The sequence below is a fragment of the Bdellovibrio sp. BCCA genome, from assembly GCF_037996825.1.
Taxonomy (GTDB): Bacteria; Bdellovibrionota; Bdellovibrionia; order Bdellovibrionales; family Bdellovibrionaceae; genus Bdellovibrio.
This window is the reverse complement of record NZ_JBBNAC010000001.1, coordinates 57,275-172,617: the sequence shown is the minus strand read 5'-3', so window position 1 is coordinate 172,617 and position 115,343 is coordinate 57,275. Positions and strand designations below refer to the sequence as shown.

The window sequence follows — 115,343 nt, the reverse complement described above, 5'->3', positions numbered from 1 at the left end:
GACTTCGCGTCGAAGGGACCTGCGTCCTCTGAGCCTGCTTATTATGGAAAACCTACGACGGTAACGAATGGTCTGCGCGTGCAGATGTCGGCGAAGTTTTTGTATCGTCAGTTGGATTTCAATCCTGCCCCTGGTAGCTTAAATGGTCTCAGCAGTGTGGTCAGTGCCACGGATGCCATTCCTATTCCTTTCGCTGAATTCCATATATATGATTCCGAGGGCAATCGCATTCAACAGGGCGAAACAACAACTCAAGGAATCGCTGACTTTCAAATTCCAAAGACAGCTGGCACTTATACTTTGCGAGTTTTTTCGCGTGCATATAATGATTATTTAAAAATCAGCGTTCTAGAAGATATCTACCAAAACAATCCCTACTATATCTCACAAAACTTTACGATTACCTCAGCGGACGTTGCCGCTGGAACTACAAAAGACTTAACTAGTACCCCAGTTTATGCACAAGCGAACGAAAATTTGTCTTCTAAAATTGAGGGTGGCGCCTTCAATATTTATTTCGATATCTTGATTGCGAATGAATATATTCGTCGTAACATCGGCAAGAATAACAGCGGAACAGGAGTCCCCAGTACCGACGCAAACGTTTGGTGGGTCGCAGACAAAGTCACAGTTTATTGGAAGGCTGGATTCAACCCATACACTTATTTTAACTCCTCCACGCCACTTTCTTTTTATTCCCCCGGCGAAAGAAAACTTTATATCTTAGGTGGCAGCAACGGCGACGTTAAGAGTGCGGATACAGATCACTTCGATGACTCCGTCATTCTACATGAATACGGTCATTTCCTAGAAGATGCCTACGGACATTCTGAATCTCCAGGTGGATCCCACAACGGTAACTTTATTATTGATGCTCGACTTGCGTGGAGCGAAGGGTGGGCAAATTATCTTCAATCGGCTGTCTTAACAGGCGCAAATGCGTATGACGATAACAAAATTTCACCTGACGAGTCTCGCATTCCAACTATTAAACGTTATCACTACTATGTTGATACATACGGATACAAAGGTGGTGGCAGCGCGGGAGTAGGAATTTCCTTCAATCTTGCAGCCGTTGGAAATACCGGTGCAGAACCTGATGATGTTGCCAGCGATCTTCCAGGAACGGGAACATTCCGTGAGGTCTCAATTGCACGAACTTTATATAAATCTACTCGCAGAACAACTGCATCCTACGACACAGGAAAGTTTGGCGGCGGCGTCGCCTTTGCAAATGTTTGGAAAACTTTTTCCGGAGAAAATACAACTGGAAATAGTAGATCTAATCCGGTTCCTTACAGTTTAAGAAATTCGGGAAAATTCCCAGTACCGAATATTGGTTTGTTTAACTGGCTTCTCTCGCAAAATGTTACTCCCGACACAAAATGGGATGATATTTTAACTGAGGAAAAACAAAACAAAAATACTCAAGACTATGCATATTACTTAACTCCAGCAACATGTGTTGGGATTGGCATATCTGCAGCCGCACCCGAAACGAAAATGGGAGTTAAAGATCCAGTAAATCATTCGAATCAACAGAAGAATAACGATTTTTACTTATACTACCACAATGGAAGCTCAACAACGCTCAGCATGACTTACACGGCGACTGGAAATGCCCCTGATCTGGATTTGGTTTTATATTACGGATCATATGTATACTTCGAGGACGACTATTGGTATGGCGGATATTCCAGTCCTTACGTCGCAAAATCTAGTCGCACAAGCGGAACTACGGAATCAATTTCTTTGGCAGGTCTGCCTGCAGGTTATTACGTCCTTAATGTTAAAGTAAATGCTTATGGAAAAACATCCGCTCAGATGAACGGCACCTCGACTTACAAACTCTACAAAGACGGAGCGCAAGTATGCGGAACAGAACAGCCTTAACCCTGATTTTGGGTCTTATATTCGGAATTTCCGGCGCGGCTTATTTCTCTAATAAAGAGAAGAAGCGCGTTCCATCTTCGGTAAAAGAAGGAAAAATTCCTTGGGTTCCAGCTCCCGTGGGCAAACACTTGGCTTTGCTCAAGGTTGAAATCGCAGCTCCTCATAATATTCCACAAGAAGGTAATGACGACGTTGAAATCACAGGTCGCGTGCTTGTAAATCAAAACCTGCAAGGCGATCTTTCGTATGAATGGAACTTACCTGAAGACGTGCAAATCGTTGAAGGCCAACAAAGTGAAACTTTGGCTGGCGTTAAGATGGGTCAGATCGTGGAACTCAAAATCACTGTGAGTGGTTTTAATAAAGAAAAACAAAGATTGATTTCACTACAAGCGTCAGGCTCTGCAGGCAACCAAGTTCTAGGGAACTCGGCCGTCGTTGCAAGTCGTCCTGAAGATACTTGGGAAGCTGTTGCTCCGGAGATGAAAAAATCTGCTGACGAGCAACTCGGCACTGAAAAATCCCGCCGCTAAGAATCCGAAAGTCGTCTTCCCTCTTCATCTTGTCACGGTTTAAAGCTCCACCGTTATAGGCACACTATTTCCATCGCTGCCGTTCATGGAAATAAATCGCTCAAAAATAATTCAATCCTATATCGCGGCCAGAAACCTATTGGGACTAACCAATTCTGAAAAGAATCAAATTGTGAATCTTGCATTCGAGGAAACAGCGACAGAACTGTTTATAAAGAATGGACTTACAAATAAAAGACTGCTTCTTTTAAGGCGCAGAATAGCCATAGGTGGAGACTGGAAAGTTTCAACGACATACATCAAGACAGAACCTTTAGCCTTTTATTTAATGAAAGAGCTTAGAGTAAAAACCGCTCGTCGTCCCACGGAAATATGCATGGCGGCCATTGAAAAATTATTTGATTACAAGACTTAGCCCGCCAGCTTTTTGCTCACAGAAGATAACGAACCTCTTAATTGACGCAGAATGAAGTTGTCGAACTCTGCGTTTGTTTCCGCGACGTCAAATTCGGTTACCCACGAAGTGACTTCAGTAATAACGACGGTAACGTGAAATATATTTCCACCGAACGACATCTCTTCAAAGTCGCCGCGCGCATCAAGTACCCAAAAGCAATCCCCTTCAGGAAACTTTTTTTGAAATTCAAAGTTCTTTAAAATATCGGTGTGAACAAATATCTCGGTTAGTCGATAGCTACTTTCAGAATTTTTACAAATGTGTCCGACCACGATATGACCATCGATAAAATCATCGACGGAAACTTTTCCTCTTAACGCCTCATAAAGCTCAAATTCATTTTTAGCTGTAAAAATTTGATCTTTGACCATAACGGTCTTATCGGAAAAAGGACTCTTAGGCTCAAGTCACCTAGACTAAAATATGAAAGCCCCACCATTTCTGGTAAGGGCTTATGTCGGCACATTCTGAATTAAAGAATATTAGACGGGAATAACTTCAATCGTTGGATTGAATTGATCCCTTAAGATTCCTTCAATCGCCATCAAGGTTCCAGAAGTCGCACTTGGACAAGTTCCACACGCTCCTTGATAGAAAACGTAAAGCTTATTGTCTTCATACTTCACAACATCCAAGTCGCCACCGTCGCCTTGAAGGCCCGGGCGCACTGTTTGGTCCAAGATCTCTTCGATCTGCTGAACTTCCGGAGGAAGATTTGCTCTGCGCATTTTCTTTTCATCGAATTGCGTTTGATTTGGATTGTGCGCTGGCATGCGAGTTTGAATCACAGAGCAGACATTTTTTTGAATCTCTTCTGGATCGGCATCGAAGTTGTGAGTGATCGTGATCACGTTTTGGAAAAAGTGAACCTGACGGACTCCTTCAACTTGAAACAATGCTGAAGCCAAAAGACTTTGATCGGCTTCTTTGGCATCAGCATAAGTCGCTTTGCCTTCGTTCAACACAGGACGATCCAACACGAACTTCCACGCGTTGGGATTTGGAGTTGCTTGAATTCTGATTAGGACATCTTGGGTGCTCATAACAACATCTCCCGGGCTTTCACCACGGCCTTTACTAAAGCATCAATATCTTCATGATTATTATACACTGAAAACGAAGCGCGCACAGTTCCTGGAATTCCAAATCTCGCCATCAAAGGCTGAGTACAATGGTGCCCAGCACGCACAGCAACGCCGTCTTGATCAAGAATCTGGCCCACATCTGAATGATGAGCGCCTTTCAAATTAAATGAAATGATCGGACCTTTATTCGCGGCAGTTCCGAATATTCTCAAATCTGGAATCGCTTGAAGTTTTGCTGTCGCTTCTTTCAAGAGTTCCATTTCGTAAGTGTGAATATTCTCAAAACCAATGCGCTCGACAAAATCAATTGCCGCATGAAGGCCCACAGCCCCTTCAACGTGTGGAGTTCCCGCCTCAAAACGGAAAGGCACGTCGTTGTAAGTGGTTTTCTCAACAGTCACTTTCGCGATCATGCTGCCGCCCCCTTGATAAGGAGACATGCCATCTAAGATTTCTCTTTTTCCGTACACAACACCTTGGCCGAAAGGACCAAAAAGTTTGTGAGCTGAGAAAACAAAGAAATCACAATCAATCGCTTTCACATCAACTTTGGTTTGAGAAACGATCTGCGCCCCATCAATCAAAACTTTTGCGCCCACTTCGTGAGCGAGTTTCGTAAGAAGGGTCATATCTGTGTTCGTGCCTAAAACATTCGAGCACGCCGTGAACGCCACCATTTTTGTTTTCTTAGAAAGCTTGGATTTAAAATCTTCAAGATCAAGCTCGCCGTTTTCCAAAATTTTCGCTGCGAGAACTTTCGCACCCATGCGCTCGGCAACCATTTGCCAAGGAACGATATTCCCGTGATGTTCCATTTCGGTGATGAGGATCTCGTCGCCTTCTTTAAGGTGAGTTCCACCCCAAGAGTTTGCCACGAGATTCACACCCTCCGTCGTTCCACGCACGAAGATAATTTCTTCGGTTTGGCGTGCACCTAAGAAGTCTGCCACTTTGTGACGAGCAGACTCAAAAGCTTGGGTCGCAACGTCACCCAAATAATGGGCCCCGCGATGCACATTGGAAGTTTCAAACGAATAGAACTGCGTAATACGATCAATCACCGATTGAGGTTTCAAAGTCGTTGCAGCGCTATCCAAATAGGCGAGCTTCTTGCCATGAACTTTTTGAGTCAAAGCAGGAAACTCGTTTCGAACAGATGCAAATATTTTGTCTATGTTGCTCATATCTTTCTTACCGATTTAGATGAAGGTGGCTGAACGCTTCATCCAATTGGCGAGACAACCATTTCTGAATGTTCTCGTCGGAAATTTTATAAATAACTTCCGAAAGGAATCCGTAGCTCAGCATCGGGATCGCTTTCGATTTAGGAATAGCACGAGACTGAAGATAGAAAAGCTCTTCACGATTCAACTGTCCCACAGTCGATCCGTGCGCCGCTTTCACATCATCAGCAAAAATCTCAAGACTTGGTTTGCTGTCAGCTTCAGCTTTAGAGCTTAACAACAAGTTGTTATTAAGCTGAGCCGAGTTGGCTTTCTGCGCGTCTTTTTGAATCAAAACTTTTCCACAGAATACAGCGCGAGATTCCCCGTCGAGAATTCCCTTATAGAGTTGATTCGTATTGCACTCGCCCACTTGATGATCAATCAATGTCGTATTGTCGACATGTTGTGATCCTTGAACAGCATAAACACCCAAAATCTGAGAATCAGAACCAGCGCCTTTTAAAGACACTTCTAACGTGTGACGAGAAAGGCCTGCACCTGTTGCAAAAGCGAGGCTTTCAAGACTTGCGTTCTTTTCAACAGAAATACGTGTGCGACCGATATTGATCGCGTTTTGTGATTCACCTTGCACACGCACGTAAGAAACTTTGGCACTGTCAGCAATAGACAAATCAAAAACAGAGTTTACGAAATAAGAAACGCCTGTTTTTCCGTAATAACTTTCAAGAAGTTTTACAGAAGAGCGCGCTCCCACTTCCACACGAATGCGCGGATGAACCATCAAAGCAGGTCCACCTTCCACAGAAGTGAAGAAGACGAAATTCACAGGTTTATCCACAGACGTTTCTTTTGCCAAAGAAAGGACGAAAGGTTTTGCTAGATAAGCGCCATTCAAAGCATCGAACGCATCATCAAAATGATTAGGATACTCTGAAAGTTCACGTAATGTGAAACCCGCAGGCAATTCTTGAGACAATGTTTTATTTAAAACACCGTTAAAGAACACCACGTTTGTAAATTCAGGATTCAAATATTTTTTAATCTCAACAATCGTTTCATGACTTGGTTCAACCGGATTGAACGCCGAAGGCATGAAATTCACGTCGTTAAGAACCTTCACGCTCGTGTAGTGCCACTCTTCATCTTTACGAGTTGGAAGGCCTTTGTTCAGAGCATAGTCATAACCCGCCTGGCGGAAGGAAGCTAAAGCTCCTTCTGCCGGGTTTGTTTGACTGAATCTGTCGTAGGTAGAAAGTAAATTCATTGCTTGCTCCGACGATTAGTTAATCAACCAATCGTAACCCTTCTCTTCAAGTTTCAAAGCCAACGAACTGTCGCCCGTTTCGATGATTTTTCCATTCACCAAAACGTGAACGAAGTCAGGCTTGATGTAATCAAGAAGTCTTTGATAGTGAGTGACAAGAACGATGGCATTGTCTTTACGACGAAGTTTATTCACGCCATCAGACACGACGCGAAGAGCGTCGATATCAAGACCTGAATCCGTTTCATCCAGCAAAGCCAAACGCGGAGAAAGAACCGCCATTTGCAAGATTTCGTTTTTCTTTTTCTCACCGCCAGAGAAGCCTGTATTCACAGGACGATCCAAGTATTCTGGCTTCATGCTAACAAGTTTTAATTTTTGCACGAGGAATTCACGGAACTCCCCTTCAGGCATAGGTTCAGAACCCTGGTGCTCAAGGATGGAGTTAAATGCCGTATGCAAGAATGTGAAGTTAGACACACCCGGAACTTCGATAGGATATTGGAACGCTAAGAAGATTCCTTCTTTCGCTCTTTCATCTGGTTCAAGCTCCAACAAGTTCTTCATTTGGAAGTTGATATCGTACTTCACTTCGCCCGCAGTTACTTCGTAAGCAGGATGACCCGCAAGAACTTTAGACAAAGTGGATTTACCAGAACCGTTAGGTCCCATGATGGCATGAACTTCACCGGCGTTGATTTTAAGGTTCAAGCCTTTAAGGATTTCTTTTTCTTCAACACGTGCATGGAGGTTTTTGATCTCTAACATATTATCCTACCGAGTTTTCCAATTTCATTTCGATTAATTTCACAGCTTCCACGGCAAATTCGAGAGGCAATTCTTTAAAGACCTCTTTACAGAATCCATTGACCAGCATTGAAATTGTTTTTTCCATATCAAGACCGCGAGACTGCAAATAGAAGATCTGATCTTCACTGATTCGTGAAGTCGTCGCTTCATGTTCCAATGTCGCCGTTTTATTTTTCACTTCAATATAAGGGAACGTGCTTGCACTGCACTTATCACCGACAAGCATCGAATCGCACTGAGAATAGTTGCGTGCGTTTTCTGCTGAAGGCATGATTTTCACCTGGCCGCGATAAGTATTTGAAGACTTATCTGTCGAGATGCCTTTAGAGATGATCGTGCTCTTTGTGTTTTTACCGATATGGATCATCTTTGTTCCGGTATCGGCTTGCATAAGATCATGAGTCAAAGCCACAGAGTAGAACGCCCCTTCAGAGCCATCCCCTTGCAAGATGCAAGACGGATACTTCCAAGTGATCGCAGATCCTGACTCCACTTGAGTCCAAGAAATCTTCGAACGTTTTCCAGCGGCTTTTCCACGTTTTGTTACGAAGTTATAAATACCACCGCGGCCTTCTTTATCGCCTGTGTACCAGTTCTGCACTGTAGAGTATTTAATTTCCGCATCATCAAGAGCAATCAATTCAACAACCGCTGCGTGAAGTTGGTTTTCATCACGTTGAGGAGCTGTACAGCCCTCAAGGTAATTCACATAACCGCCTTCATCGCAAACCAAAAGCGTTCTTTCAAATTGGCCGGTGTCCTTCGCGTTGATACGGAAATATGTTGAAAGATCAATCGGACAACGAACTCCTTTAGGGATGTAACAGAAAGATCCGTCAGTGAAGACTGCCGCATTCAAAGCGGCATAGTAGTTGTCAGTGTAAGGAACTACTGAACCTAAATATTTTTTAACAAGCTCTGGATGTTTTTGAACGGCTTCAGAAATAGAGCAGAAGATCACTCCCGCTTTTTCTAAAACTTCTGTGTGAGTTGTGCCGACAGAAACAGAGTCAAACACGACGTCAACCGCAATACCAGAAATGCGCTTTTGTTCTGAAAGAGGAATTCCCAATTTCTCAAAAGTTTTGATCAGCTCTGGATCTAAATCGTCCAAAGATTTTGGTTTATCCGCGTCTGATTTTTTCTTTGGTGCGGAATAATAACGTATCGCCTGGAAATCGATTGGCGGATAAGAAACATGCGCCCACGTAGGTTCTGTCATTGTTTCCCAATGATGGAATGCTTTGAGACGATATTCCAACATCCATTCAGGTTCGTTCTTTTTTGAAGAGATCAAACGAATGATGTCTTCGTTCAGACCGACTTGCACGACATCCGTTTCGATGTCCGTCGAAAAACCGTATTTGTATTCGTAGCTATCAAGAGGGTTGTTTGAGGATTTATTATCCATGAGCCTCAGCCTCCGCTGGTTTTTTACCAGTCAATGATTTATCCACTAGAAGATCTTTCAAGCTCAGGCTTTTATAGAATTCCGTGAGACGATTATTAAGTTGAGTAATAGGCGAAACGATGTTGCAAGTTCCTTGGATTTCACAAGGAGCTTCTTTGTGAAGGCACTTCACTAGAGCTGTCGGGCCTTCGATGATTTCCACAAGATCGTGAATGGAAACTTTCGCAAGGTCTTTCGTGATTTGATATCCGCCATTAGCTCCGTATTCGGCGCGCAAAATGCCGCCTTTTTGAGCCATCTGTTGCATCACACGAGCTGTCGCATCAAAAGGCGTATGGAAAGAATCTGAAACTTCTTTGGCAGTTGTCAGTTCTCCAGGAATCTTTTTGCTCATGTATTTTAAAGCCATGAGTGCGTATTCGAGTTTACGGTTGATCTTGTTCATAAAATTCTCTTTTTAGCTACTTCAGTTCCGCGGCCAAGGCCGCTCCACTCTGTGCGCATAGCGCATATCTAAACGAAAGCGAAATGAAAAACAATGAGAAATACGCCTAATTTTAACGTATTTAAGGTTGTGACAGAATACTTCAGGTATGTTTTGAAAAAATTTGCTGATTTCAAGATCTTAGGGTGCTATACGAAGGTCCTATGAGAATCTTTTTCATTACTTTCGCCACTGTCGTTGTTCTAGGAATTCTTATCTTGATGGCCCGTATTTGGGGATTGGGTCAGAACTACCCTTTATATGAACATGCCTTCTTTTCTGGCCCCACTCCTATGATTATTGTCAAAACGGACACTTTGCCAGGCGCTCAAGAGATTTTAAAACTGCGCCCAGATGCCGTGATCTGGCTCGATGTTCGTTTTTCTCGCGAGAAGGTGCCGTTTGTTTTGCCTGCAAGTCGCGATAAAGAATTCCTGGAAATGAAACATCAGGAGCAGGAAAAAAATCCGACGACTCCGATTATGATCGGTTCGAAGCTTTCTGAGTATCCTTGGGAGCAGATCAACGAGTTTTATAAAACAACTCCAGCGCTCAAAGAATTTTATGAACAACTTCCGCAAACACGTTTTGTTTTAAATATCGTGGACAACGTCGCTGACGCGCACACCGCTCTGGTTGATGCGATTAGCAACCTAAAGCCCAATGAGCGAACACTTATTCAAAGTGAAGCGTTGATCATCATGACATCAATCAAAGACCTTAAGCCTGAGTGGGTGTACGGAACAAGCACTCCGGATTTGATGCGTCTTTTGACGTTTGATTCACTTTATGTTTTGCCATCAACACAGTTTAAAGGCGATGTGTTCATCGCTCCATTCACACTTTTGAAACGTCCTGCATTTAACTCTGACATCATCGAAGAAATGCGTCGTCGCAACAAAAGAATTTTCCTCGGTCCTATTCAGAACGAAGCTCAACTTGCTGAGGCGAGTCGCTACAAAGCTGACGGATATATCACAGAGAATTTGCCAGAATTGCTTCGTCTTCTCGGCCAAGGTCCTGCTCAATAGGTTGAACTCGACTGCATTTGGGCATATCTTTTTACTCTAAGGATGGGAATGCGTCCCACGTCGGAGGTCAAGATATGTCCGCTGTTCTTTCTTTGTTTGTAAATGTGGCTCAAGCCGCTCCCTCTGTATCAGTGAATACCAGCTCCATTGATGCGATTTTTCAGGCCAGCCCCATTGTTCAGCTTACGTTGATGATCCTTATTGTCTTGTCTGTTTTCTGCTGGGCAATTGGTTATACGAAATATCAAACATTTAAAAAGATGAATCAGTCCGACGATCTTTTCATGAACAAGTTCTGGAAAGTAAATTCTTTGGACACTCTTTATGAAGACATCGATCAATATCACGATTCTTCCATCGCGCGTGTTTTTAAAGCGGCTTATCTTGAAATGAAAAAGATTTCTGAGTCTCCTCTTCTTGCAAAAACAGATGGAGACAAACCCATCTTGTCAGGTATCGACAACCTTGAGCGTATCTTGAACAAAGCTTCTGAAAATGAAATCGCACGACTGGAATCTCGTTTGACGGTTCTTGCGACAACGGGAAGTACGGGTCCTTTCATTGGTCTCTTCGGAACTGTTTGGGGGATCATGGGCTCTTTCCATAAAATCGGACAAACAGGATCCGCGAGCCTTGCCGTCGTGGCTCCAGGTATTTCAGAGGCTTTGATTGCAACGGCGATCGGTCTTGCGGCAGCGATTCCTGCGGTTGTTCTTTATAACAACTTTATTTCTCGCATCCGCAAACAGGAGATCGCATTGAATAACTTTAATGCCGACTTCCTTAACATCGTGAAGAGAAACTTCTTTCAAGGAAACTAATCGTGGGAATGGGTAATGGAGGCGGTAAATCAAAAAGCCGCGCAACATTAAGTGAAATCAACGTGACTCCCCTGGTGGACGTCATGTTGGTGCTTCTCATTATGTTCATGGTGACAACTCCTTTGATGCAACAAGGGATTGAGGTCGATCTTCCTAAGACATCTTCTTCGGGAGTGGAACTGAACGAAGAGCCTTTTGTTTTGGTGATTGGACCAGATCAAAAAATGACGGTAGCTAAAACTAAAATTGCGATGAATGAACTTCGTCCCAAATTGAAAGCCATCTTTGAGAACAAAAAGAACAAACAAGTTTACATCCAAGCGGATCGCAAAGTGGATTATGGTTTCGTCGCGGAAGCCATGGCAGAAGTGCGTGCCGCCGGGATCTTTAACATCGGGCTTATCACTCTTCCTAAAGACCAGTGAACTATTTAGAGCAAGAAATACCACAGAATGATCAGTTATCACGCGGCATCGGGATCTCTTTTGCGATCCACGCGCTGATTATTTCGTTTTTCACTCTGAAAACGGTGTTCTTTACGCCTGAACAAATTGATTTTTCACAAGCTGTGCGCGTGGATATGGTGGGCTTACCTGATAAGGTCGAGCCAAAAACTTTGCCAGCTCCTACGAAAGAAGAAGCGAAGGCAGCATTGCCGGATAAAGAAGTCGCTAAAGAAAAGCCTGTGGAAAAACCACCTGAAAAAGTTGTTGAGAAAAAAACGCCGCCAAAAACAGAGCCTATCAAAGTGCCTGAAAAAAAAGAGGATGGCGTTAATTTAGAAAAAGTTAAAAATCAGCAGAAGAGTGCTTTGGAAAAATTAAAAGCCATGGCCGCCCTTGAAAAGATCAAAGAAGATGTGGCTCAAGAAAAAGCGAAAGCTCCGCCAGCTCATGGTAAAGCTGATAATGGGACACAAAAGATCAAAGGCAATGTGTTGTCACCTGGGACATCACTAACGGGACTCACGAAGCTTCAGCACGATACATACGCGTCGGATCTTGATAGTCATATTAAACAGAATTGGTCTTTGCCAGAGTGGCTTGCAAAAAGAGACTTTAAGGCCCAGGCTCGCGTATTTATTGATTCGCGTGGAAATATTTTGGGTAGAAAAATTGTTAAATCTAGCGGAAATGCCAGTTACGATGAAGAAGTATTAGCAACTATTGATCGATCTGCTCCTTTCCCTGCTCCACCAGAGAAATTTTTAGCGATCGTGTCCGTAGACGGAATCCTGATCGGATTCCCAGAATAATTTTAGGAGGCCCTCATGATGAAGCAGCTCTTAGCTTTGCTCCTGGCTGTAAGTATTTTTCCTGTATTCTCTCAGGCGCAAGAAAACGGTATCTATATTAAACTCGGCGAAGCTCGCACGAAAAAAAGTTTGATGGCCATGCCTGCGTTTCAATATTTTGGGGCTCCATCAAGTGCGTCGAAATATCAATCTGTCGGTGTTGAACTCTTTAACACTATTTCAAACGACCTTTCTGTTTCTTCATATTTTCAGTTCATCAATCAAAGTGCTTATCTTGAAGACACAAGCAAAACAGGTTTGATGCCAGCTCCTGGTCAACCGAATGGATTTAAATTCCAAAGTTGGTCGGCAATTGGTGCTGATTTCTTGATCCGTGCGGGATTTTCTATTGTGGGTAATGAAGTGACTCTTGAAACTTACACTTACCACGTTCCGCGCGCGAATTTGGTTCTTGGCAAAAAGTATAAAGGTCCCGTGAGCAGCGCCCGTCGTATTGCACACACTTTTGCAAATGACGTTTTAAAAGCTCTGACTGGCAAAGAAGGTCCTTTCCTTTCTCGCGTGGTCGCTTCGAGTGACCGTGCGGGGTCGCAGATTAAAGAAATCTATGTGATGGATTGGGATAGCGCGAATATGGAGCAAGTTTCCAATCACCGCAGTATTTCCATTTCTCCAGCGTGGTCTCCGGATGGAAAGAAAATCGCTTACACTTCTTACGTAAAACGTGTGGGTGCAAAGTTTAGAAATGCGGATATGCTTCTTTTGGATTTGGCTTCTGGAAAGCGCTCCTTGGTTTCTTACCGTCAAGGTATCAACTCAGGCGCGAGTTTTTCTCCGGATGGAAGAAATATTTATCTGACGATTTCTCAAGGAAGCAGTCCTGATATTTATAAAATGACTTTGGACGGAAACCTTGTTGGGAAAATCACGAATGGACCTGCAGGTGCCTTGAACGTAGAGCCCGCAATGTCTGAAGATGGAAAGCTTGCGTTTTCTTCCGATCGCGCAGGTCGTCCGATGATTTACACAGCCAATGCGGATGGATCAAACGTGAAACGCATCACTTTTGCGGGTGTGTTTAACTCTTCTCCGGCGTGGTCTCCGGATGGAAAGAAAATTGCGTTCTCGGGTCAAAGTGACAACAACTTTGATATCTTTGTGATGAATGCCGATGGCACAGGAATGATTCGTCTGACTTCTGCGAAAAAACCAAACGGTAAAATGGCAAGCAACGAAGACCCTTCGTTTTCGCCGGATGGTCGCTTTGTGATGTACACAAGCAATCGCACTGGAAAAAATCAAATCTATATTTCTACGGTGGATGGTACAGAAGAGCGTCGTGTAACAAACGACAACTACAACTACTACAAACCTAAATGGTCTACGAACATTGACTAATCTTCCCTTTGAGGAACAACTCAGAAAAGAACGTGGCGAGATTTGGTCTCGCCTTGCTCTTTCTGCAAAAACCGATTCCGAGGCTCCGGATAAAATCTGTTCAGAGTGGAGCCTCGTCGCCGACGATCTTCTTAAAAAAGCTTTTGATTATTGTTTTTCCCAAGAAAAAGTAGCCTTGTTTACGCTTGGAAAATTGGGATCGCACGAACTGAATTTAAGTTCGGATGTGGATCTTTTATTAGTTGCTGAAAATGAAGAGGCTATTTCCCTTTCACATCTTCGCAAGTTCCAAAAAATCTTGAGTGAAAGAAACTTTCAAGGGTTCGTTTTCCGTGTGGACTTTGATTTGCGTCCCGGCGGAAAACAAGGACCTTTGATTCCAACTATTGATCAGTTTAAAGATTATTACGGAAACTATGGCGAAACGTGGGAGCGTTTGGCGTTCGTTCGCCTTCGCCCTGTTTGCGGTGATCTTCATGTGCAGACTGAGGTCATGGCCTTTGCAAAAAAGTTTTCCTTCCGTAAGCATCTCGATTTTACTTTGCTTGAAGATTTAAAAACTTTGCGCTCAAAGATTCAAGGTCACTACTGGGCTAGAACACAAGATGACGTTATCGATTTAAAATTGGGAGTCGGTGGCATTCGTGACGTGGAGCTTTTCGCGCATGCCTTGCAAGTGATTCACGGTGGGCGCGATACAAGTTTACAAGTCCGTGGTACGACGGAAGCTTTAAGCCTTATTGAACAGAAACAACTTCTCCCCACGGAGGAAGCGCGCTTTCTTTGTTCTCATTATTGGAATTTGCGGAAGTTAGAAAATTACGTCCAAGCCTTGCACGACGAACAAACTCATCTGCTTAAAATGAAAGAATCTCATCCTGATTTTGTTACGACAGCATTAAAGACTCTTGCGAACGAAATGAAACGCTGTGATCAAATCGTTAAAACTTTGCTGGGAGAAGCTCCTCAAGAAATTTCCTTGAAGGAGGAACTCGCCAAAGTAGGATTGCCTGAATCAGATCTTGAAGAGTTGTGGCAAGAAATCTTGGGCCAAGAAGTTTTATCTCGCAATAAAGGTCGCGATGAATTGGCAAGAAAAGCCTTCCTTGCCTCCTTCTTAGAGACTTTGCAGGAACAAAAAGGGGATATTCGTCGCGGGCTTTTACTTTTAAAAGATTTCATTCACGGTACGCGTGCAAAGGCGAGTTTCTTTTCAATGCTCTTGCGGGAAAAAGAATTACTGCAGGAACTTGCGTGGCTCTTCGGTCATTCTCCTTATTTATCGCGCATTCTCTGCAATCGTCCGGAGCTTCTGGATAGTTTTGTGTACCGTGCGCAAGACAAGCCGTCAGAAGATTTAGGGACTCTTTTAGAAGAGCTTGCAGAGAAAAGACTTCTTTCGGAAGTGATTAACGGAAGTAAGTTTTTAGAAGACAAAGATCTTCCGACGCTTTTACAAAACTTGAGTTCTACGGCCGATACGATTGTTGAAAATCTTCTCGCGGCTTTAAAAAAAGAGTATCCATCGCAGATCCAAGTACTCGCTTTAGGAAAATGGGGCGGACAGGAATTGGGTTTTAGATCGGATCTAGATTTTATTTTCGTTGTGCCGGATGAACCGACAGAAAATGATTTTAAAGTCGCGAAACGTTTTATCACCCGCCTCACCGAACCTCATCGCGGCGGAAATATTTATTCTATTGATATGCGCTTGCGACCTTCGGGAAAGGCGGGACCGCTCGTCATTCCCAAAGCGGATTTGAACGCGTATCTTTCTAATGAAGCTTCAGCTTGGGAACGACAAGCTTACTTAAAAGCTCGATGGATTGGTGACGCCAACGAAATTCCTTTCACGCATTTCATGAACCGAGGTTTAACAACGGAGGAACTGCAGGAACTGGATCGCATTCGTCAGCAACTTCTTCCAGCCTCATCTTCCATTCCGAATTTGAAGTTCAGCGAAGGTGGTCTTGTGGACGTGGAGCTGGCCGCGCAGACTTATCTTTTAAGTCATAAAATCAATCCGCCCTCGTCTCATACGATGGATTTTCTCTCTCAAATGGGAGCAAAATCCCTTGCTCTTCAACATAACTATGGAAGATTGCGTCAAATAGAGCAGATGCTTCAACTTGTTGCGTCAGAATCACTCGTAGAACTGCAGCCAAATCATGAGTCCTTTCAGCCTCTTGCCTTGGCGCTCCAAATTCCTCCGGCAAATCTGCAGAATGAGGTTTCGGAGCTTCTCGCAGGTAACATTGCAATTTTGAAGGAACTTGACCCTCGTCGGCAGCCTCACTAATAGTGAAAGGGTTGGACAAAAGTCAGGGAGACAAAATGTCGAAGAATATCGATATTAAAAAGGTATTTTGGATTTACCTTTTTGCATTTTTATTGGCGGCTTTCAGCTTCCGCGCAGATGCTAAGACAGAAACCAAAGCAGGAAAAAAAGATAAAGCGACTAAAGCTGGCGAGAAAGGAAAAGAGATGTTCGCGATTTTTGAAACATCCAAAGGCAATTTTAAAGTTAAACTTTTGAGCGACAAGGCTCCAAAGACAGTTGAGAACTTCGTAGGTTTGGCTGAAGGCACGAAAGAGTGGACCGATCCTAAAACTGGCAGCAAAGTTAAAAAGCCATTTTATGATGGTTTGACTTTTCACCGCGTGATCAAAGATTTCATGATTCAAGGTGGTTGCCCACTTGGAACAGGCACTGGCGGTCCAGGCTATCGTTTCGAAGATGAATTCACTCCTGGTCAACAAAAGCACGATAAACCAGGCATCCTTTCAATGGCGAATGCAGGTCCTAACACGAACGGCTCGCAATTCTTCGTAACAACTGTTCCAACTCCTTGGTTGGATGGCCGTCACACTGTGTTCGGTGAAGTTGTTGAGGGTATGGACGTTGTTCACTCTATCGAAAACTCTAAGACAGGTCCGATGGATCGTCCTGTTGAGCCGGTAGTAATCAAACACATCCAAATCGTTAAGTAGTTTTGAAATTCAAATTTGAATAAGAAAAGCCCGGTGGAGACATCGGGCTTTTTTTATTTCACCGATCCCCAATTTATTGGATCAAATATTTTTCTGTTCTAAAAGTTTCAGAAGGGTGTTCCGTCTAGTTTCGCAAAACACGACTTTTGTTCGCCATAAGATCCTCTATGCTTGAGATATGACAAACATTCGAAAACTTCTGATCGTTCTAAGTTTGATTCCGTCTTTTTCTTTCGCACAAAAAACAGTCCCTACAAAAGCCGTAAAGAAAAATAGATCCATCTCTAGCGAAGCTCTCGTGATTCCCTGTGAGGAACAAGTGCTCAACACCTTGGGAACTTTAGAGCCTCCTATGGAGTGGATGGAGCTTTCTTTCGGTCCCGTGAAAACTGAAGGCGTGCGAGTTTTTAAATCGTTAACACCGACAGCCGACACGCAGCTTGGGCTTGCGATATCTAAAGATAAAGCCCTGGTGCAAAGGCGCGATCGTTTGAGTTTAAATGAATACACTTTTGATGTTGCGAAAAAGTGCGTGGGAACAATCAGCACAACTCAATTCAAAAAAGCGCAACCTCCGATGAAAGCGCAATTCACTGATTTTGATCTAAAGAAAATCGTGGATTGACCTGACCCCAATGTTTATACCACCTACATTGCGACTAGTCGTTGCTCAATCTTTATCGGTGTAGGTGAAAAAGTTTCTGGAGCTGGTGGTCTATATCCAAGTGAGCTATGTGGTCTTTTCGTATTGTAGTGAACCCGCCATTTCTCAATCATTACTTGTGCTTCCTTTAACGAATAAAATATTTCTCTCTTCAAAAGTTCATCGCGAAGTTTACCGTTGAACGACTCGACATAGCCATTTTCCCATGGGCTTCCTGGCTGAATAAACAAAGGCTTTAGCTCCAGTTGTTCGAACCAAAGACGAAGTTTTGCTGCGATAAACTCTGGGCCATTATCTGAACGGACATGCGTAGGAACTCCGCGAGTTAAGAAAAGATCGCCAAGGACTTCGATGACGTCTTCACTTGTGAGTTTTCTTGCTACCTTGATCACTAAGTTCTCTCTTGTGAACTCGTCTATGACGTTGAACATTTTGATTGTTCTTCCGTCATGAGTTTTATCCATGACAAAGTCATAAGACCAAACGTGGTTTGCGCGTTCAGGTCGTAAGCGGATACATGAGCCTTCTCTATCCCACAGCCTTGCACGCTTCTGTTGCTTCTTTGGAACCTTGAGTCCGTGAAGCTTCCAGATGCGTGCCACTCGCTTTGCATTTACATTCCATCCTTGATTGCGCAGAAGAGCCGTAATGCGACGATAACCATATCTTCCATAAAGATTGGCGAGTTCAATAATATCTCGAGTAAGACGATCTTCCTCGGGAGAAAATTGAACTGTGTATCTTTGCGTCGCTCGATTCTGACCTAAGATTTTGCAAGCCCGACGCTCTGATATGCCAAACTTTTCAATCGCGTGTTCGACAGCCTCTCTTCTTCGCGACGGGCTTAGAAGTTTCCCTTGTTGATCTCCTTTAATACGGAGTTATCAAGCGCAAGGTCAGCAACTATTTTTTTGAGTCGCATATTTTCGGTTTCAAGATCCTTCAAACGGCGAGCTTGGTCGGTTTTGAGCCCACCGTACTCTTTGCGCCATCTAAAATAGGTTTGCAGTGTTACACCTGACTTTTTAACGGCTTCTTCTTGAGTTGCGCCTTTACCTTGCTCAATTTCAATATTTCTTAGAATTTGCACGACCTGTTCTGGTGTGTACTTCTTCTTTGCCATAGACAATTCCTTATTTATACCACCACAATATACCTTACAGGGTGGGCTAAGTTAAGGGGTGCAGGTCATTAAAGCACTCGCCTTGGCAGCGATATGCGCTGGTTTGACTAGGCTATAGGAGGCGTTATATCTACAAATAATTTATTAATTTACGGGATCTACTTTAATATGTTCCTTCTACTTATAAAAGTAGTCCTTTTTGTAGTTGCAGAGTTTGTGATACGCCCTAAAGTACTTAACAAGATCAGTTTTTTAAAAAGGATCAGTATCACCTTCGTTCCAATGAAAGATGAGGAGTATTTTTTCAGGGAAGAAGTAAAGAAACTAAAAATGTTTAGAGCGTTGTGGCGTACAATTTTTATTCTGTTATTGCTAAGAATCCTAATCGGACTATTTTTAAATCAATTGGACTATTAAGACATCAGAAAATAAAAAACAATCATTCTAGATTAATATGACTATCGTACTTACAACAATAAGCATCGCTTTACTAACTGTTTCAATATTTGTCTCCAAATGGGTAGCCGAAAGCTACCCATCAGATGAAATATTCAACGAATATAGTATTAAAGCGCGTTTTTTTGTCAGGATTTTTCCATTCCAAAATAGATGGCGATCTTACGTTGATTCCCGTTATGAAAAAAGAATGCAGGAATACTCGCGGCGATTACTTAGATCTTATTACTTATTAACTTTCCTAGTTATACTTTTTGTTATTAGACACACCTTGTTTTGAAGTCTACTTTCCGCAGAATTGTTTGGCTTTGATCCAATACGCTGGCGAGCAGTAATCGTCTTGCCATTCGTTTTTAATGTTTGTGGTGTACGCATAAAACCAAACGAGTTTGTCGGTTTGTGCGTTGAATTTTATTTGGTGAGGCATTTCATTGGGTGTTTTTCCGTTGATGGAGTAGCACCAACCGTAGGCTCTCAGTTCTGTGTCCGAGACAACTTCGATAGAATCCATTCCCGTCGGTGTATTGATGATGGAATTAAATCCCTCGGCGGCTCCGATATAGGGAACTTTGTTTTGATCAAAAATTTCTACGCTGATGTCACCGACGGATTTCGTGAGGTCAGCAACCGCTTCGCCTTGGGCAACAGGTTTTTCGTCGCAAGGACCATAGACCTTCCAAGAAACCGCGTTCGCATTTAATGACAAGGCAGAGATCAAAATAAGAGCTGTCTTTTTCATAGGCCCCGTCTTATCCAGGGACCTATGCAAAGTACAGAATAATTTAAAAAGCTTACGAATTTTGTTTACGAACTTCGGCCATATCGACTTCTTTGGCCTTTTCTACAACCTGTTCGAAAACCTCTTCAGGCAAAGCTCCTGGCTGCATAAAGATGATGTCGCCTTCTTTGATCACCGCGATTGTTGGAATGGATTTGATTTCAAAATTCGCAGCAACCTCTGGCTGAGCATCCGTATCCAATTTTGCAAAAACAACGCCTGGATGCTTCAGCGCCGTTTGCTCAAAGATCGGAGCAAAACGACGACATGGTCCGCACCACGTAGCCCAGAAATCAATGATCACAAGCTGATTTTTTTCGATGGTCTCTTGGATGTTTTCTTTTGTGAGTTCTAACACAGCCATGTTTCCTCCCGGTTGGGCGTAGGTCTATGAATCAAGGAGCCTCCCTAAAAGCTTTGATGTTCTTTATTAAATAAGCAACGATTTAATACAAATAATCCTCAGGAGGCTTTTATGAAAAAGTTGATCGTTTCTATTTTGCTTTTAACGGGTTTTCAAGCATATGCCGGTGACGCAGGTTGCGGTCTAGGCAGCGTTATCATTCAGAAAAATTCCAAAGGTTTGCAGCTTTTGGCGATGACGACGAACTCAGTTCTTTTGACTCAACCTCTAGGTATCACATCAGGAACTTCGGGCTGCTCTTCTAGCGGTCTTGTGATGAACGATAAAGAAGTTCAATACTTCGTTGAAGTAAATCAAGAAGAGCTTTCTCGTGAGATGGCGCAAGGTCATGGTGAGAAGCTTGCGACATTGGCACAAATGAAAGGTTGCCGTAACGACGTATCCCAAAAAGCGTTCGGTTCTTTCGCGCAAAATTCTTATGCAAAAATTCTTCCTACAGCAAATACGTCTGCTGTTGAGATGGTACAAAATCTAAATAAAGAGTTGGCAGCTCAGAGCGATCTTGCTCAAATGTGCCATGGTTCTTAATTTAGTTTTTATTTTCTTGTTAGCCCCACTTTTTGCGTGGGGCTTAACCTCCCAAAATATTCTTCGTTATCAGAAGCAAGCTCAAGAAAAAGCCCTGTGGCAAGATCCGCAGTGGATAAAGCTTGGTCACTATCGCAAGAATCTTTTCGGAGGTTATAAGTCTCCCCTTCTTGGAAATTTCTTTGTTTCAGAAAACGGATCTGAAGATCCTAAAGCCGAACTGTTTGCAACTATTGAACTTCTTTTTAACAAAGACACTGCTCAGAAATCTCAATGTCGTTATCTGGCCAGAACAAGTTGGCTCAAAAATGTTCTAGCGGTTGATTCCAGTGACTTGGTTTCTTGTAGTGAAAGAGATCAGTGGAAGACACAGCTTGGTGCCCAAGAAATTTATATTATTTTTGCAGCTAGCGACCTAAGCAGCGCCGGTTCAAGTTTCGGTCATACATTTTTACGCGTGCACAATCCCAAGAACACCCGTGAACTTGAGCTTCTCGATTACGGAATTAACTATGCGGCGGTCACGGGGAAAGATACCGGCGCTCTTTACGCCCTCAAAGGTCTTTTTGGTTTTTATCCTGGCGCTTATTCTATGCTTCCCTATTATCAAAAAATCCGTGAGTACACGAACCTTGAAGGGCGCAACCTTTGGGAGTATCGATTGGATCTTTCTCCTGAACAAGTTACGTTCTTAATTGATCATCTTTTGGAACTTGATGGCAGCTTTGCACCTTATTATTTTGCAGATGATAATTGTTCACAGCAGATATTGGAATTGATCGAAGTTGCAAAACCCGAACTCAATGCTTCTGCATCATTCTATGACGTGACAATTCCCATAGACACTGTCAAAGAACTGAAGAAGCACAATATGCTTGTCGGCGAAAAACTTCGTCTGTCATTACAGGCGGAATGGCAAACTCGATTCACGTCTCTGAACTATTCACAGAAAAAAGCTCTCAAAGAAATTGTTTATGCAAAGACTCAAACCGATTTGCAAAAACTTTCAACTAAAGAACAAGCCGAGGCCTTAGAAGCCATCTTAAGTTATTTAGCCATCAAAGAGTATCGAGAGGAAAAGGATTTAAAGGAAGAAAAGTATCCTCTGTCAGTCGCAAGAGCAAAGCTGGGCCCACAAACGGAGCCTTTGCAGATTCCAAATCCACCTTCACCTCTTTTTGGCGCGAACTCTTATGCATTTTACCTTGGGTACGGCAAAGCAGATGAAAACGAATTTTACCGCTTCAAGTATCGCAGAACTTTCCATGACCTTCTTTCGGATGACAGCGGACTTTCGACGTTTTCACATTTGGAAGTTTTAAGTGCTGACTTTCGCTACTTCTCAGAAAAACAAAACTTGGATCTTTATCAGGCGGTTTTAGTAAAAATTCTTTCGACTTCACCAATCACGGAACTAGACACCCCTTTAACGTGGACCGTAGACATCGGAACAGAGCCGAGACTTTCTCCGTATGTAAATTTAGGAGCAGGATACAGCTTTGATTTTCCATTATTTAAAGCCACTCGTTTTAGTTTTATGGCAGTAACAGAGAACTATGATCTTGCCGACACAGCTCAACCTCATTTTGGAGTCGAAGGGCTTCTCATGTCGAAAACTTCTTTTGTGCGCTCTTTGATATATACGAAGTATCTGCACAACACCTCTCAAGGGAGGGGTTTTTCAGAGTACGGAATTGGTCTTTCCACCGATGTTCGTAAGAGCGAACTGCGCCTTGAATCCAAAGTCCGAGACAACATTCCTGAATGGATGATCTCCGTCGTCTTTTAGACAGCCTAGTGACCTGTTACGGCTCTGTCTCACTCTGAGACGTGCCAATTATTCATAAAACTGAGCTGAGGGGCCCAAAGCTTGCTTCTATTCATAGTGATACAAACGTATCTAAGGAGTAAGCCATGAAATGGTTCCAAAAGATCTTAACTGCGATTGCCACAATTAATATGGTGATTTCCCCAGTTTTGGCAGCTCCTGAATGGAGTGAAAAAGACAAAGCACAGCTTGCTGCTTATCGCGATTATTTGGAACCACTCGGCTATCGTTTGGAGCTAGATAAAAACTCTAAAAAGGCCCTCGTCTACGATAAGAAAACAAATAAACTGGCGATGGAAGTTCCATTTGCTGAAGAAACGCAACTGCGCAAATTCTCTCCAAAATCTTTAAATAAAATGATGATGGATGAGATGGTTCGAGTGAAAGCCGCGAATAAATCGGCTTGGTCTCACTCTGTTAGAAATCTTCCGACGGAATCTGCCATTTTCTTCGTGGCAATGGGCGCTGTGGTTGCGGGCCAACTTATTACAAACTATTCGCAAAACCCAATTGCAATGCAACAACACATTGATCACTCTCTTTCACCGATTGGTGTTTTTGGTTTCTTTACGTTTATGTATTCCCAAGGTGTGACTTCCAACGTTCTTGCGATGTACATGAAAAATCCAAAGTTCCACCATATGATTCCATATCTTGGAATGACTGTGGGGGCTTTCCTGCAAACTTATCTTTCGCAAGTGGCTTCAGATCCAAATGTGATGGCTTGTGCGAAAGTGATGATGGGAAAACAAGTCACAGCTAAAGATCAAGAAGCTGGTATCGATGCAGATCCTTGCTCAAAAGCTTATGAATATCTTGTGATTCAGAAGAAAGTTTGGGAGTTCGCTCCTGGTATCGTTTCTATGTTGATCTCTTCAGGTTTGGCCGGTGTGGTCCAATCCGTGATCACAAAATCAGTTCTTCGCATCACAGGTGTTGATATCGCTCTTTGGTTGGTTCCAGGTACAATGTACCTAAAAGGCATTCGCCTTCTTCTTGTAAAAGGCGTGCAAATCGCGTTCTTCGTGGCTATCGATGCATGGCTCAATCGCAAAGTCACATACGCCTGGAAGAACATGTTTGATGGAGCCGAGTTCTATGACATCAATGATCGGCTGAATGAAAAAATGAATCTTATGAAGAAATCTCAGTGGAGCGGATCAGATAAAGACCTTCAGGCTGAGATCAAAGACTTTAGAAAGAAAATGCTCGATTGGCGTATGATGAATATGTCTGAAGTTTATGAAGCTCACCAAAACTGGTCTGAGGCTCTTCATCAAATGACTTCGATGTTTAACACAAGCTACGCGTTCTATAACACTTTCGTGAACGAAGTGCGCAACTCTCGCTTTAATGAATCTCAAGTAAAACCGCTTGAAATCATTTATCCAATGAATGGTGTTAAGGCAAAAGACTTGGCTGAAGGCAAAGAGGATCTTTACTTCACAAATCCATTGTTTATCGAAAACATGCAACTTGATACAGTGGCCGATGCCGTTGTTAAAGCAGATGACCTTCTTAAAGGTGAAGACGCTAAATACCTTTATCCGCCAGAAAAAACAAAGATTGCTTCGTTCCTTGGTAAACTTCGCACAGGCGAGCGTGTACAAATCGGCCAAGGCTTAAGTGAGCTTTACCGCGAAATCACATACTCTGCGCAAAATCTTTCTGTATCGATGAATTACAGAAAGATCTTAAGAGAAATTTACAGTTCCATGGGCGCTCCAATCCCAATGATGGAGCCAGGTCGTGGATTCTTGGCAGCTTACGAAAAAGCTCCGTCCTCTGCAGATACAATCAAGAGTTCGAATTACTACCGTCAAGTCGGTGTGTTCTTTACTCCGAAAATCACGGACTACCTTCTTATGCAGATGATGTGCGGCCCTGACGTGGAAAAAGGCGAAAAAGTTGTGAAGAACTCTGCGGGCTTCCCGTCTGTGTTCTTGCCTCCACAAATCAAAGCAGCAGGTGATTATTTTAATAACTGTGAACACTTCGGAATGGCGCAATTGCCAGCTGAGAACATTTACAAATTCCCGTTCAGAACAGCTTCGAAAAAGACTTATAACGGTGCGATCAGCTACTTGATTAACGAAGCTCGTCCCTCCGTAGTTGGCGGCCAAGGTGAATCAGCATTCCCGCAATGGTGGACAGAAAAAACAGAAAGCCAAATGCAAAAAGCATTTGAAGAGTATGGTAAGAGCTACGATGAAATCGTCGTTAAACTTGTCAAGGCAGTGTATTACCCAGGTCGCAGCTTCTTTAACGGAAGACCGATCGTCAATACGCCTTGGAAAACTTTGAAATTGTACTTCAATCGTGAAGCACAAAAACGCTACTACGAAGGTGGACCGATCTTTAACGGCGGTATGAACTCGGCTTTCCAGGAAGAGCGTGTTTACCTTTCTCTTTTGAATGAACTTTTGACTCCTTCAAAAGAGTTCAAAGTTGATATTGCACACATTTTAGAAACAGCACCAGCTCACGCTGCTCTTAAAGAAGTCGACAATCAGTTTGCGGTTCTTAATGGACTTATCAAACACATTAAAGTCGGTACAGCTGAAGGCCGCGAAGTGATTCAATCTGATCTTGAAAACTACCAGCTTGAAGAACAGCTTACAAACATTCAAGGTGCACTGACAAAAGTGTCTACGTTGTTGGGAGTTGGCGATGCACAAGAAGGTGCTGTTGTGAAATTGAATAAACAACAAAGAGATCTTGCTGTGACAGCTCTTGAAAATCTTCAAGCGCTTGCTTCAGAAGTGATGATGTACGGAAGCATGGCAAACGCTGTGAGCTGGGAAAAGATTCGCAATGTGAAACGTCTCAATATGGAACAGCAGAAGTTTAATAACGAAATCCAAGCAAAACTAGCTGCTATGAGAGGCATGTCAATGCCTGGAAAATACTAATCTTGGTACGGGATTTGATACTTAAGATATTTGAAACTTTTAAATAAAACTAGGCACTTCCGGGATTGGAGAGTCCCAAAAATTGGAGTGCCTCGTACAAAAAATTAACAGGTAATAAGGGAGAGAGTATGAAAAAGCAATTGATGATCGGAATGGCAGCATTGACTATGGCAATGGCCTTCTCACCGGCACACGCGGCACCCGTAGGTGGCGTGAAGTCAGCTCGTGAGGCTTTGGTTGAATATTCAAAACAAATCAAAGAGTCTGCCTTCGGTAAAGGAATGACTTCAAAAGGTTTGAGCGCACAACAAGTAAAAATCGCTCAAGACAAAATCATCAATGAGCTTCAGCTTTCTTCCGGTAAAAACAATGCCCTTTCAATGGCCTTGAAAGCCGATGCAACGAAATCAACTCAACGCCTTGATAGCTTGGCAACAATCGTTGCAGCTAAAAAGATGGCGACAGAAATTTCTAAGAGTGACGCAGCTGAAGGTCAATCTATCAGCAATGCAGCGACTGCAACTGCGAAGTTGATCGCAAACTCTTCTTTGACAGGTGCTCGCACATCTTCAAAAGAATTGAACACGACTGAAATGGCTGAAGTCACAGCGGCTTTGAACAAACTAGAATCTTTGCCAGAAACAATTTTGACAAGCTTCTCTAAAGCAGAGCGCGACTCTTACACACAAATCATCGAGCGCCACGATGCCATTCTTGAGTCTGGCAAAAAAGGTTCTTCTGAAGAAGCTTTCGTAGACGCGATCATGGAAGTTAAAAAAGTAGACCGTACAAAAGCTCTTGAGATCGTTAAGAAACTCAAAGAGTGCGTATAATCTCTCCGTAAAATACTTTCTTATTGCCAAAACGCCGAGGCCCACAAAGTCTCGGCTTTTTTATTGGGGAAAAAGGTACCTGGTACCTTTCTAGATATCGACTTTTTTATCGTCGGTGACGATGAAGATCTCGATACGACGGTTCATTGCTCGATGGTCGTCGTTGTCATTCGGAACAATTGGTTTTTGATCTCCGTAAGAAATTGCGACAAAGCGTTTTGGATCTAAATTGTGATATTTCACGAAATAGCGGACAACAGCCGTTGCTCTTCCTCCGGCGAGTTCCCAGTTGCTTGGGAAAAGCTGTCCTACGATAGGAACATCATCAGTGTGACCCTCAATAATAATTCTTTTTTTATTCGTCTTAAGGACGTCGGCAACTTTATCCAAAGACGTCAACGCTGACATTTTTAATTTTGCTGAACCTTCCGGAAAAAAAGTAGAAGCAGCGAGTGCAATCCGAACTCCGACGGAGTCATGATAGATATCCTGGATCGCCTGCTTTTTCTGGTCTCCGTCCATCGACTTATCCAGAGACCTTTCCACAAAATCTTCCACTTCTTGCGGCCCACCTTTGCGGGGATAATTTCCGACGGGCATCACAAGTTCTGCAATTGCATCATCAATAGCGTTGCCATTCGAGTTCGAACCATTGCCTACTAAGTGCAGATTTAATTTGATGGAGTCTTCAAATTCTTTTTGTTTTTCTTCATTGGCGTTGGACGTCGCGTACATCACCACAAAAAACGCAAAAAGCAACGTAATGAAATCGGCATAGGAAACCAGCCATCTTTCATGATTTTCGTGCTCTTCATGTTTTTTATGTTTTCTTGCCATAAAGCTAGAACCTACTTTTGCTCTTCGTTTAAGAAGGCAAAAAGTTTTTGCTCAAGAACGACGGGATTCATTCCACTGGCAATAAGAAGTCCTCCCTCAAGCACCATCTGCTTTTCTCGGGAAATGGACTGCACTTTTCTTTTTAGTTTATTGCCTAACGGTAAAAACAAAAGGTTGGCGGAACTCACACCATACACGGTAGCAACAAAGGCGACGGCAATCCCTGCCCCGAGCTTACTTGTATCCGTTAAATTCCCCATCACATGAATCAGACCAAGAACCGCACCGATGATTCCGATGGTGGGAGCAAAACCGCCAGCGTCGGTCCAAATTTTCGCTCCTGCCAGCATTTCTTCTTCTTCAGTTTCAATGCGTGTCTCAAAAATGTCGCGAATGGTTTCTGCCTCGACCCCATCGACAATATTTCTGAGAACTCCTTTAAAGAGGGGATCGTCGATACGATTGATACGTGCTTCCAATGAAAGAAGAGATTCTTTTTTAGCAATGCGCGCGCAATCCACGATCTCTTGGATGCGTTTTTTGGCGTCACTTTCTTCTTTTTGAAATGCTTTTTTGGCGAGATGAAGACCCGTCTTAAGATCTTTTTCTGAACTTGAAACCATCACGGCTCCAATTGTTCCCGCAAGAACGATAATGAATGCCGTCAGTTGCATGAGCGAACTCATGTGCCCGCCTTCGAGAAGGTTTCCGAGCAAAATCCCACCGAAGCCTACGAGCAGGCCTAACCATGTTGCTTTATCCATGTTTAGAATATTGCCACAGTGAACCATACAAGACACTTGGACCTCATGAAGACCTAGACTTTTTGCGAGCGAAAAACTAGGGTAAAGTCGTCATGATGCTCGATTTTATCTTGAACCTCGATAAGAGCCTTTTTGTATTGGTGAATTCCCAGTGGACTGCGGCTTGGGCCGATCAGTTTTTTCCATTCATCACAGACCTTCACAAGACGCCGTTTTTTAAAACCGTGATGGTGCCTCTGATCCTTGCGATTTTCATCTGGCGCCGAGGACTGAAAAAAGGTCTCGTGATTTTTTTCTTCTGCGTTCTTGCTGTTGGAGCATCTGATGGTTTTGGCAACTGGGCTCTTAAAAAAACCGTGCAGCGACCGCGGCCTGCGGAAACTCAAGGATTGACGGTTCAGGTGCGCGCTCCTTTTGGAGGCTTTAGCTTCGTTTCAAATCACGCTACCAATATGTTCACGTTTGCTAGCTTTACGAGCGCGATTTTTCCTCCGGCCTCTATACCACTTTATACCGTCGCAACATTAGTGGCATACAGTCGCGTTTACAATGGCGTGCATTTTCCCACAGACGTTATTTGCGGCGGTCTTTTGGGTTGTCTCTTTGGACTTTTATTTTCTCGTCTCTGCCAAAAATTGCTTCTTCGACTTGATTCAGAAGGGACTGTCACACCATGAAAATTCTTGTTACTGGCGCCAATGGTTTTTTAGGAAGCTGGGTGACCAAAGCCCTTGTGAACGAAGGTCACAATGTTTACGCCTTGGTTCGTCCTAAAAGTGATATCTCCGAATTAGAAGGTGTTAACTGCAAGTATGTTCACGGGGATGTAACCGACATCCACTCGCTTTTAGAAGCCTTTAAAGGTGTCGACACGGTTTTTCATTTGGCCGGAGTGATCGCTTATAAAAAATCTCAGCGCGCTATGATGGATAAAGTGAATGTTCAGGGAACAGCGAATGTGGTTTCGGTCTGTCGCGAACACAAAGTCCGTCGCCTGGTTTATCTTTCCTCTGTCGTTGCGATCGGTGCCGGCTACACGCCGAATGATATTCTTAACGAAGAATCCCCTTATAATGTGGCGGATCTCAATCTTGGCTATTTTGAAACCAAACACCAAGCCGAACAAATCGTGAAAGCGGCTTGCGATAAAGGTGAAATCAACGCCGTCATGCTAAATCCTTCGACGATCTATGGCGCAGGCGATGCTAAAAAAGGCAGTCGCAAAATGCAGTTGAAAGTCGCTCAGGGAAAACTCAAATTCTACACTTCAGGTGGCGTGAATGTTGTTGCCGTGGAAGACGTAGTAGCAGGCATTCTTAGCGCCTGGAAAAATGGTCGCAAAGGTGAAAGATACATTCTTTCAGGTGAAAATATTCTTATCAAAGATCTTTTCGCTATGATCGCCGCAGAGGCTGGGGTAAAAGCTCCTTCACATTTACTTCCTGACGGTCTTCTTCACGCTGTCGGTGCCGTAGGTGATTTCATGGAGAAGATGGGTCTTAAAGGGCCTTTAAGCCGTGAGAATGCTTACACCGCGACGATGTATCATTGGTTTGATTCTAGCAAAGCGCAAAGCGAACTTGATTTTAAACCTCGTCCGGCTCGTGAAGCCATTCACAACAGTGTGCAGTGGATGAAAGATCAAGGTTTGCTTTCGTAAGGTCTGAATGAAAAAGGTCATTTTCTTTTCTCTTGGTGTATTCACTTTAATGGCAGGAGCCGTTGCCATTCTTTGGAACTGGCTTCCTACTGAAAAAGAAATTAAAGGCTGTCTTGTCACTCGCATGTATCAAGTAGAACTTTGTCCTGGTTCAAAAGACTATGTTCCTTTAAAGCAAATTTCTTCGAATCTACAAAAGGCGATAATCTTGACCGAAGATTCCAACTTCTGGAATCACAAAGGTTTTGATTGGGATGCGATTGAGAAAAATGCCCGCGAAGGCTGGGAGTCCGGAGTTTTTAAGCGCGGTGGTTCTACCATCACTCAACAGCTTGCAAAGAACATGTTTCTGACCAAAGATCGCACCTTCATTCGTAAAGGTCTTGAAGCTATCATCACAGATCGTATTGAGCACACACTCACGAAGAAAGAGATCTTAGAAAGATATCTTAACGTCGTTGAGTTCGGTAAAGATATTTACGGCGTAAAAGCGGCAGCAAAATATTATTTCAAGAAAACACCGGCAGAACTTTCAGTCGTAGAAAGTGCCTTCCTTGCGATGGTCCTTCCGAATCCTGTTAAGTATTCAAAATCTTATTATCGTAAAGAACTCACACCGTTTGCAAAAACACGTCTGAATCGCATTGTTGAAGACATGTATCGCTACAACCGCATTTCTCAAGACGAGTACGATGTAGCCGTGAACCAAGTGGCCTATTTCTTTCAACCAGAACCGCCTCCTGAAGAACTCAATGTTCCTGCCGAAGAAATTCCCACGTTGCAAGATCTAGAGAATGCAGAGATGGAAGAGAGTGAACAATGAAGATAGTTTCCGCCTGCCTTTCGGGAGTTCATTGTCGGTACGATTGCAAAGCACAAGCGCGCTCTTCCATTGAAGAAATGGTTCGCAATGGCGAAGCGATTCCCGTTTGCCCTGAACAGATGGGCGGTCTTTCCACTCCCCGTCCTCCGGCAGAACGTATTGGCGATAAGGTTCTTACTAAATCAGGGGAAGACGTGACAGCTCAGTATCACCAAGGGGCCCTTGAGGCTTTGCAGATCGCAAAGCTTTGTGGCGCGATGGAAGCTCTTCTTAAATCAAAGTCCCCCATGTGTGGCCACGGAAAAATCTATGATGGCACATTCTCTGGAAATCTGACCGAAGGCGACGGTGTTTTTGCCGAGCTTTTAAAAAAACACGGCATTAAAATCACAGTCGTTGATTAAACTATTTCAAAAGTTTTTTGCGAATACGGAAGAATGAAACGTTCATGCAGATCCATGTTGCGATGAACAGAATTAGAACGTGAACACCCACCATAAGTGTCGGTCCTTGATGAAGAACTCCACGAACGGCCGCCACAGCGTGCGTGAGCGGGAATAGGTAAGACAAATAACGAAGTCCGCTTGGTAATTGTTCAAGCGGGAAATAAGTGCCGCTCAAAAGACTCATCGGAACAATCAACCCTGAAGTAGAATAAATGAAAGAGTCATAGTTTCTTGCAAACGAAGTAAAGATCATTCCAATGCAAGAAAAGAGCGCCGACAATAAAAACAAAATCGGCAGAGCTAAAATGATTCTGTAAGAATCAATCAAGCCAAAAAACAATGCCACAACAGTGACACCCATAACACCAAAGAATCCTTTGCTCGCCGCCCACAAAAGTTCACCGGCCACGATTTCTTCCGGGCCCACACGTGTCAGCATGATTGTCGCGTAAGTTTTTTGATGTGTCAGTTTCGTGTAGTTTCCGTAAGTGCCCTCAAAGAAAGCCACCATCATCGCAGTCGTTGATAACAACGCCGGAAAAAAGAATTCGATATAAGACATGCCGCCCATGTTGTTCACAAAGGCACCTAAGCCAAAACCGATGGCACCCAAGTAAATTACAGGCTCTAAGACAATCCAGAATAAAGAAACCAGCCACGTCTTTTTGAAATACAAAAAGTTACGGGACCAAACTTGAAAAGCACCGCTGTTGACCTTGGGTCGAGAGAAGAAATCTTTAAATTTCATATTACTCATCCCTCAACTGGTGACCAGCCAACTTTAAAAACACATCGTTTAAAGTCGGTTTACGGATATAGATTTTATCGCTTGCAATCAAGTCTACTACACGACGACCCTCTTGGTTTTCTTTCACCAAAACAGAGACCGTGTCTTTAATCACTTGATAAGCAAAGCCTTCCGCACGCAAACGACCCAAGTAGTAATTAAGATCCACAGGATTTGTATCAAACTCAACGACTTCCTTACCGATCAACTCACGGATCAAATCACGCGGTTTACCGACGGTGAGAATACGACCGTTGTCGATAATCGCCACACGATCACACATCTGTTCAGCTTCTTCCATATAATGAGTCGTCAGAACCAATGTGCTTTTTTCAGATTTGAGATGTTTAAAGAAATCCCAAATCCAAATACGCGCCTGCGGATCAAGACCAGTTGTTGGTTCATCAAGGAAGATCACTTCAGGGGAATTAATCAGACCACGAGCAATCGCCAAACGGCGTTTCATACCGCCGCTCAAAGTTTCTACCGAGCGATCCTGGTATTCTTCAAGCTTCATCAAACGCAACAAAGCCTGAGCCCGAAGATCCGCTTCGGCTTTCGGAATTTTATGAAAACTTGCGTAGACTAAGAGATTTTCGAGAACGGTGAAGTCTGGATCTAGGCCGTCCTCTTGCGGGACGACCCCGATGCGAGATTTGATCTCACGATAATTTTTTTTAACATTCAGGCCGAGAACGTAAAGCTCCCCGCTGGTAACGAGGGCTGAGCAATACATCATCTTCATCGTTGTTGATTTGCCCGCCCCGTTAGGACCTAAGAGACCGAAACATTCGCCCTTGTAAATTTCAAGACTGATTCCATTCACAGCGACTCTATCGTCGTATTTCTTTGTCAGGTCTTTAATCTCAATGGCGACGTTTGTACTCATTATTCCTTCGCTGCTCTTGCACGTTTATGTGGATCTAGTTCTTTCAAACGTAGACGGATCGTTTTCGGAGTGACCTCGATCAACTCTGAATCTTTGATCCATTCCATCGCTCTTTCCAATGTCATTTTCTTCACTGGAACAAGGCGGATAGCTTCATCTGAACCCGAAGCACGTACGTTCGTCAATTTTTTCTCACGAGTGATGTTTACTTCTAGATCATTCTCTTTGGCGTGTTCACCAACGATCATGCCCTCGTACACATCGTCACCGTGTTCAACCATCATAATACCGCGCTCTTGAAGATTCCAGATCGCGTAAGCTGTTGCAGTGCCTTTACGGTCAGAAATCATCGCACCATTCATACGGTGTTCGATTTCTCCACGGTAGTCATCCCAACCGTCGAATTGCGTATTCAAAAGACCTGTACCACGAGTGTCAGTCAAGAAGTCTGAACGGTAACCGATCAAACCACGAGAAGGGATACGGAACTCAAGACGTGTACGACCCGAACCTTTTTGAACCATGTTCGTCATCACACCTTTACGTTTTCCCAATTTCTCTGTCACCGCACCAACGAATTGGTCTTCGATATCGATAACCGCGATCTCCATTGGTTCCATTTTCTTGCCGTTTTCTTCTTTGAAGACAACAGTCGGTTTAGAAACAAGAAGCTCGAAGTTTTCACGGCGCATTTGTTCGATCAATACACCCAATTGCAACTCACCACGGCCGATAACTTTGAAAGCATCGGTGTTGTCCGTTTTTTCTACGCGGATCGCAACGTTGTACAAAAGTTCTCTTTCAAGGCGCTCGATGATTTTACGTGATGTTACGTTTTTACCATCAAGACCTGCGAAAGGTCCGTTGTTGACCGAGAACACCATACCTACTGTCGGCTCTTCAACGCGAATGCGCTCAAGAGGACGAGGATCAAGAACTGAAGTGATCGTGTCACCGATCGTGAAATCTTCCATACCTGCGATAACTACGATGTCACCGGCGCCAACTTCTTGCGCTGGAACTTGCGAGTTAACTTTGTACTGGAACAAAGCAGAGACTTTTACTTTCTTCTGAGTGTTGGCTTGAACGCAAAGAACTTCGTCACCCACTTTGATTGTTCCGGCTTTCATACGACCGATAGCCAAACGACCTACGTAATCATTGTATGAAATGTTAGAAACCATGACTTGAAGTGGAGCGTTCTCTTCAATTTTTGGAGGAGGAACGAGGTTTACGATAGCATCGTAAAGAACTTCCAAAGAACCTGTGTTCACATTTGGATCTAGAGTCGCCATACCTTCACGCGCGATTGCGTAAACAGTGTGGAAATCACATTGCTCTTCTGTTGCATCTAGATCGATGAACAAATCGAAAAGTTCGTTGTGAACTTCTTGGATACGAGCATCGGCACGGTCAATTTTGTTGATACAAACGATAACTTTTTTGCCGCCCTCAAGAGCTTTTTTCAATACGAAGCGAGTTTGTGGAAGTGGACCTTCAGAAGCGTCGCAAAGAAGGATACAACCATCCACCATGTTCAAGATACGTTCAACTTCACCACCGAAGTCACTATGTCCCGGTGTATCTACGATGTTAACTTTAATGTCTTTGTACATGAACGACGCGTTCTTCGCGGCGATCGTGATACCACGCTCTTTCTCAAGATCCATGGAGTCCATAAGACGTTCTTCAACGTGTTCGTTGTCACGGAAAGTACCTGCTTGCTTGATCAAGTGGTCAACCAGCGTCGTCTTTCCGTGGTCGACGTGTGCGATGATAGCAATATTTCTAATTTTCTTTGGATCTTGAACCATATTTACCCTTCGTTATTTTCAAAACTTCAAAACACTAAAACTAAAATTTAAATTTCGCACTGCAGGTTTTCGTTAGTCTCACGACTACCCGTGGCCCCCCATGAGGAATTCTTCCTGGCTTGTGTCTTCTTGTTCCACATTGCCAATGTTTGCGAAGAATTCATTCGCAAGGGCCATAATCTCTTCGTTGCTTTTGGATTGGAAAAGATTCTTTCTGAACTGTGCCGCTCCAGCATAACCTGTTGAGAACCATGCTGCAAACTTTCTGAGCTGGATGCCTGTGATGTGCTCATCACAATGCGCAACAATCTCACTTTTCAGGTCGTTAAATAGGCTCACATAATCTCTTTTAACGTCCTTCAGGGATTCGCCTCTCCACAAAGACAGCGCATCCATGAAAATAAACGGATTTTTAAGGCAACCGCGACCGATCATCACCCCGTCGCAACCCGACTGTTCTAGGCGAAGGTTTGCTTGGCGAGGTGTGAGGATGTCTCCATTTCCCAAAAGAGGAATCTTGGTTTTGGACTTCACGTCAGCGATAAAATCCCAGTCTGCAAGACCGGTGTAACCCTGAGCGCGAGTGCGACCATGAATCGCAACCCATTCGACACCTTCGTTGTAAGCGATGTTGCAAATTTCAACGGCGTTGCGAGTGTTCGCATCCCAACCTGTGCGAATCTTGATTGTCAGAGGAACTTTGATGGCAGCCTTAACAGTAGAAACCATTTTTTGAACAGCAGCGGGATCTTTCAAAATTGCCGAACCCGCACCCTTCTTCACCACTTTAGGAACGGGGCAACCGAAGTTCAGATCTACGAAATCACAACCTTCTGCCTCTGCCACTTGAGCCGCGCGTGCGACGATTTCTGGTTCTTCACCGAAAAGTTGAATCCCGATCGGACGCTGAGACTCATCAAAGCTCATCAACTTCATGGTTCTTTCAGATTTATATTCAATACCACTAGCGCTCACGAGTTCTGTGACGACAACACTGGTATCAAGTTTTTTCATGAAGGTGCGAAAAGCGTGGTCCGTAATCCCTGCCATAGGAGCAAGGACAAAAGGATTTGTCTTTAAGGCTTGAACTGGATTCATAGGCGCAAGGATATAACAAAAACGTAATGAAAAAGGTACTGGAGTTTTTAAAAACTGACCTTATTTCATGGGCTTAGGCATCCATAACGAATGTATTCGATCTGGCGTAAAAACCTCTCTCACATTAGAGCCACGTCACTCGGCCCTCAAGCTGTCTTGGGGCCTTGGGCGGATTGTGATCAGGATATCCGCAGACCATAGCGCAGAGAAGTTCGAGTTCGCCTTTTTGGTATTCCGGAAGTTTATCCACACCTAAAAACTTATCCACTTCTTCTTTGATTTCTAAGGGTGCACCCATGGTGCAGGAACCTAAACCCTCCACGAGACACGCGAGATTCATGTTTTCCACAGCCATATACACAGAGCCAATGCTTGTGTGATAGCGTTCTTCGTTGTCGTTGTGTGAGTATGCGAAGATAATCACGGGTGCATCACCCAAAGTATAAAAAAATCTTTCAGTGAACTGATACAAAGAGGGCTTTAATCTTTGCGACAAAATATCTTTGATACCAAGCCAAGATTTCTGTGAATATTTTAAATACTCTTCGCGCTTTTCTCCGGTCACAACAAAGAAGCGCCAGTTCTGGCGATTTTTTCCTGAAGGCGCATGCATTCCCGCCATCAAAATTTTTTCAATCACTTCTTTGGGAACGACGTCCGGTTTGTATTTACGAATGGATTTTCGGGATTCTAATAGTTGATAAAATTCTTCTTTATTCATAATTTCCTTTAGGTACCTGCTTCCCTTTGAAAACGGAAGGAACCTGGTACCTTTTTATCACGATGGGAAGCAGGTACCTTAGCCCATTTCTTCTGGACCAGCTTCAATGAATGTCTCGTGCAAGCGTCGAATCGCTTCTGGGCCTTGCTCTTCACTGACGAGGAAGCAGAAGTTGTGTTTGCTCGCACCCAAGCAAATCATGCGAACGTTGATGTCGGAAATAGCTTCGAAAATGTGTTTTCCTAAGCCCGCCGTGTGATTGATGTTGTTTCCGATTAGGGAAATTAACGCCAAGTTGTCTTCCACTTGTACGTCCGCAAATTGTGACAGGTCCGCGATCAGTTTTTTATTCACAAGCGTCGAATCATCTAATGTCACACTGACTGAAATTTCAGATGTTGTGATGGCGTCGATACTGACTTTGTGATCGTTAAAGACTTTGAAAATTTGGAACAAGAAACCATGCGCATGAAGCATTTCAGGAGTTGAAAGAGTCACAAGCACTTGTTTTTTTCTTAAGGCCATCGCACGAATAAGTGGATGGTCTTCAACGTCTTTACGAACCCACGTTCCCTTGGCTTCAGCATCAAAACTTGATCCTACAAAAACCGGAATGTTTTTGCGAATGGCTGGCAGGAGTGTCGCTGGATGCAAAACTTTGGCTCCAAAGGTCGCAAGCTCAGAGGCTTCTTTAAAAGAAATCTCGCTGATGGGTTTCGCTTTTGAACACAAGCGGGGATCTGTCGTCGCGATTCCTGCAACATCTGTCCAAATTTCAAGAACGTCAGCGGAAACACCTTCGGCTAAGATCGCAGCAGAGTAGTCGCTGCCTCCGCGCCCCAGGGTTGTCGTCATTCCTTCATCAGTCATGCCGATATAACCTTGTGTTACTACGACTTTTTTATGGTCACGCAAAAATCCTAAGTTTTCAGAGCACAGTTTTGCAATTTCAGAAGTCAGTGGTTTTGCTTTTCCGAAAGAATCATCTGTGCGAAGAACCGTGCGCACATCGAAAAGCTCCGCCGTTTTTTTAGAATTGTACTTTTGCAGAACCTTTGCCATTGCTTCAGTGAAAAGAACAGAAGACATTCTTTCACCAAGACTCATCAGTGTGTCCATAGCCTTCACAGAGCAATCACGAAGAAGGTGAACGCCTTTTGCTAAAGAGTTCATTTCTTCAAACAGAATTTCAAGGCGTTCTTGAGCGTGAGAGGAAATCGCCAGGTCACGTGCGATTTTTTCATGTTTATCGAGGATTTTTGTGATGATCTTTTCAGCTTCCGGCCACGGTTGAGATTCCGCCGTTTTACCCAAAGCGATCAAGTCGTTCGTAGTTCCTGAGGTTGCTGAGACCGCGATGAGGCTTGATCCCTGACGATGGCTGACCTCCGCACTGCGAAGCATGCACTCCGCGTCTCCCATTGACGTTCCACCAAATTTTGAAACAATCAGTTGTGCCACAAAAACTCCTCGGTCAAAGGCCTGACTTCCTAGGCATCTTATGCCTTTTCTGCTTTTTCATTCAATGAATTTTATGGCAGACTTTGAACATGACCACACCGGATTCAACTTTTAAAAAGACGGAACTAGCGCTCATGGGCCTTTTAGGCCTAGTAGCAATGACTCTAGTCACAGTCGCCGTCGTTCCTTCCCTGCGCACTAAAATCAAAGAAGCCGTCCTCATCGAGGATCGCGAGATCATTGCTAAAGCCAATGGGAACCTTTCACCGTCAGGCCCTCACGTAACTGTTTTAAAGATTAAAAACAAAAGCGGCCTCAGCCTTGAGGTCTATAATCAGGAAGAAAACGGCTCTTTGGTTTTAATGACCAAACTTCCACTTTTTGAAATCCGCGATGGTTATTTTCTTTTGCAAGGGAACGCTACGAATCTAGCAATTACGGATGTGGACAAAGACGGCATCCTTGAAATCGTCGCACCCACTTATGATGAACAGATGGTTCCTCGATTGAATATTTTTAAGTTCAACCCTGCAACCAAAACTTTTGATCGTATGACAGCACCTGAGGGCTATTCCCCTTAGGTTGCAAATTCGGATTTGTTGCGAAGAATTTCTCCTAACAAAACCATATCGACAGGTTTACTTAAATAACCATCAAAGCCCATCTCGAAGGATTTTTGCTGACCATCCACGCTGGCTTGTGCCGTTAAAGCGATGATGGGATTTTTATAACCCTTTTCACGTAAAAGAGCGGTGGCTTTATAACCGTCCATCACCGGCATTTTTATATCCATCAAAATAATATCGAAAGATTTTGCAAGAGCGCGCTCAACGGCTTCCGCTCCATTTTCAGAAGTTTCTACTTCCGCCCCTTCACGAGATAAATATCTTTTCATCAAAGCACATAAATCCGCAGAATCATCAACGACTAGAACCCGGCGGCCCTTGAGGAAATGACTTTCTTGATCAAGTTTTAGTTTTTCTGGAGGAAGCATTTTAGATTTATCGACCGGAACCAATCTTAACTCTGAAACAGGGCCTACATTTAAGCGCATTTCAAAAGTGGTTCCCTCGCCAATTTTTGAAGAGATAAGTTGTAAATCCCCTTCCATCATTTTCATCAAGCTTAAAGATAACGCCAGGCCTAGCCCCGAACCTTGCACGCGTTGGATTTCAGGATCTTCCCCGCGAACAAATGGCTTAAAGAGATTTCCTTGTGTGGTTTTATCCATTCCTAAACCAGTGTCAGAAACTTGGATCGCTAAGAATCCAATATTATCCGTGTTAGAAGAAAAGCTCACGCGCACCGTGATCGTCCCTTCACTGGTAAATTTCACCGCGTTTGAGAGAAGATTGATCAACACCTGTCTAAATCGCACAGAATCAGATTCAATCTGTTCCGGGATCAATGTTTCATACACAACATCCATCTTCAGCTTCTTTGCTTCCAAGGTCGCGCGAATCACCGAGATAGAGTCTTCAATTTCACGTACCGGATTCATCGGTGCTTTTTGAATGTACAAACGGTTTGTCTCAATCTTTGAAAGATCCAAGAGATCATTTACAAGCGACACCATATAATTACTTTGACGATAGATGGACTGCACGTCTTTGTGAGCTTGATCCGTTAAAGATTGATTTCTTAAAAGTGCCTCTGAAAAACCAAGAATCGCCGCTAATGGAGTCCTGATTTCATGACTGGCATTTGCAAGGAAAACGGATTTCGCGCGATTGGCGGCTTCGTGCAGATCTCTTTCCCTACGGAAGATCTCTTCATTCTTTTTAACCGTCACATCCCAGCAGATTCCGGCAAAGCGAAAAGGACGGCCGTCTGACAAACGGTGAAATTTTCCGCGAAGGGCGATGTGATGAAAAAATCCCGAGCGATCACGCACTATGTGTTCCGCATCGACGTCAACGCCCGCATCCACGTATGGCTTTAAGAGGCGGCGCAGTTCTTCTTGGCCCTCAGGAAATAAATTAATATTTCCTTTCCAATAAAATTGATCGTCCAATAAATCCCAGTCCCAGGTGAGAGCCTCAGAGGACTCCATCGACATCCGCAGACGCTCTTCACTTTTCTGAAGTTCCGCATCCAAGCTTAGGGAATTCATAACGGCGATATGTAGATTTTTTCCGATCATCAGCATCAGAAAAGCGTAAAATCCGACGAGAACTCCCATGAGGAGATTAAAATCTTCGCCACTGGATTTTAAAAAACCAATGCTCCATAAACCCATGGCAGGTAAGATCACACAACTCATCGCCGCTCTGTATGAGACGTATGTGATCATCGCGCCAGCGGTCATGCATGAGATTAAAAGTGACGTGATCACTTTTTGGATCACAGTTCCGTCGGAAACAATGAAACCTATCGCTCCCCAACCAAACCCAGAAACCGCAAGCGACGTGCAAATGAAATAAAGCCAGAAACGAGTCTCTTCGAAGCTTTTAATTTTACTGCGCGCTTTTTGCCATCGGTAATATGCGAAGAAACGAAGGAAAGCTGAGAAGTTAAGAATCACAAACCAAGGAATAAGAAACTTTGGTGACAAAGTTCCCCAAGTCACGAAGACAAAAGCCATGGTGTTTACGAAAATGGCCAGCAGGCCTGCGATGTTTTGCCGGTAAAGAAGATCGATTCTACGAATTTCTAATTCAAGGGACCCTTGACTCGTTTGAGGCATGTAATTTTCAAGTTACAATAGCGTACGCAAGAGGGTCAACTTGCGACCCTCTAATGTTCATTACTTAAAAATAATCTGATCAATTTTTAGCGGGCATCGTCTCACGCTTTTTGAGATCTCGCCAAGATTTGCCTTCGCGGGCTTTACGATCTAGCTGGAACTTTTTTACAGCTCTTTCGTGGCCTTGATAGTCCTCAGAAAAGACATGGGTTCCATCGTTTTGACTCACAAAGAACAAGTAATCCGTGTGTTCTGGCTTTAAAGCCGCAAGCAAGGCTTCTCTTCCCGGGTTCGCTATAGGACCCGGTGGCAAACCATAGATCACATAGGTGTTGTAACGAGTGGGCGTTGTTAGATCCGCACGAGTGATATTGATTTCAATGTGCCCTGTCTTTTCAGCTTTCCCATAGATCACTGTAGGATCTGTTTGCAGGCGCATCTTCTTTAGCAAACGGTTATGGAAGACTGAAGAAATCTTGGGACGCTCTTCTGGAGCTCCGGTTTCTTTTTCAATAATACTTGCTAGCGTCACGACTTGATGACGTTGCCAACCCTGGATACTTGCTTGAGGCAAAACCTCGTTATACACGTACAAGAATCTCTTCACCATGTTTGAGATCAAAGTTCTTGTATCCGTGTATTTCGTAAGCATGTATGTTTCAGGGAAAAGATATCCTTCCAAACTTTCTTGCGTCTCACCTAGCAGACTTTTTACAAGCTGCGGGTCATGCACTAAAGACAAAAACTCTTGCGAAGTTCCAAAGCCCTGCTTTTGATAAAGGTCTGCGATTTCATAAACGCTAAGACCTTCGCTGACAGTGAAGCTGCGAGCAATGCTTTTTCCCGAAGTGATGGTCTCAAGAACTTCTTTCGGCGTCATGTTTGTACGTAAAAGATATTCGCCGACCTTTAACTTCGAACGCTCACCTTTAATTCGTGCATACATCGAAAAGAAGAAGGCATTTTTGATCAATGCCTTTTGTTCTAATTCCGTTGCGATGGAATTAAATCCTTTGCCCGGAGTGACTTCGTAAACCACATCTTGAGCGACATCGCTAGGGCGCGTATTCATGAACGAATATCCTAAATACGCCACTCCCCCGCCGATAGATACCAGCAACGCCACCACTGCCAGAATGAGAACAAGAAAAGTCTTCTTCATTATTTCATATCCAAATTCATACCCGGCAAAATTTTTGTCGGATCAAAAGGAGTCGGATCTTCAAGGCTTGCCACAGGCATTGTGCAATATTGAATTGCAAAGTGCGCTGACGGACGGTCATTGCCTGATTTACCAAAACCACCAAATGGCAAACGAGAACTTGCACCGTTCGTTGTACGGTTCCAGTTCAGAAGTCCTACGCGTGCTTTAAACAATGCATCTTCATAAAGAGCTTTGTTTTTAGAGAAGAGCGCCATCACAAGGCCGTAACCTGTTGAGTTCACAATCTCCATCGCATGATCCCAGTTGTCTGTTTGATAGATAGCAACGTTCGGACCAAAGATTTCAGATTTTTGGTAAACGCTGTTTGGATCAAACTTATTCACCAAGTGAATGCTTGGAGTCACATAGTAACCTTTGTGTTTTAAATCCAAAGATTTACCGCGCATCAAGCTTTCACAGTTTTCACGGTTGGCGATCTCCTGGAAGCGGATGTATTTTTCAACAGCCGCAGCATTGATCAAAGTTCCCATGAAAGTATTTTCCGTCCAGTGGCCGATCGTGAGTTTTTTAGCCGCTTGATAGAATCTTTCAGTAAATTCATCGGCGATTTTGGGATGAAGAATGATTCGACTTGTGCAAGAACAGCGTTGGCCTGCGGTCATGTAAGCACCGACCAAACTTTCGTAGATCGCCTTATCCATATCGGCGTCTTCCCACACCACAGTGGCATTCTTACCGCCCATTTCAAGAGCCAAGATTTTCCAGTAGTGAGTCAAAGTCTCTTGCTTGATTTTAAGTCCCACTTCGTAAGAACCTGTGAACAAGATTCCATCAACATGCTCGTTTGCAACCAAGCGCCCACCGGCTGCGCCGTCTCCTTGCACAAGATTGAAAACACCTTGTGGGAACTGCGCTCTTTCAAAAAGTTCCGCCATGAACTGACCCACAGCCGGAGTTTGCTCAGAAGGTTTAAAGACAACCGTGTTTCCCGCAATCAATGCTGGAATGATATGACCATTTGGCAAATGTGCCGGGAAATTAAATGGTCCGACAACCGCCATCACGCCACGCGAGCGGTGACGAATCACACCGTCGACTTGTGGAAGAGCATTCGTGATTCTTTCTTCAGCCACCAAGTTCAAAGAGTGATTCAAAGTGATATCAATCTTTGCACCCAAAGCCTTGGCTTCCGTCATCGCTTCCCATGTCGGTTTTCCGGTGTCGCGGGAAATGATTTGCGCCATCTGTTCAGCGTTTGCATCAAAAAGTTCTTTTAAGCGCATCAAATAATTTTTTCTTTCGTTCATCGAAAGAGTCGCCCACGCCGGATACGCTTTTTTCGCCGCCACACACGCTTCATCAATATGATCGTGCTTAAACGGCACCGTCATCACAGTGTCGTTCAAATCCGAAGGACTAATGTCTTTAAATTCGCCATCGCCCTTAGTCACAGGAACAAAGCGTCCGTTGATAAAATCACCTTTGTATTTCACGTCAAACATGGTGGTGCTCATGTCTTATCTTCCTCTATTGTAATTAAATGGAGACATATAAACTTCTTCGCCAACTTCAACGCCCAAAAGCTGTCTAAACTTTGGAGCAATCGCCACTTCACCGTCGCGGATATCAACGGATGCTAAAGAGACTTTAAACTCTTCGCCTGTTGTGGCCACAAGCATTTGTTCTTTGTAAGAGGCATCTTTAAATTCGGCGACTTTGGCTCTTTTGCCGTACTTGATTGGCAAAATATCCGCGGTGTTTGCGCCATAGTGAGGTCCTCCATCAAATGGATCAACCTCATCAAGATAACTAAATCCAATGCTTTCCAAAAGATGTTGTGCCGGTTTTGTTGCTTCACCGACGCGTCCTAAAACCAGGCGCGCCTTTGAATCAAGCAAGCACAGATAAATATCATCTTGCGGAAAAAGACTTTCGATAAATTCCTTGTGTGATTGACTGAGTAAATCCGCTTCTTGATACGGAAGACCAGTAAACCTTCTGCCAAGAGCTTCCCAGAATTCACTGCGACCTTCATCAGTTAACGGTGGCGTCAATTCACACAAAACACGGTCTTCAAATTTTTCAGGATAAAGACCCATGTACAAGAAACGAGAAAGACTGATTTGTTTTCCCAGTTTCTCAGGACGACGTCTGTATGATTTATCAACAAGAAGTCCTCCGATTTCTGTTGGCCCGTTAAAATCCAACTGAAAGCGCAAAACTTGATGAATAAATCCAATTCCTAAATCTTGAGAAAAGTGATCTCTTTTAAAAATTCTAAAAAAGCTATGCGGAACTTCGTCCGTTCCGTGCTTGGCAAGAACCAAAGAACTTCCGACAACGCATTTTTCTTCTACGTCTTCGACAACAAACAAGTATTCTGACTGGTGCTTAGGAAGTTTTCCCGCAAAAGAATTTTCACTGCGTTCAATTTTTTCGCCAATAACTTTTTTATCTCCAGGAAGATTGAGCAAATTAAACTGCTTTGCCAAATCCACCAGTTGATTCAAATCATCGTACTGTACCGACCGGATGATAAAACTCATAAACAAAACCTTTCAATGATCCTTTTATAAAATTGAGTTGCCTTCTCAAGGTCCGCCAAAGCCACATGCTCTTGCGGAGTGTGCACGTTTCCTTCCCTTCTGCCGGGACCAAAACACACACAATCAACTCCGATGCGAGAAAAAATACTCGCCTCGTTTGTGGAAGCTTGCGTGATCGGACGGTCGCTAAGACCCATCGCACGCAATTCATCCAAACAACCCTTCACCAAAATAGAATTCACCTCTGTGCGGAAGGGTTTTTTATAGTCATTCACACGGAAGCTCGCACCGTTTTCTTCACACACCTGACGAAGGCGGTCCATCCAACCTTCATAAATCTCGTGCGTGATGATCGGCGGAATACGACATGTGCCCGAAAGCTGAATGTCGTCTTCATTTGTTCTTACTAAACCAATATTCAAAGTTGGAGTGCTTGGATGAAAGTCATCATCTTTAAAATCCAAAAACTCCAGTTCCAAAGTTTTTACAGCGCGATAAATATTCGCAATCTTTTTAGCAATCGGATTTTGGATCATCGTCACCATATCGATTTCTAAAAATGCATTGCTTGGAACCGTATTGAAATTAATGCCGCCGTCCATCTCCATGATGTTCACGGAATCCGGAAGCATCATCAGATACTCCAGCATTTTCACAATCGCACTTTCACCCAAATGCGGAGTGGAAGAGTGCGCGGCTTTTCCGCGGAAAAGTTTTGATTGCGTCGAAGTACTCTCGCGCAAGTTGTGTTCTTGGCGATAACGAGTTTCTTCCTCTGAAAACGGAACACGAATCTCAACACTTGCAAAACCTTTGGCGGCGTTGATCACTTGCAAGTCGCTGGGCTCTCCAATCAAAGCCATCTTTGCAGAGACTTTGTTTTTGCGAATGAGCTTAAGCGCTCCTTGCATTCCCGATTCTTCACCGAAAGTTCCAACCAAAACTGGAGGCAAACGCCAAGCGCGGTTTTTACCAAAAGAAGCCACCGCCTCAAGCTTACACAAAAAATCAAGCTTTACGTCGGCGGCACCCAAACCATGGATTTTTCCATCAATGATGTGAGCGTCAAAAGGATTAGCCCCTGTTTCCGTCCAAAGAGAAAAAGGCCCCGGATCAACCGTGTCGAGATGCGTTTGTAATAACATCTCGGCAGTGGGCCTTTCTTCCGTCGGACGCGCAATCACGTTCACTTGCACAAGATCGCCGACAACCTCTTCCTGTTCCTCGACGTGCAAACCTTTTTGACGGCAAAACGCCGCCACCCACCGCGCGAGATCTCTATTGCCGTGAGTGGGTGTGCTATCGATGGAGATAAGCTGCCTGCAGGCTTCGATAAAATCCAACTAAACTCCTTCGAGCAAAGTTTTCTCAATCATTTTCAACGCGATGTCGATGTCTTCGTCTTGAATGATCGCTGGCACCAAGAAACGAGCGCGCACTGGATCTTTACCGCAAGGGAAAGCAATCACGCCGTTTTGATAAAGTTTATTCAAGAAGGCATTCACACTTTCTTTTTTTCCATCATGCGGAGTGAAAGCGATCATCAAGCCCATACCACCTGCATCTTGTGCAATCCCTTTGCAAGTCGTTTCATTCATACGATTGATACCGTCGATGAAACGCTTGTGGATTTTCCTGATGCGACCATCAGGTCCCAAGTAACCTTCAGAAAGCATGTCGAGCATTTCCATACCCGCACTCAAAGAAGGAGTTGATCCAGAAAATGTTCCCGCGATCAAACCTGGTTTTGGATTGTATTCTTCTGTGTAAAGAGTCGCACCGATTTGCGCCGTTTTTGCGATCGTGCAAATGTCGATGTATTGACCGATATCCAAAGTTTCAAACGCAAAGTATTCACCTGTGCGAGTGAAAGTTTGCACTTCATCCGCCCACACTGCGATGTTTTTAGATTTACAGAAATCAAGAAGTGGCACAAAGAACTCGCGAGGAGCCGCTTGATATCCACCTTCTCCAAGCATCGGTTCAAAACCGAAAACAGAGATGTTGCCTTCATGTTTTGCAACGTGTTCTTTCATCACGCTCAAAGCTTTTTCACCAGAACGCGGATCACGTTTATCAAAGAATGGAACGCGCAATACTTCATGGTATTCAGGCAAACCTTGTTTGTAAGCTGGGTTGTCAGTCACTTCCGCCATCATTGTTGAACGGCCCGCGAAAGCATCTTTAAAGCTCATCACAAAACGCGCTGGAGAATTTTTCTGACGAGAAAGTTTCAACGCATTTTCATTCGCCATTGTTCCGCAAGTCGCAATCCATGCATATTTCATGCGGCTTTTACGGCTTGCAATCTTCACCATTTTCTCTGTGAACAAACGGTATTCGTTATTCGGTTGAAGATTTCCTTGAGTCAAAATATCAGCCAAAGATCCGCGCACTGCTGCTGTCATCACGCGAGGATTTGCGTGACCCATCAAGTGAATGCCGATCCCGTTGATCAAATCCAATTTCACGCTGCCATCTTCAAGCTCTACATAAGGACCACGGCCTGAACCTGTTCCCATGTAAGGATAATGCAACGGACGACCACGGAACTGACCAGTAGAATCAAATTTTTGCTTTCCCGCTTCTTTGAACTCATCAAGAGGAGCACGAATTCCCGAAATTTGTGAATTTAGTTTTGTCACTTCATTCACAAGATCTTGAACCAATGTTTTAATTTTTTCGGATTGCTGTATCTGATGACCTACAAGAGAACTCATAATACCTTTCGCGGATCCTCAACCTATTTCCATGGACCCATTGTTATGTAAAATGCCCGTCCAGTTTACTCCCGGGTCAGGACTAAGACAAGACACGTGGTAGACACGGAAAGACTTTTATCTGTAAACTTGTAGAGCTATGTCGAAACTAAAATTTCTCTCTGTGTTCTTTCTGTCACTCGTTTTGCCCACTCTCGTTGTGGCGCAAACTGGATCTTCTTCCGCAGAGTTATTTAAACAAGGCACACAGCTTTATCTCGCAAAAGATTATACAAAGGCTCGCGAAGCTTTTGCGCAAGCACTGGACAAAGATCCGTATAACGCGACGACCTTGACGAATCTCGCTCTCGCAGAGTTTCAATTGGGAAAAAAGCCTCTCTCGATTGGCCTTCTGCGCAAAGCTTTGGCCTCGGATCCCGAACTTTCCACTGCAAAAGCGGGATTGAAGTTTGCTCTCTCGCAAATGCAAGTGAAGGAAGTTCCTCATCAAATTGAAACTTACGAATCCTTGCGCGCTAATTTGCTGCAGCCTGTTCCGCTGTCTGCGTACCTGATTCTTTCCGCCCTTTCACTTTTTGCTGCAGGTTGGATTTTACTTTCTTATGGCGGGCGTCGAAGAAAAGCCATGGAAGAGGAAAAATCGATGCCGGGCTTTCCCATCATCGGCACTCTTTTGAGTCTCGCTTTTGTGATATTTACAAGCCTTTTAGCTCTGAAAGTCTATGATTCCACGGTATTGCGAGGAACTATCATTGACGAAAAAGTCTCTCTACAAACGGCTCCCGGGGACAATCAGGTCGCAATTCTTGATCTTTACGGCGGGATGGAAGTGATCGCCCATGAAACTCAGGGCGATTGGGTTCAAGTCACCTACCCAGGTTCTCTTACGGGGTGGATTAAAAAATCCGCTCTGCTGATGACGCGTTGACAGCAGGTCCTGGACCAAAATATGATTTACTTCTATGCTAAAAACGCTCCGAGTCATAACAATCGCGGCGGCCATGGGAGTTTTACTTTCAGGCTGTTCATCTATTGAGAAAAATTCCAACACACCGGAAGGCGCTTTCGCTATTGCGGAAGAGTTCGATCAAGGTGAGCGTTACGAAGAAGCTATTCGTCGTTATACGGAAGTGAAAAATAAATTTCCGTACAGCAACTTCGCAACAAAAGCAGAACTTGCGATTGCCGATGTTTACTACAAACAAGAATCTTACGCTGAAGCGCAAGTCGCTTATCAGATGTTCAAAGAGCTTCACCCGACAGTTCCAAATTCTGATTATGTTCAGTTCCGCATCGGTATGAGTTACTTCAACCAACTTCCTTCATCGATCGATCGTGACTTAACTCAAGCCAACGATGCCATCTTGAACCTATCGGAACTTATTAAGAAATATCCAAACTCTCAGTACGTGGCTGAAGCCAAAGAAAAGCGCACGGCTGCGATCAAAATGCTTGCGGAAAAAGAAGAATACATCGCGGATTTCTACTTCAAACGTAAAATCTTCGACAGTGCTTTGGGACGCTACGAAGGACTTTATAACAACTATCGTAGCCTAGGTTTTGATGCAAAAGCACTTTCTCGTGCAGCGATCTGCGCGCAGAAAATCGGTGATTCTCCAAAAGCAAAAAAATATACGGAAGTTTTAGCGCGTGAGTTCCCTGGCAGTAGCGAGCTTAAAGCAGCTCAGAAGGAGACCGAATAATGAACGCTCTTCATGATGACATGCTTTCAGAGGCCCGCGGATATTTTATCAACGGGAATTACAAGATGGCAGAGCCTATCTTGAATCAAATGTTGCTACAAAACACACGCAATCCTGAAGTTTATCAAATGCTGGCGACGATCTCTTATGACAAGGGTCAGTTCAGCAAAGCTATTAAAACTTTCAAACGTGCTCTTGAAATCGACCCGACTTACACTGATGCCAGCGTCGGTCTTTCGATTATTTTGAATGACCTTGGAAAATACGACGAAGGAAAACAAGTTTTCTTGGATGCTCAAGTGCAGCTTGAGAAAAAATCCGGCAAACAAGATCCTTTCGTTGATGAAAAACTCGCTTCCAAGCATGAAGAGTTGGCGGATCTTTACTACCAATACAAACGCTACAACGAAGCTCTTGAGCAACTTTTAAAAGCGCAAAAACTTTCCAGCAGAAAAGCCGAAGTGACTTTGCGAATTGCCGAGGTTTACGTTCAATTAGGCCAAGTCGATCGCGCTATTAAAGATCTGAAAGCTTTGATTCGCGAGTATCCACACCTTATTCCAGCTCGCCTAAAGCTTGGAGCTATTTACTACAATTCAAACAATATTGCTGAAGCCACTGAACAATGGGAGAATATCCTTATTCGGGACCCACAACACCCCGAAGCCTTGCGCTATTTGAAAATGGCTCAGGCGGCTGGCATCACATCCATCGATTTGTAAGAGGCAACAATGGCACAACTTAAAGAACAAATGGTTCCTTTCCTAACTAGCGATGAGATCAAAGAGCTTATCGAAAATCTTGCGCAACAAATCGAACACGATTACGAGGGGAAAGAAGTTGTTTTCATTTGTCCTTTGCGTGGTTCTGTTCACTTCACAGCGGATTTGATGCGCAAAGTGGAACTTCCACAACAAGTCGACTTCGTTCACGTGCAAGCGGTTGAACGCGGTGGCGCGATTAAAATCGTTAAAGATATTTCTGTAAACATCGCGGGAAAACACGTTTTGATCGTGGAAGAAATCATCGATACGGGCCGCACTTTGAGTTTCCTAAGAAGCCGTTTGTTTGCTTCAGCCCCAGCTTCTTTGAAAATCGTGACATTGTTGGATAAACCAGCTCGTCGTGAGTTGCCGATCAAAGCAGACTATATTGGTAAAACGATCGACGACCGCTATGTGGTTGGATACGGAATGGACTCCGAAGAAGTCGGAAGAAATTATCCTGATATCTATACGTTGAAAAACTAGGAAACGGCGACGTTTACTAGAAACAAAATCACAACGCAAAAGGCATAAAGGAACACAAGTTGTTTCGGCATGCTGAGATCTCCTAAAGCCCAATCTAAGCACACTTAAGACCTTCGTCAATATCTGCCTGACCGAAGGTCTTAGTATTTTCTTTCGTCCGACGTTTTTGATTAAATGAACTGACATGACAAAAAAGTTGCGAATTTTGCCGGTCCTTCTGGGATTGGAGATCATTTACCTGTGCATCGCCATTCTGATTCCGACTTTACCGGGCTGGAAGATGTTTGCATCTTTTCAACGAGTTTCTTATGTCGCGAAGTCTGTGGACAACTCCGAGGACATCTCTTTAGAAAAATATTTGCCACCAACTTACTATACGCTCACCGAGCCGATGCTAGTGAAGCTCGCACGTTTTGCCTGCGAAAAAGAGCAGAAATCCATTTCTTTGAACATCACGAATAAGGAATCGAAGGTTTATGTCTTTAAGACGCCCACTTGTGACCTTCAATAAAGTTTCGTGCTTACGGGCTTTTTACGGCTTCTTTGCCGCCGCTTTGGTAAGCCGTGTGCTCAGTGATATTTTTGAACTTCATCGCTGGAGTATTCATCAGGGAGACACTTTTCCGTTTCGCCTTCTTATAGAGGCGATTCCAATTTACCCACCTTATATTTTGTTGATCGAATGGGCGCTGATTTTATTGGGAGCTTTGTTCTTGCTCATTAAGAAAACGCGTCTGGGCGCTCTCTTATCTTTGTTCGGTCTTCTCATGAGTCTTTCCCAGATGTTTCAAAATCAAAAAGTTCTCTTACTATTGATGGCTATCGGTCTTTCGCTGGGTCCTTCTTTGGAAAAAACAACAGCTGACGAAAGAAACGACACGTTGGTGTTTCTAAAATGGCAGATTTTGCTCGTTTATTTGTTCTCGGCCGTTAGTAAAATGTTTGATCAGTTTCCCTCTGGAGAAACGCTCAAAATGATGGACCAAAGTTTGTTCAGTCATCAGTTTGCGGTGAACTGGATTTATTCGGCCGTATCAGTGATCGTCATCCTGACGGAACTTTTTCTTCCCGTTCTTCTTTGGAAAAAACCAAAACTCGGAGTCCTGGCCGTTTTCGTTCTCCATGCGGGTTTTGGGGTTTTTCTTTCCGATATTTTTCCGTTTTCATTGGCGATGATAAGTCTCAGTTTTCTTTTTTTGATTCCTGTAGGCAGTAAAAAGCCTGACCAAAGACTGGTCGAAAACTTCTAAGATCCCTCTAAAACCCACGCAAAGCTCGACTGTTTAAAAGATCACCATTTTTTCAAACTCTCGCCAAAAGGGTTCAAGCCTGCATTCTCAAAATGAGATGTGCAATGGAGTCACTTTTGTAATCCGCAGTCTAAAGAGAATCCCAAAATTAGCCGATATTGTGTTTAAGGGGGAACATCTATGAAGAAGTTCAAAAACTTTTCTAAGAATCTATTGAAAAAAGAGTCAGGCCAAGGCGCGACTGAATACATCCTTTTGCTAGTGGTGGTAGTTGCATTGGTGCTCATGTTCAAAGGAAAAATCACTGAGCAAGTTAACGGTGCGATGGAAAAACTTGGCGCCGACATGGGTAACGTGATCTCTAACTAGATCATAGCCGACCTCACAGGAGGCTAACGTGACAATTGAATACGTTCTTTTGTTAATTGTGATCTTTAGCATTGGGCTGAAAGCATTTCTCTCAGCCCCTGCGGCTGCATTCAAAGAATCCGGCCCGCGTCTTGGTGCGCGTATCGAACAACAATTGGCAACAGGCGACGGATTCAAGCCCGAGCGTGGTCAGCAGATCAAGTGGGAAGGTGACCAATGATAAATCCTTTACGTAACCGCAAAGGACAATTTGTCATTGAGGGCGTTCTCTTGTTGGTGGTCACGGTCAGTGCATTTCTGTGGGCCACAAATTATGCGCGCGACAACAAGTTTCTCGCGAAGCTGATTGCTGGTCCTTGGACAAAAATATCCGGAATGATCGAAGCTGGTGTTTGGGAAGCTCCTGATAAAGCTCGGAAGCAACACCCTAACCAGATTGATCGATCCAATACGGTGAAACCGGAAGGTCAATGAAGAGACAAGGTCAGAGAACTTTTAATCCATTGCGAAATTCCTGCGGTTTTCTAACTGCGGAATTTATATTTTCCATCGTGCTTGCGGCGGGAATGTGCATTGTATTGTTCTCTTTGAACTTCACTCTTTCTATGGCGGAAGTCGCGCAATACATCGCCTTTTCAACGGCGCGTGCGCATGCGGCGGCTCACGTTGATCAAGACAAACAAGAACAGCTTGCTAAAGATAAGTATAAAGAGCTTTTGAACAATCCTGTCTTAAAACCTCTTTTCAACAATCCTGATGGCGGTTGGTTTAAACTTTCTGCCGAGCCCGATATTCGCGGCGGCGGTCAGAAAGGAAATAGTTTTGACGACTATGGTTCTTCTTCGACTCCAGATCGCGTCCCACAAGTGGGTGTGCGATTTGATTTCCAACCACGCATTCTCAATTTAAAAGTTCCCTTCTTGGGAGCGACAACGGAAGACCCTGATGCGGGCTTCTCTGCCAGAATTTCAGGTCTATTGATTCGTGAACCTACAGCAACAGAATGTATGGAGCTGCAGGTTCGCAGACGTTATGATGCGATTATCCAATTGGATAGTCGTTATGGAATATTGGGCGCATCCGGTAAAAACAAGTATGTGCCTCTGGAGGATAACGGATGTTAAAACGCCAATCCTCTTTAAAGAACGAAAAAGGCATGGCGGTATTTGAAATGATACCGATCATTGTCGTTATCGTGTTGTTCTTAAACTTCTCTATTGGATTTTTTGGAGCCATTCATACCGGCATCCTCAACTCCATTGCATCACGAAACTATGCATTTGAAACTTTCCGCAATAGAGCCGACCTGACTTACTTCCGCGGTAATGACGGCGAGCCATTACATTTTGCAAAAGAAAAAATGAGAGTGCACGGAACTCTCACAGAAAAAACTCTCTCTTCAAGAGGCGATACAAACTGGAAAGCTTCTTCCCGTTTGATTGATTTTATGGAGTTTGACAACAGAGCCGCGGACGTGGTCGGCACACAAGCAGATCACAATAAAACAAGATCTATTCCTGAAGGAAGAAACACCACCGTGGGAGTCAATCCCATTTGGATTAGAACAACGTATGGCATTTGCCTGAACTCAACTTGTGGAACCTAGAAAGAAGTAGGACTTTATGGGATCGAACGATACAAGAAATCTCTGGCTTTCCATCGCAGCAGGCGTTTTTGCAACGTTCCTGCTGTACAGCTACTCCCAAGAGAAGAAAGCCGAATACGACAAGCGTTTCGGTTCTACTAAGCGTGTGGTTGTTGCCAAAGAAGACATCGCAGAAATGCAAACGATCTATGATACAATGGTTGAAACAAAAGAACTTCCTGCTGACTTTATTCAACCAGACGCTATCACTATTCCTGATGAAATCATCGGTAACGTGGCAGCTGTCCCTATTCGTAAAGGCCAAATGGTTCTTAAGAATAATCTTTTAACTCCGGGTCCTGATACGGGGATTGCTTTACAAGTGGCTCCTAGTAAGCGCGCCGTAACCATTCCTGTGGATGAAGTGCGCGGTGTTGCGAAACTCATTCGTCCAGGGGACCGTGTAGATATCTTTGCGGCTGTGGATACAGGTAAGGGTATCGGACAACGTCGTGAAGTTTTCACGATGATGTCCGACGTTGTTGTGCTTGCAACAGGTGTGAGTGTTGTGAACAACATTCCACGTATGTTTGAATTGGATTCATCTGGTAAAAACTTAACTCAAATCGCTTTAACCGGTGACACGAAATATACGACAATCACAGTGGAAGCGACTCCGAAGGAAGCTCAGGATCTGTTTTATATTCTTTCGACAGCTCCTGGAAACTTGTTCTTCGCTCTTAGAAATCCGAGCGACAGAACGGTTCCGCCAAGAATGCCAAGCTCAACTTCGGATTCAGTTATGGGACGACCTGTGGTAGCATTAGACGGTGCACCTCCTGTTGCGGCACCACCGATCGCAGTACCTCAGCGACCTGTTTATACACCACCAGTACAACAACAAAGAACTGCTCCTCCGCCGGCACAAAGACCTCGCGGCAATGGATTTCAAACTTTGTAATTGGGTCTAGGATTTTAGGGGAATTAAGGGGGATATGATGAAACGACACATTTTACTGACGGGACTTTTCCTCAGCCTCTGTGGTCATGTCGCTTTTGCACAAGAAGAACTTGTCGCAGAACCGTCTTCGGCAACAGCGGATGAAGGAACTGGCGTCTATCGCTCCCGCAAATTCATCAACCTCACTTTGGGTATTGAGCAGGACGAAAAACTTCCGCCTCTTCCCAATGATATTGAATTCAAAGGAGACTTCCGTCGTATCGTGACGGCGGCTTACGCTAAAGATTTAAATGTCATGCGCTTTACTCCTAAAGCAGAGGGGTTTGCGACGTTGACGATTCACGATAAACGCAATGGTAAAGTCGTTGCGGAATTCCGTATTGACGTTAAGAAAAGCAAGCTCGACAAAGTCGTCCGCGAAATCCGTGCGCTTTTGGGTGATATCGAAGGTATCAATATCAAAATCGTGAACAACAGAGTTGTTGTTGACGGTCAGATCCTTTTGCCAAAAGACCTTGCGCGTATCTACAACGTTATCAAACAATTCGGTGACCAGGCTTCTTCTCTTGTGACCTTGAGTCCTCTTGCGCAGAAGAAAATTGCAGAGTTTATCGCTCGTGATATCAACAACCCCGAGATCGAAGTCCGTGCCGTGAATGACAAAATCATTCTTCAAGGTTGGGCGAATAGTGAAGAAGAATCAAAACGTGCCGAGATCGTGGCAAAAACTTATCTTCCTGACATCGTGATCGATGCCGCGGAAGATGGTGGTCCGATTAAAAAACGTAAGCCTGCGAATGACGGTGTGATCAACCTTATTCAAATTAAGGAAGCTCCGGCAAAACCACCAGCAAAAATGATTCAGCTTGTTGTGCACTATGTGGAATTGAATAAAGACTACTCGAAAGCATTTAAGTTCCAGTTCACTCCTGAATTGGGTGACAACTCGCAAATGACTTTCCAAACAGGTGGCGACAGCCCAGGTGGTGTGATCAGCTCTATCACAGGAACTGTTTCTAACTTGTTACCGAAGCTCAATTGGGCAAAACAACACGGTCATGCGCGCGTGCTTGAAAGTACAAGCTTGATTGTGGAAGACGGTAAAAAAGGTGAAATCAAACAGGTGACTGACCAACCATATCCAGTGATCGGTAAAGACGGTACTCAAGGAACGGCGTTTGCCTCTGTCGGTATCGTGACTGGTATCACACCTGTGCTTTTGGGTGAAAAATCCGGAAGTGTGCACATGGAGATGAGTTTTGAAGTGAGCAGCTTGTTGGGTAATACTCCGCAAGGGGCACCGATTGTGAGTAAGAACCAAATGTCGAGTACGGTGACTGTGCGTGACCGTCAAAGTGCGGCTGTGGGTGGTTTGATCCGCAACTCCACTTCGACAGGTTACAATCGTCCAGCTGGACAAAAGAACCCGATCATCAGCTTGTATGCATCTAAAGACTTCATAAAACAACAAAGCCAGTTTGTGGTCTTTGTTACGCCCATCGTGAAAACTTCTGCGAGCTCGGGAGCTGAGCAAATTAAGAAGAAGTTCCGTTTACGCGACTAACATCTCGTAAACGGACCTCCCATTTCAGCCGATAAAGGAAATGGAGGTCTGCATTGGCTATCAATCCTAATTGTAATCTCATCGCTGTAGTCGGTGGTAAAGGCGGCGTCGGTAAGTCCGTTTTTGCCGCGAACTTTGCATGCACCATCATGAACGAACTCAGAGCCCAAGTGCTTTTGATCGATGCAGACGCGAAGAGCGTCGGCGATCAAAACGTTATCATGGGTTTAAAACCGCAAAAGACTTTAAAAGAACTTGCGAGCTTCCAAGGCTCTTTGAATTCTCAACCCATGAACACATTGGTGACAATGCACCAATCGGGTTTAGCTTATTTAGGCGCGGTTCGTGGACCGGAAGAATCTTTAAATATCTCTCCTGATCTTTTGGGAAAACTTTTAGAGTTTTTCAGTCGTGCATTTAAATTTGTGATCGTCGACGTGGGAACTGATTTAGGTCCCGCGCAAATGGCTGTTCTACAAGAAGCCACAGCGATCATGATCGTGACTAGCCCTGAAGTATTGGTTGTCACACAAACTCAACGCTTGGTGAATGAACTTCTTTCGGCAACTCTTCCGAAAGACATGTTCCAGCTTGTGATTAACAAAGCTTCACCGACAGGTCTTTCTCCGCAAACGATTTCAAATCAATTGCAATTACCTTACGTAGGAATTATTCCGCAGGATGAAGCCACATCGATGATGGCTCTGCAAAAGTACACTCCGTTTGTGTTGTCAGCTCCTAAAGCTCCAGTCACAGCGGCGTATTATGATGTCACCCGCAAATTGACGGGCGGCATCCTGCAAAGACTTAAAACAATTGCTCGCCCTAAACCAGCACCGGCTGCCACAGAAGCTGCTGCGGGTGGAGCTTCCGCTGGGGCTGCGGCAACGGCAGGAATGGATGCGCGCACACTCTTAAAAATCCGCGTGCACAACGAATTAATTCGTACCGTGGATTTAAAAAAGCTTTTGCTTGATACAAAACAAGATGAAGGAAAAGAAAAAGAAATCCGCGAAAAAACAAAAAGAGAAATCACTCTGATTGTCGATAAAGAGGCTCCGGATCTTGCCCGTGAAGAGCGTTCTAAAATTATTAAAGAGGTTTTAGAAGAAGCTTTGGGATTAGGTCCCCTGGAAGATCTTCTGGCTGACCCTGATGTTACCGAGATCATGGTGAATGGTTTTAGAAAAATCTTTGTCGAGAAAAGCGGTAAAGTTCAATTAAGTCCCGTGACATTCACATCGAATGATCACCTTCGCCGTATCATCGAGCGTATCGTGACTCCACTAGGTCGTCAGATCAATGACTCAACTCCTTACGTGGATGCGCGTTTAAAAGACGGTTCCCGTGTGAATGCCGTGATTGAGCCACTGGCTATCGACGGACCAGCTTTAACAATTCGTAAATTTAAAAAAGGTGGTATCACACCTGAGAAGTACATCAATTACGGAAGTATCACGAAGAACATGATCGACTTCCTTCGCATTTGTTCAGAGAACGGTTTGAATATCGTGATCTCGGGTGGTACTGGTTCCGGTAAAACCTCGCTTCTGAATATGCTTTCGTCTTTCATTCCGTCGAATGAACGTGTGATCACAGTCGAGGACGCGGCCGAGTTGCAACTGCAACAAGAGCACGTGGTCCGCCTGGAAACACGCCCTGCTTCAATGGAAGGATCCAACGCCGTCACCATTCGTGATTTGATTAAGAATGCCCTACGTATGCGTCCTGACCGTATCATCGTCGGTGAGTGCCGTGACGGTGCCGCACTAGACATGCTTCAAGCCATGAACACAGGTCACGATGGTTCTATGACAACGACTCACGCCAACAGTCCGCGTGAGTGTATTGCCCGTCTTGAAACTCTTTGTATGATGTCGGGAATGGAGCTTCCAATTCGTGCGATCCGTGAACAAATCGCGGGTGCGGTGAATTTGATTGTTCAGATTTCTCGTCTGTCAGATGGTAGCCGTAAGATCTTAAGCATCACTGAAGTTGCCGGTATGCAAGGTGACGTCGTGACGTTGGCAGAGATCTTCCGCTTTAAAGAAACAGGTTACGATAAGAATAGAAAAATTCAGGGTGTGTTCCAGGCCACTGGTACAATCCCAAGCTTCATCCAAAAATTGAGCGACAAAGGTGTTGTGATTCCGCGTGAGATCTTCTCGAATGATCCTGCGACGGCAACTCCAGGTGCTCCAGCAGCGGGTGCTCCTAAATCTCCATTGGGTGCTCTGCCAAAAATGCCAGGTGTCGCACCGGTGAAAAAATCGGGGTAGAACATGAAGTTTCTCGCTAACGAATGGGTGTTAATCCCTCTTTTTGGAATCTGCGTTTTTGTTTTTGTTATCCTTTGGGCTGACAAAACAATTGCGTGGCTCCATAAGCGCAGTCTTGGACAGCGTGATGAGGTGATTCGCATGCTTCGTTTGATGGGGAACGACGTGAACGAAAAGAAAATCACCATTCTGATTCTCTTGGTGAGTTTTGGTATGGGAGCTTTGGTTTTCTTGGCTGTTTGGCCAAGCGTTCTTATCGGATTTATTTTTGGTGCCGCTATCACTGTCGGTGGTTGGCAGTTGCCTTTGTTTGTTGTGAAACTCACCTACGAACAACGTTGCACACGATTCGTGGACCAAATGGTGGATGGTCTTACTATTATGGCTAACGGTATTAAAGCCGGCTCCAATCCTCAAGAGTCCATGAAGCGTGTGGTAGAGATTATGGGAAATCCTATCAGTCAGGAATTCGCGCAAGTTCTTTATCAAATGCAAGTGGGTGACAGTTTTGAAAGTGCGCTGAATGATTTAGGCCAGCGCATTCCCCGTCCTGACGTTCAGATGTTTGTGACGTCGATCAATATTTTAAAAGAGACCGGCGGTAACTTGGCGGAGACTTTCCAGACTATCGTCACGGTCATTCGTGAAAGACAAAAAGTAGAGAAAAAAATTCAAGCTCTGACTGCACAAGGCCTCATGCAAGGAATTATCGTCACCATGATTCCATTTATCTTAATGGCCGTCTTTATGGTGATAGACCCGGGTTTTATCAAACCAATGTTTAACACAACCCTAGGTCTAGTGTTGTTGTTTATGATGCTTGGTCTGCAAATAATCGGTGGCATAGTCATTAAAAAGCTTGTTACCATTAAAGTGTAGTTTGTCAGTTTCTAGGAAGAGGGTACCGATAATGATGAAGAAGGCAATTTTGGCGTTCGCTTTTCTTTTTTCAGCACAAGCTTACGCGCTTGTTGATATGAAAAATGCCAACTACTCCAATACATGGATTGATATGGATGTGCCAGGCAGCGGTTACGATTTGAAAATCGTGCGCACTTACAACAGCCGTTCACTTTTCAATGGTATGTTTGGTTTCGGATGGTGCTCAGATTTCGAAACAGCGATGGAAGTCAACGCTGAAGGAAATATCAAAGTTAAAGAATGTGGTGGCGGTTTGGAAGTGACGTTTGCTCCTCGCGAAGTCACACGCAAAGATGTGGAAAACACAATTGCTCAAATCATCACTAAAATGAAAGCTGAAAAGAAAGTGGGTCTGACAGAGGCTTACTTGACGAGTTTGAAAACTCAGCTTCTTGAAGATGACAGCGCTCGCTCTGAGTTCGCGGCAAAATATGGAATTTCTGTTCCTGTTAAAGAAGGTACGAAGTTCTATGCAAACGGTCGCGAAGTTGAACACTTTGTTTTCAACAAAACATATTACACACGCAATCTTCCAGACGGCAGTGCTCAACGCTTTAGCCCGCAAGGAAAATTGACTCATATCTATGATAAAAACGGCAACTTCTTGAAGTTTGATTACGACAAAGACGTGATCGCTTCTATTCAAGACAACAACGGCCGTCGTTTGAACTTTAAGTACTATCAAAACAAAAAAGTAAAATCCATCACAGGCCCGAACGGTTTGATGGCGGATTATAAGTTTGCAAATTTAGATGACCTTGCTTCTGTAAAGAACGCTTGGTTGAAAACTTATACTTACGAATACGACGAACTTCACAATCTCACAAAAGCAACTTGGCCGGATAAAACTTTTATCGCAATTAAATACGATAAAAAGAACGACTGGGTGACAGCGTTTGCAGGTCGTGACAAGTGTTTAGAGTCTTATAAATACGAATTCTCTGCTAACGACCCTAAAAATCACTATTGGTCGACAGTGAAGAAAACTTGCGGCAAAGAAGTGATGGCAGATAACAAATACGAATTCTGGCACCAACAACGCGCTGACGGTCAATACTTCCTGCAAAGAGTGATGACGACAGTCAACGGCAATGTGACGGATATCACTTATCATGACGTGTTTGGAAAACCGGTTTCCATCCGTCGTAACGCCGATCGCGTTTCTTACGAGTACTATCCAGATGGACTTGTAAAAGTAAAAGCGGCTCCCAATGTGCGTATGGCGTTTGAGTATGATCCAAAGATCAAAAAAGTCAGCGCTGTTACTAGCACGTTCTTTAATGAAAAAGGGGCTAAGGTCTCTGTGAAGAACACGCAGTTTAAGTACGATGCCAAGGGCAATCTGACTTATGCGCAAAATAGTGACGGTCAAAAAATCAATATGACTTACGATAACCGTGGTCGTATTGCGACAATCACGGATCATGCAAAAAAAGTTGTTAAGATTGAATACGAAGAGCGTTATGGAAAACCTTCCATCGTCACTCGTCCTGGTCTTGGAACAATTGTAGTAAGTTATAAACCAAATGGGGATATCAACAAAGTGGATAGCAAAGAAGGTCCTTCTGTTGCTATGCAAGTTGCAAGTACATTCAACAACCTGCTAGATATTATTGCCCCTGCAACAGCGGAATTGTATCTATAAAGGAGAAGGTGAATTTATGAAAAGACTTTTAGTTCTTTCCATTTTGTTGGCTGGTCTTGGCTCCGCATTTGTGAGCACCTCCTCCTTTGCACAAGAGGATGATTCAAAGAGAACAGTAAATCCTGGTGAAGATCCAAATGAAGCTCAAGGCGGTAAGCCTTCTGAGGCTGACGTGGCAGCTCCGGGCGTGTGCCCAGAGTGTATCGCTCGCATGAAGCACGGTCGCCTTGGCGATAATACGACTTATAGACCTGCGGGCACAGCAGCTCCAGATAACACTTCGCCGACAACTCGCGAAGGCACTCGTTAAAACTGTCTAGAATCTTGGCATTCGATAACCTAAAAAGGGCTTTGGTCATCCAAAGCCCTTTTATTTTGTCTCAAAGTTGGTTGATTTTGCTCTTGGTGTCTCGTTTTGAGACGAACTTTATGGCACATCCGATGCATTAGCATTCTTCTGAGTAGATTTATATTTTTTGTACTCGTTACAAAGGAGTTCCTATGAAGAAGATGGTTAAAACCGTTATCGCTATGTCTGTTGTTACTTTCGCATTTGCGTCTGCATCTGTTGCAAGCCCGAAGTGCTCACACAGAGTGGCCTCTGCTTCAAATGATCTTTTGAAAGACACAAACCCAGCGAAGGCTTCCAAGACGACTGTGAAAACGTCAGATAAGACTCAGTCAGGTGTAAGATAATTTCCACTTTTTCAGGAAGGCGTTAGCGAACTGCTTTTTCGTGAGCGCCTTCTTGAAATCCGTCGACCGTGCTAGCCACGCCTTCTTTCAAACTTTTGCCAAGATTACGCAAAGCCATAGCTCCACCAGCGGCTGCACTTTGAATGTATTGAGATACTGTTGAATTTTGCAACCAATGGAACGAGTGATTTTCGATGGAAGCTCCACCGACTTTGACTTGCATAAGAACGATCAAAAGTGCCGTGCAAGCAAAACACTTCAAGACAAATTTAAGTTCTTCCATGAGTTGATTCTCCTAGATGCGGTAATACTTTTTTAATTGATTCTAAAATCTGTTCTTTGCTGAATGGCTTTGTGATGTAGTCATCAAAGCCAGAGTCATAAGCTTTTTGTACAAGTGCCTCTTGATCAATCGTAGAACAACCGATGATTTTAATTTCCGGATGAAGTTCTTTGATAATTTTAGCGGTCTCAATGCCATTTCTAAGTGGCATCACCATATCTAAAAAAACCAGATCGGGAAGAGTGGATTCGACAAGCGCCACGGCTTCATCACCATTAGCGGCTTCACCCACGCAAGTGCCTCCAGCGGAAGTCACAATGTTCTTCACAAGTTCACGTAAAAAAGCGGCGTCGTCTACGACAGCAAAACGTATCTTCATCCGCTTCAGTATAAATTTTATGAGGACTTTTGATTAGTGGATTTTAGTGGCCCCAACGATAGCCTAGGGAGAACATATACAGTGAGTTTGTCACGCTGACGTTGGAAGGCGTTGTCCCTGTACTTGGGTCTGGCAAGTTCGCGTTGCCATCAAAAACGTTTCGTTCAGCACTTAAACCCAAATTCCAAATCATCTGACTTTCGCGTGTGAATTTCCACTCGCCACCCAGATCAAGACCGATACGGATGCTCTCTTCAGAAGATCCCGATTTGATCGCTGCTCCCGTTTCAGTTTCTGTGTGTTGCAAACGCGGGAAGAAACTTCCGCCAATAACCCATGAATAATTTTGAGAACTTGGAATGCGTGCTTTTAAACCCACACCGAAACCTTGCGATTTCAAACGGGCTCTTGATGTGTTGTCACTTGGTACATTCATTTTATTGTCACTAAGAAGAATAGAAAATTCCACGGAACTCGATTTGCGAGAAACACCAAAAAACTTTCTAAAGTTCACACCTAGATCCACAAATTCATACTTCGCAGGAACACGTGATGAACCACTTACAGCATCCACATCCGCCGCAAAAGAAAACATGATTTGTCCGCTCACACCAATAAGAGGTGTTAGCCATACATTTGTTTTAAATTTCAGAGCATTAAAGAAACTTTGATAATCACGGTAGGAATAGTTAGATTGAGAGTCATTGTACGCAACGACTGGCATCACATCCAATTCCACGCGGTTATTACGAATATCATCGGGATGAATGGTCTCACGATAAAAATCATAGATCTTTTCTGCTTTGCTAGAGAAAAGACTTTCCGCCTGCTCACTGATTCCAGGTTCTTGGACATCCGAAGCGGCCGTTGCACCTGGACTGGACGTTTCGGTCTTAGATTTTGCAGCCTCTTGCGCCACTTTGGCTTCAAGGGCTTTTTTCTCTGCCTCTTTCTTTTCAGCTTCGATTTTCGCCAATTCAGCTTCTTTACGGGCTTTTTCTTCCGCTTCCAGTTCGCTGGCTTTTAAAGTGCGCACCTTCACGCCATCGCCATCAGTAACCACAGGCGTAGCCTCACCCTCCGAGGCCGGACGACGAACCTTTTTTGCGCTTTTACGGACTTCATAACGACCTGAAGAGAAACCTTCAAGACTTGTTTGCGCATGAGTTTGAAAACTCACGGTCAACAATCCGACAACAATGAAAAAAGAAAGAGAAGACTTCATAAGAAATATTTCGGCTCTCGGTCCGAATTACTTGACGTCAAATTGACGAGTTTTCAGAGGCCAGGCAGAATTATTTTATGAAATCATTTCTTCTTAGTTTTTTCTTCGTCGCGATTTGTGCTAGCCAGACTAATGCCCAGAACACTTATGTCAGTAACGCTGACCAAGATCTGGCTATTAAATCCATCGTTCTGGTTCCAACAACAGACAACGTCGGTGGAATTTATGCTCGCCCCGTAGAAGAAGAACTTCGCCAACTTCTTAATGAAGACAAGCAGTGGTCTCTAGCAAACTATCCTGCGGATCTCAAAATCAAATCTGAATTTTTAGATGAGCGCCCCGATGATGTTCAAAAGATTTTACAAGCAGCAAAAAGCGAAGCGGCTCTCACTTCCAAAATTTTACGGGGACCTCGCGGTATCTCTATCACACTCACTCTTTTTGTAGGTCGCGAAGGGCTGCCGCTGTTGCAGGAAGTCCTTGCGGATTTCAAAGGTTTTGAAACCGCCGAAGTGCGCGCACAAGTCAGAAAACTTTTTGAAAATCTAAAATACCGCATGCCTTTTAGAGCATCGATCCTGAGTCGTCGAGGTCAACAAGTGACTTTGAATTTGGGAAGCGCTTATGGTTTAAAACCTGATAGCCGCGTTTCTGTTGTGCAAATCATCAAGGTTAATCGCCATCCAAAATTAAATTTCATGATCAGTACTGAAAAAGAAGTTTTAGGTCGCGTGAAACTTTTTAAAGTCGAACCGTATTTAAGCTTTGGTTACGTTGAAATGGAAAAAGAACCAGGTGTCATCGCTGTTGGTTCCAAAGTCATGCCTGACGAATTTGTGAAATACTCTGTGCCTGTCACGACTCCTTCTGGAAAAGTTTTGCAGGATATTTCCACGCGCCCCGATAAAGACGTCGCTTTCGGAGAAGAACCGCAAGAGTGGCTTCCGACAATGCCTCCCCAATACGGAAAGATCGAATTGATGGCGGGCCTTTCTAACTACACACAGAATGCAAGTCTTGTGACTTCAGGTTCTGTGAGTGGCAGCACAAACCTTGCTCCAAACATCATGGTGCGTGGTGAATTGTGGCTCAATCCTGAATGGTACATGGGCATTCAACTTCGTCAGGCCGTCTTTTCGATTGATAACGGTCTTACGGGATCATCGCCAAGCAAACTCAATATGGCGATGGGGCAATATGGAGTGAATGTTGGTTACAACTTCCTTCTCACCAACGACTACTTCGGTCCTAAATTGCAAATTGGTGCAGGCTACCTCAATACCAACTTCACAATTGATGACAGCACCCCCACAGCATTCACAACAATGAAGTACGGCGGATTCGCATTAAGCATTGCCGGACAGTTTCCACTCTCTGAGGAAATCCCTGTGGATATCGGCGGGAAGCTTGATTTCTTCCTAAATCCTTCATTAAGCGAAAACAAAACAAGCGGAAGTTCTTCAGATAACAAGATCAATTCATTTAGTTTCTTCGTGGATTACAAAATGAAGACACGTTTTAAAATCCGCGGAGAGCTTTTGTTAGAAAATTACAACTCTGACTTTAGCGGCACGGGAACTCGCACGGAATCCGCATCCAGTGTCAGTCACAAGATGACAACACTGATGGGCGGCGTTCAGTACTTGTTCTAAACAGGTGCTTTGCCTTTTTTAAAACGAAATCCCATTGCAAGCAGAGCATCAAGCCACTTCACTGGAAGATGCTTTGCTAAAAACGCCTGAAAGCAAATTCCTTTTCCAATCAAATAGTAGGCTTTTGGATTTGCGGCATTCACTGCATGCAAAACCTTATCCGTAACCCAGGAAACCGGCACCGCCGACTTCGCCACATCTTCAACTGCTGACGTGAGTGCTTCAATCGCCGGACCATAGATTTTCATTTGCTCGCCCGAGATATGCTTTTTTAAATCCTGACTGTGCTCAATCGATTTTTCCCAGATCGGCGTTTTGATCGGACCTGGCTCAATTAAGATCACCTTCACACCTAAAGAGCGCATTTCACGGCGTAAAGAGTCTGTGATCGCACGCACAGCAAATTTACTAGAGCAGTAGGGTGCGAGGTAGGGTGTCGCAATACGCCCGCTGATAGAGCCGATATTCACAATGCGCCCTTGTGTTTCACGAAGACGCGGTAAAAATTTTTGCGTCATTGCCACAAGACCCAAAACGTTCACATCAAAAAGATTTTTCCATTCAAGAGACGGCAAAGATTCAATCGGTCCGCCAACAGCAACGCCAGCATTATTTACTAATATAAACTTCTTGTCAGAATTTTTAGAAGAGATTGTCTGCCATGCCGACTCGATATCGGCTGCGGAAGTCACATCAAGTTTAAGAACATTCAAAAGTGCGGGATATTTTTCTTGAAGAGCTTTCAGAGTTTCCGGTTTTCTTACGCCCGCCCAAACGGTATCTCCCCTTTGCAGAAAAGATTCAGTCAGTGCATAACCAATTCCCGAAGAAGCGCCCGTGATTAAAACCTCATTCATAGAAAACTCCCGTTTATTTAACCGTGACCCTTAGGACATCACAAAGTCGCAAACATCTGCCGCGAGATTCGTTAAGAAAAGTTCTCGATCTTTCACCGTATCTACCACATTTGGCGGAAGTGTATTCATAAATGAAAAATGACCCGCGTCCTCGATGATCCGAGTTTCAAGATGGATATGCGGCGACTCCTTCAAGATCTCAAGTTGTTGAGGTGGTGTGAATGTGTCTAAGGAGCCCGCCCAAGCCTGTATGGAAGCGTGAACATTCTCTAACGACTTTGGCGCTTGGAAAAAGCCCGTTGGCGGCGTGAAAAGCACAAGTTTTTTAATACGCTCATCGCGCGTAACTAGAAATCTCTGTCCTTCTCGCATCCACATTTGTCCCCCTGCGAGAGCCAACAACAGAGTCGCTCCAATGGAGTGACCTATTCCGATGATTGGCAGATTGGATTCACCAATAATGTTGAGCGCGCCTTGCAGAGAATTCACACGTGAGTGAAGTTCATCCAAACTGGGTCGTGACGAAGCAAGTCTTTCAAAATAGGGAGCAATGACCGTGCAGCCGCTTTCAGATAGCACCTTTAGCAAGGGAAGGTGACGTTCAGGATTTCCCCCACCACCGGCAGCGAAAAGAACTGCTCGTGAAGGAGAAGAGGCATTTAGTCGAAGAGCCTCGCCGGTCAAATTATCGATATTGAAGCTGATCTTTTCCATTGGAGTCAGCGTATTCCGAATTCAATGGACGATCATCAACTATTTCAAAATAAAAAAGCGGAAGTCCGTTAGGAACTTCCGCTTTATATTAGCTACCTCGGTTGAGGGCAGATTACATCATGCCGCCCATACCACCCATGCCGCCATGGTCTGGCATTGCAGGAGCTGCAGTTTCTTTCTTAGGAGCTTCAGCGATCATTGTTTCAGTAGTCAGCATCAAAGACGCAACAGAAGCTGCGTTCGTCAATGCACAACGAACAACTTTAACTGGATCGATAACACCGTCCTTGATCAAGTCAGTGTATTCGTCAGAGTAAGCGTTGAATCCCCAAGTAACAGATTTGTTTTGAAGGATACGATCCAAAACGATCGCGCCATCAAGACCTGCGTTCGCAGCGATTTGACGAATTGGCTCTTCGCAAGCGCGTTTGATGATCATAGCGCCGAATGCCTCTTCTTCAGAGTATTTAGTTTTATCAACTTTTTGAGAAGCGCGAAGCAAAGCAGTACCACCACCAGCTACGATGCCTTCTTCAACAGCTGCGCGAGTCGCGTTCAAAGCGTCTTCTACGCGGTGTTTTTTCTCTTTCATTTCTACTTCAGAAGGAGCACCAACGTGGATAACAGCTACGCCGCCAGCCAATTTAGCCAAACGCTCTTTTAGTTTTTCTTTGTCGTAGTCAGAAGTAGTTTCTTCGATTTGAGCTTTGATAGCAGAAACACGTGCAGTGATATCAGCTTTTTTACCAGCGCCATCGATCACTGTTGTGTTGTCTTTGTCTACAACGATGCGTTTCGCAACACCAAGATCAGCAACAGTTGCTTGTTCTAGTTTGCGGCCGATGTCTTCAGAGATCACTTTCGCGCCAGTCAAGATCGCGATGTCTTCAAGCATAGCTTTACGACGATCACCGAAGCCAGGAGCTTTAACAGCACAGATGTGAAGAGTGCCACGAAGTTTGTTCACAACTAGAGTTGCAAGTGCTTCGCCTTCAACGTCTTCAGCGATGATCAACAATTGACGACCTTGCTTAGCAACACCTTCAAGGATACCGATCATATCTTTCATTGAAGAGATTTTTTTGTCGTAAACAAGAACGTAAGCGTTCTCAAGAACTGCTTCCATTCTTTCTGCGTTAGTTACGAAGTATGGAGACAAGTAACCACGGTCGAATTGCATACCTTCTACAACTGTTACTTCTGTTTTCGCAGTTTTAGATTCTTCGATAGTGATAACGCCTTCACGGCCTACTTTATCCATAGCGTCTGCAAGCATTTGACCGATTTCTTTATCGTTGTTCGCAGAGATTGAACCAACTTGAGCAACTTCGTTAGAACCTTTAACAGGTTTAGACATTGCTTTAAGTTCGTCGATAACAGTCGCTACAGCCTTGTCGATACCGCGTTTGATGAACATTGGGTTGTGACCTGCAGAAACAAGTTTAGCACCTTCGCGGTAGATCGCTTGAGCTAGAACAGTTGCAGTTGTTGTACCGTCACCGGCTTCATCGTTGGTTTTAGAAGCAACTTCCTTAACCATTTGAGCGCCCATGTTTTCGAATTTGTTTTCCAATTCGATTTCTTTAGCAACAGTTACACCGTCTTTAGTGATAAGAGGAGAACCGAAAGATTTGTCGATAACAACGTTACGACCTTTAGGTCCCAAAGTTACTTTTACTGCGTTCGCAAGAGTGTTCACACCTTTCAAGATGTGCGCGCGAGCGTCTTCTGAGAATGTTAATACTTTAGACATAATTTACTCCGTTTTTAATTTATTAAAAAGTTAAACGCGTACTGCTTGCGTGTTAGTTGAAAACACCCAAGATGTCTTCTTCGCGCATCATCAAATATTCTGCGCCTTCAAGTTTCAACTCAGTTCCCGCATATTTGCTAAAAAGAACTTTGTCGCCAACTTTAACTTCCAACGGAAGAACTTTTCCGTCTTCAGTGATACGACCTTTACCAGTCGCAATGATTTCACCTTTTTGTGGTTTTTCTTTTGCAGTGTCTGGGATGAAAAGTCCGCCAGCGGTTTTTTCTTCTTCCGCCATTCTGCGAACAAGGATTCTGTCGTGCAATGGACGAACGCCAATTTCACTCTTAGCCATAGTGTGCCTCCGTTTAGTTATATAACAACGAAGGTAATATGAAGGTGCCCCAGAAAGAGTCAAGGTCGGGTGCCTTATTTTTCTTTAAGGCACAACTTAATGCGGCGAGTAAATGAGAATTTTCGAGGATTTATTAGATCAAAAAATTTATTTAATAGCGTCTTTACCAACGTTTGTAGCACTGACCGGAAGGTCCGCAGCGTGGGCGCCGAAAACAGAGTTTGCGTAAGCCGTCATAAGCTCTGCCACTTCCTCAGCGGAAAGCTTGCCTGCCACTTCGTTAAAAGCAGACTTCTTATCTTGAACCTTCGTCAAATAACCCACGAAATAGTCCGTCACTGAAAGATCCTTAGCGACATCCAGATCGTATTGTTCTTCACGCAACTGACGCTCTAATTTTTCAACAGATTTATCTTGAGTAGAAACGGCCTCTACCGCCGCCTTATTGGCCATATTAGGGTCCGTACCCAACGCCATTGTGCGAGATGATTTCTTCGCCGCGATTTGAGCTTTCAGAGTAGAAACTTTTCCCTCAGCAAGAACGACTTGCTCAGATTTCCATTCGCGATAGCTTTTCACCTGGGCTCCCGCTTTCATAGCAAAAGCGGTCATAGACCAAAAGGCGATAAGAGGTAAAAGTTTAAGAAAGCGCATGAGCTCCTCCAACAGACGTCCACAATTCCAGAAGGCCATATTACAAGGGTTGTGCCGCCTGCAAGATGACTCATTTGCAATATATGGGATCTGACGCATTCCCGAAGCCCAAACGTGTTACTTTGAGACAATTTTGGTTTTACACTTTATGGGGTCCAACAAGCTTTTCCCAAATTCGTCTGCTGACTAAGGCTGAGACAGTTTCTTCTCGTAAAAAGACGCTATTTTCCCTCTGACAGGGCATGGCACTTGAAGTGTTTTTGAGTATGGGAAAACAAAAAGTCATCTCGGTACTTATCTTGATTTTAGGACTGAACGCTCGCGCGGACGTGGTTCTTACCATGGGTGGCGACGTGAACTTTAACCGCAATCGTCAGGTTGTCGATCCCAACGGAGTTCTTTACGGAGACACTCTTGCCCGCTGGAACTCTTTCACGACGCAATTAAAACCATTAATTAATGGTGACATCAATTTCGCAAATATCGAGACCGTTGTGTCTTCAACAAATGACCTTAAAGACGAAGACAAAAAGTTTGCGTTTAAGAGTCATCCTAATGCCGTTCGCCATTTGATCGAACTTGGATTTAATCTTTTCAACGTCTCTAACAATCACACTTATGACTATGGCCTGCCGGGAATGCAGCAGACAGTTTATGAGATGGATAAACTCAAAGCAGAATTTCCTCGCGTGATTTACGACGGTGTCGGTTTGCGAAAGCAAGTTTTAGAGCCCAAAGTGTTTGACGTGAATGGAATTCGTTTTGCCTTTGCATCGATGTCGATTGGTGAACCTCGTTTCCGCGCCACCAATGAAAACGTCGGAATGCTTCTTATCCGCGACGACAGAGATTATAAAGAACTTGTCACGGCCTTTGCTCGCACGAAAGCTGACTATAAAATTCTTTCGATTCATTTTGGCGTTGAAGGAAAGCCTACTTTAGAAGACGGACAAAAATCTCGCTTTGAATACGCTATCCAATACGGTGGAGTGAACCTAATTATCGGTCATCACCCGCATGTGATTCGTCCTATTGAAAAATGGGGCGACCGTTTGATTTACTATAGCCTTGGAAACTATTTGATGGTGGGTTCAGCTGACATCACTAAAAAATCAGATCCAAATACGGATTGGGGAATGTTCTCTCGTCTGTATTTAGAAAGAGACCCTGCTACAGGCAAAGTAAAAGTCGATGCCGTTGAAGTGATTCCTCTGACAAACACACACAATCGCACAGCTCCCATGCCAGCAGATAAAGCCGCCGCACGAATTGGAAGTCTTAACCAACTTTCAGCGATGCAACTGCAAAACTATGCAATGCGCTTGCAACTTGATCCGGTTACAGGTCGCGGGATTTTCTGCGACAGTCAAATGACTTCGATCCGCGCCAAAACAATGTGCGCGGGTCAGTTCTCAATGAAATAAATCAGGGATTTAAAAATAAAAAAGCCAAGCTTATCAGCCTGGCTTTCTTAATCACATTTATTAGAAAATAAATGGCTCAGAAGGAGGGACTCGAACCCCCGACCCAGCGGTTAACAGCCGCTTGCTCTACCGACTGAGCTACTTCTGAACTCGGTGAAAAGCTAAATTAGGGCCTCTGCCCCCATTTTGTCAAACAGAATAATCTTAAGGAACTGCAAGCCTTTCCAGAACTTTAACCAGCCCCGGCGATGAAAACGGCATTCCCTGAACCCGAAAAATAGGGGATTGGACAGCTTTTTCCAGTGACACGGGATTTCCTGAACCGGGATATGCCTTCAACTTAAGCTTATAAACCGGAGTCTCCGCCGGATCTTGGGTAAATCCCCCAATCATCAGTTCACAAACCGCAGAAAGATCCTGCTTGGAGGTCAGGGTTTTTAAAACCTCCCCCGTTTCAGAAAAAATTTCGACCTTTGCGGTATCGCCGGGACACCAATTCAAAAGACGTTGATCGCCACCTAAAAGCAAACCGACAACGCTGCTGGGGTCACCTGCTTGGGTTTGAACTTTTGGCGACTGCAAAGCCTTGATTCCGTAAATCACGACCACAAGAGCCAATAACAACATAGAGACTTTTAAAATCAGACCTAGCTTCATGTTATTTACATTAGTGTAAAGCTCCGATGAAAGTCCAGGAATGGATCGTGAACTAGTCTCGGGACCTTACTAAATTTTTCCGAAACGACCTCCATGAAAACGGAACGCATCAGTTTGCTTATTGGGATTGTCATCTCGGGTCTTCTTACGTGCCTCACGCTCGTCTATTTTTCCTATAAAGAAACGCCGACCATTCAACGCGCTTACAGTCCTTTTTTAGAAACACTGGAGGTTTTGGATTTCCGCTTCAACGATTTGAAATACAAGTTTAAATCCGCAGAAACATCGAACGCCCCTGTCGCGATGATCGCAATTGACGATGATGCCGTTCGTGAAATCGGTCGCTGGCCATGGAGCCGTGATCAAATGGCAGAACTCACTGACAAGTTGGTCAATCTCGGTGCGAAGTCCGTTGGTTTTGATGCGATTTTTTCTGAACCCGAAAAAGCAAACCCAGGCGCTGACTTAAAATTCGGACAAGTCGTTGAAAAAAATCCGGATAAAATTATTTTGGGAGTTTTTAGTGATAACAAATTTGATTTTAAACCTTATCAAGATTTGTGTGTCGCGGAAGCTTTCTTAAAAACGGGTGGAGATCAAGTTGTGAAACTGAACCCAAGTTTCACGATGGATGAATCGACCAATGCGATTGATGAGTTAAACTGGGGACCGCTGTTTGAAACTTTGTTTGCGAATATTCAGCACAAAGAAGAAAGCGACGTGCTTCAACACCTAGGTAAAAATTCTTTGGCGGAGTTAACACCCTACCAGCAGAATTTCATGAATTCTCGAAAGTCCCAATCGTTGTTTGAATACTGTAACAAGTGGCTTACAAAAGAAGACGTGTTCTTATCTCCTGATATCGTGAACAACGTCGCGCCACTTTATTTAGGAGTGGCCAAGGAATCTAAAGAACTTAAAGACCTTAACTTTGAACAGCTCACAGCGAAAATCAAATCCTCCTTTCAACCGCATCCCATTCCTCAATACGGCGAATGGACTCCGAACATCCCGGAAATTCAAAAACCCGCCGCCTTCACGGCAAGTTTCATCGCCGAACTTGATGCTGACGGATATGTGCGCCGCTACCCTTTGTTTTTCCGTTCGGGAAATAAGTTAGGCTCTAGCTTTATTCCGTCACTCGCGCTGCAAAGTTACTTGCTATCAGGTCCCTATCGCGCGGAAATCAAAATGAAGACATCGTCGAATGGTGCAAAGTCCATTGATGAGTTTAACATCTTCGACACATCGACAGATCCCGAGAAAAAAGTTGTGACTTACCCCGTGGATAAGTCTGGGCAAATGTTGATTAACTATTATGGTCGTCAGATGTCATTCCCCTATGTTTCAGCAAAGGAACTTTTCAACGATCGCCCTACAGTGCGCGTTCGTCGCAACATCGTGGATGCCAAAACAAAGCAAATTGAAATCACCGAAAAAGAGTACAACAAGTCTGAATTCTTTAAAGGTCGCAGCGTTCTTGTAGGCGCTACAGCCGTGGGTCTTTACGACTTACGTAATACACCTGTTGAAGCAAACTACCCGGGACCTGAGTTGCATTTGACGATGCTTGCTAACTTACTTGAGAAAAATTTTTTAAAACAGTGGCCGCTAGAATCAAAGGCCATGCCCTGGATTATTTTTATTGTTGGCATCACACTTAGTATCGCATGGGCATGGATGGGTTCGTTGTCGTCCATGATTTTATTCTTGGTCGCCGTCATCGCGTTTCTTAGTTTTGATATTTGGCTCTTTATTAAAGAGCAGACCTTAGTTCACTCTTTTTTATTTTACTTCACTGTCTTTTCAGCTTTCTTCGCAATTCAGATTTTTAAATACTTCACCGAAGAAAAGAAAAAGCGCGAACTTAAATCTACGTTCTCAAAATACGTGTCTCCAGCGGTCGTTGATGAACTTCTTAAAGATGCTGCCAACTTAAAACTCGGCGGTCGTCGTGAAAGAATGACGGCGTTTTTCTCTGACGTTCGTGGATTTACGACGATTTCTGAAAAACTCACTCCTGAAGAATTATCCCGCGTTTTGAATCTGTATCTTACGCCGATGACGGACATCGTGTTTAAGAATAGCGGGACTCTTGATAAGTACATGGGTGATGCCATCATGGCTTTCTTTGGCGCGCCAGTGAAGAATAAAAATCACGCAGCTCACGCCTGCCGTTGTGCTTTGGAAAGTTTGGACAAGCTTAAAGAGTTGCAGAAAACTTTTGCCGAAAAAAATCTGCCCATGATTGATATTGGAATCGGCATCAACACAGGCGATATGAGTGTGGGCAACATGGGCTCTAATATCGTACAAAACTACACGATCATGGGTGACTCAGTGAATTTGGCCTCCCGACTTGAAGGTATTAATAAAGAGTACGGTACAAGAATTGTGATCAGCGAATTTACTTACGCCGAAGTAAAAGACAGTTTCACCGCAAGGGAAATTGATCGAGTGCGGGTCAAAGGAAAACTAGAACCCGTGCGCATTTATGAATTGCTCTGTGAGGGAAAACTCAAAGGTGAAATGGCTGAGCAAATTCGATTGTTCAGTGAAGGCTTCGAACTTTATCAAGCCAAGAAGTTTTCTGAAGCCTTAGAAATATTTAATAAAGCAAAAACGATGTCTCAAAATGATCCCGTGTCAGAACTCTACGTTGAAAGATGCCAGGATTATCTTGAGTCACCTCCGCCCTTAGACTGGGATGGAGTTTACGTTATGAAAACCAAGTAAACTCGCGTGTTAAAAAATCTTGAGAATACTTTAACTGTGAGAAATTTTATGCCGACAAGTAAGTATATGAAAAATCGCGTTTTGCTGACTGTAGCTCTTTTTACGGTGATGGGTTGTGATCGTTTAAAATTAGATGAGCAAACTAAAATCCAAATTAAACTTCCCGGCTCGGCTTCAAGCTTAAATTCCAAAGTGGATAACTCCGTTTTATCAAACACTGCGCGTCCGGTACCGACAGGAATGACAGGTGATCGTCCTATCAACTGTTATTTGGTCGCAGCCAGTGGACCTGAACCTGAGTTGCAAAGAAATATTTGTCAGCGTAAAGACGGCACGACGACTTTCGCTCCAAGAAAAATCGGCCCTTGGGTGGGAGCTGCTCCCGCTGGAAGTGCTATTGGCATTGACGTTCCTTCCGGGAAAGACCGCGTGATTTTCGTCGTGGGTTTCCACGCGACAACTGCAACTGCTTGCCGCGATTTTAAAACAAATGGTTTTCCTCTTGATTCAGAAATGTCTTCTCCTTACATCGTGGGCGAAGCAGGCAATCTTGAATTAAAGCCCGGCGAAGTGAAAGACCTTCCTTTAAATGTTTCTTTCAACGAAGCCAATCGTTTTGACGGTTGCGATGGTCCGGATTTCCCTGACGATCACAATGGCTCTGGATCAGCTCCAACAAAAATTGAAATCACCAAGGATTGGTTCCCAACTGGAAAGTTTGTGGCGGACAGTTGTCAATCCGTAGACCTTGTCCTTAAAGACAATGAAGGACGTCATGCTGTTTTCCCGGTTGCGATTGAGGTCACGCCGCAAATCACAATATCTGCAGCAACGCAGGCAATTTATTCTAACTTCCAAGATTGCCAAGCTTCTGTGAATCCGATGTCGAAGGTGACAATTCCACCATTCACAGATCGTATGCAGGTTGTCTTTAGAACGCCGTATGATCCTCAAACTGTTAACATCTCTCTTGGTAACATCATGGCGCCAAACGGTTTAACTATCGTTGGTGTGGGAGCTTATCAAAGCTTTTCTACTTCCTCTAACACCTTCGATCTTGTAGGTCCGTGGAGTGTTCTTCCTGATGTTTGTTATCCGTTCAACTTAGATCTTAGGCAAATGTCCGGAAGTCCCGGTTCAAATTACAGCGGCATGACTGTCAATGTGAGCGGCGCAACCGGTGTTTCTCTTTATTCAACCTTGGCGACTTGCCAAACAAATACTTCTTCATCCACTTCGTTTGTTTTTCCTTCTTATACAACGTCATTACCAATCTATGTGAAAATGAGTTCGGCTCTTTCCGCGGACGTTCCGTTAACGTTTACGGATACGGCAGCCACTTACGTGACTGCCACGCAGTTTGTGAGAAAAGGATACGGCACAAATGTTCCTGCGGGAGTTGAGATTCGTGGTTTCAATCAGTTAAACAGTATCAACTACTGCGCCAATCAGCCTCACGAAGTTTTCCTAGTAAACAGTTATCACACGCCGGTTATTCCGACAGCTGCGACAAATGTGAATATCAACGGAAACCTTTTAGGTCTTTATGCTAACTCAGGTGACTGCTCTTATCCTCAAAATCCTATTAGCAATGTCAGTATTCCTGCGGGTGGCTACAGTGCTCAGTTCTACATCCGCGCCACTGCTTTTGGTAACGGAGACATCGCGGCAACAGTAGCGGGATTTCCGACAAACTACTATCCGATCAAAATTGATGGACCTAGTTCTTGGAATCTTTTTAGATTGGATGCTTCCGCACCTGTTGCTAACAACACTTGTATTCCTTTGAAGGCGAAGCTTATGAACTTCTCTGGAACTGAAGCTTTCAATATCTATAAACCTTTCACCGCCAATATTTCTGGAATTCCGGGGCCTTCAACATATGATTTCTATAGCGACGCGGGTTGCACATCCCAGGCTTCTTATCTGGAAACTCCTCCTTCAGGAATTGCGGAGCGGGTTTTCTATCTAAAAGTGAATAACCAAGCTGGAGCCGACTTAACGTTCTCTGTGAACGTGACCTCAGGAGACGCAAGTCCTTCGCAGACAATTCCAATCACGGTTCAATACTAAAAAACAAAACCCACCTTCACGGTGGGTTTTTTATTTCTTATTTATCCAAGATACTTAAGGTGTAAGTGAAAAGTCCCATCACCATGAGCTTGTTGTATTTATAAAGATCCACTTCCGAATTTGCCATCGTATATTGAAGTGTCGTTGTTAAATTCCACCTTTTCGTAAGCTCTTTCGTGAGAACTCCGGTCAAAGCAAATGTTGTATCCGTGCGTGTGGTGGAAGCCTCCCCATAATTTTGGCTGCCATAATCCAAACGAACACTGCTATTGCTTCTCCAGAATGTCGGAAAACCGTAAGCTACACCCAGGCCCAAACGCTTGTAACGATAGTTTTTACCTTCCGTATTATTCACAAGATAACTCACGTCAGCCGAAATACTTTTTTCACCTTTAAGATCTAAAAGCTTCGTCGGTGTTATTGTGATTCCGTATTTGCTGCCCGTTTGATCGTCATCGGAAGTGCTAATATCCAGATACGATTTGTCTGTGAAAAATTCCAACTTTCCTGACAAATAGAGATCTCTTTTAATTGGAGTTGCAAGCGTCGTTGTTAGACCCGTTGATCTAATGATTTCCGTTCGAGTTCCACCTGTCGGACTCATATAAAGAGATTTGAGCGTCGGCAACAATTCCCAATTGAGCGAACGATCTTTCATCGCAAATTCTTTATGAAAAGGAACCGTGAACGTGAATTCCAAAGGATCCGCCGTTTGCAAAATGGCATCGCCTTGGAATTTTGTATTCGTACTATAGTAATCTGAGACGGCCAGTTGCGTTCCTAAATCAGAGGTCGGAGTTCGATACCATACTCCCAAGGCACTTGCGCCATAGTTCACACGATACGCTTGAACGTCTGTCGCAATATTGTTTACAGCCAAATTCAAAACGTTTTGATCGTAAACGGGTCCGATAAAAAATGAAAAACGATAGCGTTCGTTTTTACTCGCATAAAAGTTTTCCATGCGGTCAATCTGCTCCAGCATATCATCAGCCGCTTTATCAAGCTGTGAATCTTTGGAGTTGTCGAGGACATACTCCATACTCTTACGAGCATCCGCATATTTCTGCTTTTGGTACTCAATAGTTCCCGCAAAGAACGCCGCCGCAGGACTGATGTTCGGATCATTTTCGTCACGAACTTCATTTAATTTTTTTAGAGCTTTATCGTAGTCCTTGAGCTTTAAATGGTTGAGGGCAACAAAGTAGTCTCTTTCCGTTGTTTGCTCAGAAGAAACTTCCGCAATTGAAAGTGCCGCTAAGGATTTGTTGTAGTCATCGGTTTTATAAAGAGCCACGCCATAACGATAAAGGTAAGAGTCATTCTCTGGATCAAGCTCAGAAGCCTCTGAATAGAGTTTTTCAGCACCCTTATAGTCTTGTTTTTGATAGAGCGTGTCTGCTTGCTGAACCAATTCAAGAGCCTTTTGTTTTTTCTTCTGTTTTTCTGCAATCGAAAGTTTTTCTTGCTCCGCTAAAAGCTCAGCTCTCTTCTTTGCTTGCTGCTCCTCAATGCTGATTTGCGCTTGTTCTTGCACGCGAATTTGTTCACGTACTTGTTTTTGCATCTGCGCCACTTTTTCGGGAGAATAAACTTCAGCTTTACTTGACGTAGCGGTCGCTACTTGAGCCGCTTTAGCCCGGGCTTCCGTCTCTTTAGCTACGAACTTCGCCATTTCATCTGCGGAACTAAAAAGAAAGATTTTTTGAACATTCGTTTCTGTCGCGGCATAAGCATAATAAGGATTTTTATCTAGGCCATAAAATTCCAAAGTTCTGGGTGCCGTGTCGCCTTTAAAAAACTGAATGATAAAAAAACCGTCCCACACCTGTGGATTGGCTTTTTGTTTTCTTACGGAAATCTGCGCGATCTTTTTTGAATCCGCATCACGCACTCGAACCGGACGAATGTCGCCTTTGCCTTTAGAGTCGTGGAGTTCAATGACGATTGCCTGTGACTGCGAAATCTTCGTGTCTAAGGCAAAGGTCGGCAAGCTTGAGAATGTACAAAGCAGAAGAATCAGCGCTGTTCTCATGATGGTGGTTTTCTTGGTTCGTTGTTGTTAGTTAGTTGCCAACAGGTTGCGGTCTTACGATGACTTTCGTCTTCGGTTCAAAACGCTGCGGTGGTGGCGTAGGACCTGTGACTACATTCGGACGTGTCGTCGGTACTATTTGCGGTGGCGCTTCTGGCGCATTGTTCACGCTTGTATCTCCCGCAGTTACAAGCGATGGAGCACCAGCACCACTTGCAATCTCGCGATTCCCATCGCCTTTAGATACAGATGCCGTATCCGCATCCATTTTCTTTAGCTCTTCTTTTGACATCGACTTCGGAGCTTCTGGCGGAGCATTCGGCGCTGCACTTGTCGCTTCGCCTTTTCTCACTAAAACTGCAGATCCAACAATCTGACCTCGTGAATTCAAGGAAGCCAAAGTCACAGCTCCTTTAAATGTCACAATCGAAGTCATTTGTGTTGATGGATTATACCCGGCTAAGAATTGAGTGCCGCGAACACCGGCCACAGCCGTTGGAGTTTTAATAAGGAACTTACTTTTTTCTCCGTCATAAGTCTGCTCAACGTTGTTGCGAACTTTTCCCTCAAGAAGGTTTAGCTCCACGTTCTTTTTCCCAGACGCCGCATCGTTTTGGTATTTAGCGATCTGAATTTTTGTTTCGGGATTCACGTTGATGACGTTACGGTCTGACATCACGATTTTGGCGCGGGAGTCAGCGGCCGTAATCACAGTGTCGCCTTCATAAACCTTCACACCCACTTTGGCGTCGGAAGTACCGGTTTTAGAGTTTTGAACTTTCACGCTGCCTTTGGTGACCATAAAGACACCATACATTTGCTCGGCGAAAGCGGACGTTTGATAAAGGAAAAGACTGAGCCCTAAGACACACCACGACAAATACTGCTTTTTCATTGAATTGCACCCTCAGTCCTTAGGATACGCGAGTTCTTTTCGGCTTAAAATTGATCCGTGCAGGGTGATTTATTTTTAGACTCTAGACTGGGAAAAATAAACGGGACTTAGTTAACTTGTAATGTTCTAAAAATGGGGCGGAGTATAAAGAGATTTCTAAAATGTCTGGGAGAAAAAAATGGTGCACTCGAGAGGATTCGAACCTCTGACCACTTGATTCGTAGTCAAGTACTCTATCCAGCTGAGCTACGAGTGCACTGTGAAAGAGACGTATTGATAGACTGCGGCCACCAAAAAATCAAGCATTCTTGATAAAATTGCAAAAAGAAGACGGTCAATTCCTTGATTATGGGTCCCGGGTATGGCACTTTGGACCTCTAGTCGCTTATAACGACCGCGGGAAGGTGGGTGAGTGGCTGAAACCAAGCGTTTGCTAAACGCTCGTACACTCAAAAGGTGTACCGCGGGTTCAAATCCCGCCCTTTCCGCCATTTATTGACTTCATAAGCTCGTCCTTTACGATTAAAGGATGCCTCTTTCGCGGATGAAGTTTTCTCATAAGATTTTTCTTTCTATTTTCGGGACCGCGACAGCTTCGGCCGTTATAACGTGTCTTATTCTTAGCGGAATTTTGTCCAAAACTCGTTCTGAAGATTTTAAAGAGTCCTACGTCGATCACATGAATCTTTTGGCGCAGACTTTAGAAAATATCGAAGACTCGGAATCTCAAATTGCCCTGAATGCTGCTGAAGTTTTAAAACTGCAAGACCAGCGAGGCGAACTTAAAAACAAAGATCTTGATGAATTGGCTGTTTCTCTCGGAATTAACGATATCAATATCTACAATCAAAAAAGTATCGAGGCTTTTCCGGATTTCGATATTTCGAAATCTTCAAGCTATCAAAGCTCTTTAGTTAAAGACGCAAACTCCAACGTCGGACAACATACTCTTCTTGCGAGTGCTGATGGCAAACGCATCATTGAAACGATTATTTACTTTGATGATGCCACACGGTTGTTGCGCGAAATGATTCAACACGATGCTGATAATCTTTCCGTAGAACTTGTCGGCACTAACGATGAAAGCCTGGGTCGAATTCACCGTGAAGGCTACAACGACACTTTAGATCTTCAGCAGGTTTTAAAAATGTCCGACGGAGCACACATTGAACAAGGACGAATGCTTGTTCTGACTTCGTTAAAAGGCCACAGCAAAAAAAACTATCGTCTGGTTGCAACCATTTCGACAAAAACCTTAGATACGGAACTAAAAAAGATACGCGCGATTCTTTTTGGTGTCGCCACCATCTTAATATTACTTTCTCTGTGGTTGTCTCGTGTTCTTACTAAAACATTATTAAGAAAAATCGACGCCATTTTTAAAACTCTACAAAAGATCACGAAGACCCAAGACTACTCACAACGAGTGCCTAGCTCTGAAGAGGAATCCCGCGATGAACTAAATGAGTTGGGAAAAAATCTCAACCAAATGCTGAGCACCCTGCAGTCGCACCAAACTCAGTTGATCGAGGCCGAAAGAGATAAAGCCCGCAGCCAAATCGCCGCCCAAGTTGCCCATGACATTCGTAGCCCCTTGATGAGCATGAACATGGCGCTAAGCCAAATCGAGACCGCACAGTTAGAGCCTTTAGCCATTTTAAAAAGTGCCGTTGCCAGAGTTGCCGGCATTGTCCAAAAACTTTCCGCTAGCATTTCTAAGCAAGAAGACGTCTCTGAAGTTGAAGCGCCCAAGCTCACCTTGGTTGAACCCTTAATCACTTCTGTTTTTAATGAGCACAGCGTTCGCAAGCAAGCACATCAATCGCTTCTGCTACAAGGCCTCAGTTCCGTTCCTCAGATCTGGAGTGTTGTTCAGGTCAATGAGTTGCAGTCCGCAGTTTCAAATCTTATCAACAACGCATTTGAAGCGGGCGCGAGTGAAGTTATTCTTTCGCTTTCTTCAAACCCAAAAGAGTGGACCTTTGAAATCAAAGACAACGGCAAGGGTATTCCAGCAGATATTTTAGGAAAAATTTTTGAGCGCAGCTTTACTCACGGGAAAAAGACAGGTTCGGGCCTTGGCCTTTTCCAAGCCAAAGCCGCGATCGAATGGAGTGGCGGAACTTTGGATGTTTCCACGGTTGAAGGTTCAGGGACTACGTTCACCTTACGTATGCCGCGAGAAAAAAAGCCCGCATGGGCCCCTGCTTCTATTGAACTTGAAATGGACCAGCCTCTTGTTTTTGTGGATGACGACAAGAACGTTCTTAATGCTTGGCGAGAGAAGGCCTTGAGCATCGGACTTAAAAACACTTCTTTCTTTTCCACAACAACAGAATTTCAAAATGCTTTTCCATTGAAGTCCTGGCCAGAAAAAGCTCTATTGGTGATTGACCAGAATTTAAGTGAAAATAAAAAAGGTCTAGAGATTCTTGGTGAACTCGGTATTGGCAAAAGAGCTTACCTGTGCACATCAGACTTTGACGAAAAATGGATTCAAGATCAGATTAAAAAATTAAATGGACATCTCATTCCAAAACCGTGGATTACACAGTTTGAAATAAAAGTGAGGACGAACTAATGCGCATTCTAATTGTTGATGACGAAACCCTTGTTCGCAAAACAATGCAGTCTCAAATTCCAGCTCCTCATGTGGTGTCCTTGGCCGATTCCCTAGATGAAGCTTTGGACGTGCTTGATAAACAGCTTATTGATCTTGTTTTCACTGATCTATCCCTTGATGAATCTGAAGACCGCGTGGGTTTGCAGCTCATTCAAGAGATTTCAAAAAACTATCCTTCGACAGTCGTTGTTGCGATGACGGGTCACGATGAGGCACATCTTGTAGAAGCCTGCATGAAGGCGGGTGCTGTTGACTATCTGGTGAAGCCTTTTGACACGAAAACATTAACTCAAGTTTTACGTAAAGCTCCCGTTCTGCATCGTCTGCTAAGAAAGAACCAGACTTTAAAACATCAAGCTGGTTCTAAGCTTGTTACGCACATCAATCTTTATACGAAGTCTCCTGCGTTTAAGGCTGTAATTGAAACGGCTAAAAAAATTCGCGGCTCTGGACAGTCCGTTCTTATTCGTGGCGAAAGTGGTTCAGGCAAAGAAGTCATGGCTCAGTATTTATGGAGTCTTGAAAACGATGACTCCCGTCCCTTCATTGCCGTTAACTGCGGAGCCATTCCTTCTCACTTAGCCGAATCCGAACTTTTCGGTCATAAAAAAGGCGCTTTCACGGGCGCAACAGAAAACCGCGCTGGAAAGTTTGAGAGTGCTGATGGCGGGGACCTTTTCTTAGATGAGCTTGCAACCCTTAGCATGGATTTACAGGTCAAACTTTTGCGTGCACTCAGTAGCGGCGATATCTACCCCGTCGGTCAAGATGTCGGAAGAAAAGTAAACTGTCGCACGATTGCAGCCACGAACGAAAATCTTGAAGAACTCATCAAAGAAAAAAAGTTCCGTGAAGATTTGTTTTTTAGAATTAAGAAATTCACCGTAACTTTGCCAGCCCTTCGCGAACGTAAAGAAGATATTTTAGATTTAGCTCATGAATTTTTACGAAGCGGTAACTACCGCGAAAAATCTTTCAGTCCTAAAGCCGAAGAATTGCTACTAACCTATTCTTGGCCCGGTAATATCCGCGAATTGAAATCTGCCATTGAGGTCGCTTGCGTTTTAGTCGACGGAGATGAAATTCAACCAAGCGATCTTACGCCTCACTTGGTTCAATCAGCGCCGGTCTATGAAGAAGTTATTAAGAATAACTCCATTGCTGAGATCGACGAAAAGGCTTTGGAGGGACGTTACAGCCACGTCGTTTCTGAATTCGAATTAAAGCTGATCGATTTTGCGATGAAGAAAAAGGGCTCTGAGTCCGCAGCGGCAAGATACTTAGGAATTCCTCGCAGTACGTTGGGCGATCTACGCCGCCGCCTGCAAGGAATTAAAAAATAGACTAATAAAGTTTTGAAAGCTCCATGGAGTATTTGCCTGGAGCATATTCGCTCATGCGCTTTTCATAGAGATTCTGAAAGAATTTATCCTTCACCGCATAACTTGCATAAGGATAAATAGCAATACCACCGCGTGGAGTGAATTCTCCAACGACTTCGATGTATTTCGGTTTCATCAACTTCACAAGATCGTCACAGATCGTTTGCACGCAGTCTTCATGGAAATCGCCGTGATTGCGGAAGCTAAAGAGATAAAGCTTTAAAGACTTTGATTCCACCATTTTTTTATCAGCGATGTAGTTGATAAAGATTTTCGCAAAATCCGGCTGACGAGTTTTAGGACACAATGAAGTGAACTCCGTACAAACAAAAGTCGTCCAAGCAATTTTGCCAGGATTCTTATTGTCGAAAGCCTCAAGCACTTCGGGTGCGTAGGTCTCAGGATATTTCGTTTGGTTTTCGCCCAAAACAAAGTTTTCTAATTCTTTTGCGTCTCTGCCAGTTTTCTTTTTCATAATGGTAGTCTTTTAGTTCATCGGGTTTGGAAGATCAATGCCTACTTTTTCTTCTTCGCCTTCTTCGTTGTCGCGCTAGGCTCTCGACCAGAACAAGGTAATTCTTTTATGAGCTTCATTCCGGAATCCATATCTGGATGCAACGGGTCCGCCAGGCGCTCCTTGATGTCGTCTCTCATAAAACGAGCCGTATAGGGTTTATCTGCCGCTGTGAGATCCTGGATTTCTTTTTCACTCAGCATAGACTCGATTTTACCGCGATAAGTTTTTACCGGCGCAAACATCTTTCCTTTTAAGGTCACAGAATTTCCAAGATTCACTTCTGCAAGCTCTTCAAGGTCAGCCGAAAGGGTTAAGATCACTTCGCTCATAGAGCCTTCGTAAAGTTTTAAAACATTTTTACCGTCAACTTTGCGAATAACGCCCATGAATTCGTATTCACCACATTTAAAATCATTTTGTGCAAAAGCGTTGATAGAAACCAACGACATCCACATTGCTAACAGAGTTTTCCACATCATTTTTCTCATAAAGTAAACTTTCTGCATGGATTCGGCTTAGAAGATTTTTTCGAAAGCTCTCCGTAAAGAACATTATAAACTTCCCGCTCTACACGGGCGACGTCTTTGGCCTCAGGAAAAAGACTTTCTTGTTTCGAAAACGACGTTCTTAAGTTTTGATAACGTTTGAATTGAGGCGTATTCATAGCCGTTTTATAAACAGCTAATTCCGCACGGCCTTTTTCATCTAGCTGACCTTTTTGTTCTCTTTCAGAAAGAAGTTTATAGCCAAACTCCCAGTTCTGCACATTTCCACAAAGCTTTACACCTTGCACTTCGTGACAAACGTTTTGATTTAAGCTTTGCATCTCATCTAACATCTTTTGCATGCCTTTTCGCTTGTCTTCGTATTTTTTTACAGCCGTCTGCAGTTTGTTGATAAGGGGCTCGAGGCTGCTTTTCTGCATCCCAAGTTTCACTTTAAGATATCCGTAAATATCTCCAGAACCGATATCACGCAAATTGCTTTGCAGTTTACGATACGATATCGAGTTGGTCCCGTAACAGTTTAAACCCGCCTCGGTACTTGGACGAATCGTGCTCCGCTCTGACATCGACTCAGACAAAATTTTTGTTAGCTGATAAGCTTTTCTGCCGGCTTCAGTAGAAATTTGCGGAGCCGCGGGAACAACAGCATTCATTTCGCTGCGACCATCCAGGAAGGCACTTTCTAAGGATCTTCCCATAGTAAAGTTTCTTCCCATATAGTCGCCCGAAGTATTGTAGGCAACGGTGTCGGCGGCCGTCGAAATAACACAAGTTTTATCAGTCCCCAGATTTAACGTATTTCCTGAGTAACAAGAAAAATCCACAATCGCTAAAGAAACACCTTTTTTCTCTGCCAGATCGCGGAGCTTTGCGATTTCATCCAAATTAAAACTTGAATCCGTAGTCGCGATGCTGTGAGACGTTTGAGATTTATTTTTCTCCAAACCATGAGTGGCAATAGTGATCATCAACTGATCGCCACTTTTTAATTCACCTTTTTCGATTCGCGCTTTCAAGTTTGCGATCTCGTCAGCCATGTTCTTTGTCGTCATCGGCTGATTTTTTCCTTTAAATAATTTTTGCGCGACTGCTTCTGATTTGGCATGGCCCCCGTTAAAATAGGAACGCGCCTGCCAGCCACCACTTGAAAACATCGCAAAATTATTGTAGGCGGCATCAAAGATCGTGCTATCGCCCTTGGGCTCTCCGCCACCGCCAAAAAATACAACTTCCTTTTTTGCCGCTGCTGAAAATGAAACTAACAATACAAGGAATCCAGGGGCGATTCTCTTAATCCACATTATTAACCCCAATGTACTTCGCTAACCAATAAGCATAAAGATAATCGACGCCGGAATTTTCAACACCCTTGCTGTGAGATGTTTGATATAAGAATGCAGAATCTTTCCATACAAAATTACTGGAGAAAGCTTGCAACTCAAACACGGGATAGTTGTAAAGACCTTGATAAAAGAAATCGATGGGAGGTTCTGGTTTCTTTACGGCCTTCCAAAACAAACGAGGAATAGGGGACATACACCAATCAGGTCTTAGCGAATGATCAATGCTGACGTCCAAGTTCGGGCGAGGATATGGAATTTCACGCAAACCCCACACGGATTGCCATAAGGCTGAAACAAAACGTGTGTCACTGCTCTCTGAACGGAAATTTCCTCCGCGAGTCCCATGCTTGTAAGCAAATCCATAAGCAGCCAACGTCACAAGATGTCTTTGCGCAGGTTCATAAGTGACCCACGAGTCCATCAGGCGCTCACGTAACTGATCGCGGATTTTATTTTGTCCAAGAAGATCCGCTAGTGTGATGTCAGTGATATCGCCAACAACGCCAAGGTTGATTCCACTCCAATCCGCAGATCCGTGCCAATAGAAAGTAGTATCGAAACTATAGCCCGATACTTTTACTTTAAAGCTGCTATAAGATTTTACGTATTGATCTTTGAAGCCTTGGTCACCAGTGATGTAGGCCGCTAATCCGTAAGCCGCGGGACGATTCTGAGGTTTCTCCTGCATCACGCGAAGATCAATCAACTTCCGTGATTTATCGCGAAGCTCATTCCAAATTTCAGTATCAGACTTTGGAATCACCAGACTTGCCCAAAGAAATCCATGCGTGATTCCTTTAACCATGTCGTTGTTACCGCCCTCAAGCCAAATAAGATTTTCGTATTTTCCTGTACCACGATGCCACTTTTCTGGAATCGGATTTTTAGGATCATAGGCCGCCAGAGTTCTTGCAAACTCTTGAGGATTTCCCGTGATATCCAAAAGGGTAATAAGACCTTTCACGGATTTACGTACGTTTTGTAAAGCCGTATTGTCTTTTGTTGTGAGATAGCGCATCGCTTGTGAGCCTACATACATTCCCGTCCACAAGGCAGCGTCGCCATCGTACTGGTAGGAAATCAAATGACCATTGTCACCTAAGATTGCGTGAGAAAGCATTCCCGCTTCATTGATATGAAAATCACGGGCATTTTTATCAAAGCCATTTGCTTTTTCAGCCAAGGTCGGAGAGTAAGCGTTTCGTTTTACGACTGACTCCGTAATGCTGATGTCATCCGTAATTTTATTTACGACACGAATGATATCTTTGTTGGTGCGATAAAATTCAAAATCTGTCGGATCAAAAACAATGTAAGGATGTTCGTCTTTAAATTCAGGACGATCCTTATAGGACTTCACAAGAGGATCTTTATCATATCCAATCTTCATCTTGAAAAGATTGATAACGCCTCTCACAGCTAAAGGAATGCGCGGGCCTTTGGCGTCGAGATTTTTCCTTTCGTTCACCCAAAGAGGTTTTGCTTCAAGATCTCTTCTTGTCGTAATCCACTCTGAATAATTAGAAACTTTTTTGTCAGCAAACTGGGTTGCCAATCCTGCAGGCGAGGCCACAAACCGAGAAATCACAGTCACGGGATTTCTGAAATCAGACGGTTCTCTTTTTTGATTTCCTAAACGAGTGATGAAATCACCCTGACGAATTTCATAAGTGATTGTGACAGAGTCACCTGTGGCAACGGCTTTTCCTGTCCAGATCTCTTGAACTTTTAAACCGTCGAAAAAATAATTAATGTAAGTGACAGCGCGAACGACATTGAATGTGCCATCGTTAGAACGACGAAGTTCTAGTTCGCCGTTATAAGGTCCGCGCGTGGAAGAGGTTCCTTGTAAAAACCAAATACCCTCCATACCACCATTGGCTTGCAAAGAGGCAACGTCACGGGGAATAAGTTTTTCTTTATGAGTGCATGAATTTAGAAGAAAAACGCTCAAAAATAAAAAGAGGAATGAACTCATTAATTTCATTCCTCTATTGTCTCTAAGAAGCCCTAAGGCTTGGAGTCCTGAAAGGTCAACCTCGCCCTTAGTACGGCACTTTATCGGTCTTGTTTTGCCATTCTTTGAAAACGTCCAATGCTTCTTCGTGTGCGCATTGAATCATAGGAACCTTGCGGTCTTTAATTTCTTTTGGAATCTCTTGATAAAGGAAATCATCATCGAAATCGATGTCGGCGGCATCTTTGCGAGTATTGCCGAAATAAATCTTACTAATGCGTGCCCAGTAGATCGCTGAAAGGCACATAGGGCAAGGCTCACAGCTCGTGTAAATTTCCGCACCTTCAAGGCTGAAGTTCTTTGCGTTTTCACAAGCATTACGGATGGCAACAACCTCTGCATGAGCCGTTGGATCATTGGAGGAGGTGACTTTATTCCAACCTTCTCCAATCACTTTACCATCTTTGACGATAACAGCGCCAAATGGACCTCCAGCGCCCGCCTGCATATTCTTTCTGGAGAGCTCAATGGCTCTGATCATGAATTCCTTTTTCATAAGGTGCACATAGTGGCGGGACTCGAGCTAATAGTCAACTCTTCGGCTACAAGCCCCGCTCGTGTTTAACGCCTTATTACCATCCAACGCTTGAGTTTCCGCGCGCTATAATGGTTTTAAAGATTATTGGATCTTAAAATTTCTTTAATCGTAGCGCAGTACTCCTTAACATCGTCCGTTCTAAGATCGACAACTCTGCCTTGGGATTCTGCTTTGCAAGACACACCTTCGTATTTTGGAAACATACGATCACAAGCATCGCGAACTTCAATAGCGCGATTTACGATCAATTCTGCGTTATCGGGAAGTGTTTCCTGAGCCAGCTTGAGGGAGCGCATTGCCCGAAGAAAACTGTTACTGACGTCGATAATTTCATCTGTACAGCGCCCGTCCGCTGTAACAACTCCACCATTAACTCCTTCATCTGAATTCTTTTTTCCCGCACATGCTGAAAGAGCCGACATAAGAACGATTGATAAAATAAGCTTTGTATTTTTCATATTGAACCTCCTGATTGGTTTCGGAAGGCCCATAGAGCAAGGGTTTAGCCAGGGCGTGCCTGCCCGTATGCTGGATATATTAGATCTGAGGAGTATTTGATCTCGAACTCCGGATCGGTTCTAAGATTACGGATTTAAGATTTGGGATCTAGCCAGGCAAGACTGCCAGATTCATAAAATGTTCGATCTAAGAGTTCTTTGGCATCCACCCATCCGTCGTCGTTACTACTTTGCCACGATTCACCCCAAGAGTTTTGAATCTGAAGGGCATCGTAACATTGATTTTTGCTATTGCAGACGCGACGGTAACCCTTGATGACGACGGCGTGGCCTTCGCCAGAAGGTTCTCCATTTTTCATAATTTTCCCACAGGCATCGGTAGACTTAACTTCCAATGGCGTTTGCGTGCAAAATCCAATACTAATGGGTCGTTTTCGACCAAGCACTTCTTTAATTTTTGAAATAGTTTGTTGATAGTTTGATGTTTGATTTTTATCCGGATACGCATTCATTTTCCAATTTCCCTTTAGAGAAATTTGGTTTTTAAAATCCCAACAGTCGTCTGGAATAAGTATCTTATCTAAAAATTTTGAATAGCTGTCTTCAGCGAATGCTTTCAATATTTCTTGGTTACTAGCTTTGAGATTAAAATCTTTTTTTATGTCGTTCGCTGTAGTCGTGGCATATTCAAGTGCACATTGAGCACATTCTTTTTGTTTTCTCTTGTACGCTTCATACATGTTTTTAAATTTCTGCCACATTTCTAACTCGCTTTTTTGCGCTTTAGCTGGATCGGTAATCTTTGAGACAACTTGATCAAATGGTGCACACGACTCACGCACGATGGCTTGTGCGCGGAAACCCGCATTGTAAATAGCAAATGCAGCGGACCCACCCTCGTTTAGACCTTCATAATTGAATCGATCTGAACTATCGGTGTCTTCAGGCAAATCCTGGGAATATCTAGCCATGTCCAGAGGTGAAGCTTTATTTGTATTAGGAACACTTGAACAATCCTGTACCTTATTAGCAACACAATTTGCCTCATCAATGAGAGTGCTCGCAACGAATGAGTAACAAATACCGATACTATCCTGACTTCTTACTTTGGGCATGTTAGTGACTTGTAACTGCGTCTCTGTTTTCGGTTTGTATTCATTTGAAAATGTATTTAAGCCAAATGCGCCGAAAGCGTTCATGGAGAAGAAAGTAATAAGTAAAAGTGCTTCACACTTAGACACAAAATTTCCTTTATTTGTGGTGCTTGTTATACAAAGACCAAGCATCAATCATTGAACCATCCGCAAAAATGCAATAATCAAACTCACGCTTCTTTTCATCCATAAGAATTCGATTATTAGCGCCCATTTCCAAACAATATCTAGCGGCGGGATTCCCAAGAGCGGGACCTGTTAAATCGGTCTTACTTTTTTTAGATGTCGCATCCCAAGCCTGACACGACGGCTTCCCGGACTTTATGCAGTTTTTTGAGATCTTAAACTCTTGCAGATCTATGACAGAAACCGTCTCGTACTTTTTTTTCTCGCTAGAATACATTTCTAGTTTCAGAGACGCTGCTGATACATCGAAAGAATATGCCAGAACAGTACTTACCATGATTAATGATAGCTTCATGTTTATATGCTCATAGATCTGGTGAAACTGAGAAAGTCTTATGAAGCAAAACTAGCCTAAGATCCACCTAGCCAAAGATCCTATTAACAAATATTGATCTATAGCCGAAACGAAATGTGATGAAGTTTTTTCTAGGTTTACTTTTAATTTCATTCACTTGCCTTATTGATGCGCAAGGAAAAACTCTGCTGAAAGCGGAGGATATCATTTATAATCCAGGAGGAAATTCTCCTGGTGTTTTCGTTACGTCCTACAAGGACTATGAGGACATTCGTGTCGACTCTGATCTCGATGGCAAAATTGATTTTTGGAAAGTTAAGAAGGGTTCGCTTCAGATAGAAATTCTTTTTTCTTCAGGCTTAATTAAGCATTATTTCGTGCGAAAAATTGGCTCTTCAACCGTAAACGAATTCTATTATTCCTCAGTAGACGGCAAACTACTTTTGCAACAGGCAAGAACCAGATCAACCTTTGATAGAGGCTACTCACCGGCGGACATTTGCGACACGAATCTTCAAAAGATGGAAAAAGAATTACAGACATTTAAAGCCGACATTGAATCTGAAATCGCGTCTCAAGCCGCAGAAACCGATCTCCTTGATCGCTCTTGCAAGGAAAAACTGACTCCAAGAGAATTTATAAAACTAAAAAGTACTATTGCTAGTACTACCACTACACAGGACTTCCTCGGTTCTTGTTTTTCTTCCGAAAGTTTTGAAAAAAAATTCGACTTTGGCAAAGATACCGCTCTTACAAAAAAAGTATTAAGCACCGCCTACGAATTACAAAAACGTCAGCTCATCTATCAGAGTGGCAACCACAAATCTGTCATAAAATGCGACGTAACCGACAAAGATCCATTCTCACCCGCAAGTACTGATGAGAAAGGCACAATAACATTTTTAAAATCTGCAAAACCGGATGGAAAGCTATCTGATAATATAAAACTAGAATTACAGCATGAACTACTTCATAGACTTGGTTTCTTTTCTGAAAAGACGGTGAACGAAATAATCAAAGGCTGTAAAGAATTACAAGTCGGAGAGTTTAAGAAAGTGGCTCTCGCCAGTAGCAAAATGAATGGAATACTGGTTCTTCCGGGCAACGTTAGTGCCGCTTTAACTGAGGCTACGAAGGACCAAACTGCCAACATTCCAGAGAAACAAGCTACAACTCCAAAAGGTGGTGCGACTACTTTCAGTGGCAATGTAAAAGACGGAATCGAATTAGCTGCAAATACATCGACTGCCAACATTCCGGCTGAAATACCAGCTTCACAATTAGCAGCACCGAGTTCACAATCTTTATCTGAAGTCGTAAACAATCCTCCGCCACAAACGGATTCAGGCTCTCAACAAGCTCTTACAAGATCGGCTTCAGATAGCAGCGGAATTTTACGTGCAGCAAACAACATGATCGGATCAATGTCTTCTCCGGCCGTCGCGCAAGAGTCATCTAGGTCATCAGCGAAATCGAAAGTGGCAGATGCCACCGATGTTGCATCAAGTAGTTCTTCTTTAACAGAATCAACTTCATCCTCATCAGGCAATAGGGTTCCAGCAAGTGTTTCTCTAGGCGTACAGGCTAGAAACAAAATTTCCTCTGACGAAAAAGTTGTAGAGAGTATTTCTATAGACTCTAACAGCACAACGCAGTCGTCCGTAACATCAACTGCAAATAAGCCTGCTATGAATAGAGGCTTCCAACAACAAGATGCGAAATCCTCTTCGACTCCGGCATCTGCAGAAGTGTCAAACTCTGTAGGTGGGGGCGGAGCTACTTCTGGAGTTCCATCCGCTAGTGCCTCATACCAGCTTTCGCCCGTCTCACAGTCGTCATCAACAGGTACTACTTCTGGCGCTCCAAGACCTCAACGTCGAGGCACCGCTTCCGTATCTTCAGACGAAGTTGTTACGTTTATTTCGCGCAGCAATTACTCAGTAACAAAACAAAAGCTGAAAGATCCAAATTTCGGCAAAGAGCTTGAAATGAATAGCATTCAAGTATTGGATCTCTACGGGAATTCATACGGCGCAAAAAAAGGAAACATCATCTTCCTCGACCAAGGAGACCGGTTTGTTAGACAAAAATAACAAAAGAAAATCGGTTGTCTTGATGATTGTTGCGACGTTTTGGATCGGCTATGTCGCAGCCAGTTCAGCTCAATTCTATCTCAATGTTAAAGATATTGTTGTTAAAGAAATCCAAAAACGGCAACGAAACATGCAGTTCGTTCAAGAAAGTTTTGTTTCGTTACTGATATCCGAAAACTACTCCGTCCTTAAAGACAGACTTGAAAGTGCCAGGGCACTTTATCTTATCGATTTTTATATAATCAAAAAGAATGATGAAGTTATTGAGTGGTACAACAATCTCAATAATCTTGCAGGTATTAATAAAAAATATCTAACATTCAATCAGATCATCGAAGTGAACGGGCTAGCGTATAGAACCCTAAAAATACAGGATACGACTTTTACCGTAGGTGTTTTTGAGGACAAAGAACGAATCATGTGGAAGACAGCTGAAACAATGTTGAGCTTGCTTCTTCGTGATCTATTTATTGTAACTCTAATAGTTGCGGTAATTTCATATCTCTTTTTAAAAGACATCATCAACCTCAGTAAAATCCTCTCAAGTCGGTCCCGCGAAGACATTGCAAACATCAAAACTACTTCCGTGGAAGCTGAGACTATTCTCAAAGCTTCGATGGGATTAGAGGGCGAGCGCGTCCGTCTCGAACAGCTCAGTGAAACTTATGGTGAAACGGTAGGGCCAGCAATTCGTCATGAACTAAAAAGCGGCAGGGAGGCTCCGTATAGCTTTGCAGCAACTTTGTGTCGTATCGACCTTAACGGATACACACAGATGTTTTTAGAAAAGGACGATAAATACGTAACAACGATTCTGAATCAATACTTCGCCCGAGCGCGCGAGGTGATTGAGCGCCATGGTGGCTTGATTTATCAATTTGTCGGAGATGAAATCGTTTTCCTCTTTAAAGATGAGATCGCTCCAGACCTTTCCTCTGAATCACTTGCAATCGCGTGTATCCGTGATCTTTTTTATGAGGCAACAATCATTGAAAAAAATCTCCCCGCAGAAGCGAATCACTATTTTAAGTTAAAAGGTTCTTTCGCCAAAGGGACGATGCGATTCACTCGTCTGGATGAAGGGCACGCACTCAGTGGTCTTCCCTTGATTGAGTCAGTCCGCCTGCTTTCTTTGATCGACGATAAATCCCATCAGGTACTTACTTTCTTTCAAGAGGCTTCTCCAAGTGCGGAGGGTTTAGCGTTTATCTTTGATCGCAAAGTAAATCAGCTTAAAGGTTTCAAAGAAGAGTCCATGCTTTGCAGGTCTCGCGATTTCAACTCGATTGAATGGGTTTTTGAATCCAATATGTGGGAGCGCCTCGCTTACTTCCGCAGCGATGAACATATGCTGTTTGTTCTCAAAAAAGTTCGTCTTATGGCGGTCACTCGCCGTGATGATGATATTGTAAGAATGCTCACGGCTTTGAAGTATCATCGATTTGAAAAAACAACTCAAGAAATCGTGTCCGAGGCAGAGATGACTCTAACTTCTTTCTTGCGCGGAGAAGAAGAAGGTCTTCTAAGTACCAAAGCCCTTTCGGCCGTAGTAAGTCTTTTGGGAAGAATTATTCCGAAAGATCTATGGAGTACAACACTTCAAGATTCGGTCGTGCGTCTTCTAGAACATAAAGACCCACGCGTACAAGCAAATGCAATTATGGTGTTAGGTAGATATGGATTCCCAGCGAGAAAGATTTGGGAAAACATGTTCTCATCCAACAATCGTGTTGCCGCCGATACAATCGTCGAAGTTGCAAAACAGCAGCTTAATTCAGATGTGTGGGATGCTCTCCACAGACTTCTCAACAGTGCTCATCCGACTCATAAAAAATCAGGTGAATACGCTTTAGAAACTATTATTAAGTATTATCAGGATACGGACCCGGTTTATCTGAAAACGAATCCAATTTTAGCAAAGATGTTAGCAAAGTCTGCGAAGAAGGCTGCTTAACGCGCCTTCATCTTTTGAATTTTACTAGAGATCCACGGCCACACCATTGGAATCAAAGACACACCAATCACTCCAAAAATCACGATGTGGAAATTCTTTTTAACAACTGGAAGATTTCCAAAGAAATGTCCTGCCAATACAAATGTAAAAACCCACGCGACCGCGCCAATGACATTGTATGAAAGGAATTTCCGGTAGTGCATAGATCCAATGCCCGCAACAAACGGGGCAAACGTGCGAACGATTGGCGCAAAGCGAGCCGCCACAATTGTAAATGGTCCCCATTTGGCATAGAAGGCTTGAGTTTGTGCTAAATGTTCTTTTTTAAAGAAGCGCGAATTACTCTCGAAGACTTTTGGTCCCACATACTTTCCTATATGGTAATTCACCGTATCCCCTAAGATTCCTGCAATCGTTAAGCTTGCCAGTATAATCCAAAGATTTAAACCGTGCTCAACCGTCGTAAACGCACCCAAAGCAAATAGCAGTGAATCCCCAGGCAAGAATGGCGTCACCACCAATCCTGTCTCAGCAAAAATGATAAGGAATAAAATCACATACAACCAAGGACCGAAGAACGCGATCCATTCAGGAATGTGCTGATCAAGATGCAAAATAATATCGACGAATTCCATCATAGAACCCAGAATGTTTGGAAATCATCCTTAGAGCAAGAGAAATAGATTTTTGCGACGACCTTCGACGCAAGATAAAAAAGGCACTTTGCAAGCGCCTTTTTTGAGGGATTATTGTTACTTATTTAAGGGCACCCAGTCGTTTGACTTAATTGACTTCTGAAGGGCTTCAACCACTTCAGGACTCAACTCTTGCTCATACCTCTTAATCTCGTTCACAGTAGACTTTTGAGAGCTAACCAAAGCCTCATAATAACCTACGTTATTTATGTTATTTTCTAAATGAATCGACTTAATTCTCACATAGACCTGAGTAGGAAGTTGATTCTTAAATTGTTCAGCCTGGAAAGAATCCCTTTTCGGCTTAACACCACCTGATGTCTGAACTCCATCTGCAAATGCATTAGATGTAAGAAGGCACAGAGCAGTTAATAGCAATGTAATAATTTTTTTCATGCTACACCTCCTCTTTCTTTTGGAAAGGGCATTCAGCCTCAAGCGTATCCATCACTGTTGCCGCGAACATGGGAATAGTTCCTTTATGAGTTTTCTTGATCTCAGCAATCTTGCTGCTGGCTTCCATAAGCACGTCCATAATTTGGCAATAGCCTTCTGTATTGACGCCAAACATATCGATTCTTTGAAAGTTATACTGCGTTGTCTTTTTAAAGAAGTCTCTGTAGAGGTCAGGTAAAATTTCTACATTATTACCAATCAATACATCTTCTTTTCCACAATACTTAACAAGTTTTCCTTCGGTAATATGGACAAGACCTAATTCAACAAGCTCTTATAAAACACCTCTAGCTCTCGCTCCGAAAATCAATAATAGCTCAGACTCATTAATGCCGTTTTTCACCTGGGACAGAATACAAATCATGTGACTCAGGTAATTTTGAGGAGCATTTATTTTTTTATAGCCCTTCAAATTTTCATTCGAGTTGATCAAGTAGGGGTATTCATTTTCAATTAGCTCAACTAACGGGGATTTGTCCTGTTTAAGCTTAGAGTAGGCCAACAACAAGGAATCTTCACCCGACAAAGTGACGATAATCTTAATCAGATTATCCTTAGAAGGCAGTACGTTCCCGTTTTTCAAACGACGTATTGTAGATTCGCCTACACCGCTTGCTCTTGAAAGAGACGAAACTGATCGGTTCGGCTTTTGCCCAATCCAAAAATCCAGTAGGCTGTTTACGTGACTCGTGATTTGTTCCACCTATAGCTCCGAAGTTACGTTAATAATTCGAGAGCTAATTTACATTCTGAGGACCCACTTCACAATAGACTGGCTTAATTAAATTTTATTTATAGCCATCTCAAATAAACAGCACTTGATGTACACAAAATGTCTTCTTCTTTTACACTTCGTCAAAGAGTTCTACACTGGAGTCTTCGAGGTTTCTAAGGATAAGCCAAGGTTTTTTAAAACTTGTTTGCCGTAAAACTCGCCCATAGCTCCTGGCATCACCTTTAGAAAAAGAAAGAAAGTTATACCAGAAGGCATTGGCTCAATTCTAATCCTGAGTCCCTGGTCTCCTTTTTCTGCAGTTATCCGAAACACCCATAATCCGAAACCCTTGATTGAAAAGGATTGGTCTTTTTTTTCTGTCTTAACTAAAAAGAATTGCTTTCTAATTGCCTCAGAAACATCCTCAGCAGAAGTATCCGCATTAGCGTTTTCATATTGCCAATAAAAGCCCTTGTTTTCAGGATTCTTGGACGAGTTGAAATACATCGAATACAAAAACAAAAAGCCGAAAAATAAACCACTATCATTTTTTGAACCATAAAAAATTGCGAATGGAAGTGAACAGAGCATGATCGTATGCTTTGGCAGTAGTGTTCCACTGCGATTTGGACCAAAAAAATCATTAGAGTTCACTCCAAAAAAAATCAACGCAAGTACTAGAAAATATCCGAAGTCTTGAAATCTAATTCCACCGCTAATAAACCAATTAACTAGAAATAGGCCATAACTTACTACCAAACCTATAGGAACTATCATAAACGCAACAAAGATCGCAAATTTCAATAATCCATTCTGCTTTATGAATTGTTTCATTGTATTATTCCTACTTTACCTTTGAAGTTGTTATTACGCTAACTCCGCGGCCTTTGTTTGGGTTCAATGGACCCGTAATTCCATCATTGTTGACTAATGGTGTGCTAGTCATATCTCTCTTGGTTACCGTTTTGCCATTATGATCTCTATTAGAGTCTCCGGAATCAACATCTAGTTTTTTCATTGGCATTGATGTCATATCTTTCTCTGTTACTGGATTTCCCGCAGCATCTGTTTTATCGATGAAACCTTTGTCCTCATTCATCTCTCTAGTTTGTGGAGTACTTGTCATGTCGCGAGACGTGATAATGTTTCCCCGACCATCAGTTTTCGAACTCGATTCAGATGATTCACGATATTTATCCGGCATTGTTAGGGCATTCATGGTGCCGTCACAGGTATTAGTAGATTCACAGGAGGTTGATGAATCGGTTTTGGCTTCTTTATTTTTAGACGGGTCGTATGAATCTTTGATTTTTTTCTCAGTTTCTTTGTGCTTTTCTTCTTGTTTTTGTTCTTCCTGTCTTTTTGCTGCTTCAGCCTTAGCCTTTTTTTCTTGTTCCTTTTTAGCCTCTTGATCTCGTCTATCTTTTTCTGCAGCTTCTTTTCTATCTAACTCTTTGGATCTTAGTCTTTCTTCTCTTACATCATTCTCGGCTTTTAAGCGGGAACTTTCTTGCTCCTGCAATTCCTGTTTTCTTGTTTTTGTACAATCTGGAGACGTCGAACAATGAAGGACTACGCCAGAAGTTCCCGCGATAACGACACCTGCTGTTACTACTGATCCTACTAATGGATTTGCTAAAATTGCTGAAATGGCTGGTAAAAGAACGGCGCCCGCAGCTGCGCCTATTTCGTTCACACACAAACTAACACATCGATTCGAAATAGCCGCGACTTTTGAGTTTACACCGCCACGGAATTCACCACGATTGTCTTTCTGGTTATTAGGAAACTTATACGCAATTTGCTGCCTGTCTTGTTCAGAATATTCATTTTTATTTCGTGCTCTTCCTGCAAAAAGATCCACCGCAAATCTATTGTTCTGAAGCCCAAGAAAATAAATCGCACAAGACTGCATACATCTGTCTACGTCTCCCGGCTTCATTGGATTTGCCGAAGTCCGCACTGAAGGGTCGAACTTTGTGCCTGCATATCCCAGAGACATGATCGCATAACTAGCACCTAGCTGTGGATTCAACTTATGAGTGGCATTCACGAAGGCACTAACCTCATTCACCAGGCCTAATTTCAGGCCAACAAGAACTCTTTCTGCGCCAACGGAAGCAAGCAACAATTGTGGACCACCCTGGGCTAAAACATCCGTTTTAAAAACATCATAAGCTTCGGCACTGGACACAGAGTAAATCTTAGAAGTGAGGTCGCTCAGCCTCGACATAACATCACCGAGAGTTTGTGGATCTTTCGAGTATTGTCCATAAAAGGACCAGTAGTAAGCCGTCTTGAAATCTTGAATAACAGATGATGAATTTTGATTTTCTGTCGTTTCAGCCTTTGCAGATAAAACCAGAGAGAGCATAAGGACGATACGTACTAAAATTTTACTCTTCATGGATGGACTCCTTGTTTATTTGATGGTTGATAAATAAGGCTGAACATTTCTTTCTCAATAGCTCTCACCATTTCATCCTCCGTGGAGGCGAGACAGATAGAGCCACAAAGATTAAAAGCGTTTTGGAAATTCCGGCGCCGACCGCGGCGGTTGATAAATTGAACTTGGTATATAGACGTCAAAAGTATATACACAAAGTTATAGCTACAACGGTGATGCCTAAATCGCCGTTTGCTTTTTAAACCACCCTCTTGCGGGCGCTTGAAATAGAAGAACTAATGCCACCACTTGAGCAACCAACTGCAATAGATCAAAAGCGCCTATAAAAGGAGTTTTCTTAAATGTCTGGATCAGTAATGACACCGTAGACGGAAGTCCCGCCACAAAAAATACCGCGCAAGTCCAACGGGCCCAGTTTTTTCCTTGTCCAATTTTCCAATTGAGAAAAGCGACAAGGGAAAAACCGAAGACTAGGCTGAAATACATGACCTTAACTCCGCCAAGTGTCGGCGCGATCTCTTGGGTCATTCTTGGGGCCTCAATGAAAGTTCTGACCAATCCGATACCGAGCGTGGCATACAATATTACTAAGGCCTTCTTCACGGCTTCCGGCATTTGCGTTTTCATAAATTATCCTCATTCATTGGTTTGTATTTGAAAATCGGCTTGATTAAGCCACGCAAACGACAAAGCAATTTGAATGATAAGGTTCTAACTGAATTATGTATTAGAAAATAGCCGACGTCCGAAAGTGTCCGGAACATCATCGGACACTGGGGGGTAGAAATAGAAAAAGCCGCTCTAAGGCGGCTTTTATCTAAATGGCGGAGAGTGAGGGATTCGAACCCTCGAGCCCCGCGAAGGGCTGCCAGTTTTCAAGACTGGTGTATTCAACCACTCTACCAACTCTCCGTCGACCGTTTTATGGGTTTTGAGGTGAGTATTCAAGCAGTTGTTGGACTTAATGCGCCGTAGCCAGAAAAAAGAAGCAGGCACCTTTTATCGGATTTCGGTTTTGCCGCCCATGTAGCTTTGAAGAGCTTTGGGGATGGCTACGGAACCGTCTTCGCGTTGGTAGTTTTCTAGGATCGCGACGAGGGTTCTGCCTACTGCTAGAGCAGATCCGTTCAAAGTGTGCACGAATTGAGGTTTGCCACCGGCTGTGCGGAAACGGATGTTGGCGCGACGAGCTTGGAAATCCTCAAAGTTCGAACATGAGCTGATCTCGCGGTAAGTGTTTTGACCCGGAAGCCATACTTCCAAGTCGTGAGTTTTCGCAGATCCAAAACCCATATCGCCCGTGCAAAGAAGCATACGACGGAATGGAAGTTCCAAGTCCATCAACACTTGCTCTGCATGAGACGTCAAAGCCTCGTGAACTTCATAAGATTTATCTGGATGACAGAACGTCATTAGTTCCACTTTGTCGAACTGATGCTGACGAATAAGACCTTTCGTATCTCTTCCCGCACTTCCTGCCTCAGAGCGGAAGCATGGAGAATACGCGCAGAAACTTTGTGGCAAATCTTTTTCATCCAAAATTTCGCCATTGTAGTAATTCGTCACTGGCACTTCAGCTGTTGGAATCAAATAAAGATCCCAGCCTTCCAAGTGGAAAACGTCTTCTTTAAATTTCGGGAAGTTTCCAGTTCCAAGCAAACTGTTAGAGTTCACCATGAATGGAGGAATCATCTCTGTATAACCGTGTCTTGTAGAGTGCATGTCCATCATAAATTGGATCAATGCACGCTCCATTTGTGCCGCGGCCCCTTTGAGGAAAGCAAAGCGAGTTCCTGTTGTTTTGCCGGCTCTTTCAAAATCGATGATCTTTAAAGACTCACCCAATTCCCAGTGCTCTTTCGGCTTAAAAGAAAACTTCGTCGGAGTTCCAACGACTTTTAATTCTTTATTGTCTTTTTCAGAAGAGCCCACAGGTACAGACGCGTTTGGTTTATTTGGAATCACCAACGCAAGATTTGTAACTTCTTGATCGGCTTCAGCTGCTTTCGCCTCAAGTTCTTTCACTTGAGATTTCAAAGCTTCTACTTCTGCTAGAATTGCAGAAGCATCTTTGCCTTCACGTTTTAATTTGCCGATTTCACCGCTCAATTTATTTTGATTTGCTTTTGCGCTCTCAGCTTGAGTGATCATCTCTTTGCGTTTTTTATTCAGCTCCATGATTTTCTCAAGGATGTCTGTCGATGCACCACGATTGATCAAACCCTGCTTGTATTCATCAAAATAAGAAGGTCCGTTTTCAGCTTTTTTCTCAAGAAGTTTAATATCGATCATTCAAATTTCCTTTTTATATTCATCAAAGGCTGATCAAAAAGGTCCAGGCGCAAGGCGGAGGGTCTTATCTGCAACGGAGGCGTACTACTAGTACGTCGGAGTGGAAGATAAGGCCCGACAACGCAGTCGAATGGGCCTTTTTCATCGGCCGTTAAGGAGCTACCAGTATATACATTCTCAAAAGCATCGCGACAAGCACGCAGATCAAATCGAAGATCAGAATTTGACCCATGCTCCAGTTCGAAAGAACTTTCATGATGATGCCAAGAATAACAACCATTACAAAAAGAAGAGCAAACGTTCCATAGCCGACAAGTTCCTGACCAATCAGTCCCAGAACAAGTCCCAGAAGAATTCCCGTTACAAATCTTAAAGTGAAATGAAAAAAGGAAAGCGTGGATGACTTAACGCCCTCTTGTGCGCTGCTTGCAAGTCCTCTCATTTTATCGCCGATTCCCATGGCTCCTCCGTCGTCCGTCCTTAGTTGCTGCCGAGTCTTAAAATTTTGTTCTCTATTTCAACACGATCCGGGGCATTTGGCGAGAGGCCTAAATATTTATTATAAGCCTGCGCCGCAGAGCGATTATCGCCCTTCACTTCATAGATCGCCCCTTGCTCTCTATAAATTTCCGCATAACCACTTTCGCGAGCGGAAGCCAATGCCAGCATGTCTTCTGCCACATCAATCGAACCTGATTGACGGTAACACGTTGCGGACTTCACGTAGATATCAGCCCCTTGGGGACGAAGTTTCATCGCTTGAGAGTACTCTGCCGCACACTCCGCATACTGCCTTCGAGCGGTATAAACTTCCGCAGCTAAAATATACGAATCAGCCACGTTCGGATTGATTTTCTTTTCAGCTTTCGAGGCCTCCAAGGCCATATTGAAATCACCGGAAGAGAACGCCGCTTTACCGATATAGTAATAAGTACGAGGGTAGTTAGGGTTCAAACGCTGCACACGTTTAAACTGCTGAATCGCTTCTTCAAAACGGCTCGTTTCCAAATAAAGTTTTCCGGCTTGGAACAAAGCCTCCCCATCAGTGGGATCTAAAACAGCCGCACTTAAGAAAGCTTTGAGAGCTTTGTCATTCAGGCCCAGAGCTTTTTCACTTTCTCCTAAACCCAGCCATGCTTTTTTATTTTTTGGATCAGCTTCAACAACTTTTTCGTAGATTTCTTTCGATTGGCTGTAGCGATCTTCCGACTTATAAACTTCAGCCAAAGCCACGCGATAATCCAACGTGTATGAGAAGCGTTTGATCAATTCATTGAGATAATTAATCCCTGAATCTACACCGTTTGTTTGCGCAAGCATCTTGGCATAAGTGATTTGCGCCTCAGGATTTGTCGCATCGATTTCAACGGCTTTCGTCGCATAGCGAATGGCATCTTTCGCAGCGTTTTCTTTTCGCTCAATTTCTTTTTTACTGATCGGCATGATCGAACGAGCGAGAAGACCGTTTGCCTTCGATAACAAGATAAACGTTTCGATATCGCCGTCGTAAGCTTTAACAGCTCTCATCGCATAGTTTACGGCACCGACCATGTTGTTTTTGCGGAACTCCAACATCGCAAGACCACGCAAAACTTCATAGTTATTTGGCGCAATTCGAGTGGCATTTGTGAGAATCTGCAAAGCTCCGACAAAATCAAAACGTTGAGACATATAGTCAGCTTGAAGAACGTAGGCAGAAACCAATTTTGGTTCTGCTTTGATGGCTTTATTTAGCCACTCAATCGCCTCAAAACTTTGATTGAGCTGCCACAAACATTTCGCGGCCTTCATCGCTGCCGTTCCGTTTTTAGGATCGACTTCAAAAGCAGCTTTAAATTCTGCTTGAGCCGCAAGGAAATCCCCTTGGCGCACATACTGATCACCAAGATAAAGCAGCTCGTTGTTCTGACCTTTTTCGCCTTTGATTTTATCCGAACCACCCAGGCGAATCACAAGCTGACGGATTTCACTGTTGTTAGGATTTAACGAAAATCCTTTTTGAGCGGCATCCAAGGCTTTTCGTTTTTCTCCACGAAGAACATAGATTTCAGCTAAGACGGAATAACCATCGGCTTCCACCAATTGAGATACGCGACCCTTTGATTCTAAAGCTGTACTAAGATAACTGTAGGCCGTGTCTGATTTTTTAAATCCGCGATATTCGATGATCCCTAAAAGAATTTTTCCTTCGCGATGTTTTGGATTTTTCGCGACAACATTTTTAAGCAAGCTTGAGGCTGACGTGAAGTCACCTTGATCTAACAAAACTTTTCCCAATGCCACTTGTGGATGAAGCCATTTCTCCCAAAGCTGCGCGGCTTTTTCATAGTAGGGAACAGCGTTCGTCAGATCTTTTTCGCCCTCAAGAAGTTCCGCTTTAAAATCATACATCACAGGCAAAAGAGAAAACGGTTCATTGCTTTCCAAAGTCGCTTCAACAACACCCTTGGCTTCTTTGTAGCGCCCTGAAGTCATGAGCTTTACAGCTTCACACACTTGACCAAACGGACTAACGATATTGAGCGCTCTTGTGGCTTGAGTTGCACCCGCGACAGTTTTGATATCTTGCGCGTCCTGAACTGCGAAAGGCCAAAGCTCTTTATAAACTACACAAAGAAGAGCGCGCACTTCGATATTCATCGGCGCACCTTCAACGATGGTGACAAGTTTATTTTGCGCAGAGATATAAGATTCAAACGTGTCTTGTTCCATGGCGAACAAGGCTTCGTTTAATTTTTCTTTCACTTGCTGATCATTCAAAGTTGCTGACGATTTTCCGGGAGCCAGCAAATGAATTTTCGTTCCGTCGGCAGGGCCACTGTCCCACAAAAGAATCGCACCAATTAAAATCACCGCGACAAGAATGATGGCCGGCAGTTTTAAATTTTTTGCGATCTCGCCTTTTTCCATATTTTTTAAATTGGAAAGCTCAATCACAGAATCCGTTTTTCCATTCGCAGAAACATTGGCGATAGGAATTGAAGCGGGAGGAACATACGCAGGACGATCGTAAACATCGATCTGCTGTTTTGGTTTATCTACTTTGATATTTGCAAAACTATCTGGCGTCGGCGCTTGATTTTGCGGCGGCTGTTGCTGCTTTGGAGGCGGCTTCGGAGCTTGAACGATCACCGTTTCCGCTTCCATCTTCTGCGCTTTTTTCGGATCGACATCGACGACACCTTCAAGAGCTTCAAGAAGTTTGTCGTAGAAAGCAGGTTCTTTGGAAATCATCGTCCATTGGCCATCGGGAAGTTTCGAGATCATCTCTTGACCCGAAAAGACGCCCTCACCAATCATGCGAAGAATGGCTTCTGTAGAATAGGGGCCTTTGACCTGACCATTCCGTGTTTTAACAACCCAAGTGACCTGAATACGTGACATAGACAGTTGATTATACTGAGCTTTTTAACAAAGGACTATGGCCCTGGAGACCAGCCCTCAAGGTCTGTGCTTTGGTCAAGGAAGATGTCACTTCAATGGTTCCAGAATAGAACCTCCGTCCCATTATGGAATTACCCTTGGTTCCGAATTGAGTGGGATGAATTCGAGTTCCGTTCTTCAAATCAAATATAAGGGCTTTTCACGACTGTCTCATATTGGCACACGGTTTGCTTTATAAGCTGAATGTCAGTTGTTATTTTGGGGAGAGTACGTAAGTGATCAGAAACGCATTGATAGCAGTATACATCTTGGTTGTTCTCGCGATTTCAGCAGTAGCTCGCGCGGGTGTGCTTCCAAACAATGCTCAAGGCGAAGACATCACTTCTTCTGAACTTCAAAACTACAACTTCAAGACACATGTAGGTGAAATCGTGGCTTTGGCTGATGGCTCGCTTGTTTTGGCGATGGAAGATCAGCAATCATTCTTCGTATTGAAGTCACAAATGGATCTTACAGCTTTTGTTGGTTCTAAAGTTATGATTAGCGGTATTGAACTTGAACATCAACTTGCTCCCAACTTCGAGCTTGAAACTGTGGACCCCCTCCCTGGTTTCGGTTCTGGGAACAAAACGGTCGTCTTCTTTGTGTTCGGTATCAGCGAGGTTAGATAATAACTTCGTGATCATTGGGTCTCAGCCCCATCCCCTCCGCGGGCTGAGACTTTTCTTTTTATCCCTTAAAAAGGCCTACGGATCCCCTCCATGTAGGCCTTTTTCTTTTTCTAGATTTGATCTTTTTGATTATTCGATACGACGGATTTTCGCGCCAAGAGAAGACAACTTATCTTCCAACTTTTCGTAACCGCGATCCAAGTGATAGATACGATTCACAACTGTTTCACCTGAAGCAACCAATCCTGCAAGAACAAGCGAAGCACTCGCGCGAAGATCTGTCGCCATCACAGGAGCACCAGTTAATTGGCCTGGCTTTCCACGCACAACAGCCACACGAGTTTTCGGAGTGATGTCAGCTCCTAAACGAGTGAGTTCGGTCACGTGCATGAAACGATTTTCAAACACAGTTTCAGAGATCACACTTGTTCCGTGAGCCACAGTCATCAAAGCCATAAATTGCGCTTGAAGATCTGTTGGGAAAAGCGGGTGAGGTGCTGTTGTAATATCAACCGCTTCCCACTTATCGCATGGGAAAACAGTCATTGTGTCTGCGGTAGTTTCAATTTTAAAACCTGCTTCACGCATTTTCAAAATCAAAGCTTCTAAGTGAGCTGGCACACACTTCGTCACAGTCACTTGGCCTTTTGTGATCGCACCCGCGATCAACAAAGTCCCTGCTTCAATACGGTCAGGCATGATGGAGTGAACTGCCGGTTTCAGTTTAGAAACACCTTCAATACGAATCACGCTTGTTCCGTGACCTGTGATCTTTGCACCCATTTTGTTAAGGTACTCAGCAAGATCTACGATCTCTGGTTCTTTCGCAGCATTTTCAAGAATCGTAATGCCGTCAGCAAGAGTCGCCGCCATCATCACGTTCTCAGTTCCGCCCACAGTCACAGTTTCAAAAAGGAATGTTGCGCCTTTAAGTTTTTTAGAAGCCGCATGAACGTAACCTTCTTTTTGCGTGATCTCTGCACCCAAAGCTTGAAAGCCTGCTAAGTGAAGATCAATCGGACGACTTCCGATCGCACAACCACCTGGTTGAGAAACAACGGCTTCACCGTATTTCGCAAGCATCGGACCCATACAAAGAAAACTTGCGCGCATTTTACGAACAAGATCATAAGATGCTTCATAAGATTGAAGCGGACTTACGCTGACATGGAATTCATCATTGATCCATTTTGTTTCACAGCCAAGACTTTGCAAAAGCTCTGCTGTTGATTCGATGTCTTTAAGCTTCGGAACGTTTTTAAAAACGTGCGTTCCTTCAGCAAGAAGTGTTGAAAAAAGAATTGGAAGAGCTGCGTTCTTCGCGCCACTCGTAGCAACCGTACCTTTAAGAGGGCCACTGCCCATCACAACCATTTTATCCATGCGTTACTCCACGAATGACTCTATCATGCCCGGAAAGATCTTTGATGACACTGATTTCGTTAAATATTTTTAAGTCGGCGAAGTGCTCTTTCATCGCGGGTCCCTGAGTCATACCCATTTCCATTAACATAATTCCCGGAGACTTCAGATGACAGGCATAAACCTGCGACCAATTTTTCAAAAGGGCTAAACCTTCAGCTTCGGCATACAAAGCCGAATTAGGCTCAAACTTTTTCACGTTTTCTTCTACAGCCGGATCGTTATGTGCAATATAAGGAGGATTTGAAACAAGCGCATCCACTTTGTCTTTGCCGACAAACTCTTTGTAGGCCGACATCACGACATCGTGATTCCCAGCGTCTGCATGGATGAACTTCACACGGTCAGAAACTCCTAAAGAGTCCGCATTGCGTTTTGCCACTCCAAGCGCTTTTTCTGAAAGATCAACGGAGATCAAACGCGCTTCAGGAAATTCTTTAAGAAGAGACAAACCAATACAACCTGAACCTGCGCCAAGATCAATGAAACCAAGATTTGGTTCTTTGTCTTTCGCCCATTGAATGACTTCTTCAACAACATGTTCAGTTTCAGGACGAGGAATTAAAACATCGGAATTCACTTCAAAGCGATGACCAAAGAAATCGCGATAACCAAGAATGTAGGCGACAGGCTCCCCTGAGGCCCTACGACGAACAAGCTCACGCAAAACCGCAAGCTCTTCCTCTTTCATCGGTTGATCAAAACGAAGATAAAGCTGAATGCGCTCAAGCTTTAAACCATGAGCAAGCAAAAGCTCCGCATCCAAGCGGGGGCTTTCGATTTTTTTATCTTTGAAAAATGCCGTCGTCTTATCGAGGATTTCTTTTAACTTCATAATGCAACTTTACTCTAGGTTGTTCAAAAAGGTTCAGACGCAAGGCGGAGGGTCTTATCCGCAACGGAGGCGTACTTAATGTACGTCGGAGTGGAGGATAAGGCCCGACAACGTAGTCGGATGGGCCTTTTTCAACAGCCTAAGCAGAGGCGGTTTGTTTTTTTAATGCCTCTGCTTGAAAGTTAGCAACGAGTGGGTCAATCAGCAACTCAAATGAGCCGCCCATGACTTGGTCCAGCTGATGAATCGTCAAACCGATGCGGTGATCAGTAATACGAGTTTGCGGGAAGTTGTAAGTACGAATGCGCTCTGAACGATCGCCTGTGCCAATTTGCTCCAAACGAACATCCGAAGCCTCTTTGCGAGCCTTTTCGTCTTCGATTTGTTGCAACTTCGCGTAAAGGATTTGGAAGGCACGCTCTCTGTTGGAAGACTGAGACTTACCTTCTTGGCACTTTACGTCGATACCTGTTGGAAGATGCACGATACGAACTGCAGACTCAGTTCTGTTGACGGACTGACCGCCGGCACCTTGAGAACGCATGGTCTCAATACGAAGATCACTCATCGGAATTTTGATTTCAGTGACTTCGACTTCAGGAATGACTGCCACAGTCACAGTGGACGTATGAATACGGCCGGCTGCTTCTGTTTTTGGAACACGCTGAACGCGGTGAACGCCTGATTCGTATTTCAATTTACTGAAGACAGAATCACCTGTGATGCTTGCGATGATCTCTTTAGCTCCGCCCGCATTTCCTTCAGAGAAAGAAAGCATTTCGACTTTCCAACCTTGAGAGGAAGCATAGTGAACATAACCACGGAAAAGCTCATCAGCAAACAACGCCGCTTCGTCACCGCCGGCACCCGCACGAATCTCAAGAATGATATTCTTGTCGTCGTTAGGATCTTTCGGGATCAAAGCGATTTTAAGTTCGTGCTCAAGCGCAGGAAGCTCAGCTTCGAGCTCTTTCACTTCTTCACGAATAAGTTCACGCATTTCTGGATCTTGTTCGGCAGTTAAAAGCTCTTTGCTCGCCTTCAAATTCTCGGACTTCTTTTTGAAGTCGCGATAGGGAACAACAATCTTTTCTAGATTTCCAAGTTCTTTCATCAACGCGCGATACTGCGTTTGGTTGGAAGCAATATCGGGCCTTTGAAGAGCCATATTGACTTCTTCATAGCGTGATTCCACTTCGTCCAATTTCGAGAACATGGGAGTAACTCCTAGATCAGTTGCAAAATCGAGTTGGGGTGCTGAAATAAGAATGCGGTTCGAAGAGTGAACCGCATTTCATACAAGAACGTCCTCCGAATGGAGGTCTGAAATTTACTTTTTGCCGTAACGTTTTTTGAAACGATCGATACGACCTTCAGTATCCATGACACGTTGTTTTCCAGTGAAGAATGGGTGAGATGCAGAAGAGATCTCAACTTTGATCAATGGATACTCTTTACCGTCTTCCCACTTAACAGTTTCTGAAGAATGAAGAGTAGTCGTTCCCAAGAACGAGTAATCGCAAGAGATATCCTTAAATACAACAGTATTTACTTTTGGATGTAGGTTTTGTTTCATGACCTGATTCCTTCTAAATAATTTAACCTATGGGTCTTAAGATGTAAGGGTTTAACATAGTGGTCTCGCCGTGTCGAGCATTAATCGCTGCTTTTTTTGGCAACAAAGAGCTTGATCAAGCGACCCTATGGTTTATAAATATCCTCGTATTATCAATGCTTTAGATAATATATCAAGTGGCGGAGGTTTTGTGGCAAAAACGGCTTCTGAGATTGAAATTCAGGACTTTAAGGGCTTTTCACCCGAAGCATTTCGCTTCTTAAAATCCCTCAAAAAGAACAATAAACGGGACTGGTTTCAGCCCCGCAAAGAAACTTATGAAGAGCTTTTGCGTCACCCGATGATGGCCGTCGTTTTTGAATTGGCGGAGGAATGCAAAAGTTTTGCTCCGGAAATCACCTTTAATCCCAAGCGCAATGTTTTAAGAATTTATCGCGACACACGCTTTAGCAAAGACAAGTCTCCTTATAAAACAAACGTTGCGGCAAATTTTCCGTTTGGCACTTACGGAAAAAACATGGATAGCCCAGGACTTTACCTGCACATTGAGCCGGGCCAAGTTTTCGTGGCTGGCGGACTTTATATGCCGAACTCTTTGCAGCTCAGAAAAATTCGCGAAGCTATTTTGAAAAATCCCGACGCATTTTTAGACATCGTTGAAAGCAAAGAGTTTAAAAAACATTTCAACGGTCTTGAGGGTGAAAAGCTTAAAACAACTCCGCGCGGAATTTCTGCTGAGCATCCGATGATTGAATATCTTCGCCACAAGCAATTTTTTGTCTCAAACACTTTTGAAGAAAGTGCGGCTTACAAAAAGGATTTCCCGAAAAAAGTTGCTAAAGAGTTTAAAGCGATGATGCCGCTTTTACGTTGGCTTAATAAAGCGCAAAGCATGTGGTGATTGTTTTCCAGCAATTTCTGTTTTGCTTTTTATCTTAAAGCAAAAGCGGCTCTTGCTGGTTTCTGAAACCTCCTTGAATCTAGTCGCGATGCTCAAGGAGGTTTTATGAAGTTCCTGCTTTTCACAGCAACACTGCTTGCCTTTACTGGCGCGGTTCACGCTGAAAGTATTTACTGTTCATTCACCGAACCATTTTTAACCGTCACATATAATTCTGAAACAAATAAAATTACGGTGACGTCTCCCGATGAAGGGTCCGCTGAAACCACGGGACACGTGACTTATCAAAAAGGTGGGATTTTAAAAATCACCGCCGATGGAATTACGCAATATCTTGAAGTGAATTTGACGAAAGAAGGTTCCGACGGAATGTCTGATTTCGTTTATCCGTTTGAAGGTTCTATCAGCAATCAACTGTATGGTGGCTGCGAAACGGACACCTTAAAGAAACAACAACCGAAGCCTTAAAAACGAAAAAAAATCCCAGGAGGGATTTTTTCGCGCCAGCCCCAAAGGGGTTAATAAGGGCAGGAGCCTGAAACAAAGGGAGTCTTACGACTCCCTTTTGTGCGTTGTAGCCAGAAAAAAGAAGCAGGCACCTTTTAGCCGGGGCCGGACATGGCTTTTAGGAAGTCGAGATTTGTTTTTGTGTTTCCAACTTTGTCGAGCAGGAATTCCATGGCGTCGACGGGATTCATTGGAGCAAGAACTTTTCTCAAGATCCACAAACGGTTCAAGTCCGCTTTTTCTACAAGCAAATCTTCTTTACGAGTGCCGGACTTGTTGATGTCCATGCAAGGGAAGATACGTTTTTCCATAAGCTTACGATCCAAGTGGATCTCGGCATTACCTGTACCTTTAAATTCCTCGAAGATAACCTCATCCATACGAGAACCTGTGTCGATCAACGCTGTTGCGATGATCGTCAAAGATCCACCTTCTTCGATGTTACGAGCAGCACCGAAGAAACGTTTTGGTTTGTGAAGGGCGTTGGAATCCACACCACCTGACAAGATTTTTCCAGAAGGAGGAACAACCGTGTTGTAAGCGCGGGCCAAACGAGTGATGGAATCAAGCAGGATCACCACGTCGTGTTTGTGCTCAACCAAGCGTTTTGCTTTTTCGATAACCATCTCTGCAACTTGAACGTGGCGAGTTGGTGGCTCATCGAATGTTGACGATACAACTTCACCTTTTACAGTACGTTGCATGTCAGTCACCTCTTCCGGACGTTCATCGATCAATAGAACGATCAATTTTACTTCCGGATGATTGTGAGTGATCGCGTTCGCAATTTGTTGCATCAAAACTGTTTTACCAGTTCTTGGAGGTGCGACGATCAAGGCACGTTGACCTTTTCCAAGAGGAGCCATCAAATCCACGACACGTGTTGTGTACTCTCCAGGGCTGTGCTCAAGTTTAAGTCTTTCATTTGGATAAAGCGGCGTTAAGTTGTCGAAAAGGATTTTGTCTTTACCTTTTTCAGTAGTTTCAAAATTCAATGAATCTACTTTCAAAAGTGCAAAGTAACGCTCACCATCTTTTGGAGGACGAACAGTTCCTGTGACCGTGTCACCTGTTCTCAAACCAAAACGACGAATTTGTGATGGAGAAACGTAGATATCATCCGGACCCGGAAGATAGTTGTAATCTGGAGAACGCAAGAAACCGTAACCATCAGGCAGGATTTCAAGAACACCAGAACCGTAAATATCTTGTCCTAGTTTCGCGGCACGCTTCAAGATTTCAAAGATCATGTCTTGACGACGAAGACCTGCGGCGTTTTCGATTTTTAGTTTTGTCGCAAGCTCAGTCAGCTGCGTGATGTTTTTTGATTTCAAGTCCTTTGAAGATAACCAAGTTTTCTCTTCATCGGTTAATTGAATATCAGCCAAATCCACTTCTTGCGTTTGCGCTGGTGGAGTTGAGTGCTGTGTATCGTCTCCTACAGGTTGACCTTCATCACGGTGTCTGTCACCACGGTCACCGCGATCATTACGGAAATCACGGCGTTGTTGTCCGTTGTTTCTATCATGACGATGTCCACCGCCGCGATTATCGCGGTTGTCACGGTTATCACGATTGTTTGGACGGAATTCGCGACGTTGTTGGTGTTGGGGACGATCTTGTCTTTGTTGTTGCTGTTGTGGTTCTTGTTGTGGAGCTGGGGTGGAAGCGGAAGCTTCGGAAGTTGGAGCTGCAGTAGTGGAAGTTTCAGCGGCTACCGGCTCTGGGGCTGGTGCAGCGGCTTGTGGTGCAGACTCAGCGGGTGTTTCTTCAGCGACTTTTGTGCGAGTGCGCTTCTTCACGACTTCAACGCCTTGTGAATCTTTGGGCTCAGACAAACAAATTCTCCTTGTAGGATTAAATAAAGAAAAAGAGGATCTTAGATTAAGAAGTTTGATCCGATTGGAACTAAACTGTTTTGCTTGCCCTAACTTTCCGCGATGGGGCTAGTTCTTGTCAACCGAAAATCTTTTCCGGGAATATAAGGATCTCGAGTTTTCTTAGGGGGCCTGTGTAAGATATAGAAATCATTAAGGTCTTAACCATCATTAAACTCTTAAAAAGTTCTCAAAATATCTCCTTCTAAATTCAAAACTATCTAAAATTCTGACAGTCCTGTGTTTTTTCCCTATCTAATTCCTGACAGTTTTCTGTCTAAATAAAATCCCTTATAAAGTTTCAATCTAGCAATGGAGACTTTATTATGAAGCTCGTTCACACTGTGACAAGTGCCTTGATTCTCTTTAGTTCGTTAGCAGCGCAAGCAGCTCCGGCAACAGCGATTACAAAAAAGATTTTAAGCCAAGGTGTTCCCGTTCAAGCGTACGAAAAACTTGTGAAGTTTATGGATGAGTTTCAGGGTCGCTCTTTCAACCAAGACACTTACACTTGTGAAGGACGTGATGCTTCCAGCGTGAAGCCTTGCGAAGAAGAAAAACGCACTCGTTCCAACAAAACTGTCACACTGAACTCACCAACATATGTGGCTATCGTTGACTTCGGTTCACCTTCTTCACAGCGTCGCTTTTATCTAATCAATCTAAAAACAGGTGATGTGAACAAGTACTATGTTTCTCACGGACTTGGCAGCGGCAGCACGGATATTCCGACGAAATTTAGCAACATCAAAGATTCAAAACAAACTTCCTTAGGAATGTATCTCACTGGAGAAGTTTACCAAGGTCATTACGGAAACACTCTGCGCATGTATGGTTTGGAACGTTCTAATGATGAAGCGTACAATCGCGATATCGTTTTGCACGGCGCCTGGTATGTGGGTGAAGACTTCATCAACTCTACCAATGAAAGAACGGGGCAGAAATACGGACGCTTGGGTGTGAGCTGGGGATGTCCTGCAGTTTCTCGTGCGATTGCTGATAAAATTATTCCTCTACTTAAGGGTGGAAGCTTGATTATGCACTATCATCCGACGTTGATGGATGAAGCTCTTTCAGGAAAAGAAGTTCGCGTCAGTCAGAAATAATCACTTCGTCTCAATTTGAAACATCTCCGGGCTCTCCTAGAGAGCCCAAACTGCAAAACTTGTTCTGGATGTTGTTCCGGATGTGGACGCAGTCCCTCTTCTTAAATTTCAAATCAGTTTTAAAATATTGAAGCCCTTTCAAGTGTTTAAATGTGAGTCAAGCTTGGTCTAGTTTTCCGAGATTTTGCTCTGTTTTAATAAAAATGACCCCGACTACCTATTAATTTTTCGTAAGTAATACCGAAAGGATAGTATCCGCATATTAAGCATAAGGAGTCTAACGTGGAGGACACAGTTAATGTTCCGGCACCAAGAACCCCTCTGAACCTAGAGGTTTCGTTTAAGCGCAACTATGCGCGCGAACAAACTAAAGGCACGCTTAAAAATATCAGCATCTCAGGAGCCTTTCTAGAATTTGTCGGTGGGGACGTGCGAGCCAACGAAAAGTTAAACTTAGTATTTATAGTTGCAGGTCGTGAGCGCAAAGTGGCTGCTCATGTGATCTGGACTAATTCAGTAGGCTGTGGAGTGAAATTCATGCCTGTGAATAACAGAGACGTTCAGATCGTCGATGACTTGATCTACTTCGTCGAGAATAGTCGGGAAGATCGAAGATCTGTGATGGATACGATCTTTAAAAAGGTCGGATAGTAAAAAACCAAAACACCAAAAATAAAAAGAGCGAGTGCAAACTCGCTCTTTTCTTTTTTTACTCACCGTGGATTTTATTATGTTCCTACGTGAGTGTTGTCCATCGCTTGTTGTTCAAGCTCTTTTTGTCTTCTTTTCTTTCTCATCACAATAAGAACTGCCAAACCTGCTGCCGCTAGACCAACAACCGCCAAAGCCATTGTTGTGTCGTTGTCCATGCCGCCCGCTGGAGCTTCTTCAGCTGCCGCATGATGTTGTTGCGGAGGAGCCGGCGGATTCACAGCCTCAACTGGTGGAGGAGGCGGAGGTGCCATTTGCTCTTGAGCAACTTCTTGTGGAGGTGGTGGTGGCGGAGCCATTTCCATTCCAGGAGGTTGCTGCTCAGGCATTGGGGGTGGAGGAATTTCGCCTTGAGCTTGTTGAGGAGGCATTGCCTCTGGCGGCGGCATTGCTGGAGCTTGTGGTTCTTGTGGAGGAGGCATTGAATTGATCGCCTCTTCATGATGCTGAACCGGAGCAGCTGCAATTGCGCCACCTCTCCAGTAACGAAGTTCCGTACCTTCAGCAATATTGCCTTTTGAATCTACAGAGTTGCTTGACCACACTTCTTTCCAAGCATTGTCATAACCCAAAAGATCCTTAGAAATTTTTCTGATGTTATCGCCGGATTTCGCCACGTAAACTTCTGGAGCCATTCCATTGTCTTCGTAGTAAGTAATCATTCTTGAAGAATCATCAGAACGGTGTGGAGAGTTGTAATAAACCTTATCGCCAGGACGCACATCGCGAGAAGCGAATGTTGGATTTCCTTTTTTCAACTCTTTCGTTTTATCCGCGCCGTAAATCATTTGGCTGATGCTTGCAAGAGAATCGCCAGGGCGTGCGAAGTAAACTGTGTTGTACCAAGTTTTGCCAACTTTCCAAGGAGCCGTTGCCACTTTTTGAAGAGGAGCGCTTGCTTTCTTGGGAGCTTCTGAAGAACTGTCTACGACCGTTGTTGAAGTTTCTGTTTTAGTAGAGCTTTCAACCATGGATGTTGTGTCTGTTGTCGCAGGAGTCGAGTCAACAACTGTTGTCGAAGTTTCTGCTGGCGGTGGAACATCTGCCATCGTCGATTCGGCAAATGGGTCCGCTGGCATTGTTTCTGTTGTTGTCGCTACATCTGTTTTTTCGGTTGTTGCTTGGCTTTCGCCAGGAGTGGATTCAGCTGTAGTTGTAGTTGTTTCAGTCGTTGTTGTCGTTTCACCCAACGCATCTTCAGGAAGTTGATCGCTTGCTAAAGAGTTGTCTCCAGCGATTTCAAGCGCTTCGTCGCCTTCAAGTTTCTCTAGATCGGCAGAATCATAATCAGCTGCTACTTCTGAGTCCGCTTGACTATTTTTAGACGTACAGCTTGTTAGCTGGAAGGCCAGACCTAAGCACGCTAGTAAGACTACGAGTTTTTTCATCATGTGTTCATCCTTGAGTGATGCTATGAAACATACTGTTTCAGTTAAGCGTTATTAACAATTTAAAGCACAAGATAGAAGGCTTGCAAATATTAATCAAATCACTGGACTTTTGGGGTTACTGGATCTTGAGCTTGCTACCAAGTTTCACTTTGTTTTTGTCGAACCAACCCTTATTCATCTCTAGTGCATACTTTGCGGGTTTTGCACTTGGATACGACGGAAGTTCCGCATCCGGAATTCCTTTACCAGAGACCATTTCCTGAACATCGATCAACGTCCCGTTTTTATCGAAGTAGCCGATAGCGAGATCTATTAACGTATTCTTCATCCAGAAAAATCTGGTCTCTTCATTTTTAAATATAAAGAGCATTCCTTCATCTGGTCCCATTTTGTCTCTGAACATAAGTCCACGTTCATGCTGATCAGGAGTCGATGCTACTTCTACGACCAAGGTCTTGCCTCCTAATGTGATCTTCTTTTTATCAAAGTCTTTTGCGTGAGCCGAAAAAGATAAAAACAGTGAGAGCATTCCCACTGCGAAGAAATTTTTATTTGCGAAGCATCTCCAGAGCAACGCCATAACGAACTCCCTTTGTTGATACAACCATTCCTGGTAAGTTTAGCGCTTCAATCACGGCGAGTAAAATAGAAGCTCCGGCATAAATAATATCCGCTCTTCCGCCCAGGCCGTATTTCGTTTTCTTTTCTTCAACGGTGGTGTTGGCAAATTCATCCACCCAATAAGCCAGTCGTTCCTTCTTCAAAAAGAAACCATCAACTTTCTTTTCATCAAAACCGCCGACTTCAATGGCCACCAAAGATGTGGGCGTGCC

The 115,343-nt window shown here is 43.7% G+C and carries 112 protein-coding genes and 4 tRNA genes (2 of these 116 running past the window's edge); 52 read left to right on the top strand and 64 right to left on the bottom strand.

Annotation, left to right across the window (positions count from 1 at the left end):
- The 3 genes from AAAA78_RS00855 to AAAA78_RS00845 form a co-directional block, all read left to right on the top strand.
- Positions 1–1,893 carry the 3' portion of a hypothetical protein gene (locus AAAA78_RS00855; RefSeq protein ID WP_340589844.1) on the top strand. 87 nt of this gene lie to the left of the window's left edge, so only the last 1,893 of its 1,980 coding nucleotides appear in the window; its start codon lies off the left edge, out of view; the stop codon is at positions 1,891–1,893.
- Positions 1,872–2,426 (top strand): hypothetical protein, encoded by a 555-nt coding sequence (locus AAAA78_RS00850; RefSeq protein WP_340589842.1) that lies wholly within the window; start codon positions 1,872–1,874, stop codon positions 2,424–2,426. The genes AAAA78_RS00855 and AAAA78_RS00850 overlap by 22 nt, the downstream gene beginning before the upstream one ends.
- 172 nt (positions 2,427–2,598) lie before the next feature.
- Entirely contained in the window at positions 2,599–2,841 is a 243-nt protein-coding gene (locus tag AAAA78_RS00845) for a hypothetical protein (RefSeq protein WP_340589841.1), read from the top strand.
- Here the strand turns inward: AAAA78_RS00845 and AAAA78_RS00840 are convergent.
- From AAAA78_RS00840 to AAAA78_RS00810, 7 genes are all read right to left on the bottom strand, one after another.
- Entirely contained in the window at positions 2,838–3,254 is a 417-nt protein-coding gene (locus tag AAAA78_RS00840; RefSeq protein WP_340589840.1) for a hypothetical protein, read from the bottom strand. The two genes, AAAA78_RS00845 and AAAA78_RS00840, sit on opposite strands and share 4 nt — an antisense overlap.
- Positions 3,255–3,365: 111 nt before the next feature.
- Entirely contained in the window at positions 3,366–3,926 is a 561-nt protein-coding gene (locus AAAA78_RS00835) for a NifU family protein (protein WP_295905407.1), read from the bottom strand.
- Positions 3,923–5,152 (bottom strand): aminotransferase class V-fold PLP-dependent enzyme, encoded by a 1,230-nt coding sequence (locus tag AAAA78_RS00830; protein WP_340589838.1) that lies wholly within the window; start codon positions 5,150–5,152, stop codon positions 3,923–3,925. Before AAAA78_RS00830 ends, AAAA78_RS00835 begins: the two co-directional genes overlap by 4 nt.
- A 7-nt stretch (positions 5,153–5,159) precedes the next feature.
- On the bottom strand, positions 5,160–6,419 hold the full coding sequence (sufD, locus tag AAAA78_RS00825) for a Fe-S cluster assembly protein SufD (protein ID WP_340589836.1): 1,260 nt from the start codon (positions 6,417–6,419) through the stop codon (positions 5,160–5,162).
- A gap of 15 nt (positions 6,420–6,434) precedes the next feature.
- Positions 6,435–7,187: a Fe-S cluster assembly ATPase SufC gene (gene sufC, locus AAAA78_RS00820; RefSeq protein WP_340589834.1), complete on the bottom strand. Its 753-nt coding sequence runs from the start codon at positions 7,185–7,187 to the stop codon at positions 6,435–6,437.
- A gap of 1 nt (position 7,188) precedes the next feature.
- The gene (gene sufB, locus AAAA78_RS00815; protein ID WP_340589832.1) at positions 7,189–8,640 is read right to left on the bottom strand and encodes a Fe-S cluster assembly protein SufB; all 1,452 of its coding nucleotides are present in this window, start codon (positions 8,638–8,640) and stop codon (positions 7,189–7,191) included.
- Positions 8,633–9,085 (bottom strand): RrF2 family transcriptional regulator, encoded by a 453-nt coding sequence (locus AAAA78_RS00810; RefSeq protein WP_340589830.1) that lies wholly within the window; start codon positions 9,083–9,085, stop codon positions 8,633–8,635. The genes sufB and AAAA78_RS00810 overlap by 8 nt, the downstream gene beginning before the upstream one ends.
- 203 nt (positions 9,086–9,288) lie before the next feature.
- Between AAAA78_RS00810 and AAAA78_RS00805 the strand changes: the two genes are divergently transcribed.
- From AAAA78_RS00805 to AAAA78_RS00770, 8 genes are all read left to right on the top strand, one after another.
- Positions 9,289–10,155, top strand: coding sequence for a hypothetical protein (locus AAAA78_RS00805; RefSeq protein WP_340589828.1), 867 nt, complete (start codon positions 9,289–9,291; stop codon positions 10,153–10,155).
- A gap of 74 nt (positions 10,156–10,229) precedes the next feature.
- Positions 10,230–10,976 (top strand): protein TolQ, encoded by a 747-nt coding sequence (tolQ, locus tag AAAA78_RS00800; RefSeq protein WP_340589826.1) that lies wholly within the window; start codon positions 10,230–10,232, stop codon positions 10,974–10,976.
- Between the two features lie 8 nt (positions 10,977–10,984).
- The gene (locus AAAA78_RS00795) at positions 10,985–11,401 is read left to right on the top strand and encodes an ExbD/TolR family protein (protein WP_295902482.1); all 417 of its coding nucleotides are present in this window, start codon (positions 10,985–10,987) and stop codon (positions 11,399–11,401) included.
- Positions 11,398–12,231, top strand: coding sequence for a cell envelope integrity protein TolA (locus tag AAAA78_RS00790; protein WP_340589825.1), 834 nt, complete (start codon positions 11,398–11,400; stop codon positions 12,229–12,231). The genes AAAA78_RS00795 and AAAA78_RS00790 overlap by 4 nt, the downstream gene beginning before the upstream one ends.
- A 15-nt stretch (positions 12,232–12,246) precedes the next feature.
- Complete coding sequence (locus AAAA78_RS00785) at positions 12,247–13,629, top strand: translocation protein TolB (protein ID WP_340589823.1); 1,383 nt, start codon at positions 12,247–12,249, stop codon at positions 13,627–13,629.
- Positions 13,622–15,928 carry a glutamine-synthetase adenylyltransferase gene (locus tag AAAA78_RS00780; RefSeq protein ID WP_340589821.1) on the top strand — a complete coding sequence of 769 codons (2,307 nt, stop codon included), beginning with the start codon at positions 13,622–13,624 and terminating at the stop codon, positions 15,926–15,928. Before AAAA78_RS00785 ends, AAAA78_RS00780 begins: the two co-directional genes overlap by 8 nt.
- A gap of 185 nt (positions 15,929–16,113) precedes the next feature.
- Positions 16,114–16,620 (top strand): peptidylprolyl isomerase, encoded by a 507-nt coding sequence (locus AAAA78_RS00775; RefSeq protein WP_413944836.1) that lies wholly within the window; start codon positions 16,114–16,116, stop codon positions 16,618–16,620.
- A 178-nt stretch (positions 16,621–16,798) separates the two neighbouring features.
- The gene (locus tag AAAA78_RS00770) at positions 16,799–17,245 is read left to right on the top strand and encodes a hypothetical protein (protein WP_340589818.1); all 447 of its coding nucleotides are present in this window, start codon (positions 16,799–16,801) and stop codon (positions 17,243–17,245) included.
- Positions 17,246–17,268: 23 nt separating this feature from the next.
- Here the strand turns inward: AAAA78_RS00770 and AAAA78_RS00765 are convergent.
- The 3 genes from AAAA78_RS00765 to trxA form a co-directional block, all read right to left on the bottom strand.
- Positions 17,269–18,407, bottom strand: a protein-coding gene (locus tag AAAA78_RS00765) for an IS3 family transposase (protein WP_340589816.1) whose coding sequence is annotated in 2 segments (ribosomal slippage) — positions 17,269–18,149 and positions 18,149–18,407 — 1,140 coding nt in all. Because the reading frame shifts where the segments join, the coding sequence is not laid out codon by codon here.
- A 739-nt stretch (positions 18,408–19,146) separates the two neighbouring features.
- A complete protein-coding gene (locus AAAA78_RS00760) occupies positions 19,147–19,602 on the bottom strand; it encodes a DUF4430 domain-containing protein (protein ID WP_340589814.1) in 456 nt (151 codons plus the stop codon).
- A 52-nt stretch (positions 19,603–19,654) separates the two neighbouring features.
- On the bottom strand, positions 19,655–20,005 hold the full coding sequence (gene trxA, locus AAAA78_RS00755; protein WP_340589812.1) for a thioredoxin: 351 nt from the start codon (positions 20,003–20,005) through the stop codon (positions 19,655–19,657).
- A 111-nt stretch (positions 20,006–20,116) separates the two neighbouring features.
- Here trxA and AAAA78_RS00750 point away from each other — a divergent pair, with 111 nt between their 5' ends.
- The 4 genes from AAAA78_RS00750 to AAAA78_RS00735 all read left to right on the top strand — a co-directional run bounded on the left by AAAA78_RS00750 (position 20,117) and on the right by AAAA78_RS00735 (position 26,166).
- Positions 20,117–20,593, top strand: a complete 477-nt coding sequence (locus AAAA78_RS00750; RefSeq protein WP_340589811.1) for a DUF3015 family protein — start codon at positions 20,117–20,119, stop codon at positions 20,591–20,593.
- The gene (locus AAAA78_RS00745; protein ID WP_340589809.1) at positions 20,583–22,382 is read left to right on the top strand and encodes an Lnb N-terminal periplasmic domain-containing protein; all 1,800 of its coding nucleotides are present in this window, start codon (positions 20,583–20,585) and stop codon (positions 22,380–22,382) included. Before AAAA78_RS00750 ends, AAAA78_RS00745 begins: the two co-directional genes overlap by 11 nt.
- A 125-nt stretch (positions 22,383–22,507) precedes the next feature.
- On the top strand, positions 22,508–25,333 hold the full coding sequence (locus AAAA78_RS00740; protein WP_340589808.1) for a hypothetical protein: 2,826 nt from the start codon (positions 22,508–22,510) through the stop codon (positions 25,331–25,333).
- A 128-nt stretch (positions 25,334–25,461) separates the two neighbouring features.
- Positions 25,462–26,166 carry a hypothetical protein gene (locus AAAA78_RS00735; protein WP_340589807.1) on the top strand — a complete coding sequence of 235 codons (705 nt, stop codon included), beginning with the start codon at positions 25,462–25,464 and terminating at the stop codon, positions 26,164–26,166.
- Positions 26,167–26,256: 90 nt separating this feature from the next.
- On the opposite strand, the gene AAAA78_RS00730 is transcribed toward AAAA78_RS00735, so the two are convergent.
- On the bottom strand, positions 26,257–27,003 hold the full coding sequence (locus AAAA78_RS00730) for a flagellar motor protein MotB (protein ID WP_340589805.1): 747 nt from the start codon (positions 27,001–27,003) through the stop codon (positions 26,257–26,259).
- A gap of 11 nt (positions 27,004–27,014) precedes the next feature.
- On the bottom strand, positions 27,015–27,767 hold the full coding sequence (locus tag AAAA78_RS00725) for a flagellar motor protein (protein ID WP_340589804.1): 753 nt from the start codon (positions 27,765–27,767) through the stop codon (positions 27,015–27,017).
- Positions 27,768–27,862: 95 nt separating this feature from the next.
- On the opposite strand from AAAA78_RS00725, the gene AAAA78_RS00720 reads away from it, so the two are divergent.
- From AAAA78_RS00720 to AAAA78_RS00705, 4 genes are read left to right on the top strand one after another with little or no spacing between them, the layout of a single operon-like run.
- On the top strand, positions 27,863–28,444 hold the full coding sequence (locus AAAA78_RS00720) for a phosphatase PAP2 family protein (protein ID WP_340589802.1): 582 nt from the start codon (positions 27,863–27,865) through the stop codon (positions 28,442–28,444).
- Complete coding sequence (locus AAAA78_RS00715) at positions 28,441–29,427, top strand: NAD-dependent epimerase/dehydratase family protein (RefSeq protein ID WP_340589800.1); 987 nt, start codon at positions 28,441–28,443, stop codon at positions 29,425–29,427. The genes AAAA78_RS00720 and AAAA78_RS00715 overlap by 4 nt, the downstream gene beginning before the upstream one ends.
- Positions 29,428–29,434: 7 nt before the next feature.
- Positions 29,435–30,250, top strand: coding sequence for a monofunctional biosynthetic peptidoglycan transglycosylase (gene mtgA / locus AAAA78_RS00710; protein WP_340589798.1), 816 nt, complete (start codon positions 29,435–29,437; stop codon positions 30,248–30,250).
- Entirely contained in the window at positions 30,247–30,654 is a 408-nt protein-coding gene (locus tag AAAA78_RS00705) for a DUF523 domain-containing protein (RefSeq protein ID WP_340589796.1), read from the top strand. Before mtgA ends, AAAA78_RS00705 begins: the two co-directional genes overlap by 4 nt.
- A 1-nt stretch (position 30,655) precedes the next feature.
- On the opposite strand, the gene AAAA78_RS00700 is transcribed toward AAAA78_RS00705, so the two are convergent.
- From AAAA78_RS00700 to lysC, 6 genes are all read right to left on the bottom strand, one after another.
- A complete protein-coding gene (locus tag AAAA78_RS00700; RefSeq protein WP_340589794.1) occupies positions 30,656–31,444 on the bottom strand; it encodes an ABC transporter permease in 789 nt (262 codons plus the stop codon).
- Position 31,445: 1 nt separating this feature from the next.
- Positions 31,446–32,372, bottom strand: a complete 927-nt coding sequence (locus tag AAAA78_RS00695; RefSeq protein ID WP_340589792.1) for an ABC transporter ATP-binding protein — start codon at positions 32,370–32,372, stop codon at positions 31,446–31,448.
- Positions 32,372–34,186, bottom strand: coding sequence for a translational GTPase TypA (typA, locus tag AAAA78_RS00690; RefSeq protein ID WP_340589790.1), 1,815 nt, complete (start codon positions 34,184–34,186; stop codon positions 32,372–32,374). The genes AAAA78_RS00695 and typA overlap by 1 nt, the downstream gene beginning before the upstream one ends.
- A gap of 84 nt (positions 34,187–34,270) precedes the next feature.
- Positions 34,271–35,284 (bottom strand): tRNA dihydrouridine synthase DusB, encoded by a 1,014-nt coding sequence (dusB, locus tag AAAA78_RS00685; protein WP_340589788.1) that lies wholly within the window; start codon positions 35,282–35,284, stop codon positions 34,271–34,273.
- Between the two features lie 124 nt (positions 35,285–35,408).
- Positions 35,409–36,005, bottom strand: coding sequence for a nitroreductase family protein (locus AAAA78_RS00680; protein ID WP_340589786.1), 597 nt, complete (start codon positions 36,003–36,005; stop codon positions 35,409–35,411).
- Between the two features lie 78 nt (positions 36,006–36,083).
- Positions 36,084–37,466 carry a lysine-sensitive aspartokinase 3 gene (lysC, locus tag AAAA78_RS00675; protein ID WP_340589785.1) on the bottom strand — a complete coding sequence of 461 codons (1,383 nt, stop codon included), beginning with the start codon at positions 37,464–37,466 and terminating at the stop codon, positions 36,084–36,086.
- Positions 37,467–37,555: 89 nt separating this feature from the next.
- Between lysC and AAAA78_RS00670 the strand changes: the two genes are divergently transcribed.
- Positions 37,556–38,047, top strand: a complete 492-nt coding sequence (locus tag AAAA78_RS00670; RefSeq protein ID WP_340589783.1) for a hypothetical protein — start codon at positions 37,556–37,558, stop codon at positions 38,045–38,047.
- On the opposite strand, the gene AAAA78_RS00665 is transcribed toward AAAA78_RS00670, so the two are convergent.
- The 6 genes from AAAA78_RS00665 to AAAA78_RS00640 form a co-directional block, all read right to left on the bottom strand.
- Entirely contained in the window at positions 38,044–40,152 is a 2,109-nt protein-coding gene (locus AAAA78_RS00665; protein WP_340589781.1) for a response regulator, read from the bottom strand. The genes AAAA78_RS00670 and AAAA78_RS00665 overlap by 4 nt on opposite strands.
- Before the next feature lie 79 nt (positions 40,153–40,231).
- The gene (mltG, locus tag AAAA78_RS00660; protein WP_340589780.1) at positions 40,232–41,314 is read right to left on the bottom strand and encodes an endolytic transglycosylase MltG; all 1,083 of its coding nucleotides are present in this window, start codon (positions 41,312–41,314) and stop codon (positions 40,232–40,234) included.
- Positions 41,314–42,831 carry a succinylglutamate-semialdehyde dehydrogenase gene (locus AAAA78_RS00655; protein ID WP_340589778.1) on the bottom strand — a complete coding sequence of 506 codons (1,518 nt, stop codon included), beginning with the start codon at positions 42,829–42,831 and terminating at the stop codon, positions 41,314–41,316. Before AAAA78_RS00655 ends, mltG begins: the two co-directional genes overlap by 1 nt.
- Positions 42,832–42,834: 3 nt before the next feature.
- A complete protein-coding gene (locus tag AAAA78_RS00650) occupies positions 42,835–43,863 on the bottom strand; it encodes an arginine N-succinyltransferase (RefSeq protein WP_340589777.1) in 1,029 nt (342 codons plus the stop codon).
- Entirely contained in the window at positions 43,860–45,206 is a 1,347-nt protein-coding gene (locus tag AAAA78_RS00645) for a M20 family metallopeptidase (RefSeq protein WP_340589776.1), read from the bottom strand. The genes AAAA78_RS00650 and AAAA78_RS00645 overlap by 4 nt, the downstream gene beginning before the upstream one ends.
- Entirely contained in the window at positions 45,207–46,583 is a 1,377-nt protein-coding gene (locus AAAA78_RS00640; RefSeq protein ID WP_340589775.1) for an aminotransferase class III-fold pyridoxal phosphate-dependent enzyme, read from the bottom strand.
- Between the two features lie 139 nt (positions 46,584–46,722).
- On the opposite strand from AAAA78_RS00640, the gene AAAA78_RS00635 reads away from it, so the two are divergent.
- The 18 genes from AAAA78_RS00635 to AAAA78_RS00550 all read left to right on the top strand — a co-directional run bounded on the left by AAAA78_RS00635 (position 46,723) and on the right by AAAA78_RS00550 (position 60,806).
- Positions 46,723–47,511 (top strand): hypothetical protein, encoded by a 789-nt coding sequence (locus AAAA78_RS00635; RefSeq protein ID WP_340589773.1) that lies wholly within the window; start codon positions 46,723–46,725, stop codon positions 47,509–47,511.
- 34 nt (positions 47,512–47,545) lie between these two features.
- Positions 47,546–48,286: an outer membrane protein assembly factor BamD gene (locus AAAA78_RS00630; protein ID WP_340589772.1), complete on the top strand. Its 741-nt coding sequence runs from the start codon at positions 47,546–47,548 to the stop codon at positions 48,284–48,286.
- Positions 48,286–49,008, top strand: coding sequence for a tetratricopeptide repeat protein (locus tag AAAA78_RS00625; protein ID WP_340589771.1), 723 nt, complete (start codon positions 48,286–48,288; stop codon positions 49,006–49,008). Before AAAA78_RS00630 ends, AAAA78_RS00625 begins: the two co-directional genes overlap by 1 nt.
- Positions 49,009–49,017: 9 nt before the next feature.
- The gene (hpt, locus tag AAAA78_RS00620; protein WP_295901612.1) at positions 49,018–49,536 is read left to right on the top strand and encodes a hypoxanthine phosphoribosyltransferase; all 519 of its coding nucleotides are present in this window, start codon (positions 49,018–49,020) and stop codon (positions 49,534–49,536) included.
- A 184-nt stretch (positions 49,537–49,720) separates the two neighbouring features.
- A complete protein-coding gene (locus tag AAAA78_RS00615) occupies positions 49,721–50,047 on the top strand; it encodes a hypothetical protein (protein ID WP_340589769.1) in 327 nt (108 codons plus the stop codon).
- Complete coding sequence (locus tag AAAA78_RS00610; RefSeq protein WP_340589767.1) at positions 50,013–50,786, top strand: hypothetical protein; 774 nt, start codon at positions 50,013–50,015, stop codon at positions 50,784–50,786. The genes AAAA78_RS00615 and AAAA78_RS00610 overlap by 35 nt, the downstream gene beginning before the upstream one ends.
- A gap of 180 nt (positions 50,787–50,966) precedes the next feature.
- On the top strand, positions 50,967–51,155 hold the full coding sequence (locus AAAA78_RS00605; RefSeq protein WP_295901602.1) for a Flp1 family type IVb pilin: 189 nt from the start codon (positions 50,967–50,969) through the stop codon (positions 51,153–51,155).
- A 28-nt stretch (positions 51,156–51,183) separates the two neighbouring features.
- On the top strand, positions 51,184–51,375 hold the full coding sequence (locus AAAA78_RS00600) for a hypothetical protein (protein ID WP_295901599.1): 192 nt from the start codon (positions 51,184–51,186) through the stop codon (positions 51,373–51,375).
- A complete protein-coding gene (locus tag AAAA78_RS00595) occupies positions 51,372–51,629 on the top strand; it encodes a hypothetical protein (protein ID WP_295901596.1) in 258 nt (85 codons plus the stop codon). Before AAAA78_RS00600 ends, AAAA78_RS00595 begins: the two co-directional genes overlap by 4 nt.
- Positions 51,626–52,279 (top strand): hypothetical protein, encoded by a 654-nt coding sequence (locus AAAA78_RS00590; RefSeq protein WP_340589765.1) that lies wholly within the window; start codon positions 51,626–51,628, stop codon positions 52,277–52,279. Before AAAA78_RS00595 ends, AAAA78_RS00590 begins: the two co-directional genes overlap by 4 nt.
- On the top strand, positions 52,273–52,761 hold the full coding sequence (locus AAAA78_RS00585) for a hypothetical protein (protein WP_340589763.1): 489 nt from the start codon (positions 52,273–52,275) through the stop codon (positions 52,759–52,761). The genes AAAA78_RS00590 and AAAA78_RS00585 overlap by 7 nt, the downstream gene beginning before the upstream one ends.
- A gap of 16 nt (positions 52,762–52,777) precedes the next feature.
- A complete protein-coding gene (gene cpaB / locus AAAA78_RS00580) occupies positions 52,778–53,701 on the top strand; it encodes a Flp pilus assembly protein CpaB (RefSeq protein WP_340589762.1) in 924 nt (307 codons plus the stop codon).
- A 37-nt stretch (positions 53,702–53,738) separates the two neighbouring features.
- Entirely contained in the window at positions 53,739–55,265 is a 1,527-nt protein-coding gene (locus AAAA78_RS00575) for a BON domain-containing protein (RefSeq protein WP_340589761.1), read from the top strand.
- Between the two features lie 53 nt (positions 55,266–55,318).
- Entirely contained in the window at positions 55,319–57,544 is a 2,226-nt protein-coding gene (locus tag AAAA78_RS00570; RefSeq protein WP_340589760.1) for an ATPase, T2SS/T4P/T4SS family, read from the top strand.
- A gap of 3 nt (positions 57,545–57,547) precedes the next feature.
- Entirely contained in the window at positions 57,548–58,423 is an 876-nt protein-coding gene (locus tag AAAA78_RS00565; RefSeq protein WP_295905165.1) for a type II secretion system F family protein, read from the top strand.
- 31 nt (positions 58,424–58,454) lie between these two features.
- The gene (locus AAAA78_RS00560) at positions 58,455–60,110 is read left to right on the top strand and encodes a DUF6531 domain-containing protein (RefSeq protein WP_340589758.1); all 1,656 of its coding nucleotides are present in this window, start codon (positions 58,455–58,457) and stop codon (positions 60,108–60,110) included.
- A 16-nt stretch (positions 60,111–60,126) separates the two neighbouring features.
- Positions 60,127–60,420 carry a hypothetical protein gene (locus AAAA78_RS00555; RefSeq protein ID WP_295905161.1) on the top strand — a complete coding sequence of 98 codons (294 nt, stop codon included), beginning with the start codon at positions 60,127–60,129 and terminating at the stop codon, positions 60,418–60,420.
- A 191-nt stretch (positions 60,421–60,611) separates the two neighbouring features.
- The gene (locus tag AAAA78_RS00550) at positions 60,612–60,806 is read left to right on the top strand and encodes a hypothetical protein (RefSeq protein ID WP_295905158.1); all 195 of its coding nucleotides are present in this window, start codon (positions 60,612–60,614) and stop codon (positions 60,804–60,806) included.
- A gap of 22 nt (positions 60,807–60,828) precedes the next feature.
- Here the strand turns inward: AAAA78_RS00550 and AAAA78_RS00545 are convergent, their stop codons facing one another.
- From AAAA78_RS00545 to AAAA78_RS00535, 3 genes are read right to left on the bottom strand one after another with little or no spacing between them, the layout of a single operon-like run.
- Positions 60,829–61,089, bottom strand: coding sequence for a hypothetical protein (locus tag AAAA78_RS00545; RefSeq protein WP_340589755.1), 261 nt, complete (start codon positions 61,087–61,089; stop codon positions 60,829–60,831).
- Entirely contained in the window at positions 61,076–61,468 is a 393-nt protein-coding gene (locus AAAA78_RS00540; protein WP_340589754.1) for a response regulator, read from the bottom strand. The genes AAAA78_RS00545 and AAAA78_RS00540 overlap by 14 nt, the downstream gene beginning before the upstream one ends.
- Positions 61,469–61,511: 43 nt before the next feature.
- Complete coding sequence (locus AAAA78_RS00535; RefSeq protein WP_340589753.1) at positions 61,512–62,693, bottom strand: autotransporter outer membrane beta-barrel domain-containing protein; 1,182 nt, start codon at positions 62,691–62,693, stop codon at positions 61,512–61,514.
- Positions 62,694–62,770: 77 nt separating this feature from the next.
- On the opposite strand from AAAA78_RS00535, the gene AAAA78_RS00530 reads away from it, so the two are divergent.
- Positions 62,771–64,345 carry a hypothetical protein gene (locus AAAA78_RS00530; protein WP_340589751.1) on the top strand — a complete coding sequence of 525 codons (1,575 nt, stop codon included), beginning with the start codon at positions 62,771–62,773 and terminating at the stop codon, positions 64,343–64,345.
- Here AAAA78_RS00530 and AAAA78_RS00525 read toward each other — a convergent pair.
- The 5 genes from AAAA78_RS00525 to AAAA78_RS00505 all read right to left on the bottom strand — a co-directional run bounded on the left by AAAA78_RS00525 (position 64,342) and on the right by AAAA78_RS00505 (position 68,678).
- Positions 64,342–65,202 (bottom strand): SDR family oxidoreductase, encoded by an 861-nt coding sequence (locus AAAA78_RS00525; protein WP_340589750.1) that lies wholly within the window; start codon positions 65,200–65,202, stop codon positions 64,342–64,344. The two genes, AAAA78_RS00530 and AAAA78_RS00525, sit on opposite strands and share 4 nt — an antisense overlap.
- 30 nt (positions 65,203–65,232) lie before the next feature.
- Positions 65,233–65,916 carry a hypothetical protein gene (locus AAAA78_RS00520; RefSeq protein ID WP_340589749.1) on the bottom strand — a complete coding sequence of 228 codons (684 nt, stop codon included), beginning with the start codon at positions 65,914–65,916 and terminating at the stop codon, positions 65,233–65,235.
- 112 nt (positions 65,917–66,028) lie between these two features.
- Positions 66,029–67,669: a chaperonin GroEL gene (gene groL, locus AAAA78_RS00515; RefSeq protein ID WP_340589748.1), complete on the bottom strand. Its 1,641-nt coding sequence runs from the start codon at positions 67,667–67,669 to the stop codon at positions 66,029–66,031.
- A 52-nt stretch (positions 67,670–67,721) separates the two neighbouring features.
- Positions 67,722–68,024, bottom strand: a complete 303-nt coding sequence (gene groES, locus AAAA78_RS00510) for a co-chaperone GroES (RefSeq protein WP_277576325.1) — start codon at positions 68,022–68,024, stop codon at positions 67,722–67,724.
- A 147-nt stretch (positions 68,025–68,171) separates the two neighbouring features.
- Positions 68,172–68,678 carry a hypothetical protein gene (locus AAAA78_RS00505; RefSeq protein ID WP_340589745.1) on the bottom strand — a complete coding sequence of 169 codons (507 nt, stop codon included), beginning with the start codon at positions 68,676–68,678 and terminating at the stop codon, positions 68,172–68,174.
- A 266-nt stretch (positions 68,679–68,944) separates the two neighbouring features.
- On the opposite strand from AAAA78_RS00505, the gene AAAA78_RS00500 reads away from it, so the two are divergent.
- Positions 68,945–70,102, top strand: coding sequence for a CapA family protein (locus tag AAAA78_RS00500; RefSeq protein WP_340589743.1), 1,158 nt, complete (start codon positions 68,945–68,947; stop codon positions 70,100–70,102).
- A gap of 72 nt (positions 70,103–70,174) precedes the next feature.
- Here AAAA78_RS00500 and AAAA78_RS00495 read toward each other — a convergent pair.
- Together AAAA78_RS00495 and AAAA78_RS00490 are read right to left on the bottom strand one after the other, a co-directional pair.
- Positions 70,175–70,250 (bottom strand) — tRNA-Asn (locus AAAA78_RS00495).
- A 56-nt stretch (positions 70,251–70,306) separates the two neighbouring features.
- A complete protein-coding gene (locus AAAA78_RS00490; RefSeq protein WP_340589742.1) occupies positions 70,307–70,759 on the bottom strand; it encodes a hypothetical protein in 453 nt (150 codons plus the stop codon).
- Between the two features lie 93 nt (positions 70,760–70,852).
- Here AAAA78_RS00490 and AAAA78_RS00485 point away from each other — a divergent pair, with 93 nt between their 5' ends.
- Together AAAA78_RS00485 and AAAA78_RS00480 are read left to right on the top strand one after the other, a co-directional pair.
- Entirely contained in the window at positions 70,853–73,495 is a 2,643-nt protein-coding gene (locus AAAA78_RS00485; RefSeq protein ID WP_340589740.1) for an adenylate/guanylate cyclase domain-containing protein, read from the top strand.
- A gap of 36 nt (positions 73,496–73,531) precedes the next feature.
- Positions 73,532–75,568, top strand: a complete 2,037-nt coding sequence (locus AAAA78_RS00480; protein ID WP_340589738.1) for a hypothetical protein — start codon at positions 73,532–73,534, stop codon at positions 75,566–75,568.
- Positions 75,569–75,605: 37 nt separating this feature from the next.
- Here AAAA78_RS00480 and AAAA78_RS00475 read toward each other — a convergent pair whose 3' ends face one another.
- From AAAA78_RS00475 to AAAA78_RS00465, 3 genes are all read right to left on the bottom strand, one after another.
- Positions 75,606–77,603: a tetratricopeptide repeat protein gene (locus AAAA78_RS00475; RefSeq protein ID WP_340589736.1), complete on the bottom strand. Its 1,998-nt coding sequence runs from the start codon at positions 77,601–77,603 to the stop codon at positions 75,606–75,608.
- 31 nt (positions 77,604–77,634) lie between these two features.
- A complete protein-coding gene (locus AAAA78_RS00470) occupies positions 77,635–78,498 on the bottom strand; it encodes a FecR family protein (protein ID WP_340589734.1) in 864 nt (287 codons plus the stop codon).
- A gap of 179 nt (positions 78,499–78,677) precedes the next feature.
- Positions 78,678–78,754: transfer RNA gene (locus AAAA78_RS00465), tRNA-Arg, on the bottom strand.
- A gap of 142 nt (positions 78,755–78,896) precedes the next feature.
- Between AAAA78_RS00465 and AAAA78_RS00460 the strand changes: the two genes are divergently transcribed.
- The 3 genes from AAAA78_RS00460 (at position 78,897) to AAAA78_RS00450 (ending at position 82,464) form a co-directional block, all read left to right on the top strand.
- Positions 78,897–78,989, top strand: a tRNA-Ser gene (locus AAAA78_RS00460).
- 53 nt (positions 78,990–79,042) lie between these two features.
- Positions 79,043–81,079: a sensor histidine kinase gene (locus tag AAAA78_RS00455; protein ID WP_340589732.1), complete on the top strand. Its 2,037-nt coding sequence runs from the start codon at positions 79,043–79,045 to the stop codon at positions 81,077–81,079.
- The gene (locus AAAA78_RS00450) at positions 81,079–82,464 is read left to right on the top strand and encodes a sigma-54-dependent transcriptional regulator (protein WP_340589731.1); all 1,386 of its coding nucleotides are present in this window, start codon (positions 81,079–81,081) and stop codon (positions 82,462–82,464) included. Before AAAA78_RS00455 ends, AAAA78_RS00450 begins: the two co-directional genes overlap by 1 nt.
- Position 82,465: 1 nt before the next feature.
- Here the strand turns inward: AAAA78_RS00450 and queF are convergent, their stop codons facing one another.
- From queF to AAAA78_RS00410, 8 genes are all read right to left on the bottom strand, one after another.
- Positions 82,466–82,978, bottom strand: coding sequence for a preQ(1) synthase (gene queF / locus AAAA78_RS00445; protein ID WP_295900362.1), 513 nt, complete (start codon positions 82,976–82,978; stop codon positions 82,466–82,468).
- 41 nt (positions 82,979–83,019) lie between these two features.
- Positions 83,020–83,508: a hypothetical protein gene (locus AAAA78_RS00440; RefSeq protein WP_340589729.1), complete on the bottom strand. Its 489-nt coding sequence runs from the start codon at positions 83,506–83,508 to the stop codon at positions 83,020–83,022.
- Positions 83,505–84,827, bottom strand: a complete 1,323-nt coding sequence (locus AAAA78_RS00435) for a hypothetical protein (protein ID WP_340589728.1) — start codon at positions 84,825–84,827, stop codon at positions 83,505–83,507. Before AAAA78_RS00435 ends, AAAA78_RS00440 begins: the two co-directional genes overlap by 4 nt.
- Positions 84,817–86,856: a hypothetical protein gene (locus tag AAAA78_RS00430; RefSeq protein WP_340589727.1), complete on the bottom strand. Its 2,040-nt coding sequence runs from the start codon at positions 86,854–86,856 to the stop codon at positions 84,817–84,819. Before AAAA78_RS00430 ends, AAAA78_RS00435 begins: the two co-directional genes overlap by 11 nt.
- Positions 86,857–86,914: 58 nt before the next feature.
- Entirely contained in the window at positions 86,915–87,382 is a 468-nt protein-coding gene (locus AAAA78_RS00425; protein ID WP_340589726.1) for a nucleoside deaminase, read from the bottom strand.
- 116 nt (positions 87,383–87,498) lie between these two features.
- Positions 87,499–87,882, bottom strand: coding sequence for a hypothetical protein (locus AAAA78_RS00420; RefSeq protein ID WP_340589725.1), 384 nt, complete (start codon positions 87,880–87,882; stop codon positions 87,499–87,501).
- Between the two features lie 134 nt (positions 87,883–88,016).
- Positions 88,017–89,123, bottom strand: coding sequence for a hypothetical protein (locus AAAA78_RS00415; RefSeq protein WP_340589724.1), 1,107 nt, complete (start codon positions 89,121–89,123; stop codon positions 88,017–88,019).
- Positions 89,124–89,133: 10 nt separating this feature from the next.
- Entirely contained in the window at positions 89,134–89,517 is a 384-nt protein-coding gene (locus tag AAAA78_RS00410; RefSeq protein ID WP_340589723.1) for a DUF333 domain-containing protein, read from the bottom strand.
- 119 nt (positions 89,518–89,636) lie between these two features.
- Between AAAA78_RS00410 and AAAA78_RS00405 the strand changes: the two genes are divergently transcribed.
- On the top strand, positions 89,637–91,610 hold the full coding sequence (locus AAAA78_RS00405) for a hypothetical protein (protein ID WP_340589722.1): 1,974 nt from the start codon (positions 89,637–89,639) through the stop codon (positions 91,608–91,610).
- Positions 91,594–93,564: an adenylate/guanylate cyclase domain-containing protein gene (locus tag AAAA78_RS00400; RefSeq protein ID WP_340589720.1), complete on the top strand. Its 1,971-nt coding sequence runs from the start codon at positions 91,594–91,596 to the stop codon at positions 93,562–93,564. Before AAAA78_RS00405 ends, AAAA78_RS00400 begins: the two co-directional genes overlap by 17 nt.
- Here the strand turns inward: AAAA78_RS00400 and AAAA78_RS00395 are convergent.
- The 11 genes from AAAA78_RS00395 to AAAA78_RS00345 all read right to left on the bottom strand — a co-directional run bounded on the left by AAAA78_RS00395 (position 93,561) and on the right by AAAA78_RS00345 (position 103,513).
- Positions 93,561–94,199, bottom strand: coding sequence for a DedA family protein (locus AAAA78_RS00395; protein WP_445291985.1), 639 nt, complete (start codon positions 94,197–94,199; stop codon positions 93,561–93,563). The two genes, AAAA78_RS00400 and AAAA78_RS00395, sit on opposite strands and share 4 nt — an antisense overlap.
- Before the next feature lie 117 nt (positions 94,200–94,316).
- The gene (locus AAAA78_RS00390) at positions 94,317–94,655 is read right to left on the bottom strand and encodes a hypothetical protein (RefSeq protein WP_340589717.1); all 339 of its coding nucleotides are present in this window, start codon (positions 94,653–94,655) and stop codon (positions 94,317–94,319) included.
- Between the two features lies 1 nt (position 94,656).
- Positions 94,657–94,917: a hypothetical protein gene (locus tag AAAA78_RS00385; RefSeq protein WP_340589715.1), complete on the bottom strand. Its 261-nt coding sequence runs from the start codon at positions 94,915–94,917 to the stop codon at positions 94,657–94,659.
- 72 nt (positions 94,918–94,989) lie between these two features.
- Positions 94,990–95,418, bottom strand: a complete 429-nt coding sequence (locus AAAA78_RS00380; RefSeq protein ID WP_340589713.1) for a helix-turn-helix domain-containing protein — start codon at positions 95,416–95,418, stop codon at positions 94,990–94,992.
- A 162-nt stretch (positions 95,419–95,580) separates the two neighbouring features.
- Entirely contained in the window at positions 95,581–96,264 is a 684-nt protein-coding gene (locus tag AAAA78_RS00375) for a hypothetical protein (RefSeq protein ID WP_340589711.1), read from the bottom strand.
- 10 nt (positions 96,265–96,274) lie between these two features.
- The gene (locus AAAA78_RS00370) at positions 96,275–97,837 is read right to left on the bottom strand and encodes a hypothetical protein (RefSeq protein WP_340589709.1); all 1,563 of its coding nucleotides are present in this window, start codon (positions 97,835–97,837) and stop codon (positions 96,275–96,277) included.
- Between the two features lie 219 nt (positions 97,838–98,056).
- The gene (locus AAAA78_RS00365) at positions 98,057–98,464 is read right to left on the bottom strand and encodes a hypothetical protein (protein ID WP_340589707.1); all 408 of its coding nucleotides are present in this window, start codon (positions 98,462–98,464) and stop codon (positions 98,057–98,059) included.
- 195 nt (positions 98,465–98,659) lie between these two features.
- Positions 98,660–98,749: transfer RNA gene (locus AAAA78_RS00360), tRNA-Ser, on the bottom strand.
- An 87-nt stretch (positions 98,750–98,836) separates the two neighbouring features.
- Complete coding sequence (serS, locus tag AAAA78_RS00355; RefSeq protein ID WP_295900343.1) at positions 98,837–100,129, bottom strand: serine--tRNA ligase; 1,293 nt, start codon at positions 100,127–100,129, stop codon at positions 98,837–98,839.
- A 151-nt stretch (positions 100,130–100,280) separates the two neighbouring features.
- On the bottom strand, positions 100,281–100,589 hold the full coding sequence (locus tag AAAA78_RS00350; RefSeq protein WP_340589705.1) for a hypothetical protein: 309 nt from the start codon (positions 100,587–100,589) through the stop codon (positions 100,281–100,283).
- A 20-nt stretch (positions 100,590–100,609) separates the two neighbouring features.
- Entirely contained in the window at positions 100,610–103,513 is a 2,904-nt protein-coding gene (locus tag AAAA78_RS00345) for a tetratricopeptide repeat protein (RefSeq protein WP_340589703.1), read from the bottom strand.
- A gap of 275 nt (positions 103,514–103,788) precedes the next feature.
- Between AAAA78_RS00345 and AAAA78_RS00340 the strand changes: the two genes are divergently transcribed.
- Positions 103,789–104,184, top strand: a complete 396-nt coding sequence (locus tag AAAA78_RS00340; RefSeq protein WP_295900335.1) for a hypothetical protein — start codon at positions 103,789–103,791, stop codon at positions 104,182–104,184.
- Positions 104,185–104,313: 129 nt separating this feature from the next.
- Here the strand turns inward: AAAA78_RS00340 and murA are convergent, their stop codons facing one another.
- From murA to AAAA78_RS00320, 4 genes are all read right to left on the bottom strand, one after another.
- A complete protein-coding gene (gene murA / locus AAAA78_RS00335) occupies positions 104,314–105,567 on the bottom strand; it encodes a UDP-N-acetylglucosamine 1-carboxyvinyltransferase (RefSeq protein WP_340589699.1) in 1,254 nt (417 codons plus the stop codon).
- On the bottom strand, positions 105,560–106,441 hold the full coding sequence (gene prmC, locus AAAA78_RS00330; RefSeq protein ID WP_340589697.1) for a peptide chain release factor N(5)-glutamine methyltransferase: 882 nt from the start codon (positions 106,439–106,441) through the stop codon (positions 105,560–105,562). The genes murA and prmC overlap by 8 nt, the downstream gene beginning before the upstream one ends.
- Positions 106,442–106,580: 139 nt before the next feature.
- Positions 106,581–107,657, bottom strand: coding sequence for a peptide chain release factor 1 (gene prfA, locus AAAA78_RS00325; RefSeq protein ID WP_340589695.1), 1,077 nt, complete (start codon positions 107,655–107,657; stop codon positions 106,581–106,583).
- A 114-nt stretch (positions 107,658–107,771) separates the two neighbouring features.
- Positions 107,772–108,017: a type B 50S ribosomal protein L31 gene (locus AAAA78_RS00320; RefSeq protein WP_340589694.1), complete on the bottom strand. Its 246-nt coding sequence runs from the start codon at positions 108,015–108,017 to the stop codon at positions 107,772–107,774.
- A 127-nt stretch (positions 108,018–108,144) separates the two neighbouring features.
- On the opposite strand from AAAA78_RS00320, the gene AAAA78_RS00315 reads away from it, so the two are divergent.
- Positions 108,145–108,918: a DUF2461 domain-containing protein gene (locus tag AAAA78_RS00315; protein ID WP_340589692.1), complete on the top strand. Its 774-nt coding sequence runs from the start codon at positions 108,145–108,147 to the stop codon at positions 108,916–108,918.
- Positions 108,919–109,023: 105 nt separating this feature from the next.
- Complete coding sequence (locus AAAA78_RS00310) at positions 109,024–109,386, top strand: hypothetical protein (RefSeq protein WP_340589691.1); 363 nt, start codon at positions 109,024–109,026, stop codon at positions 109,384–109,386.
- A gap of 134 nt (positions 109,387–109,520) precedes the next feature.
- Here AAAA78_RS00310 and rho read toward each other — a convergent pair whose 3' ends face one another.
- Positions 109,521–111,263, bottom strand: coding sequence for a transcription termination factor Rho (gene rho, locus AAAA78_RS00305; RefSeq protein WP_445291971.1), 1,743 nt, complete (start codon positions 111,261–111,263; stop codon positions 109,521–109,523).
- A gap of 365 nt (positions 111,264–111,628) precedes the next feature.
- On the opposite strand from rho, the gene AAAA78_RS00300 reads away from it, so the two are divergent.
- Both AAAA78_RS00300 and AAAA78_RS00295 read left to right on the top strand, forming a co-directional pair.
- Entirely contained in the window at positions 111,629–112,408 is a 780-nt protein-coding gene (locus AAAA78_RS00300; protein WP_340589689.1) for a murein L,D-transpeptidase catalytic domain family protein, read from the top strand.
- Between the two features lie 282 nt (positions 112,409–112,690).
- Positions 112,691–113,059 carry a PilZ domain-containing protein gene (locus AAAA78_RS00295; protein WP_340589688.1) on the top strand — a complete coding sequence of 123 codons (369 nt, stop codon included), beginning with the start codon at positions 112,691–112,693 and terminating at the stop codon, positions 113,057–113,059.
- Positions 113,060–113,136: 77 nt separating this feature from the next.
- Here the strand turns inward: AAAA78_RS00295 and AAAA78_RS00290 are convergent, their stop codons facing one another.
- From AAAA78_RS00290 to AAAA78_RS00280, 3 genes are all read right to left on the bottom strand, one after another.
- Positions 113,137–114,510, bottom strand: coding sequence for a hypothetical protein (locus AAAA78_RS00290; protein WP_340589687.1), 1,374 nt, complete (start codon positions 114,508–114,510; stop codon positions 113,137–113,139).
- A gap of 115 nt (positions 114,511–114,625) precedes the next feature.
- Positions 114,626–115,090, bottom strand: coding sequence for a DUF192 domain-containing protein (locus AAAA78_RS00285; protein ID WP_340589686.1), 465 nt, complete (start codon positions 115,088–115,090; stop codon positions 114,626–114,628).
- A protein-coding gene (locus tag AAAA78_RS00280; RefSeq protein ID WP_340589685.1) for a Ppx/GppA phosphatase family protein crosses the window boundary here: on the bottom strand, positions 115,059–115,343 show its 3' end. It continues 624 nt past the right edge of the window; 285 of the gene's 909 nt are visible here — the last part of the coding sequence; its start codon lies beyond the right edge, outside the window; the stop codon is at positions 115,059–115,061. Before AAAA78_RS00280 ends, AAAA78_RS00285 begins: the two co-directional genes overlap by 32 nt.

Coding starts and splice junctions, on each gene's coding strand:
- AAAA78_RS00545 (WP_340589755.1), bottom strand. CDS start 61,089: ATGGAAGAACTTAAATTTGTCTTGAAGTGTTTTGCTTGCACGGCACTT.
- hpt (WP_295901612.1), top strand. CDS start 49,018: ATGGCACAACTTAAAGAACAAATGGTTCCTTTCCTAACTAGCGATGAG.
- AAAA78_RS00715 (WP_340589800.1), top strand. CDS start 28,441: ATGAAAATTCTTGTTACTGGCGCCAATGGTTTTTTAGGAAGCTGGGTG.
- AAAA78_RS00730 (WP_340589805.1), bottom strand. CDS start 27,003: ATGGCAAGAAAACATAAAAAACATGAAGAGCACGAAAATCATGAAAGA.
- AAAA78_RS00770 (WP_340589818.1), top strand. CDS start 16,799: ATGACAAACATTCGAAAACTTCTGATCGTTCTAAGTTTGATTCCGTCT.
- groES (WP_277576325.1), bottom strand. CDS start 68,024: ATGGCTAAGAGTGAAATTGGCGTTCGTCCATTGCACGACAGAATCCTT.
- AAAA78_RS00595 (WP_295901596.1), top strand. CDS start 51,372: ATGATAAATCCTTTACGTAACCGCAAAGGACAATTTGTCATTGAGGGC.
- AAAA78_RS00300 (WP_340589689.1), top strand. CDS start 111,629: ATGAAGCTCGTTCACACTGTGACAAGTGCCTTGATTCTCTTTAGTTCG.
- AAAA78_RS00805 (WP_340589828.1), top strand. CDS start 9,289: ATGAGAATCTTTTTCATTACTTTCGCCACTGTCGTTGTTCTAGGAATT.
- AAAA78_RS00395 (WP_445291985.1), bottom strand. CDS start 94,199: ATGGAATTCGTCGATATTATTTTGCATCTTGATCAGCACATTCCTGAA.
- AAAA78_RS00285 (WP_340589686.1), bottom strand. CDS start 115,090: ATGGCGTTGCTCTGGAGATGCTTCGCAAATAAAAATTTCTTCGCAGTG.
- AAAA78_RS00550 (WP_295905158.1), top strand. CDS start 60,612: ATGAAGAAGATGGTTAAAACCGTTATCGCTATGTCTGTTGTTACTTTC.
- AAAA78_RS00365 (WP_340589707.1), bottom strand. CDS start 98,464: ATGAAAACGCAAATGCCGGAAGCCGTGAAGAAGGCCTTAGTAATATTG.
- cpaB (WP_340589762.1), top strand. CDS start 52,778: ATGGGATCGAACGATACAAGAAATCTCTGGCTTTCCATCGCAGCAGGC.
- sufD (WP_340589836.1), bottom strand. CDS start 6,419: ATGAATTTACTTTCTACCTACGACAGATTCAGTCAAACAAACCCGGCA.
- AAAA78_RS00650 (WP_340589777.1), bottom strand. CDS start 43,863: ATGAGTTTTATCATCCGGTCGGTACAGTACGATGATTTGAATCAACTG.
- AAAA78_RS00835 (WP_295905407.1), bottom strand. CDS start 3,926: ATGAGCACCCAAGATGTCCTAATCAGAATTCAAGCAACTCCAAATCCC.
- AAAA78_RS00370 (WP_340589709.1), bottom strand. CDS start 97,837: ATGAAGAGTAAAATTTTAGTACGTATCGTCCTTATGCTCTCTCTGGTT.
- AAAA78_RS00525 (WP_340589750.1), bottom strand. CDS start 65,202: ATGAATGAGGTTTTAATCACGGGCGCTTCTTCGGGAATTGGTTATGCA.
- AAAA78_RS00720 (WP_340589802.1), top strand. CDS start 27,863: ATGCTCGATTTTATCTTGAACCTCGATAAGAGCCTTTTTGTATTGGTG.
- dusB (WP_340589788.1), bottom strand. CDS start 35,284: ATGAATCCAGTTCAAGCCTTAAAGACAAATCCTTTTGTCCTTGCTCCT.
- AAAA78_RS00725 (WP_340589804.1), bottom strand. CDS start 27,767: ATGGATAAAGCAACATGGTTAGGCCTGCTCGTAGGCTTCGGTGGGATT.
- AAAA78_RS00700 (WP_340589794.1), bottom strand. CDS start 31,444: ATGAAATTTAAAGATTTCTTCTCTCGACCCAAGGTCAACAGCGGTGCT.
- AAAA78_RS00640 (WP_340589775.1), bottom strand. CDS start 46,583: ATGAGTTCTCTTGTAGGTCATCAGATACAGCAATCCGAAAAAATTAAA.
- tolQ (WP_340589826.1), top strand. CDS start 10,230: ATGTCCGCTGTTCTTTCTTTGTTTGTAAATGTGGCTCAAGCCGCTCCC.
- AAAA78_RS00565 (WP_295905165.1), top strand. CDS start 57,548: ATGAAGTTTCTCGCTAACGAATGGGTGTTAATCCCTCTTTTTGGAATC.
- murA (WP_340589699.1), bottom strand. CDS start 105,567: ATGGATAAAATGGTTGTGATGGGCAGTGGCCCTCTTAAAGGTACGGTT.
- AAAA78_RS00470 (WP_340589734.1), bottom strand. CDS start 78,498: ATGAAAAAGCAGTATTTGTCGTGGTGTGTCTTAGGGCTCAGTCTTTTC.
- AAAA78_RS00490 (WP_340589742.1), bottom strand. CDS start 70,759: ATGAAGCTAGGTCTGATTTTAAAAGTCTCTATGTTGTTATTGGCTCTT.
- AAAA78_RS00555 (WP_295905161.1), top strand. CDS start 60,127: ATGAAAAGACTTTTAGTTCTTTCCATTTTGTTGGCTGGTCTTGGCTCC.
- AAAA78_RS00630 (WP_340589772.1), top strand. CDS start 47,546: ATGCTAAAAACGCTCCGAGTCATAACAATCGCGGCGGCCATGGGAGTT.
- AAAA78_RS00535 (WP_340589753.1), bottom strand. CDS start 62,693: ATGAAGTCTTCTCTTTCTTTTTTCATTGTTGTCGGATTGTTGACCGTG.
- AAAA78_RS00310 (WP_340589691.1), top strand. CDS start 109,024: ATGAAGTTCCTGCTTTTCACAGCAACACTGCTTGCCTTTACTGGCGCG.
- AAAA78_RS00560 (WP_340589758.1), top strand. CDS start 58,455: ATGATGAAGAAGGCAATTTTGGCGTTCGCTTTTCTTTTTTCAGCACAA.
- AAAA78_RS00635 (WP_340589773.1), top strand. CDS start 46,723: ATGTCGAAACTAAAATTTCTCTCTGTGTTCTTTCTGTCACTCGTTTTG.
- AAAA78_RS00320 (WP_340589694.1), bottom strand. CDS start 108,017: ATGAAACAAAACCTACATCCAAAAGTAAATACTGTTGTATTTAAGGAT.
- AAAA78_RS00420 (WP_340589725.1), bottom strand. CDS start 87,882: ATGAAAAATACAAAGCTTATTTTATCAATCGTTCTTATGTCGGCTCTT.
- AAAA78_RS00410 (WP_340589723.1), bottom strand. CDS start 89,517: ATGAAGCTATCATTAATCATGGTAAGTACTGTTCTGGCATATTCTTTC.
- AAAA78_RS00505 (WP_340589745.1), bottom strand. CDS start 68,678: ATGCGCTTTCTTAAACTTTTACCTCTTATCGCCTTTTGGTCTATGACC.
- AAAA78_RS00785 (WP_340589823.1), top strand. CDS start 12,247: ATGATGAAGCAGCTCTTAGCTTTGCTCCTGGCTGTAAGTATTTTTCCT.
- AAAA78_RS00680 (WP_340589786.1), bottom strand. CDS start 36,005: ATGAATAAAGAAGAATTTTATCAACTATTAGAATCCCGAAAATCCATT.
- AAAA78_RS00315 (WP_340589692.1), top strand. CDS start 108,145: ATGGTTTATAAATATCCTCGTATTATCAATGCTTTAGATAATATATCA.
- AAAA78_RS00405 (WP_340589722.1), top strand. CDS start 89,637: ATGAAGTTTTTTCTAGGTTTACTTTTAATTTCATTCACTTGCCTTATT.
- typA (WP_340589790.1), bottom strand. CDS start 34,186: ATGGTTCAAGATCCAAAGAAAATTAGAAATATTGCTATCATCGCACAC.
- AAAA78_RS00760 (WP_340589814.1), bottom strand. CDS start 19,602: ATGAAAAAGACAGCTCTTATTTTGATCTCTGCCTTGTCATTAAATGCG.
- AAAA78_RS00850 (WP_340589842.1), top strand. CDS start 1,872: ATGCGGAACAGAACAGCCTTAACCCTGATTTTGGGTCTTATATTCGGA.
- mtgA (WP_340589798.1), top strand. CDS start 29,435: ATGAAAAAGGTCATTTTCTTTTCTCTTGGTGTATTCACTTTAATGGCA.
- AAAA78_RS00610 (WP_340589767.1), top strand. CDS start 50,013: ATGTCTTTAAGACGCCCACTTGTGACCTTCAATAAAGTTTCGTGCTTA.
- AAAA78_RS00655 (WP_340589778.1), bottom strand. CDS start 42,831: ATGAGCACCACCATGTTTGACGTGAAATACAAAGGTGATTTTATCAAC.
- AAAA78_RS00450 (WP_340589731.1), top strand. CDS start 81,079: ATGCGCATTCTAATTGTTGATGACGAAACCCTTGTTCGCAAAACAATG.
- AAAA78_RS00290 (WP_340589687.1), bottom strand. CDS start 114,510: ATGATGAAAAAACTCGTAGTCTTACTAGCGTGCTTAGGTCTGGCCTTC.
- AAAA78_RS00670 (WP_340589783.1), top strand. CDS start 37,556: ATGACCACACCGGATTCAACTTTTAAAAAGACGGAACTAGCGCTCATG.
- AAAA78_RS00430 (WP_340589727.1), bottom strand. CDS start 86,856: ATGAAATTAATGAGTTCATTCCTCTTTTTATTTTTGAGCGTTTTTCTT.
- AAAA78_RS00775 (WP_413944836.1), top strand. CDS start 16,114: ATGTTCGCGATTTTTGAAACATCCAAAGGCAATTTTAAAGTTAAACTT.
- AAAA78_RS00375 (WP_340589711.1), bottom strand. CDS start 96,264: ATGAAACAATTCATAAAGCAGAATGGATTATTGAAATTTGCGATCTTT.
- sufC (WP_340589834.1), bottom strand. CDS start 7,187: ATGTTAGAGATCAAAAACCTCCATGCACGTGTTGAAGAAAAAGAAATC.
- mltG (WP_340589780.1), bottom strand. CDS start 41,314: ATGAAGAAGACTTTTCTTGTTCTCATTCTGGCAGTGGTGGCGTTGCTG.
- AAAA78_RS00705 (WP_340589796.1), top strand. CDS start 30,247: ATGAAGATAGTTTCCGCCTGCCTTTCGGGAGTTCATTGTCGGTACGAT.
- prfA (WP_340589695.1), bottom strand. CDS start 107,657: ATGTTCTCGAAATTGGACGAAGTGGAATCACGCTATGAAGAAGTCAAT.
- AAAA78_RS00475 (WP_340589736.1), bottom strand. CDS start 77,603: ATGAGAACAGCGCTGATTCTTCTGCTTTGTACATTCTCAAGCTTGCCG.
- prmC (WP_340589697.1), bottom strand. CDS start 106,441: ATGAAGTTAAAAGAAATCCTCGATAAGACGACGGCATTTTTCAAAGAT.
- AAAA78_RS00390 (WP_340589717.1), bottom strand. CDS start 94,655: ATGAAAAAAATTATTACATTGCTATTAACTGCTCTGTGCCTTCTTACA.
- AAAA78_RS00745 (WP_340589809.1), top strand. CDS start 20,583: ATGGTTCTTAATTTAGTTTTTATTTTCTTGTTAGCCCCACTTTTTGCG.
- AAAA78_RS00575 (WP_340589761.1), top strand. CDS start 53,739: ATGAAACGACACATTTTACTGACGGGACTTTTCCTCAGCCTCTGTGGT.
- AAAA78_RS00665 (WP_340589781.1), bottom strand. CDS start 40,152: ATGCCTCAAACGAGTCAAGGGTCCCTTGAATTAGAAATTCGTAGAATC.
- AAAA78_RS00425 (WP_340589726.1), bottom strand. CDS start 87,382: ATGAAAAAGGAATTCATGATCAGAGCCATTGAGCTCTCCAGAAAGAAT.
- AAAA78_RS00695 (WP_340589792.1), bottom strand. CDS start 32,372: ATGAGTACAAACGTCGCCATTGAGATTAAAGACCTGACAAAGAAATAC.
- AAAA78_RS00440 (WP_340589729.1), bottom strand. CDS start 83,508: ATGAGAAAAATGATGTGGAAAACTCTGTTAGCAATGTGGATGTCGTTG.
- trxA (WP_340589812.1), bottom strand. CDS start 20,005: ATGGCTGTGTTAGAACTCACAAAAGAAAACATCCAAGAGACCATCGAA.
- AAAA78_RS00840 (WP_340589840.1), bottom strand. CDS start 3,254: ATGGTCAAAGATCAAATTTTTACAGCTAAAAATGAATTTGAGCTTTAT.
- AAAA78_RS00605 (WP_295901602.1), top strand. CDS start 50,967: ATGAAGAAGTTCAAAAACTTTTCTAAGAATCTATTGAAAAAAGAGTCA.
- AAAA78_RS00750 (WP_340589811.1), top strand. CDS start 20,117: ATGAAAAAGTTGATCGTTTCTATTTTGCTTTTAACGGGTTTTCAAGCA.
- AAAA78_RS00615 (WP_340589769.1), top strand. CDS start 49,721: ATGACAAAAAAGTTGCGAATTTTGCCGGTCCTTCTGGGATTGGAGATC.
- AAAA78_RS00735 (WP_340589807.1), top strand. CDS start 25,462: ATGAAAAAGCAATTGATGATCGGAATGGCAGCATTGACTATGGCAATG.
- sufB (WP_340589832.1), bottom strand. CDS start 8,640: ATGGATAATAAATCCTCAAACAACCCTCTTGATAGCTACGAATACAAA.
- AAAA78_RS00485 (WP_340589740.1), top strand. CDS start 70,853: ATGAAAACGGAACGCATCAGTTTGCTTATTGGGATTGTCATCTCGGGT.
- AAAA78_RS00740 (WP_340589808.1), top strand. CDS start 22,508: ATGAAATGGTTCCAAAAGATCTTAACTGCGATTGCCACAATTAATATG.
- AAAA78_RS00435 (WP_340589728.1), bottom strand. CDS start 84,827: ATGTGGATTAAGAGAATCGCCCCTGGATTCCTTGTATTGTTAGTTTCA.
- AAAA78_RS00810 (WP_340589830.1), bottom strand. CDS start 9,085: ATGAACAAGATCAACCGTAAACTCGAATACGCACTCATGGCTTTAAAA.
- AAAA78_RS00520 (WP_340589749.1), bottom strand. CDS start 65,916: ATGGAAAAGATCAGCTTCAATATCGATAATTTGACCGGCGAGGCTCTT.
- groL (WP_340589748.1), bottom strand. CDS start 67,669: ATGTCTAAAGTATTAACATTCTCAGAAGACGCTCGCGCGCACATCTTG.
- AAAA78_RS00795 (WP_295902482.1), top strand. CDS start 10,985: ATGGGTAATGGAGGCGGTAAATCAAAAAGCCGCGCAACATTAAGTGAA.
- queF (WP_295900362.1), bottom strand. CDS start 82,978: ATGAAAAAGAAAACTGGCAGAGACGCAAAAGAATTAGAAAACTTTGTT.
- AAAA78_RS00585 (WP_340589763.1), top strand. CDS start 52,273: ATGTTAAAACGCCAATCCTCTTTAAAGAACGAAAAAGGCATGGCGGTA.
- serS (WP_295900343.1), bottom strand. CDS start 100,129: ATGATCGATATTAAACTTCTTGAGAAAAAAGCTGAAAACGGACCTTCT.
- AAAA78_RS00625 (WP_340589771.1), top strand. CDS start 48,286: ATGAACGCTCTTCATGATGACATGCTTTCAGAGGCCCGCGGATATTTT.
- AAAA78_RS00590 (WP_340589765.1), top strand. CDS start 51,626: ATGAAGAGACAAGGTCAGAGAACTTTTAATCCATTGCGAAATTCCTGC.
- AAAA78_RS00530 (WP_340589751.1), top strand. CDS start 62,771: ATGAAATCATTTCTTCTTAGTTTTTTCTTCGTCGCGATTTGTGCTAGC.
- AAAA78_RS00345 (WP_340589703.1), bottom strand. CDS start 103,513: ATGTCACGTATTCAGGTCACTTGGGTTGTTAAAACACGGAATGGTCAG.
- AAAA78_RS00500 (WP_340589743.1), top strand. CDS start 68,945: ATGGGAAAACAAAAAGTCATCTCGGTACTTATCTTGATTTTAGGACTG.
- AAAA78_RS00350 (WP_340589705.1), bottom strand. CDS start 100,589: ATGGGAATCGGCGATAAAATGAGAGGACTTGCAAGCAGCGCACAAGAG.
- AAAA78_RS00540 (WP_340589754.1), bottom strand. CDS start 61,468: ATGAAGATACGTTTTGCTGTCGTAGACGACGCCGCTTTTTTACGTGAA.
- AAAA78_RS00830 (WP_340589838.1), bottom strand. CDS start 5,152: ATGAGCAACATAGACAAAATATTTGCATCTGTTCGAAACGAGTTTCCT.
- AAAA78_RS00455 (WP_340589732.1), top strand. CDS start 79,043: ATGAAGTTTTCTCATAAGATTTTTCTTTCTATTTTCGGGACCGCGACA.